General features: G+C 57.4%; 110 protein-coding genes, 4 tRNA genes and 2 pseudogenes (2 of these 116 only partly in view). 69 read left to right on the top strand and 47 right to left on the bottom strand.

Annotated elements, in window-relative coordinates; genetic code table 11:
* The 7 genes from CMN55_RS12850 to CMN55_RS12820 form a co-directional block, all read left to right on the top strand.
* Positions 1 to 144, top strand: partial view of a YceD family protein gene (locus tag CMN55_RS12850; RefSeq protein ID WP_293950209.1) — the 3' end only. Its footprint begins 348 nt before the window's first position; 144 of the gene's 492 nt are visible here — the last part of the coding sequence; its start codon lies off the left edge, out of view; its stop codon occupies positions 142 to 144.
* Between the two features lie 84 nt (positions 145 to 228).
* Positions 229 to 414 (top strand): 50S ribosomal protein L32, encoded by a 186-nt coding sequence (gene rpmF / locus CMN55_RS12845; protein WP_293950208.1) that lies wholly within the window; start codon positions 229 to 231, stop codon positions 412 to 414.
* 41 nt (positions 415 to 455) lie between these two features.
* Positions 456 to 1601: a phosphate acyltransferase PlsX gene (plsX, locus tag CMN55_RS12840; protein WP_293950207.1), complete on the top strand. Its 1146-nt coding sequence runs from the start codon at positions 456 to 458 to the stop codon at positions 1599 to 1601.
* 12 nt (positions 1602 to 1613) lie between these two features.
* Complete coding sequence (locus tag CMN55_RS12835; RefSeq protein WP_293950206.1) at positions 1614 to 2585, top strand: beta-ketoacyl-ACP synthase III; 972 nt, start codon at positions 1614 to 1616, stop codon at positions 2583 to 2585.
* A gap of 192 nt (positions 2586 to 2777) precedes the next feature.
* Positions 2778 to 3083, top strand: coding sequence for an integration host factor subunit alpha (locus tag CMN55_RS12830; RefSeq protein ID WP_293950205.1), 306 nt, complete (start codon positions 2778 to 2780; stop codon positions 3081 to 3083).
* Positions 3073 to 3525, top strand: coding sequence for a MerR family transcriptional regulator (locus CMN55_RS12825; RefSeq protein WP_293950204.1), 453 nt, complete (start codon positions 3073 to 3075; stop codon positions 3523 to 3525). The genes CMN55_RS12830 and CMN55_RS12825 overlap by 11 nt, the downstream gene beginning before the upstream one ends.
* Before the next feature lie 166 nt (positions 3526 to 3691).
* Positions 3692 to 3768: transfer RNA gene (locus CMN55_RS12820), tRNA-Pro, on the top strand.
* 39 nt (positions 3769 to 3807) lie between these two features.
* Here CMN55_RS12820 and CMN55_RS12815 read toward each other — a convergent pair.
* Entirely contained in the window at positions 3808 to 4578 is a 771-nt protein-coding gene (locus tag CMN55_RS12815) for a hypothetical protein (protein ID WP_293950203.1), read from the bottom strand.
* A 146-nt stretch (positions 4579 to 4724) separates the two neighbouring features.
* Here CMN55_RS12815 and CMN55_RS12810 point away from each other — a divergent pair, with 146 nt between their 5' ends.
* On the top strand, positions 4725 to 5837 hold the full coding sequence (locus tag CMN55_RS12810; RefSeq protein ID WP_293950202.1) for a COX15/CtaA family protein: 1113 nt from the start codon (positions 4725 to 4727) through the stop codon (positions 5835 to 5837).
* Between the two features lie 57 nt (positions 5838 to 5894).
* Here the strand turns inward: CMN55_RS12810 and CMN55_RS12805 are convergent, their stop codons facing one another.
* The 3 genes from CMN55_RS12805 to CMN55_RS12795 form a co-directional block, all read right to left on the bottom strand.
* Positions 5895 to 6320 (bottom strand): hypothetical protein, encoded by a 426-nt coding sequence (locus CMN55_RS12805; RefSeq protein ID WP_293950201.1) that lies wholly within the window; start codon positions 6318 to 6320, stop codon positions 5895 to 5897.
* A gap of 61 nt (positions 6321 to 6381) precedes the next feature.
* Positions 6382 to 7161: a CsgG/HfaB family protein gene (locus CMN55_RS12800; protein ID WP_293950200.1), complete on the bottom strand. Its 780-nt coding sequence runs from the start codon at positions 7159 to 7161 to the stop codon at positions 6382 to 6384.
* Entirely contained in the window at positions 7142 to 7573 is a 432-nt protein-coding gene (locus CMN55_RS12795) for a hypothetical protein (protein WP_293950199.1), read from the bottom strand. Before CMN55_RS12795 ends, CMN55_RS12800 begins: the two co-directional genes overlap by 20 nt.
* A gap of 87 nt (positions 7574 to 7660) precedes the next feature.
* Here CMN55_RS12795 and CMN55_RS12790 point away from each other — a divergent pair, with 87 nt between their 5' ends.
* A complete protein-coding gene (locus CMN55_RS12790) occupies positions 7661 to 8038 on the top strand; it encodes a VOC family protein (protein WP_293950198.1) in 378 nt (125 codons plus the stop codon).
* A 30-nt stretch (positions 8039 to 8068) separates the two neighbouring features.
* Here the strand turns inward: CMN55_RS12790 and CMN55_RS12785 are convergent, their stop codons facing one another.
* The 3 genes from CMN55_RS12785 to CMN55_RS12775 are packed head-to-tail and all read right to left on the bottom strand — an operon-like array spanning position 8069 to position 10647.
* Positions 8069 to 9346 (bottom strand): O-acetylhomoserine aminocarboxypropyltransferase, encoded by a 1278-nt coding sequence (locus tag CMN55_RS12785; protein WP_293950197.1) that lies wholly within the window; start codon positions 9344 to 9346, stop codon positions 8069 to 8071.
* 50 nt (positions 9347 to 9396) lie between these two features.
* Complete coding sequence (locus tag CMN55_RS12780; protein ID WP_293950196.1) at positions 9397 to 9837, bottom strand: CoA-binding protein; 441 nt, start codon at positions 9835 to 9837, stop codon at positions 9397 to 9399.
* A gap of 3 nt (positions 9838 to 9840) precedes the next feature.
* Entirely contained in the window at positions 9841 to 10647 is an 807-nt protein-coding gene (locus tag CMN55_RS12775) for an enoyl-CoA hydratase (protein WP_293950195.1), read from the bottom strand.
* A gap of 185 nt (positions 10648 to 10832) precedes the next feature.
* Here CMN55_RS12775 and CMN55_RS12770 point away from each other — a divergent pair, with 185 nt between their 5' ends.
* From CMN55_RS12770 to CMN55_RS12755, 4 genes are all read left to right on the top strand, one after another.
* Complete coding sequence (locus tag CMN55_RS12770; RefSeq protein ID WP_293950260.1) at positions 10833 to 11252, top strand: PaaI family thioesterase; 420 nt, start codon at positions 10833 to 10835, stop codon at positions 11250 to 11252.
* Positions 11253 to 11419: 167 nt separating this feature from the next.
* Positions 11420 to 11884 (top strand): 50S ribosomal protein L13, encoded by a 465-nt coding sequence (gene rplM / locus CMN55_RS12765; RefSeq protein WP_366932054.1) that lies wholly within the window; start codon positions 11420 to 11422, stop codon positions 11882 to 11884.
* Between the two features lie 2 nt (positions 11885 to 11886).
* Positions 11887 to 12417: a 30S ribosomal protein S9 gene (gene rpsI / locus CMN55_RS12760; RefSeq protein WP_366932053.1), complete on the top strand. Its 531-nt coding sequence runs from the start codon at positions 11887 to 11889 to the stop codon at positions 12415 to 12417.
* A 97-nt stretch (positions 12418 to 12514) separates the two neighbouring features.
* Positions 12515 to 12988, top strand: a complete 474-nt coding sequence (locus CMN55_RS12755) for a hypothetical protein (protein ID WP_293950194.1) — start codon at positions 12515 to 12517, stop codon at positions 12986 to 12988.
* On the opposite strand, the gene CMN55_RS12750 is transcribed toward CMN55_RS12755, so the two are convergent.
* Positions 12906 to 13865, bottom strand: coding sequence for an MBL fold metallo-hydrolase (locus CMN55_RS12750; RefSeq protein WP_459253666.1), 960 nt, complete (start codon positions 13863 to 13865; stop codon positions 12906 to 12908). The two genes, CMN55_RS12755 and CMN55_RS12750, sit on opposite strands and share 83 nt — an antisense overlap.
* 399 nt (positions 13866 to 14264) lie before the next feature.
* On the opposite strand from CMN55_RS12750, the gene CMN55_RS12745 reads away from it, so the two are divergent.
* Both CMN55_RS12745 and CMN55_RS17270 read left to right on the top strand, forming a co-directional pair.
* Positions 14265 to 15041 carry a DUF169 domain-containing protein gene (locus CMN55_RS12745; RefSeq protein ID WP_293950192.1) on the top strand — a complete coding sequence of 259 codons (777 nt, stop codon included), beginning with the start codon at positions 14265 to 14267 and terminating at the stop codon, positions 15039 to 15041.
* Positions 15042 to 15255: 214 nt separating this feature from the next.
* A pseudogene (locus CMN55_RS17270) lies at positions 15256 to 15888 on the top strand (PAS domain-containing protein).
* Here CMN55_RS17270 and CMN55_RS12740 read toward each other — a convergent pair.
* A complete protein-coding gene (locus CMN55_RS12740) occupies positions 15832 to 16368 on the bottom strand; it encodes a SixA phosphatase family protein (protein WP_293950191.1) in 537 nt (178 codons plus the stop codon). The pseudogene CMN55_RS17270 and the gene CMN55_RS12740 sit on opposite strands and share 57 nt — an antisense overlap.
* A gap of 157 nt (positions 16369 to 16525) precedes the next feature.
* Positions 16526 to 16945 (bottom strand): GFA family protein, encoded by a 420-nt coding sequence (locus tag CMN55_RS12735; protein ID WP_293950190.1) that lies wholly within the window; start codon positions 16943 to 16945, stop codon positions 16526 to 16528.
* A gap of 389 nt (positions 16946 to 17334) precedes the next feature.
* On the opposite strand from CMN55_RS12735, the gene CMN55_RS12730 reads away from it, so the two are divergent.
* The 4 genes from CMN55_RS12730 (at position 17335) to CMN55_RS12715 (ending at position 19705) form a co-directional block, all read left to right on the top strand.
* Positions 17335 to 17544, top strand: coding sequence for a cold-shock protein (locus tag CMN55_RS12730; RefSeq protein ID WP_293950189.1), 210 nt, complete (start codon positions 17335 to 17337; stop codon positions 17542 to 17544).
* Between the two features lie 154 nt (positions 17545 to 17698).
* Positions 17699 to 18031: a hypothetical protein gene (locus tag CMN55_RS12725; protein WP_293950188.1), complete on the top strand. Its 333-nt coding sequence runs from the start codon at positions 17699 to 17701 to the stop codon at positions 18029 to 18031.
* A gap of 41 nt (positions 18032 to 18072) precedes the next feature.
* Complete coding sequence (argC, locus tag CMN55_RS12720) at positions 18073 to 19134, top strand: N-acetyl-gamma-glutamyl-phosphate reductase (RefSeq protein ID WP_293950187.1); 1062 nt, start codon at positions 18073 to 18075, stop codon at positions 19132 to 19134.
* Between the two features lie 43 nt (positions 19135 to 19177).
* Positions 19178 to 19705 carry a gamma carbonic anhydrase family protein gene (locus CMN55_RS12715; protein ID WP_293950186.1) on the top strand — a complete coding sequence of 176 codons (528 nt, stop codon included), beginning with the start codon at positions 19178 to 19180 and terminating at the stop codon, positions 19703 to 19705.
* A gap of 95 nt (positions 19706 to 19800) precedes the next feature.
* Here the strand turns inward: CMN55_RS12715 and CMN55_RS12710 are convergent, their stop codons facing one another.
* A complete protein-coding gene (locus CMN55_RS12710) occupies positions 19801 to 21624 on the bottom strand; it encodes a PHA/PHB synthase family protein (RefSeq protein WP_293950185.1) in 1824 nt (607 codons plus the stop codon).
* A 218-nt stretch (positions 21625 to 21842) separates the two neighbouring features.
* Here CMN55_RS12710 and CMN55_RS12705 point away from each other — a divergent pair, with 218 nt between their 5' ends.
* The 8 genes from CMN55_RS12705 to CMN55_RS17265 all read left to right on the top strand — a co-directional run bounded on the left by CMN55_RS12705 (position 21843) and on the right by CMN55_RS17265 (position 30773).
* A complete protein-coding gene (locus CMN55_RS12705) occupies positions 21843 to 22970 on the top strand; it encodes an OmpA family protein (RefSeq protein WP_293950184.1) in 1128 nt (375 codons plus the stop codon).
* 99 nt (positions 22971 to 23069) lie between these two features.
* On the top strand, positions 23070 to 24278 hold the full coding sequence (locus tag CMN55_RS12700) for an LL-diaminopimelate aminotransferase (protein WP_293950183.1): 1209 nt from the start codon (positions 23070 to 23072) through the stop codon (positions 24276 to 24278).
* 2 nt (positions 24279 to 24280) lie between these two features.
* Complete coding sequence (locus CMN55_RS12695; RefSeq protein ID WP_293950182.1) at positions 24281 to 25573, top strand: homoserine dehydrogenase; 1293 nt, start codon at positions 24281 to 24283, stop codon at positions 25571 to 25573.
* Positions 25574 to 25612: 39 nt separating this feature from the next.
* The gene (gene glpX / locus CMN55_RS12690) at positions 25613 to 26572 is read left to right on the top strand and encodes a class II fructose-bisphosphatase (RefSeq protein ID WP_293950181.1); all 960 of its coding nucleotides are present in this window, start codon (positions 25613 to 25615) and stop codon (positions 26570 to 26572) included.
* A gap of 12 nt (positions 26573 to 26584) precedes the next feature.
* Positions 26585 to 28372 carry a single-stranded-DNA-specific exonuclease RecJ gene (gene recJ, locus CMN55_RS12685; RefSeq protein ID WP_293950180.1) on the top strand — a complete coding sequence of 596 codons (1788 nt, stop codon included), beginning with the start codon at positions 26585 to 26587 and terminating at the stop codon, positions 28370 to 28372.
* 144 nt (positions 28373 to 28516) lie between these two features.
* A tRNA-Glu gene (locus CMN55_RS12680) sits at positions 28517 to 28591 on the top strand.
* A 29-nt stretch (positions 28592 to 28620) separates the two neighbouring features.
* Positions 28621 to 28695 (top strand) — tRNA-Glu (locus CMN55_RS12675).
* 461 nt (positions 28696 to 29156) lie between these two features.
* On the top strand, positions 29157 to 30773 hold the full coding sequence (locus CMN55_RS17265) for a GMC family oxidoreductase (RefSeq protein ID WP_366932052.1): 1617 nt from the start codon (positions 29157 to 29159) through the stop codon (positions 30771 to 30773).
* 11 nt (positions 30774 to 30784) lie between these two features.
* Here the strand turns inward: CMN55_RS17265 and CMN55_RS17260 are convergent, their stop codons facing one another.
* On the bottom strand, positions 30785 to 32056 hold the full coding sequence (locus tag CMN55_RS17260) for a pentapeptide repeat-containing protein (RefSeq protein ID WP_366932062.1): 1272 nt from the start codon (positions 32054 to 32056) through the stop codon (positions 30785 to 30787).
* Positions 32057 to 32249: 193 nt separating this feature from the next.
* Between CMN55_RS17260 and CMN55_RS12670 the strand changes: the two genes are divergently transcribed.
* Positions 32250 to 32507, top strand: a complete 258-nt coding sequence (locus tag CMN55_RS12670) for a hypothetical protein (protein WP_293950179.1) — start codon at positions 32250 to 32252, stop codon at positions 32505 to 32507.
* Between the two features lie 32 nt (positions 32508 to 32539).
* Here CMN55_RS12670 and CMN55_RS12665 read toward each other — a convergent pair whose 3' ends face one another.
* Positions 32540 to 32902 carry a PilZ domain-containing protein gene (locus CMN55_RS12665; protein WP_293950178.1) on the bottom strand — a complete coding sequence of 121 codons (363 nt, stop codon included), beginning with the start codon at positions 32900 to 32902 and terminating at the stop codon, positions 32540 to 32542.
* 189 nt (positions 32903 to 33091) lie between these two features.
* Here CMN55_RS12665 and CMN55_RS12660 point away from each other — a divergent pair, with 189 nt between their 5' ends.
* Together CMN55_RS12660 and CMN55_RS12655 are read left to right on the top strand one after the other, a co-directional pair.
* Positions 33092 to 33343, top strand: a complete 252-nt coding sequence (locus tag CMN55_RS12660) for a hypothetical protein (RefSeq protein WP_293950177.1) — start codon at positions 33092 to 33094, stop codon at positions 33341 to 33343.
* A gap of 139 nt (positions 33344 to 33482) precedes the next feature.
* Positions 33483 to 34148 carry a hypothetical protein gene (locus tag CMN55_RS12655; RefSeq protein ID WP_293950176.1) on the top strand — a complete coding sequence of 222 codons (666 nt, stop codon included), beginning with the start codon at positions 33483 to 33485 and terminating at the stop codon, positions 34146 to 34148.
* Positions 34149 to 34171: 23 nt separating this feature from the next.
* Here the strand turns inward: CMN55_RS12655 and CMN55_RS12650 are convergent, their stop codons facing one another.
* On the bottom strand, positions 34172 to 34660 hold the full coding sequence (locus tag CMN55_RS12650) for an RrF2 family transcriptional regulator (RefSeq protein WP_293950175.1): 489 nt from the start codon (positions 34658 to 34660) through the stop codon (positions 34172 to 34174).
* A 139-nt stretch (positions 34661 to 34799) separates the two neighbouring features.
* Entirely contained in the window at positions 34800 to 35279 is a 480-nt protein-coding gene (locus CMN55_RS12645; protein WP_293950174.1) for a carboxymuconolactone decarboxylase family protein, read from the bottom strand.
* Between the two features lie 290 nt (positions 35280 to 35569).
* Here CMN55_RS12645 and CMN55_RS12640 point away from each other — a divergent pair, with 290 nt between their 5' ends.
* Positions 35570 to 36805, top strand: coding sequence for an acyl-CoA dehydrogenase family protein (locus CMN55_RS12640; RefSeq protein ID WP_293950173.1), 1236 nt, complete (start codon positions 35570 to 35572; stop codon positions 36803 to 36805).
* Positions 36806 to 36811: 6 nt separating this feature from the next.
* On the opposite strand, the gene CMN55_RS12635 is transcribed toward CMN55_RS12640, so the two are convergent.
* Both CMN55_RS12635 and CMN55_RS12630 read right to left on the bottom strand, forming a co-directional pair.
* Complete coding sequence (locus tag CMN55_RS12635) at positions 36812 to 37849, bottom strand: hypothetical protein (protein ID WP_293950172.1); 1038 nt, start codon at positions 37847 to 37849, stop codon at positions 36812 to 36814.
* 261 nt (positions 37850 to 38110) lie between these two features.
* Positions 38111 to 38184, bottom strand: a tRNA-Gln gene (locus tag CMN55_RS12630).
* Positions 38185 to 38472: 288 nt separating this feature from the next.
* Here CMN55_RS12630 and CMN55_RS12625 point away from each other — a divergent pair.
* Genes CMN55_RS12625 through CMN55_RS12615 form a run of 3 tightly spaced genes read left to right on the top strand, consistent with a single transcriptional unit; the run spans position 38473 to position 40935 of the window.
* Positions 38473 to 39522: a Ppx/GppA phosphatase family protein gene (locus tag CMN55_RS12625; protein WP_293950171.1), complete on the top strand. Its 1050-nt coding sequence runs from the start codon at positions 38473 to 38475 to the stop codon at positions 39520 to 39522.
* Entirely contained in the window at positions 39519 to 40247 is a 729-nt protein-coding gene (locus CMN55_RS12620) for an RlmE family RNA methyltransferase (protein WP_293950170.1), read from the top strand. The genes CMN55_RS12625 and CMN55_RS12620 overlap by 4 nt, the downstream gene beginning before the upstream one ends.
* A complete protein-coding gene (locus CMN55_RS12615; RefSeq protein ID WP_293950169.1) occupies positions 40159 to 40935 on the top strand; it encodes an AbiU2 domain-containing protein in 777 nt (258 codons plus the stop codon). Before CMN55_RS12620 ends, CMN55_RS12615 begins: the two co-directional genes overlap by 89 nt.
* Here the strand turns inward: CMN55_RS12615 and CMN55_RS12610 are convergent.
* Positions 40936 to 41264 (bottom strand): annotated as a pseudogene (locus CMN55_RS12610) (YnfA family protein).
* 282 nt (positions 41265 to 41546) lie between these two features.
* Here CMN55_RS12610 and guaB point away from each other — a divergent pair.
* The 5 genes from guaB (at position 41547) to CMN55_RS12585 (ending at position 47167) form a co-directional block, all read left to right on the top strand.
* Positions 41547 to 43010, top strand: a complete 1464-nt coding sequence (guaB, locus tag CMN55_RS12605; protein WP_293950167.1) for an IMP dehydrogenase — start codon at positions 41547 to 41549, stop codon at positions 43008 to 43010.
* Complete coding sequence (locus tag CMN55_RS12600; RefSeq protein ID WP_293950166.1) at positions 43007 to 44302, top strand: RsmB/NOP family class I SAM-dependent RNA methyltransferase; 1296 nt, start codon at positions 43007 to 43009, stop codon at positions 44300 to 44302. Before guaB ends, CMN55_RS12600 begins: the two co-directional genes overlap by 4 nt.
* A gap of 127 nt (positions 44303 to 44429) precedes the next feature.
* A complete protein-coding gene (locus tag CMN55_RS12595; protein ID WP_293950165.1) occupies positions 44430 to 44903 on the top strand; it encodes a tetratricopeptide repeat protein in 474 nt (157 codons plus the stop codon).
* Between the two features lie 83 nt (positions 44904 to 44986).
* Positions 44987 to 46534: a glutamine-hydrolyzing GMP synthase gene (gene guaA / locus CMN55_RS12590; RefSeq protein WP_293950164.1), complete on the top strand. Its 1548-nt coding sequence runs from the start codon at positions 44987 to 44989 to the stop codon at positions 46532 to 46534.
* A gap of 9 nt (positions 46535 to 46543) precedes the next feature.
* Positions 46544 to 47167 (top strand): DJ-1/PfpI family protein, encoded by a 624-nt coding sequence (locus CMN55_RS12585; RefSeq protein WP_293950163.1) that lies wholly within the window; start codon positions 46544 to 46546, stop codon positions 47165 to 47167.
* Between the two features lie 561 nt (positions 47168 to 47728).
* Here CMN55_RS12585 and CMN55_RS12580 read toward each other — a convergent pair.
* Positions 47729 to 48871, bottom strand: coding sequence for an acyl-CoA dehydrogenase family protein (locus tag CMN55_RS12580; protein WP_293950162.1), 1143 nt, complete (start codon positions 48869 to 48871; stop codon positions 47729 to 47731).
* Between the two features lie 120 nt (positions 48872 to 48991).
* On the opposite strand from CMN55_RS12580, the gene CMN55_RS12575 reads away from it, so the two are divergent.
* The 3 genes from CMN55_RS12575 to CMN55_RS12565 all read left to right on the top strand — a co-directional run bounded on the left by CMN55_RS12575 (position 48992) and on the right by CMN55_RS12565 (position 52484).
* Positions 48992 to 49792 carry an IclR family transcriptional regulator gene (locus tag CMN55_RS12575; RefSeq protein WP_293950161.1) on the top strand — a complete coding sequence of 267 codons (801 nt, stop codon included), beginning with the start codon at positions 48992 to 48994 and terminating at the stop codon, positions 49790 to 49792.
* Between the two features lie 145 nt (positions 49793 to 49937).
* Entirely contained in the window at positions 49938 to 51518 is a 1581-nt protein-coding gene (locus CMN55_RS12570; protein ID WP_293950160.1) for a long-chain-fatty-acid--CoA ligase, read from the top strand.
* A 60-nt stretch (positions 51519 to 51578) separates the two neighbouring features.
* Positions 51579 to 52484: an enoyl-CoA hydratase gene (locus tag CMN55_RS12565; RefSeq protein ID WP_293950159.1), complete on the top strand. Its 906-nt coding sequence runs from the start codon at positions 51579 to 51581 to the stop codon at positions 52482 to 52484.
* Between the two features lie 231 nt (positions 52485 to 52715).
* On the opposite strand, the gene CMN55_RS12560 is transcribed toward CMN55_RS12565, so the two are convergent.
* From CMN55_RS12560 to CMN55_RS12550, 3 genes are all read right to left on the bottom strand, one after another.
* Positions 52716 to 54287 carry an AMP-binding protein gene (locus tag CMN55_RS12560; protein ID WP_293950158.1) on the bottom strand — a complete coding sequence of 524 codons (1572 nt, stop codon included), beginning with the start codon at positions 54285 to 54287 and terminating at the stop codon, positions 52716 to 52718.
* A gap of 522 nt (positions 54288 to 54809) precedes the next feature.
* Positions 54810 to 55907: a CaiB/BaiF CoA transferase family protein gene (locus CMN55_RS12555; RefSeq protein WP_293950157.1), complete on the bottom strand. Its 1098-nt coding sequence runs from the start codon at positions 55905 to 55907 to the stop codon at positions 54810 to 54812.
* A 51-nt stretch (positions 55908 to 55958) separates the two neighbouring features.
* Entirely contained in the window at positions 55959 to 57542 is a 1584-nt protein-coding gene (locus CMN55_RS12550; protein ID WP_293950156.1) for an AMP-binding protein, read from the bottom strand.
* Between the two features lie 281 nt (positions 57543 to 57823).
* On the opposite strand from CMN55_RS12550, the gene CMN55_RS12545 reads away from it, so the two are divergent.
* From CMN55_RS12545 to CMN55_RS12515, 7 genes are all read left to right on the top strand, one after another.
* Positions 57824 to 61135: an acetyl-CoA carboxylase family protein gene (locus tag CMN55_RS12545; RefSeq protein WP_459253665.1), complete on the top strand. Its 3312-nt coding sequence runs from the start codon at positions 57824 to 57826 to the stop codon at positions 61133 to 61135.
* Positions 61136 to 61193: 58 nt separating this feature from the next.
* Positions 61194 to 64472: a carboxyl transferase domain-containing protein gene (locus tag CMN55_RS12540; RefSeq protein WP_293950154.1), complete on the top strand. Its 3279-nt coding sequence runs from the start codon at positions 61194 to 61196 to the stop codon at positions 64470 to 64472.
* 251 nt (positions 64473 to 64723) lie between these two features.
* Positions 64724 to 65842 (top strand): C4-dicarboxylate TRAP transporter substrate-binding protein, encoded by a 1119-nt coding sequence (locus tag CMN55_RS12535; RefSeq protein ID WP_293950153.1) that lies wholly within the window; start codon positions 64724 to 64726, stop codon positions 65840 to 65842.
* Between the two features lie 5 nt (positions 65843 to 65847).
* Positions 65848 to 66366 (top strand): TRAP transporter small permease, encoded by a 519-nt coding sequence (locus CMN55_RS12530; RefSeq protein WP_293950152.1) that lies wholly within the window; start codon positions 65848 to 65850, stop codon positions 66364 to 66366.
* Positions 66367 to 66398: 32 nt separating this feature from the next.
* Entirely contained in the window at positions 66399 to 67706 is a 1308-nt protein-coding gene (locus CMN55_RS12525) for a TRAP transporter large permease (protein ID WP_293950151.1), read from the top strand.
* 162 nt (positions 67707 to 67868) lie between these two features.
* On the top strand, positions 67869 to 68540 hold the full coding sequence (locus CMN55_RS12520; protein ID WP_293950150.1) for a TetR/AcrR family transcriptional regulator: 672 nt from the start codon (positions 67869 to 67871) through the stop codon (positions 68538 to 68540).
* Between the two features lie 380 nt (positions 68541 to 68920).
* Complete coding sequence (locus tag CMN55_RS12515) at positions 68921 to 69988, top strand: phosphotransferase family protein (protein ID WP_293950149.1); 1068 nt, start codon at positions 68921 to 68923, stop codon at positions 69986 to 69988.
* A 144-nt stretch (positions 69989 to 70132) separates the two neighbouring features.
* On the opposite strand, the gene CMN55_RS12510 is transcribed toward CMN55_RS12515, so the two are convergent.
* On the bottom strand, positions 70133 to 70960 hold the full coding sequence (locus tag CMN55_RS12510; RefSeq protein ID WP_293950148.1) for a hypothetical protein: 828 nt from the start codon (positions 70958 to 70960) through the stop codon (positions 70133 to 70135).
* Positions 70961 to 71174: 214 nt separating this feature from the next.
* On the opposite strand from CMN55_RS12510, the gene CMN55_RS12505 reads away from it, so the two are divergent.
* The 4 genes from CMN55_RS12505 (at position 71175) to CMN55_RS12490 (ending at position 73277) form a co-directional block, all read left to right on the top strand.
* The gene (locus tag CMN55_RS12505; protein WP_293950147.1) at positions 71175 to 71453 is read left to right on the top strand and encodes a TFIIB-type zinc ribbon-containing protein; all 279 of its coding nucleotides are present in this window, start codon (positions 71175 to 71177) and stop codon (positions 71451 to 71453) included.
* A gap of 190 nt (positions 71454 to 71643) precedes the next feature.
* On the top strand, positions 71644 to 72072 hold the full coding sequence (locus CMN55_RS12500) for a PaaI family thioesterase (RefSeq protein WP_293950146.1): 429 nt from the start codon (positions 71644 to 71646) through the stop codon (positions 72070 to 72072).
* 48 nt (positions 72073 to 72120) lie between these two features.
* Positions 72121 to 72765 (top strand): glutathione S-transferase family protein, encoded by a 645-nt coding sequence (locus CMN55_RS12495; protein WP_293950145.1) that lies wholly within the window; start codon positions 72121 to 72123, stop codon positions 72763 to 72765.
* 122 nt (positions 72766 to 72887) lie between these two features.
* A complete protein-coding gene (locus CMN55_RS12490; RefSeq protein WP_293950144.1) occupies positions 72888 to 73277 on the top strand; it encodes an MAPEG family protein in 390 nt (129 codons plus the stop codon).
* Positions 73278 to 73301: 24 nt separating this feature from the next.
* On the opposite strand, the gene CMN55_RS12485 is transcribed toward CMN55_RS12490, so the two are convergent.
* From CMN55_RS12485 to CMN55_RS12465, 5 genes are all read right to left on the bottom strand, one after another.
* Positions 73302 to 74006, bottom strand: a complete 705-nt coding sequence (locus CMN55_RS12485; protein ID WP_293950143.1) for a hypothetical protein — start codon at positions 74004 to 74006, stop codon at positions 73302 to 73304.
* A gap of 12 nt (positions 74007 to 74018) precedes the next feature.
* On the bottom strand, positions 74019 to 74522 hold the full coding sequence (locus CMN55_RS12480; protein ID WP_293950142.1) for a helix-turn-helix domain-containing protein: 504 nt from the start codon (positions 74520 to 74522) through the stop codon (positions 74019 to 74021).
* A 324-nt stretch (positions 74523 to 74846) separates the two neighbouring features.
* Positions 74847 to 75476 carry a glutathione S-transferase family protein gene (locus CMN55_RS12475; protein ID WP_293950141.1) on the bottom strand — a complete coding sequence of 210 codons (630 nt, stop codon included), beginning with the start codon at positions 75474 to 75476 and terminating at the stop codon, positions 74847 to 74849.
* Between the two features lie 73 nt (positions 75477 to 75549).
* The gene (locus CMN55_RS12470; protein WP_293950140.1) at positions 75550 to 77526 is read right to left on the bottom strand and encodes an acyltransferase family protein; all 1977 of its coding nucleotides are present in this window, start codon (positions 77524 to 77526) and stop codon (positions 75550 to 75552) included.
* A gap of 69 nt (positions 77527 to 77595) precedes the next feature.
* On the bottom strand, positions 77596 to 78192 hold the full coding sequence (locus tag CMN55_RS12465; RefSeq protein WP_293950139.1) for a TetR/AcrR family transcriptional regulator: 597 nt from the start codon (positions 78190 to 78192) through the stop codon (positions 77596 to 77598).
* A 65-nt stretch (positions 78193 to 78257) separates the two neighbouring features.
* Between CMN55_RS12465 and CMN55_RS12460 the strand changes: the two genes are divergently transcribed.
* Positions 78258 to 78671: a VOC family protein gene (locus CMN55_RS12460; protein WP_293950138.1), complete on the top strand. Its 414-nt coding sequence runs from the start codon at positions 78258 to 78260 to the stop codon at positions 78669 to 78671.
* 9 nt (positions 78672 to 78680) lie between these two features.
* Here the strand turns inward: CMN55_RS12460 and CMN55_RS12455 are convergent, their stop codons facing one another.
* The 4 genes from CMN55_RS12455 to CMN55_RS12440 form a co-directional block, all read right to left on the bottom strand.
* Entirely contained in the window at positions 78681 to 78872 is a 192-nt protein-coding gene (locus CMN55_RS12455; protein WP_293950137.1) for a hypothetical protein, read from the bottom strand.
* A gap of 120 nt (positions 78873 to 78992) precedes the next feature.
* Entirely contained in the window at positions 78993 to 79643 is a 651-nt protein-coding gene (locus tag CMN55_RS12450; protein ID WP_293950136.1) for a hypothetical protein, read from the bottom strand.
* A gap of 28 nt (positions 79644 to 79671) precedes the next feature.
* Positions 79672 to 81408 carry a peptidoglycan-binding domain-containing protein gene (locus CMN55_RS12445; RefSeq protein ID WP_293950135.1) on the bottom strand — a complete coding sequence of 579 codons (1737 nt, stop codon included), beginning with the start codon at positions 81406 to 81408 and terminating at the stop codon, positions 79672 to 79674.
* Positions 81409 to 82559: 1151 nt separating this feature from the next.
* Positions 82560 to 82739: a hypothetical protein gene (locus CMN55_RS12440; protein WP_293950134.1), complete on the bottom strand. Its 180-nt coding sequence runs from the start codon at positions 82737 to 82739 to the stop codon at positions 82560 to 82562.
* 167 nt (positions 82740 to 82906) lie between these two features.
* Here CMN55_RS12440 and CMN55_RS12435 point away from each other — a divergent pair, with 167 nt between their 5' ends.
* Genes CMN55_RS12435 through der form a run of 3 tightly spaced genes read left to right on the top strand, consistent with a single transcriptional unit; the run spans position 82907 to position 86304 of the window.
* Complete coding sequence (locus CMN55_RS12435) at positions 82907 to 83554, top strand: tetratricopeptide repeat protein (RefSeq protein WP_293950133.1); 648 nt, start codon at positions 82907 to 82909, stop codon at positions 83552 to 83554.
* Positions 83555 to 83558: 4 nt separating this feature from the next.
* Complete coding sequence (locus CMN55_RS12430; protein ID WP_293950257.1) at positions 83559 to 84926, top strand: outer membrane protein assembly factor BamB family protein; 1368 nt, start codon at positions 83559 to 83561, stop codon at positions 84924 to 84926.
* A 7-nt stretch (positions 84927 to 84933) separates the two neighbouring features.
* Positions 84934 to 86304 carry a ribosome biogenesis GTPase Der gene (gene der, locus CMN55_RS12425; RefSeq protein WP_293950132.1) on the top strand — a complete coding sequence of 457 codons (1371 nt, stop codon included), beginning with the start codon at positions 84934 to 84936 and terminating at the stop codon, positions 86302 to 86304.
* A 44-nt stretch (positions 86305 to 86348) separates the two neighbouring features.
* Here the strand turns inward: der and CMN55_RS12420 are convergent, their stop codons facing one another.
* Positions 86349 to 87047: a COG1361 family protein gene (locus CMN55_RS12420; RefSeq protein ID WP_293950131.1), complete on the bottom strand. Its 699-nt coding sequence runs from the start codon at positions 87045 to 87047 to the stop codon at positions 86349 to 86351.
* 312 nt (positions 87048 to 87359) lie between these two features.
* Here CMN55_RS12420 and CMN55_RS12415 point away from each other — a divergent pair, with 312 nt between their 5' ends.
* Positions 87360 to 87668 carry a hypothetical protein gene (locus CMN55_RS12415; RefSeq protein WP_293950130.1) on the top strand — a complete coding sequence of 103 codons (309 nt, stop codon included), beginning with the start codon at positions 87360 to 87362 and terminating at the stop codon, positions 87666 to 87668.
* A 78-nt stretch (positions 87669 to 87746) separates the two neighbouring features.
* On the opposite strand, the gene CMN55_RS12410 is transcribed toward CMN55_RS12415, so the two are convergent.
* Both CMN55_RS12410 and CMN55_RS12405 read right to left on the bottom strand, forming a co-directional pair.
* Positions 87747 to 89729: a hypothetical protein gene (locus tag CMN55_RS12410; protein ID WP_293950129.1), complete on the bottom strand. Its 1983-nt coding sequence runs from the start codon at positions 89727 to 89729 to the stop codon at positions 87747 to 87749.
* Between the two features lie 141 nt (positions 89730 to 89870).
* On the bottom strand, positions 89871 to 90809 hold the full coding sequence (locus tag CMN55_RS12405; protein WP_293950128.1) for a LysR substrate-binding domain-containing protein: 939 nt from the start codon (positions 90807 to 90809) through the stop codon (positions 89871 to 89873).
* 182 nt (positions 90810 to 90991) lie between these two features.
* Between CMN55_RS12405 and CMN55_RS12400 the strand changes: the two genes are divergently transcribed.
* From CMN55_RS12400 to CMN55_RS12375, 6 genes are all read left to right on the top strand, one after another.
* The gene (locus tag CMN55_RS12400) at positions 90992 to 92581 is read left to right on the top strand and encodes an ABC transporter substrate-binding protein (RefSeq protein WP_293950127.1); all 1590 of its coding nucleotides are present in this window, start codon (positions 90992 to 90994) and stop codon (positions 92579 to 92581) included.
* Between the two features lie 71 nt (positions 92582 to 92652).
* Positions 92653 to 93630 carry an ABC transporter permease gene (locus CMN55_RS12395; protein WP_293950126.1) on the top strand — a complete coding sequence of 326 codons (978 nt, stop codon included), beginning with the start codon at positions 92653 to 92655 and terminating at the stop codon, positions 93628 to 93630.
* Between the two features lie 14 nt (positions 93631 to 93644).
* Positions 93645 to 94577 (top strand): ABC transporter permease, encoded by a 933-nt coding sequence (locus CMN55_RS12390; RefSeq protein ID WP_293950125.1) that lies wholly within the window; start codon positions 93645 to 93647, stop codon positions 94575 to 94577.
* 15 nt (positions 94578 to 94592) lie between these two features.
* Positions 94593 to 95573, top strand: a complete 981-nt coding sequence (locus tag CMN55_RS12385; RefSeq protein WP_293950124.1) for an ABC transporter ATP-binding protein — start codon at positions 94593 to 94595, stop codon at positions 95571 to 95573.
* Entirely contained in the window at positions 95566 to 96561 is a 996-nt protein-coding gene (locus CMN55_RS12380; protein WP_293950123.1) for an ABC transporter ATP-binding protein, read from the top strand. The genes CMN55_RS12385 and CMN55_RS12380 overlap by 8 nt, the downstream gene beginning before the upstream one ends.
* A complete protein-coding gene (locus tag CMN55_RS12375) occupies positions 96558 to 98081 on the top strand; it encodes a M81 family metallopeptidase (RefSeq protein ID WP_293950122.1) in 1524 nt (507 codons plus the stop codon). Before CMN55_RS12380 ends, CMN55_RS12375 begins: the two co-directional genes overlap by 4 nt.
* 225 nt (positions 98082 to 98306) lie before the next feature.
* On the opposite strand, the gene CMN55_RS12370 is transcribed toward CMN55_RS12375, so the two are convergent.
* The 12 genes from CMN55_RS12370 to rpsF form a co-directional block, all read right to left on the bottom strand.
* On the bottom strand, positions 98307 to 99008 hold the full coding sequence (locus CMN55_RS12370; protein WP_293950121.1) for an SDR family NAD(P)-dependent oxidoreductase: 702 nt from the start codon (positions 99006 to 99008) through the stop codon (positions 98307 to 98309).
* 24 nt (positions 99009 to 99032) lie between these two features.
* A complete protein-coding gene (purF, locus tag CMN55_RS12365; protein ID WP_293950120.1) occupies positions 99033 to 100508 on the bottom strand; it encodes an amidophosphoribosyltransferase in 1476 nt (491 codons plus the stop codon).
* The gene (locus tag CMN55_RS12360) at positions 100505 to 101203 is read right to left on the bottom strand and encodes a CvpA family protein (protein ID WP_293950119.1); all 699 of its coding nucleotides are present in this window, start codon (positions 101201 to 101203) and stop codon (positions 100505 to 100507) included. The genes purF and CMN55_RS12360 overlap by 4 nt, the downstream gene beginning before the upstream one ends.
* Before the next feature lie 9 nt (positions 101204 to 101212).
* A complete protein-coding gene (radA, locus tag CMN55_RS12355) occupies positions 101213 to 102601 on the bottom strand; it encodes a DNA repair protein RadA (protein WP_366932058.1) in 1389 nt (462 codons plus the stop codon).
* 70 nt (positions 102602 to 102671) lie between these two features.
* A complete protein-coding gene (locus CMN55_RS12350; RefSeq protein WP_293950117.1) occupies positions 102672 to 103448 on the bottom strand; it encodes an ABC transporter ATP-binding protein in 777 nt (258 codons plus the stop codon).
* Between the two features lie 12 nt (positions 103449 to 103460).
* Positions 103461 to 104237, bottom strand: coding sequence for an MlaE family ABC transporter permease (locus CMN55_RS12345; protein WP_293950116.1), 777 nt, complete (start codon positions 104235 to 104237; stop codon positions 103461 to 103463).
* A gap of 3 nt (positions 104238 to 104240) precedes the next feature.
* On the bottom strand, positions 104241 to 105356 hold the full coding sequence (gene alr, locus CMN55_RS12340) for an alanine racemase (RefSeq protein ID WP_293950115.1): 1116 nt from the start codon (positions 105354 to 105356) through the stop codon (positions 104241 to 104243).
* Between the two features lie 11 nt (positions 105357 to 105367).
* Positions 105368 to 106849 (bottom strand): replicative DNA helicase, encoded by a 1482-nt coding sequence (locus CMN55_RS12335; RefSeq protein ID WP_293950114.1) that lies wholly within the window; start codon positions 106847 to 106849, stop codon positions 105368 to 105370.
* 185 nt (positions 106850 to 107034) lie between these two features.
* On the bottom strand, positions 107035 to 107616 hold the full coding sequence (rplI, locus tag CMN55_RS12330) for a 50S ribosomal protein L9 (protein WP_293950113.1): 582 nt from the start codon (positions 107614 to 107616) through the stop codon (positions 107035 to 107037).
* Positions 107616 to 108569: a DUF2232 domain-containing protein gene (locus CMN55_RS12325; protein ID WP_293950112.1), complete on the bottom strand. Its 954-nt coding sequence runs from the start codon at positions 108567 to 108569 to the stop codon at positions 107616 to 107618. Before CMN55_RS12325 ends, rplI begins: the two co-directional genes overlap by 1 nt.
* Positions 108570 to 108609: 40 nt before the next feature.
* Positions 108610 to 108846, bottom strand: coding sequence for a 30S ribosomal protein S18 (gene rpsR, locus CMN55_RS12320; RefSeq protein WP_293950111.1), 237 nt, complete (start codon positions 108844 to 108846; stop codon positions 108610 to 108612).
* The gene (rpsF, locus tag CMN55_RS12315; protein WP_293950110.1) at positions 108846 to 109268 is read right to left on the bottom strand and encodes a 30S ribosomal protein S6; all 423 of its coding nucleotides are present in this window, start codon (positions 109266 to 109268) and stop codon (positions 108846 to 108848) included. Before rpsF ends, rpsR begins: the two co-directional genes overlap by 1 nt.
* A gap of 196 nt (positions 109269 to 109464) precedes the next feature.
* On the opposite strand from rpsF, the gene fabD reads away from it, so the two are divergent.
* The 5 genes from fabD to mltG form a co-directional block, all read left to right on the top strand.
* The gene (fabD, locus tag CMN55_RS12310; RefSeq protein WP_293950109.1) at positions 109465 to 110418 is read left to right on the top strand and encodes an ACP S-malonyltransferase; all 954 of its coding nucleotides are present in this window, start codon (positions 109465 to 109467) and stop codon (positions 110416 to 110418) included.
* A 22-nt stretch (positions 110419 to 110440) separates the two neighbouring features.
* Positions 110441 to 111178 carry a 3-oxoacyl-[acyl-carrier-protein] reductase gene (gene fabG, locus CMN55_RS12305; RefSeq protein WP_293950108.1) on the top strand — a complete coding sequence of 246 codons (738 nt, stop codon included), beginning with the start codon at positions 110441 to 110443 and terminating at the stop codon, positions 111176 to 111178.
* Positions 111179 to 111359: 181 nt separating this feature from the next.
* Positions 111360 to 111590 carry an acyl carrier protein gene (locus CMN55_RS12300; RefSeq protein WP_293950107.1) on the top strand — a complete coding sequence of 77 codons (231 nt, stop codon included), beginning with the start codon at positions 111360 to 111362 and terminating at the stop codon, positions 111588 to 111590.
* A gap of 57 nt (positions 111591 to 111647) precedes the next feature.
* Complete coding sequence (fabF, locus tag CMN55_RS12295; protein ID WP_293950106.1) at positions 111648 to 112907, top strand: beta-ketoacyl-ACP synthase II; 1260 nt, start codon at positions 111648 to 111650, stop codon at positions 112905 to 112907.
* Positions 112908 to 112929: 22 nt separating this feature from the next.
* Positions 112930 to 113589, top strand: the 5' portion of a protein-coding gene (mltG, locus tag CMN55_RS12290) for an endolytic transglycosylase MltG (protein WP_293950105.1). The gene runs 318 nt beyond the window's last position; 660 of the gene's 978 nt are visible here — the first part of the coding sequence; the start codon lies at positions 112930 to 112932; the stop codon falls past the right edge of the window.

Genomic DNA, 113589 nt, shown 5'->3' with positions numbered 1-113589 from the left:
ATCGCGCTTGCGCTTGACCCCTATCCGCGTAGCGCGGACGCGCCAGAGCTGATGGATAACGAAGAAACCCTGGAGAGGGCCAAACAAGAGCAGGGGGTGCACAAACCCTTTGCAAATTTGAAGGACTTGATGAACAAGAAGTGATATGAAGAGTAGAGGCGTTTCATCTCACTGTGGATTTTGATACCGCCCCGCCGCGGCAGGGCACTGAAGTGAAAGACTAGGAAAATGGCAGTACCAAAAAGGAAAACCACCAAATCCAAGCGCAACATGCGCCGGGCTCATGATGCGCTGGTTGGCACGCAGGTTCAGGAATGCCCGAACTGCGGCGAAATGAAGCGTTCACACCATATCTGCTCCTCCTGCGGTCATTATGGTGACCGTGAGGTCCTGGAAACGAGCGAAATCCTCTGATCGGCGTCTGCTGACCAGGACAGCCGGACCCGGATATAAATATGCCCGATAATATTGTCATTGCCCTTGATGCGATGGGAGGAGATCACGCTCCTGACATCGTTATTAAGGGCATTGATATTGTGCGTGTGCAGTTTCCCAAGGCCCGGTATCTTTTGTTCGGCGATCAGGCGCGGCTGGAACCACTCCTGCGGGCGTATCCATCTGTTCGCGCGCTTTGTGAGCTTCGCCACACCGATGAGGCTGTCAAATCCGAGGACAAGCCCAGCCAGGCGCTTCGCAAGGGCCGCAAGAGCAGTATGCGCCTTGCCATTGACGCTGTGCGCAATGGAGAGGCGGGGGCCATTGTCTCGGCCGGGAATACCGGCGCGCTGATGGCAATGGCGAAGATTTCCCTGCGTATGATGGCGGGCATTGACCGCCCGGCCATTGCCTCCGTGCTGCCCTCGCCGCGCGGTGAGACGGTTATGCTCGATCTGGGCGCCAATGTGGAGTGCGATGCCGACAATCTTGTACAGTTCGCCTTCATGGGGGCCGATTTTGCCCGCGCCGTTCTGGGCCGTGTGCCGCCGCGGGTTGCGCTGCTCAATGTCGGGATCGAGGACCTGAAAGGCAACGATACCATCCGCGAGGCGGGGGAGCGGCTGAAGGCCATTGAAAACCCGCCCTTTGATTATCATGGCTTTGTCGAGGGGGACGATATCACCCGCGGCGTTGTCGATGTGATTGTGACGGACGGCTTTACCGGCAATGTCGCACTCAAGACTGCCGAAGGGGTGGTCCGGCTGTTCACTGATTTTCTACGGGCCGGTTTCCGCAGCTCCCTGATGTCAAAGATCGGCTATCTTTTTGCCCGCGGCGGTCTGAACATCCTGAAGGAAAGGCTGGACCCGCGCGCCTATAATGGCGGCGTATTGCTGGGTCTGAACGGCCTCTGCGTGAAAAGCCATGGCGGCACGGATGAAACCGGCTTCGCCAACGCCATCGGGGTTGCCATTGAAATGGTATCCGATGATATGATCGAGAAAATGCGCTCAAATTTCGAGACCTTTGATATGGCGGAGAAAATGAGCAATAATGCTTCCAGTTTTGATAGCGGGGAAAATCAGCGTGAGGGCGCTGTCCCGTCTTCGAAAAAGTTAGCCACGTCCGTTGAAGCCACAGACACCGTCAAGGATGCCGGTTAGAACAGGAAACCCATGCGTCGTTCAGTTATTACCGCCACCGGATCGTATCTCCCCAAACGCATCCTGACCAATGATGAGCTGGCCAAAATGGTCGATACATCCGATGAGTGGATCGTCGCCCGCTCCGGCATTCGCCAACGTCATATCGCGGCTGAGGGGGAGTTGACCTCCGATCTTGCGACCCATGCGGCGCGGGCGGCGCTGGAAATGGGCGGCCTCAAGGCCGATGACATCGACTTGATTGTGCTTGCCACTGCAACGCCGGATGAAACCTTCCCGGCCAGTGCGACGGTCGTGCAAAAGAACCTCGGCATGTCGCGCGGCTACGCCTTCGATGTGCAGGCAGTGTGTAGCGGCTTTCTGTTCGCGCTGGCGACGGCGGATAATTTCATCAAGGCCGGTCAGGCGAAACGCGCGCTCGTCATCGGGGCGGAAACCTTTTCGCGCATTCTCGACTGGGAGGATCGCACCACCTGCGTCCTCTTCGGCGATGGCGCGGGCGCCATTGTGTTGGAGGCGATGGACGGGGCTGGAACGTCCGATGATCGCGGCATCCTCACCACCCATCTGCATTCAGACGGGGAAAAGCATGACCTCCTTTATGTGGACGGTGGCCCGTCCTCGACGCGGACGACCGGTTATCTGCGGATGGAGGGGCGTGAAGTCTTCCGCCATGCCGTCACCAACCTCGCCAGCGTGGTCCATGAGGCGCTCGAGGCGACGGGGCTCGAAACCTCTGACATTGACTGGCTAATTCCCCATCAGGCCAATAAGCGGATCATCGATGGAACCGGTAAGAAACTTAAACTCGATCCTGAGAAAGTAGTTCTAACCGTTGAAAAACATGGCAATACTTCGGCTGCATCTGTGCCGCTCGCGCTGGATGAAGCCGTGCGCGACGGACGGATAAAGCGGGGGCAGCTTCTGTTGCTGGAGGCGATGGGCGGCGGATTTACCTGGGGCTCGGCGCTGGTTCGCTGGTAAGGGCGGGAGGAATCGCGAATCTCTCTGGCGCGAAGGCTTTTCCATTGCTAATTCCCTGATCAATTTCAATCGGTTATCGACCGTTTTTGCCAAAAAACCGGCTTTTCTTCAGCTTGCAGGCCCAAATCGCCGCTTTCTGATTGACGCGTCCCCTTGCTTTGATAATCCTGTAGAGACTAACGGGGTATCATCATGACGAAAAATACATTGACCAGAGCGAATTTGGCGGAGGCTGTTTATCAGGAAGTGGGGTTGTCACGCAACGAATCCGCTGAACATGTCGAAGCAGTCCTGTCCGAAATCGCAGACCGGCTGGTGGCCGGTGAAACAGTAAAGATTTCCTCCTTCGGGAGCCTTCAGGTCCGTCAGAAGACGGGCCGCGTGGGTCGTAATCCGAAGACCGGAGAAGAAGTGCCGATCAATCCGCGCCGGGTTCTTGTCTTCCGTGCCTCCCATGTCCTGAAGGACAAGATCAACAAGGGTAACGGTGGCGCATAAGGTGGCGAGAGAGGCGGAAAAACGGGAAAAGTCGGCAGAGGCGTTCCGCACCATCAGCGAGGTGTCGGAAGAGCTCGACGTGCCGCAGCATGTCCTGCGTTTCTGGGAGACGAAATTCAAGGTCGTCAAACCGCTCAAGCGCGGCGGCGGGCGGCGGTATTATCGTCCCTCCGATGTCGAGCTGATCCGCGGTATTCGCGACCTTCTCTACAAGCATGGCTTCACCATTCGCGGGGCGCAGAAACTGCTGAAAGAGCAGGGCGGGCGCATCGACAATGTGGACGCGCTCATTTCCGCCACCCGGTCGGAGGGGAATCCGGCGCTTGTCCGCGCAGCCAATGACCCGGCGGCAACGACCGAGGGGCCGCTTTCCGATGACGCGAAGGCCCAGCTCCGCGGCGTGCTCGCAGATCTCAAGGCGCTGAAGGAAATGCTGGCCTGACAGAGGAGGCGGGAGCACGATGCAGATGGCGGTTTCCGCCCGGATTTGCGTGTCTTTCATCTCCTTTAAAAAATAACGCCCGATCGGCATAACGGGCGTTGCCATTCCCTGCGGCGCTCAGTATAGTGCGCCAGCCTTGGGCCGGAATGGCCCCATCAGGACATGACGGGCAGTAGCGCAGCCTGGTAGCGCACTTCACTGGGGGTGAAGGGGTCGTCGGTTCAAATCCGGCCTGCCCGACCAATGTAAAAAGCCTCGAAACCATGCAGTTTCGGGGCTTTTTTAGTGGGTTGGAGGCGGCTGATATTTTTGCAACATAAGCTGTATAGTTCTTGCGGATTCTTCTATCTCATTTAGTGTGTCATTTAGGAATTCAGAGTCGTCCTGAACTCCCGCTATCTCTTTCAGTAATAGATAGAGTGACTGTACAGAAATTAGTGTATTTTCAAGGAAATTGCGAAATACGAGTCTGTCAAATTCAATATTTTCGCGATATTTGCTCATTGTTGTTTTTTGTTCAGAAAACACTAGAGCTGTGTGTAACGCTAACTGTATGATCTTACTATCAAGTCCGAATAACAATTTGTAGTCTGATAGATGTATATGACCAAAGTTTTCATTATCTAACGCATCTGCCAACAGACTTAATGGTAAAGCTTCTCCCTTGAGTATTAGGCCATACGCATGGGTGAGCCGGCCAATTAATATCTTCTCCTCGGCATATGTTATTTTAATTGCACCAATGACGTAGGCTAGCTGTTGTTCCTTTTTTTCTGCTTCAGCTACTTCTTTGTTTTTTCTGTCTATTTCCGCCTGCTCGACCAAAGCGTTACTATTTTGCCGTCCCGTAATGTGTGCAACATAAATAAGACCTGAAAAGCCAATTAATGCGCCAAGGAAAGCGCCTTTGCCTTCGTTGCCGTCTACTTCTGACCAAATCCATGGGACGAAAAAAGATAAAGCCAGCCCTCCGCCAACTATCAAGGCGAGCCAGCCAAATGCGGTGACGCCCTCGTCCAGCGGTCTTGCAAACCATTTTCTAAGATGATCCATGCCCTAAAATATCTGGCAATTATTCCCGCAATGCAAGTATCTACTGGTTTGGCAAGCTATCCACCGTCACCCCTGCGACGGAGTGCCGCATTTGGCCGTCGGATATTGCCATCGCGGGAAATTCGGCTATTTTGCGGGCCATGACAATGGATATGGAAAAGGGCGTCGTTCCGGGCGCGGCGCTGGATCAGGGCCGGAAAAGCCGTGACGGGCGCAAGCTGGTGATTGTCTGGCTGACGGTGGTGGCCGTGCTGGTCTTTGCCATGATCGTGCTCGGCGGCGTCACGCGGCTCACCAATTCCGGCCTCTCCATGACGGAATGGAAGCCGGTGACGGGCTGGCTGCCGCCCCTGACGCAGGAGGCCTGGACAGCGGAGTTCGAGCGCTACAAGAGCTTCCCCGAATATCAGAAGATCAACAAGGGCATGAGCCTCGATGATTTTAAGGGCATCTACGCCTTTGAATATGCGCATCGGGTGCTGGGGCGTGTGATCGGCCTGGCCTTCTTCGTGCCTTTTGTGCTGCTGCTGCTGTTTCGGAAAATCCCGCGCGGGCTCATCCCGCGGCTGGCGTTTCTTTTCCTGCTCGGCGCGGCGCAGGGTGGTATGGGCTGGTTCATGGTGATGAGCGGCCTTGTCGATCATCCCGATGTCAGCCATTATCGCCTGACGGCGCATCTGGGGCTGGCGAGCCTGATTTTCGCCGCGCTGCTCTGGACCATTTTCGATCTGTCGGATCGCACGCAAGCGCCTGCCATGGTGAGTGCGCGGGTGCGGCAGACAAGCTATTTTCTGATGGGCCTGATTATTCTGCAAATCCTTGTTGGCGGCTTTGTCGCGGGGCTGAATGCGGGCTTTATCTATACCGACTGGCCGATGATGGGCGGGCAGTTTTTCCCACCGGGCGGCATGGAGTTGCAGCCGTGGTTCCATAATTTCCTGGAAAATCCGGCAACGATCCAGTTCGTCCATCGTATGTTGGGCTATGCCATCCTGATCGCCGGTATCTGGCTGTATCTCATCAGCCGGGGCGAGGATACGGACGCGCCCCTTCGTCGGGGCGTCACGCTCCTGCTCGTGCTGATCCTGTTGCAGGTTGCTATCGGTATTCTGACACTGCTCTATGTTGTGCCGGTGCATCTGGGGGCGAAGCATCAGGCGGGGGGTATGCTGGTGCTGGCCGCCGCCGTCTATGTGTTGCATATGGTGCGGGCGAGGGGACGGCAGTCGGAATCCGCTGGCGGCGTGCTCGCCGGGTGAACGGTGCGCAGGTTGATCCGCCGCCCGCAGATATCGGACGGCGGAGGCACTTATGGATCAGAAGCTGACTTCTTCCTCAAGTAACGGTTCGACAATGCCATTACCGAGCGTGATCACCGGGCTGAAGCCGGATTCGTAATAGGTGGTCGCGCCAACGGCCGTGGTGCCTGTGGTGTACAGGCTGATTTCCGGCATCTCGAAGGCCTCACTCGCTGCCGGCAAGGTTAGCGACGGCGCGCCGATATCGGAGTTGGTATAGCTGGTGATGTTAACCACATGCCCGGCGTTGATCGATCCGAAATTGGCGGAATAGTTGCCATTTGTCGTGATGATATGATTGCCACCGGAGACGCTGACTTCCGAATAGTTAAAACCGACATGACCGTCACCGGAGGTAATGGAACCAGTGTCGATCGTGCTGTCGGCAAGAGCCGGAGCCGCCATCAGAGAAAGCGCGAATGCGCCGATAATCATCTTCTTCATTCAATATTCCTTCATGAAATGAGCTAACGTTATGACAGGCAACCTGTCCGGTTGCTTCTTGTTATGAATTATCTTCAACCCCCTCAATCGCCTCGACGATGGGCTGGCACTGAGGGCGCAGTCCGGGATTAAGCTGCGCCAGCATCTCATACAGACCGAATTGCAGCATGGCGCGAAGCGAGAGCTGGAGCGGTTCGCGGTTCTGACCCGATATGTCGAGATTGACTAGCGTATCGCCAAAGAAGCGGCCAATGCCGAAGCCTGCCTCATCGGCGTAGATCTGCTTCGAGATCTGCGTCGCCGCCAGCACGCGGGAGGTTCCCGCCTCGGTCAGATGCAGATCCAGCCCGACCACGGCGCGGTTCTGGCGATAGCGCGGGCCGATACCCGCAACCGTCACCTCCGCAGCGGCCCCGGGAATGAAATCGAGGGTATTGATGGAGCCGGTAATATAGTAATCCATCACCATCAAATTTTTCGGATTGCGAATGCCGAGGTTGATTTCCGCGAGAAGCGGGCGGGGATCACGGCGGTTGACGATGGTTTCCGCCTTTGCCTGCAACAAAGTCGTCTGCATCATGTCGCCTGCCCCTTGCGTGATATATTTTCCGGTCCCGGCATATTCGGCGCTGAATTTTCCGGTGGCATCGACGATATCGCCAACGGCCCAGACGCCCCGCATCGGATGAGCCGCCGCGATACAGCCAACCAGACGATCATAGGGCGTTTGCACGGTCTCCACCGGTGGTCCCTTGATCAATGTCACATTCTCACCGCTGGTCGCGATGCAACCGGAAATAAAAAGCGGTGCAAGGACGACCTTAATAAGGGTAGTATTCATTTGGATTGCTCATATTGTTGGTGGTGACGTTGCAGCCGCTGCCTGTGACGTTGATTTGATTGCTGTCAGCGGATTTGACAGAGGTGGCGCTAACTACCTCGCCGCAGTTGGTCGTGGTGACGATGACGTTGTCGAGGTTGCTGTCCTGAAAGATCGTCTGCGCGCCAATGGTGGTCACCTGTGCGCCGATATAGGTATTATAGTTGATCGGGCGTTTCCACTGGTCGTAATATCCATTCTCCTTCTTCTCGATAAGGTCGGCGATTGCCGCTTTGGAACTGATGTCATAGGAAGTCTGGAAACCGGCGCTGTTATTCCAGCCGACGGCGGCAGTCACGGTGCCATCCTTGGCCTGCGCCAGAAGCGGCAGGGCAAGGAAGATGGCGGCTGCTGCAAGAGTGATTTTATTCATATTCTGCTTCCCGGCTTAGTTAATGTCCCGTATAAGTAGTAATTAGAATAATATATTCAATTTAAATATTGAAGGGAGACAAGAAAAATGATTAAAAATCTCGATCATTTTGTTTTGACTGTTGTGGATATTGACAAAACGAAGCAGTTTTACTGTTCATTACTTGGGATGACGTATCAGGAGCCGGGAAAGGGACGGCGTGCGCTTCACTTCGGTGCGTCGAAGATCAATCTGCATCTGGCCGGGCATGAGTTTGAGCCGAAAGCGCATCTTGCCCGGCCAGGGACGGCGGATCTGTGCTTCATTATCGAGGGAGAGCTGGAGACGATGGCGGCCCGGCTTGAGGCTGCCGGGGTGTCTATCCTGATGGGCCCGGTTGTCCGCACGGGCGCGAGAGGGCCGATCACGTCAATCTATGTGCGTGATCCTGATCTCAATCTGATCGAACTGTCCGTCTACGAATAGACGGACAGTTTCATCGTATGGCAGGACTGGTCAGAGCTTGGCCAGGGCCTGATCTAGATCGGCGATAATATCGGCGACATTTTCGATCCCGACGGAGAGGCGCACCACATCGGGGCCGGCGCCGGCCGCTTTCTGCTGATCTTCGCTGAGCTGGCGGTGGGTGGTCGAGCTCGGATGGATGATTAGGCTGCGGGTGTCGCCGATATTGGCGAGGTGGGAGAACAGCTCGACGCTCTCCACAATCTTCTTGCCTGCTTCATAGCCGCCCTTGACACCGAAGGTCAGGACTGCCCCGGCCCCGCCGGAGAGGTATTTTTGGCCGAGCTTGTAATAGGCGTCACCCTCAAGCCCTGCATAGGACACCCAGGATACCTTGTCATGGCCCTTCAGATGTTTGGCGACGGCAAGGGTGTTGGCGCTGTGCCGCTCCATGCGCAGTGCCAGCGTCTCGATGCCGGTCAGGATCATGAAAGCATTGAAAGGGGAGAGGGCGGGCCCAAGGTCGCGCAGGCCCAGCGCCCGGCAAGCGATGCCGAAAGCGATATTGCCGAACGCCTCATGAAAAACCATGTCGTGATAGGACGGGTTCGGCTTGCTGAGCGTCGGGAATTTGTCAGAGGCGCTCCAGTCAAATTTGCCACCATCGACGATCAGTCCGCCGATGGAATTGCCATGCCCGCCGAGGAATTTTGTCGCTGAATGCACAACGATGTCGGCGCCGAACTCGATCGGACGGCAATGATATGGCGTCGCCAGCGTGTTATCGACGATAAGCGGAATGCCTGCCTCATGGGCAATTTTGGCGATTGCCTCAATATCCGTCACGATGCCGCCCGGATTGGCGAGGCTTTCGATAAAGATCGCCTTGCATTTCGGCGTTAGTGCCTTTTTGAAATCCTGCGGGTCTGTCGGATCGACAAAAATGGCATTCCAGCCGAACTTCTTGAAGGAATGGCTGAACTGGTTGATGGAGCCGCCATAGAGCTTGGTGGAGGCGAGAAATTCATCGCCATTGTCCATCAGCGTATGCAGCGCAATCATCTGCGCCGCATGGCCGGAGGCGACTGCGAGGCTGGTCGCGCCGCCTTCAAGGGCCGTGATCCGCTCTTCCAGGACGCCATTGGTCGGGTTGGTCAGGCGCGAATAGATATTGCCGAAGGCCTGAAGGTTAAATAGGGATGCGGCGTGATCCGCGTCATCAAACACGTAAGAGGCGGTTTGATAGATGGGGGTGACCCGCGCCTTGGTGGTCGGGTCCGGCACGGCGCCGGCATGGACGGCAAGCGTTTCGAATTTCTGGTTGCTCATGATTATTCCCTACTCTGGATGATAATGTTGGTTGTTATTGTTGCTGGCCGTCAGCTCCGGACGGTGATCCGGTGGCCAAGCCGGCCGATTTCTACCTTCGGACATCGGTTCATCACCACTTTCATCCCCGCCGCTTCCGCCGCGGCAGCCGCGGCATCGTTGCGAATGCCGATCTGCATCCAGACAACTTTGGCATTGATGGCAATGGCATCCTCGACGATGGGTGGGATGTCCTCCGACACCCGGAAACAATCCACCATATCGACAGGCTCCGGGATGTCCCGGAGAGAGGCGTAAACCGCCTCACCGATGAGTTTTTCCCCCGCAAGTCCCGGGTTGACCGGAATGATCCGATAGCCCTGAGATTTCAGAAACACCGCGACATAATGGCTGGCCCGTGTCGGGTCCGCACTCATGCCGACAACGGCAATGCTTTTGACGTCATTGAAAATGCCGACGATATAATCGTCGGTGTAGCTGTCATGGTTCATATATTATTCTCCCCGCCACTCTGGCGTGCGCTTTTCAAAAAACGCGGTCAGCCCTTCGGCGGCGTCATGGGTGCGCATATTCTCAACCATCACCCCGGAGGTAAGTGAATAGGCCTCATCGAGGGGGAGGGAAAGCTGTTGATAGAAGGCGGCTTTGCCCATTTTTACGACCACCGGCGATTTCGCGGCGATATTTTGCGCCATGGTATGGATATGCGCATCCAGCTTGTCGGCGGGCAGGGCGACGTTGATCAGTCCAATCTCCCTTGCGCGGTTGGCATTGATGAAGTCACCGGAGAGCAGCATTTCCATGGCATGCTTAGGGGAAACATTGCGGCCAAGCGCGACGCCGGGCGTTGAACAGAATAATCCGAAATTGATCCCTGATGTGGCGAATTTCGAATTTTCAGAAGCATAGGCCAGGTCGCAGGAGGCGACCAGCTGTGTGCCGGCCGCTGTCACCATGCCGTCTATGCGGGCAATCACCGGCTGCGGCAGATGAACAATCGCCTGCATCATCTTGCTGCACTGATCAAACAGTTCAGCGAGTGTTTCATCCCGCGCCATGCCCTGTACTTCACGGAGGTTATGCCCGGAGGAAAAGACCGGCCCTTCGGCGCGGAGGATTAACACATGGATATTTTTGTCCGCCGCGATGGCGTCGAGATTTTCCTGTAGCTGCGTCATCATTTCGCGGGAGAGAGAATTGCGGCTCGCCGGATCATTCAGCGTCAGGGTCGCGACATGATCTCTGACGGTCATATCGATGATCCTGTGATTGTTCCCCCGCGACGCTTCCTTCGCTGGCATGCCTGTTCCCTGCTGCTTGTTGATAATCTGTCAACAGCTTAATCCTTTCTCGGCCCGGATCAACGGGTATCTGTGATTTTCCAATGAAAAGGCATGTCGCCCGGGTGCTTTCTCTTGCCGGGTGAATTGGGGGTGGTTATCCTCTCTCAACGATATTAAAGAAGGAGAAACCACCCGTGCCCATCATGACCGCCGAGATGCTTGAGCAATTCAACCGGGATACTTTTCCGCAAATCGGCCATATGAATTTGAAAGTGGAGCATGTGGATGATGACAGCATCATCATCTCTATGCGGACGGCGGATCGACACCTGCGGCCGGGCGGTACCGTGTCGGGCCCGACGATGATGGAACTGGCCGATGCGGCCATGTATATGCTGTTGCTGGCGCAGATCGGGCCTGTGGCCCTAGCCGTCACCACCAGCCTCAATATCAATTTCCTGCGCAAGCCCGTGCCGGGCAAGATGACTGCAAAGGGGCGACTGCTGAAGCTCGGCAAGGCGCTGGCCGTCGGGGAATTCGGCCTCTTTTCAGAGGCTTCCGATGATCCGGTCGCTCATGTCACGGCAACCTATTCAATTCCGCCGAAACGGGATGGGGCGTGAGTTGTCAAAATATAAGGTATTATAACACCTCAATCCTAAAGAAGTGAAATAACAGCCTTATTTCGGTTGACGTCGCAACAAACTGCGTTTATACCCGCCCATCATATCGGGGAGCCTGTTGCTCCCTTTCTTTTGTTTTGGCACGCTTGATGCGAAGGCTGGAAATAATGAAAACCTATTCTGCGAAACCATCCGAGGTGGAGAAGAAGTGGCTGCTGATCGATGCGGAAGGCATCGTTCTCGGCCGTCTCGCCGCGATTGTTGCAAACCGCCTGCGCGGCAAGCACAAACCCATGTATACGCCGCATATCGACTGTGGCGATAATGTCATCATCATCAATGCGGAGAAAGTCGCTCTGACCGGCAAGAAGCTGTCGGACAAGCTGTTCTACTGGCATACCGGTTATCCGGGCGGCATCAAGAGCCGTACGGCAGGAAAAACGCTTGGCGGCGCGCATCCGGAACGGCTGATCGAAAAGGCGGTTGAACGGATGATTCCGCGCGGCCCGCTGGGACGCAAGCAGTTCAAGAACCTGCGCGTCTATGCCGGTTCCTCGCATCCGCATGAAGCCCAGAACCCGGAAGTGCTGGATGTCGCATCCATGAACACCAAGAATGTAAGGAGCGCCTGAGCATGGCTGATGAAGCAAACTCCCTTGAGGATTTGAAAGAGCTGACCGAAGGCGGCAAGGGCGCCGCGGGCGGTGAAGCGGGCGCGGAAGTCATTCACGCTGCCGAAGTCATTGAAACGGTCACCGCCGAGCCGGTGATCGACAGCCAGGGCCGTTCCTACGCCACAGGCAAGCGGAAAAACGCCATCGCCCGCGTCTGGATCAAGCCGGGCAGCGGCAAGGTTACCGTCAATGGCCGGGACCAGGAAATTTACTTCGCGCGTCCCGTGCTCCGCATGATCCTGTTGCAGCCGTTTGAAGTGACTGATCGCGTCGGTCAGTTCGACGTTGTCTGCACGGTGAAGGGCGGGGGTCTCTCCGGTCAGGCCGGGGCGGTTCGCCATGGTATTTCAAAAGCGCTGACCTACTATGAGCCGGCTCTGCGCTCGGCCCTCAAGGGCGAAGGCTTCCTCACCCGCGACAGCCGGGCCGTTGAACGTAAGAAATACGGCCGTGCGAAAGCCCGCCGCAGCTTCCAGTTCTCCAAGCGTTAATCACGCGGAAAACAGAAACAGAAAAAAGGTCGCCTTCGGGCGGCCTTTTTTTGTTGCTATGATATCCGCCAGTATCAGCAAGCAGAGGAGACAGCGGATGATCAGGAAGCTGTTGATAGTTGCCATACTGTTGGCCCTGTTGTTTGGGGCAAAAGGCCTATGGGATGCCTTGCAACAGGAGCCGTCGGCGAAGGATGACCTCAGTGGGGAGTGGATCCTCTCTGAAATGCGTGCGGCTGGTATCTATGGGGAATCGATCGAAACGGCGCAAGCACTCGTCGGGCGTGAGGTGATCATCCGGAACGGTGTCCTCTCCTCAGAGTTCGCTCCAGATTGCAACATACCCCCATTAAAACCCGTGATCCTTAAGGATGACATGGAGACTTTTGGCTCCTCCGGCGGGTCCTGGTCGGAACTCGGCTTGCAGCCAGGCAATGACCGGCGGGAGTATGCCGTCCTTATGACGGAACTGGACTGCGAGGCACCGTTTACGAAGGTGGTTGCCCAGCCGTTGAGCGGGATTTACCTGCTGGGCCACCACGAAATTTACCTGCTGCTGACGCGGCGTTGAGCGGCAGGGTCTCCCCGATCCGTAAAGTCAGGGCGTTCTCGGCGCCAAAGCCCTGCTTTTCCGCTGCCTGCCTGAACCGCTCCGGCGCTTCGAACGGATCTTCGGCGGTAAGCAGGATTGTCCCCCAATGCATACCGACAGCACGTTGGGCGCGGAGAGCGCGGACAATCTCCACCGCATCTTCCGGGCTGGCATGGACCATCTTCATGATCTCGCGCGGCTCATACGCGCCAATGCCGACAATGGCGAGATCGAACGGTCCCTCGCGTTGGCCGATTTCCTCGAAAATGCCGCCATTTGCGGTATCACCGGAGAACCAGATATTTTCTTCCGCGGTGCGAATCCCGAAACTGGCCCACAGGGTTTTCTTCTGATCATGGACACCCCGTCCGGAGGAATGCACAGCGGGGAGCGTGGTAATGGCGAGGCCGTCTTCGGTCCAGCTATCCCACCAGTCCATTTCAATGACCTTTTTAAAGCCGCGTCGTGTGAAAAATTTTTTCAGCCCGAGCGGAACAATAACCTGCGTACTGTCTTTATAGGGATAGGCGCGGATGACGCGGGCATCCAGATGATCGTAATGGTTATGGCTGACCAGCATCACATCGGCGCGCGGAAGTTCATGAACGCCAAGCGCTGCCGGGACATAGCGCTTTGGTCCGACGCGGCCGGGGCCAGCGACCTCGGTCAGGTAAGGGTCGGTCAGAATGACCTTGCCGCCGCTGCGGATGATAAAGGCCGCATGGCCGAGCCATGTNACACTCGGGTTGCCGCCCGCNAGAATGCCGTCATCCACCTCACGACGCGANAGCACATGNCCGTCCGGTACGNCNGGCGGCGATGATTTTTTCAGCAGCCGATAGGCAAGNCGGGTCATNCGCCGTTTGCGCAGCCGCATATTCGGNCTNCCCTCCGGGTTACGAAANCCGCCNTTCGGATCGTGGTGATAGGGAGTTTNTGTCATANCGCNAGATTGCTTTNNNAAACTCATATTNAATANATTAACCGGTTAAATNNAAAATCTNTNCANAGNCCTTTCTTATAACATTGCAANGGATATGAAATTTTCAACTGAAAAGGATGGTAGNCTGCGATGGAATNAGACATATCACGCATCCTTGATCAAAAACATTTCAATAACTGGTGGCATTACATATGATTGATTGTGGTGGAGCGGGATAGGTNNAGAGANTGGCTGNTGCGGNGCGTCGGGNTGGGTTANGGGACGTTCCGGCAGANATCAGCTTCGTCTTCCCGCGTAGCAAGGAGAATAATAATGACAAAACTTGANAATTTTTATGACTGGGATGCCNTTCTCGACGGGTTGACGAAATATCTTCGTATCCGGGCGACGCCGATAGGCATGAAGCTGTTCGAGACGGTNGAGGAAATGGAAGCGGTGGAAAAGATTCGCCGCCCGAAGGGNATTTTNACCGCCGATCAGATTGTCGGGCAGGCGTGCCGTCTCGGCTGGACGGTGGGGGCAACGGCNGATGATTTCGTGGGGTCCCAGTGCGGTGCNGTGATGGGNCTGCGGCCGCAGGATGCGGAATGGCGCGAAGGCGCGCGCTATGCNGGCGTCTGGTATGAAACGCCGGAAGATGCCCGCAACCATCAGGCGGCNATGACGGTCATGCCCGCCGGACAGTTTCGGGCGATGGCGGTTTCTCCGCTTGCGTCGAAACGNCTTAANCCGCCGGATATCTGTTTGATCTATGCCACNCCGGCGCANATGATCCTGTTTATTAACGGNNTGCANTGGGCNGGATACAAGAAGCTGGATTTCTCGGTGGTGGGCGAATCNTCCTGCGCCGACAGTTGGGGGCGGGCGTTATCCAAGGGGGAGCCGAGCCTGTCGCTGCCCTGCTTTGCCGAGCGCCGCTACGGCGGTGTGCAGGANGATGAGTTGTTGATGGCGATCCCGCCTGCTTANCTGCCAAAAGTNATTGANGGGCTGGCNGCGCTGGCGAAAAACGGTCTTCGTTATCCCATTCCGCCCTATGGCGTNCANAATGATGCGCGNGCCGGGCTGGCGGTAAGTTACAGTAAATAAAAGTAAAAAATACTCATCGGGGCGGCGGCGTGAATACTNTCTGCCGCCGCCTCTATATTGAGCACTCAAAAGATGTATTTTGNTGCTTGGCATGCAATGAATAAATGAGTATATTCCCGGCCGCTTATAAAAACGAAATTATATTACGTGGCGCCCCGNCNTGCGGGGGAACTTCAATCAAACGGATTGTTGGCCGGGAGGAGACGCAAGAGATATGCTCTGCGAGAAATTTGACAATATCAGGTGGGGATCACCNGAAGCGAAACAGTTTGCNGAATATTGGCGCAGCCTGGAGCCGGAGANTATGGTNCCAAAGCGCCGCAGNTTTGATCCGACTCGTATCGCTAATTTACTGCCTGCCGTTGCGATTTATGAAATTTTATCTNCCGATGAAATTATTTACAGNNTGGCCGGAACGGCCATTGTNGATCGCCTNGGNATNGAGGTNACGGGCAAGAATTTTCTTGATTTCTGGCCNGGGGANCNGNGGGCGATGGCGGCANCGGCNATGATGGAATGCGTGACACGTCCCTGNGGTATTCTNTCCAAAATCGTNGGNATTTCCGACAAGGGAATTATTGANAGGAATGTCTCCATCGGATTCCCGATGNGCGATGATAACGGGGANTGTCGACGNATGCTGTTTTTCACCTCCGACATGCAGGGGCANCNGACACGTATCCCGCGAGAGGATCAGATCCGNCGCTTCGAAGCCCCGAAGAATCTGTTTATTGACCTGACCCGTTNNNAAGCGNGNCGCNNCNGCGNNTCGNAANNCGAGAACNCCGTTCTAGCCGTCGTTCTCATTNTCTGTCCGGATNAGCATTTTCGGNGTGGTGTAATGTAAAATCCGCCCCTGCCCNTCCAATNTACGCCAGTCATCAATNTNAAAGGCNATATGGGTGAGGGCTGCCGTCGGATATTTACGCTCAATCTGCTTACGGACGCCGCTGGTTGCGGTGGTGAGGGACAGGGCAAGCTGCTGCATCGCCGGGTTATGGCCGATAATCATCACATGGGCTTCGTCAATGGCGGTGCCTTTCAGGCAGGCGATAAGCCCGTCGCCTGTGCCGGCAGAGTAGATGGCCGGATCGAAGCGCCGTTCAATCCCGTCAGGCAAGGCGGGTTCGATCTGCGCCAGCGTCTCGCGTGTTCGTCTGGCCGGCGAGCAGAGGATGATATCCGGGAATATCTTGTGGCGCGCCATATAGGTGCCGATGGCAAGCGCCGCCAGCCGCCCGCGCGAGGTGAGGGGCCGGTCAATATCCGCCTTCGTCCGATCCGACCAGCTTGATTTGGCGTGGCGCAGCAATGTCAGTTCCCGCATGATTTCCTTCTTCCTTCCCGTGGGTGGGAGCGAGGTAGCAAACCGGCATGGAGATTATATGACAGGATCATGGCGCTTTATGACAGACCGCGTTGGGAGGCGGCAGATATGCAAGAGGCTGCGGATAATAACCGCAAGATAAGAGCGGTGAGCCGGTTTACTTCTGTTCTGCCCTGTCCGGTAATCCGCCATACTGCGGCAGCCCGTCATCAAGGTGATAATAGCTTTTCTTGTCATCCACAAAGATGTGCATGCCGCCCTTGAGTGTCGGGTCTCCGTCCAGGCTGCCGACAAGAAAGCTATAGTCTTCCGTCCCCTGCAACTTCCAGAAAAGCGAACTGCCACAATCGCCACAAAAGCCTCGCTCCCCCCAATTGGAGGATTTATACCATTTAAGGCCATCACTGCGCGTCAGGCGAAAGCGTCCTGTCGTCGCCGCACTTGAGGCGTAATAGTGCCCTGTCGCTTTCTGGCACTGGCCGCAATGGCAATAGCAGATGTCCTGTAAAGGACCATCCACCTCATAACGAACGGCGCCGCAGAGGCACCCCCCTTGATTGATTTCTGTTTCGGTCATGGCTATCACTCCGGTGATTCAGTGTTACCTGTCCACAGCATACGCCGCTTTAGCGGCGACGTCAGCCGGGCAAAGGAAGCTGTTTTTCGATCTGCATACGGAATGGGCGGAAATCCGGCGATGAGAGCGGAAAGAATGAGGGTTGACTAAAAATTGGGCGGAGTAGATAGCATTTATGCAACGTTTCGCCAAACCTTTCACAAAATGTTGATATAGCTGAAATGTTTCTTGCAAAAATTGCGATTATAAACTACCGGAGTCGCAGGGAGCCTGTTTTTTATGGTCGGTGAAATGCCGACAGCGGAACTTCCGAGGATTTCAGGCGCTGCATTTGGGCACTTTAGGCGCGAGGTCCTGATATATCTATTGAGTGTCCAGGAGACTAAATAATGGCTACAGGTACAGTAAAGTGGTTTAACCCGACCAAAGGATACGGTTTCATCGCTCCAGATGGGGGCGGGTCAGACGCTTTCGTGCATATTTCGGCAGTTGAACGCGCCGGATTGACGACCCTTCAGGAAAACGCGAAGATTCAATTCGAACTCGTCGCGGGGCGCAACGGTAAAACTTCTGCGGAAAATCTCGTGCTTCTGGACTGAGATAAAGGTTCCGATACGAAAGAGAAAAGGCGGCGTTTGCCGCCTTTTTTTGTGTCTGAAGACGATGGTCCGGCTGCGGAAATCTTTGCCAAGGGACGCATTTTATGTCAGAAACGCCGCTCTACTCAACAGCCGGGAAAGGCGAGGATAGGCGATGACATTTCCGATCAAGGATGCGGATGCGGTTGACATTGAAACACTCGGTATTGCCCTCGATGACGAGGGGACATTTACGCTGACCATCAAAGGCTATTCCCATCGCCTGACGGGCGAGGAATTGCTAGAGGAAATGCGCGATCAGCTTGATGTTCGCAGTTCGGTACGCGGCGCGCTGCTGCGCAAGGCGGAGAAGGATATCCTCTTCGGACTTAAAAAGGGGCCGGAGCGGCTTGACGGGGAGGCGCGGGCGGCGTTTGATCTTAATGTGCTGATCTGGTTTGCGGACAAGGCCCTGAAGGGCGCGCATCAGGGATATCTGGCGAAGTAACGCTTTAAGGGGTCCGGCGCGGCAACGGCCGGAAGAAGGGTATGACAAATTCGGAAAAGAAGATAAAGGTCGGTATTCTTGGCGCGAGCGGCTATACGGGCGCAGAAGCGATGCGCCTCTTGTTGCGCCATCCGGATGTCGAAATCAGCTTGCTGACTGCTGACCGCAAGGCTGGCCAGCCGGTGGAGGAGGTATATCCTCATCTCGGTGGTTATGGCTTGCCGGATATGGTATCGGTGGAGGAGGCGGACTGGAGCGGCGTCGATGTCGTTTTCTGCGGCCTGCCTCATGGCACCACGCAGGAGATTATCGCAACGCTTCCCGATGCGGTGAAGGTCGTGGATATGTCCGCTGACTTCCGGCTCGATGATCCCGCCACCTATGCCGAATGGTATGGTCATGAGCACCGCGCCCTTGATCTTCAGCAACAGGCCGTTTATGGCCTGACGGAGCTCTATCGCGAGAAAATCAAATCCGCGCGGCTTGTGGCCTGTCCGGGCTGCTATCCGACGGCGACGCTGCTCGCGCTCGTACCGCTGGTGGCGGCAGGGCAGGTGGATGCCCGCGATCTCGTCATTGATGCGAAATCGGGCGTCACCGGTGCGGGGCGAGGGTTGAAGCAGAATACCCTGTTCAGCGAGGCGGGTGAGGGGCTGTCGCCCTATGGCATTGCATCCCATCGCCATGCGCCGGAGATTGAGCAGGAGGTGGCTAAGGCCGCCGGATGCCCGACCGCCGACATCCGGGTCAATTTCGTGCCGCATCTCATTCCCATGAGCCGGGGGGAGTTGATCACGTCTCATGTCCGGCTGACGGGCGGCGCGACGGCTGCGGATCTCAAAGAGACTCTCGCAAAAACTTACGCGGACGAGCCTTTTATCCGCATTCTAAAGGGGAAGGATATCCCGCAGACGCAGATGGTGCGCGGTTCCAACAACTGCGTCATCAATGTGTTTGAAGATCGTATTCCCGGCCGGGCCATCGTGATTGCAGTCATCGACAATCTTGTGAAGGGTTCCAGCGGGCAGGCGGTGCAGAATATGAACCTGATGTTCTCGCTGCGCGAAACCTGCGGGCTGGAACAGGTGGCGCTTTTCCCGTAAGCTGCCGGAAAAGAAACACAAGAAACGGAAAGCGGAAAGAAATATGACGAAAAACATCATTTCCATCAAAGGAAAGACTCCCGTCATCGCGATGGATGCCTTTATTGCGCCCTCGGCCGATGTGATCGGAGATGTGGTTATCGGCGAAAAGTCCAGTGTCTGGTTCAATTGTGTCGTGCGCGGCGACGTGTATTCCATCCGTATCGGCAAGCGCAGCAATATTCAGGATGGGACGATTATTCATGTCTCCGGCGGGACGCATCCGACGACTATCGGCGATGATGTTCTGGTCGGCCATAACTGCATTATACACGGCTGTACGTTGGAAGATGCCAGTTTCGTTGGTATGGGAACAACAATATTGGACGGGGTGGTCGTTGAAAGCGGCGGCATGGTGGCGGCCGGGGCGCTTGTCACACCGAACAAACGTATCCCGAGCGGAGAGCTATGGGGCGGATCGCCGGCGCGCTTCCTTCGCAAGCTGAGCGAGGAGGAGCGGGCGAACCTGACCTCGGGCGCCGATCATTATGCCGAGCTGTCGCAGGAATATCGCAAGGCGCTTGGCCTCTAACCGGCCGAGCTGATACACATCTGCGCCATGTCATGCAAAAGCCCGCCGTAAGAGGCGGGCTTTCTTTTGGTATTATAGGCGCAGGTATGCCTGCATTATTCCGTCATATCCGCATAGGGTTTCGCCTTCACCTTGACATAGCTGCCGGGCGCATCCTCGATCGGTTTTAGCTTGCCTTTCGCCGGATCGCGTGCGGGGACCTTCGGCCCCGACTTCTTGGACAGCCATTTATCCCAGTACGGCCACCAGCTGCCGGGATGCTGCGTTGCATCGGCAAACCAATCCTCCGCGCTTGCGTATTCCTTTTTCTTGGTATTGGTCCAATGCTGGTATTTCTTCGCATCTGGGTGGTTGATTACGCCCGCAATATGACCGGAGCCCGCCAGCATCAACTCGGCCGGCCCGCCGAACAGTTTGAGATTCTTGAAAACCGATTTGAAGGGGGCAATATGATCCTCCTTGCTGGCCTGGATGAAGACCGGCGTTGTCACTTTTGACAGGTCAATGGGTTGCCCGCCGAGCGTGAGCGACCCCGCCTGACGCAGCAGGTTCTTCTGATACATGTTGCGAAGATAAAAACTGTGCATCTTGTGCGGCATGTTGGTAGCGTCCGAATTCCAGTAGAGCAGATCGAACGGGAACGGCGTCTTGCCGAGCAGATAGTTATTCACCACAAACGACCAGATGAGATCATTGGATCGCAGGAGGTTGAAGGTATTGGCCATTTCCTTCCCCTCCAGATAGCCGCCTTTCATTTTGCTTTCGACAAGCTGGATGTGATCCTCGTCGGTGAAGACGAGCAGATCGCCCGCTTCCTCGAAATCGAGCTGAGCCGCAAAAAAGGTTACCGCCTTGATCCGGTCCTCCCCTATGGCTGCGAGATAGGCAAGCGTTGCCGCCATCAGGGTGCCGCCAATGCAATAGCCGATGGCCGTTACTTCGGTTTCGCCAATGGACTGCTCAATGGCGTCCAGCGCCGCGAGAATGCCTTCTGACATATAGCTTTCGAACGTCTTGTCCACATGTCGCTCGTCCGGGTTGACCCAGGAGATGATGAAGACCGTATAGCCCTGATCAACGCACCATTTGATGAAGGAATTTTCCGACTTCAGGTCGAGGATGTAGAATTTGTTGATCCAGGGCGGTGTGATGAGAAGCGGCCGCTTGTAAACCTCTTTTGTCGTCGGTTCATACTGGATAAGCTGCATCAGGTCGTTCTGGAAAATCACCTTGCCGGGCGTCACCGCGATATTGCGGCCGATCTCGAATGCGGCATCATCCGTCATCTTGGGGCTGATGGTGCCCTTGGTCCGCTTCATGTCATCGAGCATGTTTTCAAGGCCCTGGACCAGATTCTTGCCCTTGCTTTCCATGGTGGTTTTCAGGACATCCGGATTGGACCAGAAGAAATTGCTCGGTGACATGGCGTCGGTATAGAGCTTGGTATAGAAATCCGCTTTCTTGCGGGTCTGTTTGTCGAGCCCCTCCACCTCGGCAACGGTGTCCTGCAGCCAGTTTGCGGTCAGCAGGTAGGATTGTTTGATATAGTCGAAGATCTGGTTCTGGCTCCATTCCTCCGACTTGAAACGCTTGTCTGCGGCGTCCGGCACCACCATCGGGGCTATCTCCTCGCCGCCTGCCCGTCGCGCGGCATTCTGCCACAGATCCATGTAATTTTTCCACAGCGCCGCCTGCGCTTCGATAATGCGGGCCGGGTCGGCCATCATCTTGTTCATCAGCTCCATGAAGGTGCGGGCAACGGTCGCCGGGTCCGGATCGATATGGGTGGGTTGCTGGCTGGCGAGAAATTCCGTGACCAGCTCCTGACTGCGGGCGGCTATCTTGGCAAAATTCTCCGCAAACTCGCGGGAGGATTCCAGCGCTTCCTGGTTTGTTTGCAATGGTTCCCTGTTCGGCATGTCAGCTTCTTCTCCCTGTCTTGTGTTCGAGTGGCGACAACTTTGATTACCGGTCCTGCTTTTTTCGCAAGCCTGCCCTGAAATCGTCAGAAAACGTTGCGAAATTCTCCCCCATATGTTTTATGATAGCTGCGTTTTTTACCAGATTATATCAAAAACTTGCCGATCTCAATGGAGCCCGTCAGGGGCAGGCCGGGGAGGGCAGGACGGGTATTTTAATGATCAGGATTGCTTTCCTCACCAAGAACCGCCTTCAGGCTGCACCAAAGCTTCTGCTGGGGGCGATGCTTGCCGTCGCGTTGCTGGCAGGGGCGGGCTGCTCCACTGATAATACGGAAGAGCAGGAGGCGGCCGAATATCCAAATCTTAACACGGTACCGGAAAAGCCGGAAACCGTCGCCAGCCTTGCCGAAGCCGACAAGATTGGCGAGGGATTGCGGGCGGATCGCGACAAAGCCCGTTATACCGATGAAAATTTGCGCGCCGATACGTCTGTTCAGCCGCCGCTGGCTCCGCCGCCTGCGCCCGAACCGGCGGCGAGTGAAACGGAGACGGTTACCGAAACTGTGACGGAGACGGCAACGGAAGCCACTGAAACGATCCAGGAAACAGTTGAAGAGACGACCGAGCCCGTCGTTGCCGCCGTGCCGCAGGAACCGGTGCAGCAGGAAAATCTGACGCCCCCTGCTGAAGGGGCGGAACCGAAGGAACAGGCCCCTTCCGAGGCGGCGCCGGACAGGGAAAGCACGCAAGAAGAAACCACGACGGTTATCAGCAGCGAAGGTGTCCGCGAGACAACGGTTGCAGGCATTTATGAACAACAGCTCGCGGCTTCGGCCGCCTCGCGCCTGCCCGATGGTATGAGTGCGGAGGCATCGGCTGGCGGGAACTCGGGCAGTGACCCGGCCCCTTCTCGAGACGAGGCGCCGCGGCTATCCCCGCCCTCAGAGGATGGGGGCCGGGTGATCCCCAACTACGCGGCCGCCAGCGGGACGACACCGGTGGAAACGCTGTATTTTTCCCAAGGCTCCAGCCGACTGGGGGCGGCGGACCGGACAAAACTTGACCGGATAGCCCGCGCACAGAAAGCGGCTGACAGCACGATCCGCATTGTTGGGCATGCCTCCAGCCGGACCCGTGAAATGCCCGAAGAACGGCATATGATGGTAAATTTCGGCGTCTCGCAGGCGCGTGCGGCGGCGGTCGCGGAATATTTTCTGAACGCGGGCATCACAGCGGACAGCCTGATTGTTGAATCCGTCAGCGACAGCGAGCCGGTGGCGACCGAGCCGATGCCGAGCGCGGAGGCGAGAAACCGTCGCGTTGAAATCTTTATTCTAAATTAACGCAAATTCGTATAAACAGCCGTAACAGGAAAATTCGGGGCCCGTTGCGGCGGAATGTCCTAACCCTCCCCGATACCATTTTTAACAGGAACTTGATTGATGGATCCCGATTTCCACCGCATTAAACGTCTGCCTCCCTATGTCTTTGAAGAAGTCAACCGGATGAAGGCGGCGGCGCGAGCGGCGGGCGCGGATATCATTGATCTCGGTATGGGCAATCCCGACTGTCCGACGCCGCAGCATATTGTGGACAAGATGGTGGAGACGGTACGCGACGGGCGCACCCATCGCTATTCCACGAGCCGGGGCATTCCCGGTCTGCGCCGCGCCAATGCCGCCTATTACAAACGCCGTTTCGGCGTCGATATCGACCCGGAGACGGAAACCATCGCAACGCTCGGCTCGAAAGAGGGGCTTGCCAACCTCGCCATGGCAATCACCACGCCGGGCGATGTCATCCTGTCGCCGAACCCGAGCTATCCGATCCACCCCTATGGTTTTATCATTGCCGGGGCCGTTGTCCGGCATTTCGAGGTTGGTCCTGGCATTGATTTTTTCGCCGCGCTGGAGCGGGCGGTACGTCACTGCATACCCGCGCCGACCTGCCTGATCCTCAATTTCCCGTCGAACCCGACGGCAATGACAGTGGATCTTGATTTCTACAAGGAAGTCGTCCATTTCGCGAAAGAGCATAATATGTATATTCTTTCCGATCTTGCGTATGCGGAGATTTATTTCGGCGATGTGCCGCCGCCCTCCATCCTTCAGGTGGAAGGCGCGCGCGACATCGCGGTAGAGTTCACCTCGCTTTCCAAGACTTATTCCATGCCCGGCTGGCGTATCGGTTTCGCCACCGGTAACAAGCGTCTGGTCGGTGCACTGACGCGCATCAAATCCTATCTCGATTATGGCGCGTTTACGCCTATTCAGGTCGCGGCAACGGCGGCCCTTAATGGTCCGCAGGATTGTGTTGAGGAATTCCGCAAGCTTTACAAGCAGCGGCGCGATGTGATGATTTCCAGCTTCGCGGCGGCGGGTTGGCATATTCCGTCGCCCGAAGCGACCATGTTCGCCTGGGCACCGATCCCGGAACCCTTCCGTCATCTCGGCAGTCTGGAATTTTCCAAGCTGCTGCTGAGCGAAGCGAATGTCGCCGTTGCGCCGGGCCTTGGCTTCGGGGAACATGGCGATAGCTTCGTGCGCATTGCCATGGTGGAGAATGAACAGCGGATCCGTCAGGCGGCCCGCAATGTCAAAAAATTCATGTCCAATGCGTCCGCGCATCTGGCGAAAAGAGAGGCGTCCTGATCGTGGCTTCACATGTAAGAATTGGTATTGCCGGCCTCGGGACGGTCGGCGCAGGTGTTCTTAAGATTATCAAGGCCCATGGTGATCTGCTGGAGGCGCGCTCCGGCGCGCATCTGGTGGTGACGGCTGTTTCCGGGCGGGATAGGACGAAAGATCGCGGTGTCTCGCTGGACGGCGTTAAATGGTATGACGATGCCCGCGATCTCGCCGATGATCCGGACGTGGATATTGTGCTGGAACTGATTGGCGGCAGCAACGGCGTTGCGCGGGAGTTGTGCGAAAAATCTCTCGCTAAAGGCAAGCCGGTCGTCACCGCCAACAAGGCGCTGCTGGCCGAGCACGGCAATGCGCTGGCCCGCCTTGCGGAGGAAAACAACGCGCCGCTTGCCTATGAGGCGGCGGTCGCGGGCGGTATTCCCATCATCAAGGCGCTGCGGGAAGGGCTGGCCGGAAATGCCATCTCCCGCGTTTATGGCATCCTGAATGGAACCTGTAATTATATCCTGACAGAGATGGAGGAAACCGGTGGCGAATTTGCCGCCATTTTGAAAGACGCGCAGGATCTCGGCTATGCGGAAGCCGATCCGAGCTTCGACATTGATGGGGTGGATGCGGCGCATAAGCTGGCCATCCTGTCCAGCGTCGCCTACGGCACGCCGGTCGATTTCAGCAATATCTATATTGAAGGCATCCGGGAGGTCAGCGCTGCAGACATTGCCTCGGCGCGGGAGTTTGGCTATCGCATCCGCCTGCTGGGCGTTGCGCGTCGGACGGAGAAGGGGATCGAACAGCGTGTACATCCCTGCATGGTGCGGCGCGATACCACCATCGCCCATGTGAACGGTGTGTTCAACGCCGTGGTTGTCGATGGCGACTTTGTCAGCGAAACGAGCTATGTCGGGCGCGGCGCGGGCGAGGGGCCGACGGCCTCTGCTGTAGTCGCCGATATCATTGATATCGCACAGGGCCGCCATACGCCGACCTTTGGTATTCCGGTGGCCAGGATGACGCCGATCCCGACAGTGCCGATTGCTGAGCATATAGGCTGTTACTATGTCCGCCTGACTGTGCATGACAAACCGGGTGTGATTGCTGATGTTTCTGCGGTGTTCCGTGATGAGAATATCTCCATCGAAAGCCTGCTGCAGCGCGGCCGCGCCTCCGGTGAGGCGGTTTCCGTCATCCTCGTCACCCATGAGGCAAAGGAAGATGCGCTGGTCCGGGCGCTTGGAAAGATTGAAAATTTCACCCATAGTGTGGCAAAGCCGCGGATGATCCGCATTGCCTCGTTGTGAATGACTCGCATTCGTTATTAAGGTTTTGGAAGAGAGAAAATGAGCACATCCTCGAAACTAGATAGAAATCTGACGCTGGAAATTGTCCGTGTTACAGAGGCCGCCGCCCGTGCGGCCTGCAACCTTGTCGGACTTGGTGATGAAAAGGCTGCCGATCAGGCCGCCGTTGACGCCATGCGCACCGCGCTCAATCAGCTCAATATCGACGGCACTATCGTCATTGGCGAAGGGGAGCGGGATGAAGCGCCAATGCTTTACATTGGCGAGAAGGTTGGCACCGGCAAAGGGCCGGAGATCGACATTGCGCTGGATCCGCTGGAAGGCACGACGCTGACCGCAAAGGGTGGGCCGAATGCATTGGCCGTTATTGCCTTTGCGCAATCCGGCAACTTTCTGAATGCACCGGATACCTATATGGAAAAAATCGCCGTCGGCGGGGGATATCCCGAAGGCATTATCGACATCGATAAACCTGCCGGTGAAAACCTCCGTGCGATTGCCAAAGCCAAGGGCGTGCCGGTTAACCAGACCATGGCCTGTGTTCTCGACCGGCCACGTCATGCGGATATCATTGCCGATATCCGCAAGACCGGCGCCCGTATCCAGCTTATCTCTGATGGGGACGTCGCAGGCGTGATGGCGACGGCTGATTCCGAAACGGGTATAGACATGTATGTCGGCACCGGCGGTGCGCCGGAAGGTGTGCTGGCGGCGGCGGCGCTGCGCTGTATCGGCGGCCAGATGCAGGGCCGTCTCGTTTTTCGCAATGATGATGAAAAGGCGCGTGCCGCAAAATGGGGCATTACCGATCTGCATCGCGTCTACAAGCTGGAAGAGCTGGCGGCGGGTGAGGTGATCTTTGCCGCCACGGGCGTCACTAACGGCTCCATGCTGAAAGGCGTGCGTCAGATTGGCGACCGGATTTATACCGAAAGTATCGTCATGCGCTCGCATAGCGGCACAGTTCGTTATATCCGGGGCGTTCATAAGGTCAAATAAGCGGGGCCTGTTATGGATGCGCCTGTCGCGCCTCCCTTTCTGGATGTGGAATGTTCGCTCGGCGGCAAGCGCTGGCGTTTGCGCGCGGGCGATGAACGGCTGGGCCTCGCCATCTCCCAGCGGCTCGATGTGCCGGAAATTGTCGGCCGGGTTATGGCCGGGCGCGGTGTCACGCTGGAGCAGGCGGAGCAGTATCTGACACCGCAGCTTCGTCACCTGCTGCCTGACCCATCCAGTTTCAGGGATATGGACAGGGCGGTGGAACGGATCACGGCCGCTATCCGTAACGGTGAGAAGATTGCCATCTTCGGGGATTATGATGTGGATGGGGCCACCTCTTCCGGCCTGTTGAAACGATTCTTCAATGCAATCGGCGTTCCCAGTGAAATATATATTCCCGACCGCATGAAGGAAGGTTATGGCCCCAACGCGGAGGCGATGGAAATCCTCAAAAAACGCGGGGCCGATCTGGTTGTTACCGTTGATTGCGGGATTGTTTCCTTCGATGCGTTGGGCCATGCGAAAGACATCGGACTGGATGTCATCGTCATTGACCATCATCAGGCGGAAACGCGCCTTCCCGATGCGGTCGCAATTGTTAATCCGAAGCGCCATGATGAAAGCCAGAAATTTACATATCTTGCGGCTGTCGGGGTGGTGTTCCTGCTGGTTGTCGCGCTGAACCGCAGCTTGCGGCAGGCGGGATGGTACACTGATCAGCGGCGGGAGCCGGACCCCCGCCATTGGCTGGATCTGGTGGCGCTTGGCACCGTCTGTGATGTGGTGCCGCTTGTCGGGCTGAACCGGGCCTTCGTTGCGCAGGGCCTGAAAGTCATGGCACGGCGCGGCAATCCGGGGCTTGCGGCGCTCGCCGATGTTGCTGGGCTGGATGAGGCGCCCGGGACCTATCACACCGGCTTTCTGCTTGGCCCTCGGGTCAATGCGGGCGGACGCGTCGGACGTTCTGAATACGGGCCGGAACTGTTGTCCCTTGATAACCCTGATAAATGCCGGGAATTGGCCGCCCAGCTGGATCGCTATAATCAGGAGCGCAAGGAAATTGAAGCCGAGGTTCAACATGCAGCGATGGCCCGTGTCGAGGAAAGCAGCCTCAAGGATGACAAGGTAATCGTCGTTGCGGGCGAAGGATGGCATCCCGGCGTCATCGGCATTGTCGCCAGCCGCCTGAAAGATACCTACCAACGCCCTGCCGTTGTGATCGCGCTGGATGGTGATGTGGGCAAAGGCTCCGCCCGGTCCGTCCCGGGAGTGGATCTGGGGGCGGCCGTCGGCGCGGCGCGGCATAAGGAAATTATTGTCGCGGGCGGCGGCCATCTGATGGCGGCTGGGCTGACGGTTAATCGGCCGAAAATTGATGCCCTCCGCGCCTTTCTCAATGAACGGCTCGCAAAAGATGTGAGCGAGGCGTCGAAAACCGCCAGCCTCGGTCTCGATGGCGCCCTTGCTATCGACGGGGCGACGCCGGAGCTGATCGATCTGATGGATCAGGCCGGGCCTTTTGGGGCGGGCAACCCCGAACCGCGATTCGTTCTGCCCAATGTGCGTCTGGTGCAGGCCAGTATTGTCGGCGACAGCCATGTACGCGTTATTTTGACAGGCCCCGGCAACCGGGGGCGTCTGGCGGGGATCAGCTTCCGTTCCCTGGACACGCCGCTGGGGGATGCGCTGCTTGGTCATAACGGTGCGAGCTTTCATATTGCCGGCCATCTCAGAAAGAATAGCTGGCGCGGAAATGTCACCGCCCAACTGCTGATCGAGGATGCATATCGTCTCACCTGATCATTGTTTTTGAGTGTGATGCGCAGGAATGCGCCTTTTCATGCGGCTGTGTGAGAATTCCTTGATTCAAAATTGGAAAAATCCAATTTTTTGCTTGATATCCCTCTCCAGAATCGTTAAATCCTCCCTCGAGCAACGGGATATGTCCCCTTCGTCTATCGGTTAGGACGCCAGATTTTCATTCTGGAAAGAGGAGTTCGATTCTCCTAGGGGATACCATCCTGCTGCACGGTGAACCTTCTCGTTGCGTCCCCTTCGTCTATCGGTTAGGACGCCAGATTCTCATTCTGGAAAGAGGAGTTCGATTCTCCTAGGGGATGCCATCNCCTTATCGCCCGTGTCGGCGCATCTTTTCTTTCCNTGCCCNANCTCCTACATTAANAACANTACCATTGCCATNTGACAGGGGGAGNCTGATGAGATGAATTTGCGACTTTGTTTTGAAAGCAAGGCCGGAGTGAATATCGACGAAGCCGATGTTTTNCGCCANTATGCGGAGAATTANCTCGCNGGNTTCGAGATTGAGTGGGGTGGTTCGGTCAGTATGCCCCANCATGACAGCGTGACCCGCCCGATGGAGCCGCTGTGGCAGTATTTTATCCGTAATGCCAGCCGCGCNGCGNGGGATTATCTGATCGAATACATCACCCGCAACCCNATGGCCGGATATTATGTGCATGTCTATGAACAGGAGAGCGGAGCAGGGGANCGCAAGATCCATTAGACATTCCNNCGCCTGCGGCCGGATAATNACGNCAAAGGGGAGGGAACAGGGTGACGATCAGTGCATAAAAAACGNCAGAACCTNGGCAGATATGACTATATCATCGTCGGGGCGGGCAGTGCGGGCTGCGTTCTNGCCAACCGNTTGTCTGCCGATCCGAAATCCCGCGTCCTGCTGCTGGAGGCGGGCGGCTCGGATAATTACCACTGGGTGCATATCCCCATCGGCTATCTCTTTTGNATGGGCAATCCGCGNACTGACTGGATGATGTCGACGGAACCGGAAGCCGGGCTGAATGGCCGCAGCCTCAGCTACCCGCGNGGCAAGCTGCTGGGCGGCTGTTCCTCCATCAACGGGATGATCTATATGCGTGGGCAGGCGCGNGATTATGACCAATGGCGGCAGATGGGCAATAACGGCTGGGGCTGGTCNGATNTNCTGCCCTANTTCCTGAAATCAGAGGATTATCATGGCGGCGCTGACNAGATGCATGGCGCGGGCGGNGAATGGCGGGTGGAGAAACAGCGCCTGTCCTGGTCTATCCTGGATGCCTTCCGGGCNGCCGCNGCNGANATNGGCATCCCGCCCACNAANGATTTCAATCGNGGNANNAATGAAGGCGCCGGATATTTTGAGGTGAACCAGAAATCCGGCATCCGCTGGAATACCTCGAAAGCCTTTCTAAAACCNGTCATGCATCGCCAGAANCTCCGTNTNCTGACCGGTGCTGAGACGGANCGGCTGACGCTGGANGGGCGACAGGTGACGGGTGTTGATTTTACATATAAAGGGATGCCGAGTGTCGCCGATGCCGGNGAGGTTATCCTNGCCGCCGGGGCGGTAAACAGCCCGAAAATACTGGAACTCTCTGGCNTCGGTCGCGCAGATGTGCTTTCCGCCTTCGGAATTGACCTGTTTCATGAACTGAAGGGNGTNGGCGAAAANCTGCAGGANCATCTACAGATNCGGACTGTCTTTAAAGTAAAAAATGTAGAGACATTNAACCAGAAGGCCAACAGTCTGATGGGGAAGATCNGCATGGGGNTGGACTATCTGCTGTATCGCCGCGGNCCGCTGTCCATGGCGCCCAGCCAGCTTGGTATTTTCGCGAAAAGNGATTCCCGGTTGGAAACGCCGGATCTTGAATANCATGTGCAGCCGCTATCNACGGACAAGCTGGGGGANCCNNTGCATCCTTTNCCGGCGGTGACCGCTTCGGTCTGTAATCTGCGGCCCGAAAGNCGGGGCAGNATNCATATCGCCGATGCGAATATGAAAATCCCGCCCGCCATCCGGCCGANTTATCTTTCCNCGGAATTTGATCGNCGGATTGCCGCAACCTCCATCCGGCTGACGCGNCGGCTGATGGCNGCAAAAGCGGTGGCGCCGTTTGAGCCCGAAGAGATGCTGCCGGGGCCNCANCTGGAAACGGAAGAGGATCTCGTCCGNGCCGCCGGGGATATNGCAACGACGATTTTCCATCCCGTCGGCACCTGNAAAATGGGGAATGATGACATGGCTGTGGTCGATGACCGGCTCCGCGTGCGGGGCCTTAANGGGCTGCGTGTTGTCGATGCCTCGATCATGCCGACAATCACGTCCGGGAATACCAATTCCCCNGTNATNATGATTGCNGAAAANGCGTCCGATATGATTCTTGAAGATCGGCGCGNTTGAGNTTNTCCGGGTCAGGCGCTNGCTTTATGCNCGGAATCGAANTTGGCGTCTTCCAGNTCNGCGCCGTCGAAGATGGCNNCTTTCAGNCTTGCGCCGGTGAANTTNGCATCGATGAGATTGGCNTCGCTCATATTNGCACCNTCCAGNTTGGCGCCNGTGAAATTGGCGGCGGANAGATTGGCAGGCCANTGTTTNCCGAGCGNTTCNCCATTTGGCCCCTTAAGGTCGACGGCAGTGAGAATGGCACCTTTCAACTGCGCATTCCTGAGNTTGGAACGGGACAGGTTGACCCCNTCCATCATGGCNCCGGTGAGGTCCACATCTTCCATGATGCATTGCGACATGTCGCTCATCACGGTTTGACTGCCGCGCAGGTTTGTNCCNTTGAGATTTGCCCCNTTCATGGTNGCTCCGCTCATCGCGCAGCCAGATAAATCCATGTTTGAGAGATCCATNCCGGACAGATCGGCGCGTTCCCCTTTAAGGCCNTTGGTCTCCACCCACANGAAATGTTTCTTGAGCAGNGCCTGCAGNTTGGGCGGCAACGGCGTGCTTTCCTCCTGTTTCATNAGNTGNGGTGCNACNGNTTTTGATTTGGAAAAGTCGATATTATCNAGNTTGGCNCCATCAAGNCGGACATTTTCGAAATTGCAGCCTTCNACCTTNGCGCCTTCGAGATTGACATTGGAGAGATCGGCTCCTGCAAGATTGGCGCCGGAGAGNTCGCAGCCCGCCATGTCCGACCCCATGAAGCCNGCCCCGGCCAGNTCCGCATTNGAGAGGTTGGCGCCACGCAACTGGGAATAGGCGAAATTGGCATTNCCGAGGGNCGCNCCGGCAAGGTTGGCGCCGTTAAGGTTGGCTTTTTCGGCCACCACATCCTCCATCTCCGCCTCGCGGAGATCGCTGGCGGGGAAGGTCACGGTTTCGCCGCCGGAGAGAATCAGCGAGCCGCCGCGGAAATCCGCTTCCTGCAAATTGGCGCCGTTCAGTTTTGCGCCTTTCAGCTCCGCCCCGCGCAAATCGGCGCGGATTAACAGGCAGTCGCGTAAATCCGCGCGGGTCAGGTCAGCGGCATACAAATCCGCGGAGATCAAATTGGCGCCGCGAAAGATGCAGCGCGACAGTTTGCAGCCCGACAGCCGCGACTTTTGCAATTTGGCTCCCGCAAAATTGGCGCCAGTAAAATCCGCATGGCGGAAGTCGGCGCGGGCACCCTGTTTTGGATTGATCAGCCATTTGCGATGCTGCGCGAGAATATCCAGAATTTCCTGCGGCGTCATTGTTGTCATGAACGTCTCTTATCCATTTTCCTTTGTCTTCATGATGGTCGGCCTGACCTTCCGTAAGACTAGATTAACCTTTGCCCCGCATACTGCGCGCTGTATGACGGCAGGCTTTCCTTATAGGGGAACAAGGTTAAGAACTGGTTGCCGTCCGGCATCATTCTCAGGCCATATGGAGGGAATTCGGAAAATGTTTCGGGTGACACAGGAACAGGTGGATGCGCTGGAAATCTGGGTCCGGGATCGCCGCGAGGCCTATTTGCGGAAGGGGTTCCAGATGGCGGCTGTTGCCGGCGCCACGCCGCTTGCCGCCTATGCGGCCGATGGCGGACTCAAACCGGAGGATACGGCCAAATCGGTGATGGATCTTAAAAAGGAATATGATCTGGCAGAAATGTTTCATCGTGATGCCAAGCAGATTCTCCATGCCGGTCGGCAGGGCGGCTGACCTCACGTTTTGAATAGTTTATTCCGCTGACGTCAGGAGGCGGGAGAAGCGGGGGTATTGCCCACTATATGGAAAGCTTCGCGCCGTTTCCGGGCGACCAGATGGGCAATGCGCTGGATCAGTTCCTGTTCCTTTTCTACTGAAAATTCGAATTTAACGGCGACCCCTTGTTGCATCTGACGCACGATGCGCGCCGGAATCAGGCCAATATTATCAATTTCCAGCGTCATTTCCGTCCCGTCGGGCAGTCGCATCTCCATCTGAAGGCCCGCGCCGCCAACGGATATGTCGAGGATTCGCGCAGGCGCATCTCCTGCAAAATGATGGATGCGGCCCTCACGTGACATCGCAATGCGGCGATGGGCGCGACGGTTTTCTTTCTCACATTCTGACATTTTGCCTCCGAACGAGCGGGCATGATTGCATGGGCTGATGACAGGGGAGTGTCCTGTATATTGGTTAATATTCTGTTGCCGATGACGCCTTCAAATGGCCATAAACCGGCACTAGAGGAGTTTCCCGTTAAGATTTCCTTCATGCTTGCGCGTTAAGATGGCCTCCGGTTATCAGGAAAGGGTAAAGCCATGCGGCAACAGGATTTGACGGCCATCGTTGAGGGGCTGAAAGCGGAATTTTCCAATTCCCCGCGGCTTAATCGCAAATCTGTTGCGGACCGGGCGACGGCGGCCAATCTCGCGGCGCTGGACCTGATGCTTGAAAGCAGTGATGCGGATAAAGGCGGGCCTGCGCGAAGGGAGAATGCCAAAACCTTGAAGGTGCTGTCCCATGAATTTGTGGATGTATCAACGGCTATCCGTAGCCTGTCCGCCCGCTGAACAGCGGCATCAACTGATCCCGACGGGGCGGGGGCATGTGTGCCCGAAAAACCGCCTTGGCAATCCTGCCGATTATGGTAAATCTGTGCGTCAGCCATCCATCGGATGGCTGTGTCGCGTTTCCAGCTGATCGGGTACCATGCAGAATTCGCAGAAATCAGGGTTAAAAGCAAAGCTGCGGGTGTTTCTGGCAACGGCTCATGCCCGTCTTCGCGCCAGTAGCGTCAAAGAACGCCTAGTCACCGCCGCGCCGCTTATCGCCGCCCTTTTTATGGCCGGGGCTGTGGTATTGCTGGATATTTTCTATCGTGGCAGAGCTACGGATGGCTGGGGGCTTTCCCTGCTCGGTAACTGCGCGCTTCTCTTTTTCTTTTTTGCCCCCCTCACTTATGTCGGCGTCTGGCTGTATGGCTTGATCCGTCCCCGGCTGCGGGAGCGCCGGTTTATGGATGCGCTGCGACTTGGGCTTTATGTGCCGCATGCCTTCGCCATGCTGGTCATCCTGATCGCCCGGCTGGAAGGCTCGGAAACGATTGCCAGTTTCGGGTCGGCACTGATTACCTGGGCGATGCTCAGCCTGCTGCTCTCGCCTTTCACTGTGCTGCTCACCCTGCTGGCCTGGTCGTTCCTGCCGGAGGATGAAAAACTCGCCGAAATACGTGACCGCACGGTGCAGATTGGCGCACAGGCAAGGAATATGCTACCGGCGCCGGGGCGCTTCAATGCTCGTGGGCAAAAGCTTCTTGGTGCGCCGACGGTGCCTTCCACTGCCCCCGATGAGGATAAGGATGCGCTCAGAACATAATTCCGGCGTTGAGGGGCGAGACGTTACTTCAAACGCCTTTGCACCCAGTCGGCGCTGCTTCTGAATATGTCGGGCGGAATATCCTCGGCGAGTGTGGTCATGAGATCGGAAAGACGGACAGAGTGGAGAGAAGCGCGCCAGGCCTCGTCGGCCTGCCACATGACGCGGGCGATGGCGCAGGGCCTGTCGTCGCAATAGCCTTTGGGCAGGCAGGGATTGTTTTCGCGGATATTGGTACAGGTGAAGGTGCGGGCCTTACCCTCAACAGCCTCAACGATATCCAGAAAGGTGATGTCTGTCGTGGGTTTCGCAAGTCGGTAGCCGCCACTTGGCCCCAATGTCGTCTCAACCAGGCCAGCCTGAGAAACCGCTTGTAGCGCTTTTGACAGATACTCTTTGGGGATGCCGTGAAATTCGGCGAGCGCCTTGGTCGAAAGGTATCGGCCCTCTGGCAACCTGGCAAGGATTGCACAGCAATGCAGCGCCCATTCAACCTGACTTTTCAGTATCATCCTGATCCCCGCGGTATATGCCTGACACAGGCTCCTAATTAAGGCGCAAGGATATCCGCAAATGAATGTATCCGCAAATCATGCCATTTGATATCCCGCCGCAACCCTGTCTCTGTTCCGGCGGGATAGGTGCGTAACCTCAGTTCAGGCCCGCCTTGTTGAGGCCATTGGCCGTGTCCATGGATCCGGGGACACTCTTGAAGGCGATGCTGACGCGGTTCCAGCCATTGATGGCCATGATGCAGAAGGTGAGGTCGGAAATTTCCTGTTCTGAAAATTCCTTGCGCACCAGTTCATAGATTTCATCGGGCACGCCGCCTTCCGGGAGCCTGGTTAGAACTTCGGTCCATTCCAGGGCCGCCCGCTCGCGAGGGCTGAACAGGGGTGATTCCCGCCAGATCGGCACGTGATACAATCGTAACTCTCTCTCGCCGTGTATTTTGGCCTGTTTGGAATGTATATCCACGCAGAAGCCACATCCGTTGATCTGGGAGGCGCGCAATTCGATCAGGCTATGCAGGGTCTGGTCGATGGAGATGTCACGCAGGCTCATGGAGAAGTCCACATATTTTTTGAATTGCCGGGGGGATTGTTTCGCGTAGTCCAGTCGTTGGGTCATTGAAGGTTCCTTTATTTAAGGATAAAATATATCCATAAGGATATTAAATATCCTTAAATAAATTATCTGTAAAGCCCTTTATGCTCCCAATGGATGTTTTGGTCCGACGGGGTTCCGCGCCACGACTTCCCGCTTTACTTTAGAGGCGGACTTCGGCACAATTTTCGCCTCTGAGAAAACAAGCAAGAAAAATCAGATTTGCGCGAAAAAATTCAATAATAACAATAGGGTGCCCTGCGGTTTGTGCGCATGTTTCTCCGTACGGCATCAGATTTGGAAGGAACAGAAGAATGACCGCCATTGCCTTTGATCTACCGGAATCCATTGCCGAGGTACGGGACGGCATTCGCAATTTCGCCCTGCAGGAGGTCATCCCGCGGCATGAAAAGAATCGCGAGCTGCTGGAGAATCCGCGCCTCAAATATGAGGAGGATGGCCGACTTTCCGCGCCGGTGCGGGAGTTGATCAAGGAAATCCGCATGGCCTCCGCCCGGGCGGGCTATTACCAGATGTGCGTGCCGGAGGCGCTGGGCGGCAGCGGGCTTGGCATGCAGGCCTATTATGTCTGCTGGGAAGAGCTGTTCCATACTTGCGGACCACATAACTGGATGATGCTCTATGCGCTCTCGCACTGGGCCTTCGGGCCGAGCCGGCTGCTCGAAAAGGTGACGGACCGCGCGCGGGAGGAGATTCTGGAGCCCCTCATGAGCGGTGAGAAATCCATGTGCTTCGGCCTTTCCGAACCGGGGGCGGGATCGGACGCCAGCATGATCAAGACCCGCGCCCGCAAGGATGGCGACGGCTGGGTCATTGACGGGCGCAAGATCTGGACCTCCAACGCGCCGATTGCTGATTACTGCATCCTCTTCGCCGTGACGGACAGCGAGAAGGCAGCGGCGAAAAAGGGCGGCATCTCTGCCTTCCTCGTGCCGACGAATGCACCGGGCTTCACTGTGCAGCGCGTCGTCAAGCTGTTCGGCCATATCGGCGGGGACGAGGCGGAGCTGGTGTTCGAAGACCTCTGGGTCGAGCCCTGGCAACTTGTGGGGGAGCTGGATAACGGCTTCGGCGCGGCGCTTTACGGCGTGTCTCTCGGGCGTATTTACAACTCCGCCCGCGCCGTCGGCATCGGCCGCTGGTCGATTGAGCTGGCGCTTGAATATGCCAAGCAGCGCATTGCCTTCGGCAAGCCGATTGCGGAATATCAGGGGGTTTCCTTCCCGCTCGCCACCGCCGCGACGGAGCTGCATGCGGCGCATCTGATGGGGCTGAACTCAACCGGCCTGCTCGATAAGGGGGAGGCGGCGATCAAGGAGCTTTCCATGACCAAGGCCTATTCGGTGCAGGTCGGCCTCAAGGCGGTGGATCGCGCCATTCAGGCCCACGGCGCCATCGGCCTCACCAACGAAGTCGGCCTCGCCGAAGCCTGGCAGTATTTGCGCATCGTCAATATCGCCGACGGCTCCAACGAAATCCTCAACAAAACCATTGCGCAGCGGTTGTTGAAGGGGGATGTGGAGATATAGTTCGGGTTACCTAATCGGTGAAGAGGGAAGTGGTTTAAGAAGTTCTTGCACATCAATCCGATAGTGTTTTCGAGCGTTTGATGCCCATATCATTCTATGGTTTTGCTGTATTTCTATTTCAAAATCCTCTGGGCAATCTGGATGTTCAACCCAACCTTTAATCACGTTAAAATTTCGAACACTGAAAAAAATCTGAGCCGTCTCAAGTGTTTTGTAAGCTTCAGCAACTTTGGCATTTGCGCCTCGAATTTCTGATGCTAGCTCTGCGATCAAGTCTTTGTTTTTTGCCTCAGTGTCGGCTAAAAAAGTAAACGCCGTATTTTCATTGTGTCCAAATTTTTTAAAAATTTCGATTGCATCATATAATTGGCTTACGGGGCTATTTTTCCCAAAGGCATTTAACGAATTCCCTCCAGACAACTTCCCATATGTCTCTAAATATTCTTCCGGCACTGCATTCCCGTTCGCGGCAATCACCTGCCGACGTGCATAAACCAACATATTGCCGTCTTGCTTGTTAACTATTTTCCGAAATGTGTCTAAGACCGTACTAGATTTCTTTAATTTCGATAGTGCACTCTCAAAAGTTTCGGCAAAAGGTAATAATTGCCTGATATATTCAACCATATGGATGATATGTGTAATTTCATCCAACAAAAAATCGTAAGCACGATTGTAGGCTGTGTCCTTATCGAATTGGTGGTCAATAACAACAAAATCAGGAAAATGGCCGTTACCACAATCAGGGCCAATTAAGTAGAGATGACCAAGCTCGTCCAAAATCAAATATCCGCTACGGAGCCATTTGGCTTTGGTGTGACATAAGTTGCATGGGGCATAGTTGCCATCACGTTTTTTTAGGTCAACGTTGATATTTTTACGGATAATTTGGATTTCTCTATCTTTTGAAGGGACTATGCCATTCAGAATTCCGCGGAAGTCTTCTGGGAAATAGCTTGATTTTCGAAAATCATCAAATTCCCTCCCGATTTTCTCGGGATCCACATTATACCATATACCTGTTTCTGCGTTCTCTGTGTTCAATAAACCCCTCTCAGGCTAGGCAAGAACAAAGAGAGTACGTTGGCTGTTGTTGCTTGTCAAGAAAATAGTATTAGGGGCCAAAGCACTACACCATATATAGTATTTGTCTGGCCTTTTTTTATGAAAAACTACTTATTGGAGAAAAAGTGCAACAAAATCAACTGTGCATGAGGTTGTTTGAACTGACTAATAGAATTGCCGACTAGCGAAATTTTGGTATGACAACTGTAGAGATTGTTCGGTAAAATCAGCGAAGGCGGATGGCTGGGGAACCTGGACTCGAACCAGGATTGACGGAGTCAGAGTCCGCTGTCCTACCATTAGACGATTCCCCACCATTGAGGCGGCGCGCGCGACCGATATGGTGCGGCTGGCGGCTCTAGTAGCAATTCCGCAGCGGCCTGTCAACGTTCGATAAAAAACTGTTTGCGCAAATTATAAATGAACGTCGCACGGAAACCTGTTAGCATGGCGGGAACAGGCCGGGGCCATAAGCCCGTAGGCCGCAAATTTTTACCTGGAGGTAGTCCTGGGTGGCAACATCACAACCCCGGAGAACAGCAAAGGGTGAGCGCGGAAAACATCGACGCAGGTTTCAGAATGGCAGGGGCGACAAGCCGGAAGTGTTCGGCGCCCTGGATCTTGGTACGAACAACTGCAGGCTGCTGATCGCCCGGCAGCAGGGCAAGGGGTTCCGTGTCATTGACAGTTTTTCGCGGATCGTCCGTCTTGGAGAAGGCGTCAGCCTCAGCGGCCGCCTGTCCGACGATGCGATGCAGCGGACTGTCGATGCGCTGCGTATCTGCGCCGAGAAAATGCGCCGCGCGGGCGTCACCCATATGCGATGTGTGGCAACGGAAGTCTGCCGCAAGGCGAATAATAGCGACGATTTCCTCGGCCGCGTGCAGCAGCATTGCGGCATTGAACTGGATATCATCAGCACGGCGGAGGAGGCGACGCTCGCCGCCGAAGGTTGCGCGCCGCTCATCGACTATCGGCATCAGCATGCGCTCGTTTTCGATATCGGCGGCGGCAGTACGGAGCTGGTCTGGCTTGGCCTCAAGGGCCGCAAGCAGAGCGAGGTGCTGGGCTGGATGTCGATCCCCGTCGGTGTGGTCACCCTGACCGAGCGGCATGGTGGTATCCGTGTGACGGAGGACGCTTATCAGGGCATGATGACAGAGGTGTTGCGCCATGTGGATGCGTTTGAGGCCGAGCATAGCATCGCTGCGCGCATTCGGGAGGGGCGGGTGCAGATGCTCGGCACCTCCGGCACGGTCACGACGCTGGCCGGCGTGCATTTCGGGCTTGAGAAATATAACCGCAGCCGTATTGACGGGGCGTGGCTCAATGCGTCCGCCATGCTCGATATCTGTCACCGCCTTGCCCGCAGCGATTATGAGCAGCGGTTGCAAGAGCCCTGCATCGGACGGGAGCGGGCGGATCTTGTCGTTTCCGGCTGCGCGATTGTCGAGGCCATGCACAGCCGCTGGCCGGTCAAGAAACTGCGCGTGGCCGATCGGGGCCTGCGCGAGGGTATGTTGCTTGGCATGATGCGGCGCGCCGGACGGGAGCGGCAGGAGGCGGCGGAAGCCCGCCGTCAGGCGAAGCAGGAGAAACAGGCGGACAAGAGTACAGCCGTCATGACGGATGAACAGAAGGCAGCATCATGAGTGAGAGAGCAGGGCGGGGGAGCCGCCGGGGGGGCGGTAAATCCTCAGGTATGACCGGCCGTCTTCTTCATACCAAGGTGAAGACAGCGCGGGGGCGCAAAACCTCCTCCACCCATTGGTTGCAGCGACAGCTTAATGATCCCTATGTGGTGGAGGCGAAGACACGTGGCCTGCGTTCGCGCGCCGCGTTCAAGTTGATGCAGCTAGATGATCGCTATGGCTTGCTGAAACCCGGCTTTTCGGTGGTTGACCTTGGGGCTGCGCCAGGCGGCTGGACGCAGGTGGCCGTGGAACGTGTCGGCGCGGAGAAGGGCAAGGGCAAGGTCCTCGCCGTCGATATTCTGGAAATGGAGCCGGTTCCGGGTGCGACGGTGATGCAGCTCGATTTCACGGCGGAGGATGCGGATACCCGCGTCAAGGCGGCGCTTGGCGGTCCGGTCGATGCGGTTATCTCCGACATGGCGGCGCCGACAACCGGCCATCGGCAGACCGATCATCTGCGTATTGTCATGATGTGTGAACTGGCGCTTCACTTCGCCATTGATGTGTTGGCGCCGGGCGGAGTTTTTATTGCCAAGGTGCTGAAGGGCGGGACGGAGAATGACCTGCTGGAGTTGATGAAGCGGGATTTCGAAAATGTCCGCCACGCCAAGCCCGAAGCCAGCCGCGCCGATAGCCGTGAGGCCTATGTCATCGCCACCGGCTTTCGCGGGCGAAATGAATAACTGTCAAGAAATAGACGGTATTCGCGAATTTTTGAAAAAATTTCGGGAAGAGTGCATTGAACTGCGTATTACCTATCAGACCTTCCATATACTTTTCGAAAGGGATGACGGGACGGTTCAACTGCTTCATGAGGCAGCCGCCCAATTCTTTGACTTTATTGGAAGGGCCTTGCAAGAATATTATATACTGCAGGTTTGCCGACTGACAGATCCGGCGAGGCAAGGAGGTTTTACGAATTTTACTCACAAGAGATTAAATCAATTGCTATGTGAAAATAATCTCTTGACCAGTGAGATCAAAAATTTTTCAAAAGGATTGGATAGGTATCGAGAACTTGTTCTTCCTGCTCGAAACAAGCTGATTGGTCATCGGGATGAAAAAACTGTTCGTAATCTGATAAGCCTTGGTGCTCATGAACAAAAAGATATTGATGAATTATTTAAAAATCTTAATAAGTATTGTGATTCTGTCGCCGAATCTCTTCGTATATCCTATAAAAACCGTGGTGTTGAGGACGCGAAACTGCAAGACTTACAGCCCTTGGATATGAGTTGGATTCCGGGGCCGGGAGATGAGCAGGATTTAATAAAAAAGTTAGAAGAACATCGCGGTTGGACGCAACAATACAATGCGGGCGAGATTCCAAGTTATACGGGGCGTACGCAGAAGAAAAACACGGACGAATAATCAGCCTGCCGCTCTCGGACCCCAGAGGATAACCGCGGCGCCGATCAGGCAGATGATGCCGCCGATGATGTCCCAGCGGTCGGGGGAAGCCCTTCCACCGCCCAGAGCCAGGCGAGCGAGCTTACAATATAGATCCCGCCATAGGTGGCATAAGCGCGACCTGCTGCGGCGCTCTCCACCAGTGTGAGCAGCCAGGCGAACAGGACCAGCGAGATAACGCCGGGGATAAGCCACCAGATCGGCTTATCCATACGCAACCATGCCCAGAAGGCAAAGCATCCGGCAATTTCGGCAATAGCGGCACCGATATAGGCGGCAATAGTCGGCATGAACTTCTCCTTTTTCATCATTGAGACTGAAACCATTTGTCATTTCAAGAAAAAGCCATGCGAAGAGGAACAAAGGGACGGCGGGATGGAAAACATCCGGGCCATTGCTGCAATGCCAAAAAAAATGCGGATCAGGCAAATTTCCGGCTAGGAATTTTCAAATCTCGCTGTATGATTGCGCCGCAATTCCCAAGATCATTTCGCCCACGGGTTCGTATATCTGCGCTGGCAGGAATTGATCAACACCATATATAGTGAGCCAAGGGCTCATGGAGTTGCCCGATGAAAATCCGCGAAGCCTATACATTCGATGACGTGCTGCTGCAACCGGCGGCTTCTGAAATCCTCCCCTCCCATGTCAGTACCGCAACGCGGCTGACGCGGGACATTACGCTCGGCATTCCGCTGGTGTCCAGCGCCATGGACACGGTGACCGAAGCGACCATGGCCATCGCCATGGCGCAAGCCGGCGGTATCGGGGTCGTGCATAAGAATCTCGGGGTTGAGGAGCAGGCCAACGAGGTCCGCCGTGTCAAGAAGTTCGAGGCGGGCATGGTCGTCAACCCGCTGACCATTGCGCCGGATGCGCCGCTCTCTGATGCGCTCTTTCTGATGCAGTCGCACAAGATTTCCGGGATCCCGGTGACGGAGCGGGGCAGCGGCAAGCTGGTCGGCATCCTGACCCACCGCGATGTGCGTTTTGCCACCGACACCCGCCAGCCGGTCAGCGAGTTGATGACCCGCGAAAATCTTGTGACCGTGCGGGAAGTCGTGACGCAGGAGGAAGCGAAGAAGCTGCTGCATCGCCACCGCATTGAAAAGCTGCTGGTGGTGGATGAGAATTACCGCTGTACGGGGCTGATCACGGTGCGGGATATTGAACGCTCCACCCTGTTCCCTGATGCGAACAAGGATGATCAGGGCCGTTTGCGCGTTGCCGCGGCTGTCGGCATCGGCGATGACGGATTTGCGCGGGCCGAAGCCCTGATGGATGCCGAGGTGGACGTGCTGGTTGTCGATACGGCGCATGGCCATTCCAGCCGCGTGCTGGAGGCCGTGAGCCGCATCAAGAAACTCTCCAACTCGACGCAGGTGATTGGTGGTAATGTCTCCACCGCGGCGGGCACAAAGGCACTGATTGACGCCGGGGTGGATGCGGTGAAGGTTGGGATCGGCCCCGGTTCCATCTGCACAACGCGTATCGTTGCGGGCGTCGGTACGCCGCAGCTGACCGCCATCATGGATGCGGCGGAGGCCGCAGCGGCGAGCGGCGTGCCCATTATCGCCGATGGCGGTATCAAGACATCCGGCGATCTGGCAAAGGCGCTGGCAGGTGGCGCATCATCGGCCATGGTTGGCTCGCTGCTTGCTGGCACCGATGAAAGCCCGGGAGAGGTTTTCCTCTATCAGGGCCGGTCCTTCAAATCCTATCGCGGCATGGGCTCGCTCGGTGCCATGGCTCGCGGATCGGCCGACCGCTATTTCCAGCAGGAAGTTTCCGATAATCTGAAGCTGGTACCGGAGGGGATCGAAGGGCGGGTGCCCCATCGCGGTCCCGCCAATGCGGTTATTCATCAGCTTGTCGGCGGTCTTAAAGCGGCGATGGGCTATACGGGGTCGAAGGATATCACGGCGCTTCAGAAGAACGCGGAATTTGTCCGTATCACCAATGCGGGTCTGCGTGAAAGTCATGTGCATGATGTTTCCATCACCCGCGAAGCGCCCAACTACCGGCAGGACGGGTGACCCCGGCCGCACGGCTGGCGGCGCTTGCTGAGCTGCTGGAAGAGATTGCCGCCACTGACAGTCCTGCCGAAGGAATCGTTGCGGCCTATTTCCGGTCCCGCCGCTTTGCCGGATCGAAGGATCGCCGCTGGATAACGGAGCGGGTGTTCGAAGCCCTGCGGCGTCAGGGAGAGCTTGCCGGAGCGGCTGCGGCGGTTGGCCTGCCGACGATCGGGCGTGTTCTTGCGCTTCTTTATCTGCTGCGGATTGACAGGCTGGACATGGCGGATGTGACGGCGGGCTGGTTCGGCGGACCGCACGGCCTTTCCGTGCCGGACGACGATGAGGCATTGGCGCTCTCCCGCGCCGCCCGGCTCGATGACGAGGCGATGGGTGATGTTGCGCTCAGCAATTTCCCGGACTGGCTTTACCAGAAAATCACTGATCAGTATGGCGACGGAGCGGCGGCGGTCATGGCGGCCTATCATGAGGGCGCGCCGGTCACCTTTCGCGTCAACGCCCTGAAAGCGACACGCGATGATCTGCTGCATCTGCTGCGGGAGGAAGGGATCGACGCCCTGCCGACAGCCCTGTCGCCGGACGGGATCACGCTTGATGGCCGGATCAATCTTTCCCGGCATCCGTTTGTGGAAGGCGGGCTGATCGAGCCGCAGGATGAGGCGGCGCAGATTTCCGCCCGCCTCGCTGGAGCCGAAAGCGGTATGATGGTCATTGATTTTTGCGCCGGTGGCGGCGGCAAATCCCTCGCCATGGCGGCAATGATGGGGAATAGCGGAATGATTCACGCCTTTGATATCGAGGGGCGGCGCCTGCGCGATATCAGGGGGCGTGCCCGGCGGGCGGGCGTACGAATTATACACCCCCATGTGCTGCGCGATGATGCGGATGAGGTGCTGCTCCCTCTTGCAGGTGCGGCGAACCGGGTGTTTGTCGATGCGCCCTGCTCAGGGTCCGGCACCTGGCGGCGGCAACCGGACCAGAAGTGGAAATTCTCCGGCGAGCGGCTGGATATCTTGGTGAAAATACAGCAGGAAATTCTTGCGCGGGCCGCGCCGCTGGTGGCGCCGGGCGGGATATTGATTTACGCCACCTGTTCCATCCTGCGGGAGGAGAATGAAGAGCAGGTGGCGGCGTTTCTTGCCACCCATACGGAGTTTGATCTGTTGCCAGTATCGATGATCTGGACGGCTGCGGGGCTTGGCGGTCAATGGGATCAGGATTTCCTCAGCCTCACCCCGGCGGATTTTGGCAGCGACGGATTTTTTGTCGCCCTTCTACAAAAACGCGATTAAATCCTTATTTACACTCAAAGCCCGGCGCGTCACCATCTCGTGACATGGTGTTGCCACAAAATATGCCGTATAATGGCGCAGACGGGAAATTGGCGGACAGGATCCGCTTCAGGGAAAGGTTGGGACAATGACACTGAGAACATTTATCAAGGCCGCCCTTGGCCTGTTCGCCGCGCAGCTTCTCGCGGCGCAGATCGTGTTCGCCATGGGCAGCAGCTCATCATCGGAGACGGCGGAAAATCCTGATTTTGCGGCGGGCAAGACGGCCATTGATGCACAGGATTGGAATGCCGCCATCACTGCCTTTACCAAGGTCGCGGAAGCTGACCCGAAAAACGCCGATGCGCTGAATTATCTCGGTTTTGCCAACCGCAAGCTGAAGAATTACGACGCGGCCTTTGATTATTATAACAAGGCCCTCGCCATTGATCCGGAGCACAAGGGCGCCAATGAATATATCGGTGAAGCCTATCTGCAGACCGGGAATCTCGCCAAGGCGGAGGAACATCTGGTCAAGCTGGACGCCATCTGCTTTTTTGGATGTCCGGAATACACTATGTTGAAACGCGCGGTTGACGATTATAAAGCGAAGCAGAGCTGAGCTTTTCCCCTGATTTTGCGGAATTTTCCAGCCCGGTCACAAACGGGCTGGACAGTTCTTGTGAGTTTGTCTAAACCCCGTCTATGAAGAACAGTATTCTGATCATTGACTTTGGCAGTCAGGTCACCCAGCTGATCGCGCGACGCGTCCGGGAGGCCGGGGTTTACAGCGAAATCATTCCTTTCAACAATGCCGCCGGACGGCTCAAGGAGTTTGACCCGGCGGGCATCATCCTTTCCGGCGGTCCGGCCTCCGTCATCGGCGAAGCAACACCGCGCGCACCCGATGAGGTTTTCGAGATGGGTGTGCCTGTCCTTGGCATCTGTTATGGGCAGCAGACCATGGTCAATCAGCTTGGCGGCAAGGTGGAGGCGCCCGATCACCGTGAATTCGGCCGCGCCAATATTGACATTGTTGATCATTGCTCCCTGTTCGACGGAGTGTGGCAGACGGGGCGGCGCGATCAGGTCTGGATGAGCCATGGCGATCATGTGGTCGCCATTCCGGAGGGCTTCACGGTTGTCGCCACATCGAATGGGGCGCCCTTTGCCGCCATCGCCGATGAGGCGCGTAAGTTCTATGGTGTGCAGTTTCACCCGGAAGTGGTGCATACCCCGCGCGGCAGCGAATTACTTGCCAATTTCGTGCATAAAATCTGTGGCCTTAAGGGCGACTGGACCATGGCCGCCTTCAAGGATCAGGCAATAGACAGCATTCGCCGTCAGGTGGGCAGTGGCAAGGTCATTTGCGGGCTGTCGGGCGGTGTGGACAGCTCTGTCGTTGCCGTCCTCATTCATGAGGCGATTGGCGATCAGCTCACCTGCGTCTATGTGGATACCGGCCTGATGCGGGCCGGCGAATCGGAGCAGGTGGTCAGCCTGTTCCGCGATCATTACAATATTCCGCTGATCCACCGCGATGCCTCCGATCTGTTCCTCGGCGAGCTTGAGGGGGTCGATGATCCGGAAGTGAAGCGCAAGACCATCGGCCGGATCTTCATCGATGTCTTCGACGAGGAGGCCAGCAAGGTCGGCGGCGCGGAATTCCTGGCTCAGGGCACGCTGTACCCGGACGTGATCGAGAGCGTTTCTTTCTCTGGCGGACCCTCGGTCACCATCAAGTCGCACCATAATGTCGGCGGCCTGCCGGAGCGGATGAATATGAAACTGGTGGAGCCCTTGCGCGAGCTCTTCAAGGACGAGGTGCGCGATCTCGGCCGTGAGCTTGGCATGGCGGCGGAACTGGTGGACCGGCATCCCTTCCCGGGGCCGGGGCTCGCCATTCGCATTCCCGGCACGATCACCCGCGACCGTCTGGAAATTTTACGCAAGGCTGACACCATCTATCTCGATGAAATCAGGAAGGCCGGGCTTTATAACGAGATCTGGCAGGCCTTCGCGGTGCTGCTGCCCGTCAGGACCGTCGGTGTGATGGGCGATAACCGCACCTATGACTATGTCTGCGCGCTCCGCGCCGTGACTTCCACAGATGGGATGACGGCGGATTACTATCCCTTCACCCATGATTTCCTCGGCCGCGTCTCGACCCGTATCATCAATGAAGTCAAGGGCATCAACCGCGTTGTCTATGACACCACTTCCAAACCCCCTGGAACCATTGAGTGGGAGTAGGGGGCTGTCATGAAAATCGCGATCCTCACATTTCAAGGGTTTAACGAGATCGATTCCCTCGTGGCGTACCGGATGCTGCACTGGCTGCAAAAGCCGGACTGGGAGATTACCGTCTGCTGCCCGGAGGATGAAGTGACCTCCATGGGCGGGCTGACGATCCGTGCTCAATCCATGCTGGAGGAGGCGAGCGACGCCGATGCGGTGATGATCGGCAGCGGATCGATGACCCGCCAGATTGTCGAGGAGGCGGCGATCATGAAGCGGATAAGGCTTGATCCCGCGCGCCAGGTGATTGCCGCGCAATGCTCCGGCACACTGATGGCGGCAAAGCTCGGCCTGCTCGGCGGGGTGCCCGCCTGCACGGACAGCGCGACCAAGGAATGGGTGCAAGAGGCCGGGGTTGAGGTTCTGAACCAGCCCCTCGTCGCACATGGCAATGTGGCGACGGCCGGCGGCTGTCTCGGCTCGGCCTATCTGACCGGCTGGGTCATCGCCATGCTGGACGGGATGGAGACCGCATCAAGAGCGCTGCATTATTTCGCGCCGGTGGGGGAGAAAGACGGGTTTCTCGCGCGCGCCCGGCAGAATATTACGCCCTATCTGCCCGAAGGGGCCCGCGCGAAGGTCTCCTAATCCATCCGATAGGGCGGCGGAAAGCAGGACACGCGCAATAGCCCGCAATCATACCCGCCATCAACATGATCACAGGTAAACAGGCAAGAATTTGCTTCTTGATGTGCTGTTGCTTTCTTGATAGCGGGCTCAAGAATGGTTCGACCGACGCCAAGGCTGCATATCAAGAACAGAAGCTGATTTGGCCACAGTCAGGAAGCCTGTTATGAAGTGGATAATGCATGTAGTTGATGCAATGGCCCGCATAGGATACTGGGGGGGGGCGGCCTTCTCACCGCGGTCATGATGCTGTGTTTTGGCGGATGTGCTCAGCAAATACTTCCTGAATGCCCCATCGTGGCGACATTGGAAATGGTTTCCAATTATTAAATGGTGGCGATCATATTTCTTGCCATCGTTGATGATGCAATAGATCTGGGACAAGCCTTCCGGCGCTCTATACGGAAGGGGAGGCGGTTTGGTTTAGGGGCGCAGCAAGCTGCCATGCGGCATGGGAGCTTATCTGTGTTGCCGACAAACCGCCTATGGTTTTTACGCATCGTGTGGCCGCGCGGATCATACCTATGACAACATGCTGCGGGCGATGATTTGCTTCATGATCTCTATCGAACCGCCCGCGATACGGGACATGCGGGCATCGGCATAGGCTCTGGCAATCGGCACTTCCCACATGTAGCCCCACCCACCGAACAGCTGCAGGCACTGATCCATAACTTTGCCCTGCAACTCTGTTGATGTCATCTTGGCAACCGCCGCATCGACCGCATCCAGCTTTCGCTCCAGGTGGAGTTCAATGCAGCGGTCAACAAAAACGCGTTGCAGCATCAGCTCCGCCTTCATTTCCGCCAGCTTGAATTGCGTATTCTGAAAGTCCGCCAGCCGTTTGCCGAAGGCCTGCCGCTCGCTGGTATAGGCCACGGTCCATTCAAGGGCGGCTTCCGACGCGGCGGTGGATCGGATTGCCTGCAGCAGCCGTTCCTGCGCCAATTCTGTGACGAGCTGGAGAAAGCCGTTGCCCTCGACCCCCAGCAGATTGTCGACCGGGACACGGACATTGTCGAAGAACAGTTCAGACGTGTCCATCGCCTTGCTGCCAATTTTATGCAGCGGTCGGCCCAGTTTGAAGCCTGGCCGGTTGGTTTCAACGATAATAAGGCTGACGCCTTTGCCGCGTGCCGTCGGGTCAGTTTTGGCCGCCAGAATAATGAAATCGGCATTTTGCGCGTTGCTGATGAATGTTTTTTGCCCATTGATGACATAGTCATCGCCGTCCCGGATTGCGGTGGTTCGCATGGCCTGCAGGTCGCTGCCGCCGGAGGGTTCTGTCATGGCGATGGCGCCAATGATTTCACCGCTTGCCATGCCGGGAAGAAGCCGCTGTTTCTGGGCTTCCGTGCCATAGGTCAGGATATAGGGCGCGACAATATCAGAATGCAGGGAGAAGGATGGCCCGCTGGCTCCAGAGCGGCCCAGTTCCTCCATGACAATCGCACTATGCAGGAATGTGCCGCCGATGCCACCGTTTTGCTCAGGAATTGCACAGCATAATAGTCCCGCGCCACCTGCTTTCAACCACGCCTCGCGTGGAATTTTGCCCTGTTCCTCCCACTCCGAATGATAGGGTTGGATTTCCTGTGCGATAAATCGCTGGACGGTTTGCCTGAAAAGCTCGTGTTCATGCTTGAAAATTGTGCGGGTTATCATGGTGCTTCCATGTATTATTGTTGATATTCAGCCAAGTATATATATTTTCTTGGAAGATACAAATTCTATATAGCGAAAGACGGATGTCTCGCCGGTCACAGAAAACAATTGGAGGCGCGCGTGTCGCTCAAGGAAATCCGCACTGATAAGGCATCGAAAGACAAGACATCGTATAAGCCGGTGGGCGCGGTTATCAGCGGGCTCAGCATTCTTCGCTATTTGGGGAACAGGAATACACCTGTTGGCGTCTCCCAGATTGCGCGGGATGTCGGGATCAATGCGAGTACATGCTACAACATATTGAAGACATTTTTAGCGGAAGAGGTTGTCTCTTTTAATAGTGAGACCAAGCGCTATGCGTTGGGGCTGGGCCTTCTTGATCTTGCTCAGCCGATTATCTCGGCAAATAACGATTTGCAGCTGATCCAGCCCAGGATGAAGCAGGTCGCGACGGAATTCACCATTATGGTTTCCCTTTGGCGACGCACAGATAATGAGCAGATGTCATTATTGGCGAAAGCGGACAGCGATGCGGCCGTGCGTATTCATTTATCACCCGGCCAGCGGCTGTCGATGTGGCTAGGTGCCATGGGTCGCTGCATGCTCGCCTACAGTGACCTGACAGAGAGCGAGTTTCGCTCCCGTTTTGAAACGCTGCGCTGGGGCGAAGTTCCCAATTTTCGAAAGTTCATGCGCGAGGCGCGCGATGTCAGGACGCTGGGTTACGCGATGGATGAAAACAGCCAGGTGAAAGGGGTCACCACATTGGCGGTTCCGGTATTCCAGGAAGAGCAGGATCAGCCCCAGCTTTGTCTCGTCGCCACCATGTTTAGCGGGCAGCACACGGTCGATGAAATCGGCCGCCTTGTCACGGCCATGAAAGATGTCTCGGATGTCGCCTCACGCATGACGTTCAAATAGAGGTATTCTATATAGAAAATGAAATACGATATGGGAAAAATGTTGTTTACTTGAAGACGCTGCGATACCTTGTTTTAAAACACTGATTGACCGTGCGGTATGGGAGTGGGTCAATTATAAAAATAATAAGAACGGGTCAGGGAAAATGTCTGAAAACACTTACCGTATGCATTTAACGAATACGTTGCGCCGGGGGCGTCGGTTAAGGCGGAATGAAGCCGCCGTCGTTGACGGTGAACACCGGATAACATGGGATCAGTATGTTGACCGCGTCGCCAGGCAGGCGGGCGCGCTGCACTCACTGGGTTTTGAAAAGGGGGATCGGGTCGCCGTCCTCTCCAACAACAACTACCGTTATATCGAAATCTATTTTGGCTCTGTCTGGGCGGGTGGGTGCATCTGTCCGTTGAATACCCGGCATTCAGTCAAAGAGATTGTTGCCTGCCTTGATGACAGTGAATCCCGAATACTGATGGTTGATAGCAACCATCTGTCGATGCTGCCGGAGATCCGCCAGGAGGCGAAGGGGCTTTTGCATGTTGTGTATATCGATGACGGCCCTGCGCCTGACGGTGTTTTGTCGTATGATGAACTGTTGGCCAAGTCCAAGCCGGCGGAAGATGCCATGTGCGGGGGCGATGATGTGGCCTGTCTTTATTACACGGGCGGCACGACAGGCGCGCCCAAGGCGGTCATGCTAACCCATGATAATATATGGTGGAATCATGTCGGTTCCGCCAGTGAAATGAGGATGAACGTCGATTCGGTTGCGATGTTAAGCGGGCCGTTGTTCCATCTGGCTGGCGGCGGGCGCATTTACAGCGCCGCTATTGCGGCATCGACACTTGTTATTCTGCCGCAGTTTGCCTTGCCTGATGTTCTGGATGCAATCCAGCATGAACGAGTTACCCATGTGACGTTTGTGCCGACGATGCTGAACAGCATTATGAACTGGCCCGAATTGGCGAAGTACGATCTTAGCAGCATTCGTCTTTTGGTTTATGGCGCATCGCCCATGCCAGAGTCACTGCTTCTCAAATTGCCGGAGGTTTTTCCTGAGGCCCGAATGTTGCAGGCCTACGGGATGACGGAGCTGTCGCCGACTGTCTCGCAATTGCGGCATGAAGACCATATGCCGCCGGAGGGCAAGGAAAGCAGGCGCCGCTCTGCCGGGCAGCCGATTTCGACTGTAGAGATAAAGATCACGGATCCTGATGGTCGCGAAGTACCGGCGGGGACAGTCGGGGAGATTGTGGTGCGCGGGCCGACCGTGATGAAAGGTTATTGGAAACTGCCGGAACTGACGGCCGAAACACTGCGCGGCGGCTGGATGCATACCGGGGATGCGGGATATATGGATGAAGACGGCTATCTGTTCATTGCCGACCGTATCAAGGACATGATCATCAGTGGCGGTGAGAATATCTACAGCGCCGAGGTGGAAAATGCTCTTTACAAGCATCCGGATATTGCGGAATGCGCGGTTATCGGCATCCCTGACGAGAAATGGGGCGAGGCGGTCCGGGCGATCATCGTACTCAAGTCAGGCGCCACTCTGCAGGAAGCGGATGTCATTGCCCACTGCCGCACGCTGATTGCGGGATATAAATGCCCGAAATCGGTGGAATTCAGCGCCGACGCATTGCCGAAAAGCGGTCCCGGAAAAATTCTCAAAAACAAACTGCGGGAGCGCTTTTGGAGCGATCAGTCACGCCGGGTAAACTAGTCACCCGTCGGATTAATGCTTCCGGGCGAATGGGCAGGAAAACAACAAAGGAGGTGAGTTATGGAACAGACAACCGCAGGGAATGCAGAATTGCCGGTCTTTGAGCAGGTTCGCTATGATGAGCCGATACCGAATGTGGCGCGCGTGACGATGGCGCGGCCGGATGCCCGGAATGCACAAGGTTTGCAGATGACGTATGAATTGAATGCGGCATTTGATCATGCGGCGCAGGATGACAATATCAAGGTGATCATTCTTGCCGGTGACGGGCCGCATTTTTCCGCCGGGCATGATCTGGGTGGAGACCGGGGCAAGACCTGGCGCGATTTTCCCGTCATTGGAACATGGGGTGGGTTTGATCTGGGCGGCGCCGAAGGGCGTTATGCGCGTGAAAAGGAAATTTATCTGGAAATGACCGAGCGCTGGCGCAATCTTCCCAAGCCGATGATTGCGCAAGTGCAGGGAAAATGCATCGCCGGTGGTTTGATGCTGGCCTGGTGCTGCGATCTTATCGTGGCGGGGCGGGATGCCCAGTTCCGCGATCCCACGCTGGAAATGGGGGTCTGCGGCGCTGAATTCTTCATGCACCCTTGGGAAATTGGTGTCCGTCAGGCCAAAGAATGGCTGTTTACGTCTGACTGGCTGTCGGCCGACGATGCCAAGGCCCTCGGCATGGTCAATAGAGTCGTGCCGGAAGAGGAGCTGGAAGAATTCACGCTTAATCTGGCGGCGCAGATTGCCCGCAAGCCTGCCTTTGCGTTAAAGGCGACAAAGGAAGCCATCAATCACGTGCAGGATGTTCAGGGACGCCGCAACGCGATGATGCATGTCTTCAGCCTGCACCAGCTATGCCATGCCAACAATCAGATGCAATGGCAATTGCCCGTCCATCCAAACGGCGTTTCTCCGGCCTTTCGGGAGAGCCTGAAAAAACGCGATGAAGCGGCCAAAAAGCAAACCGGATAGGCATTCTTTCGAAAATCCGGAGTGTATCAGTTCTGGCCGCAGTAGTTGTTCTTCCGAAGGCCGGTATGAAAGTTGACCGCTATTTCGGGGTCGATGCTGGATTTCCGTGATCTGTATTTTCCGCATTGTCGCGAACCCCTCCCAGTTCGGGATAAAAGCGGAAAGGGCGGTCTCGGTTATCCAGTATCGGTTATCGGACCGCCCCGCAGGGAAAGCTATATCCGTTTGCCTTTACGTTGCGCTGACTATTTTATCGCGGGTGATCCGGATGCCCGCCTGTTCCCTGTCCCATGTATCGTCCGTTACGCCGTCCTGACGGAGCAGATGTTTCTGGACTTTTTCAGTGGGTGTTTTGGGCAGCGCCTCCATGATCCTGATGTAGCGGGGGATCATGAAATGCGCCATGCGGGGGCGCAAGAATTCAATCAGTTCTACCGGATCAATGACGCGCTCTGGTGTCGGTGATACGACAATCATGACTTCATCCTCGCCAAGCGGGCTGGGCACGCCGATGGCGGCGGCTTCGCGGATGTGCGGATGGGCGAGCACGTCATTTTCAACCTCGAACGAGGAGACATTCTCGCCGCGGCGGCGGATGGCGTCTTTTGCCCGGTCCATGAAGAAGTAATTGCCGTCTTCATCACGATAGAACAGATCACCCGTGTGAAACCAGCCGTTGCGCCAGGCAGCGGCGGTCGCTTCGGGGTTGTTGTTATATCCGTGGCTCAACCCCCAGGGCCTGTCATCGCGAATAACCATCTCGCCGATGGTGCCGACCGGGACTTCGCAATCATTCTTGTCGACCAGCCTGACCTGTGTGCCCGGGCGGGCCTTGCCGCAAGTTCCGGCTTTTGTCGGGTTTTTCTCCGACAGGATTTGCCCGCTGGTTTCCGACATGTTGAAGGCGGTATAAATATCGACACCGAAGCGTTCATGAAAGGCGCCGGCGTCTTCGGACAGGGGCACCATCATGGCCGACTTGAGGGGGTGATCGCGGTCATCCGGGCGTTCGGGGGCCTTGATGAGAAAGGGCGTCATCGCGCCCAGCAATGTACAGCTTGTTGCTTTCGCCTGCCGGACTGTATCCCAGAACCGATCTGTCTTGAAGGAATCCACGATGGCAATAGAGCCGCCTTTTACAAGCATGCCATATATGGCGTTTGTCGCGCTGGCGTGAAACATGGGCAGGCTGATTAAGCGTCTGTCTTCGGCCGTCAGCATCACCTGCAAACTGGTCGTCATGGTATAAAGATGCAGGTAGGACGATAAAACCCCCTTGGATGGCCCCGTCGTGCCGGAGGTATAGATGATGGATTGCAGATCCCACGGATCAACGGGCTGGTCCAGCGGTTCGGGCATATCCCCCATTGCGCCGAGACTGTCAGTGCCGCGGACCGTCAACCTGTCAAAATCGGTGGTTCCGTCAACTGAAATGATCATTTCAAGACCGGCGAGGTCGACGGCGTCAAGCCGTTCGATAAGCTGGGCATGGGCAATCAGCACTTTTGCGCCGGAATTGCGGATAACATGTTCAAGCAATGTCCCGCGATAGGCAATGTTGATGGGAACGAATACAGCGCCGATATAATTGATCCCGAACCAGCAGCGCAGAATCAGGGGACCGTTGGGCATCCAGACCAATACCCGGTCGCCCCGATTGACGCCGAGTTTTTGCAGGCCCGCCGCAGTTCTCTGCGTCTCTTCCTGCATCCGCCGGTAAGACCAGGGGTCGTCATTTTCGAACCAGGCGAATTCGCGTTCTGGGAACTCATCAGCGGAACGGTCGAGAATGTGCCGCAGCACACATTGATTCCGCGGGGGAATGCGCGGATCAGAAAAGGGCGCTGAGACTGACTCTGTTGGTTGCATGTTTTTCTCCTCGACGGATCCGTTTTTCGCCTGTTTTCTTCTTAAGAATATTATGTAAACGGCAGCGCGGTTATTTTCGTTTATATTGCGTGGTTTCCGATACTGCTGTTTTCTATCATTGTTGCCGAGGCCGAATGGCCATATTGCCTATGCCTCTTGCCACAGAAATCTTCCCCATTCCCAGCCTGTTTGCCCGATACGCCCGCATTTAGTTCTGAGTAAAACAGCTAGCCGTTTTTAGTTGTTTATTGGTACATCAATCAATATCAACAAACGGACGATCTAGCAAGTTTTCGGTGACGGTGTTCGGATGATGGTCTGGACCGGATTCCGTCCCGACTTTCTTCTGATGGATCAGTGAGCCGTTCTGTTTTACATATTTTTCAGCTTTCTGCGATTTTCTGAGAGAAATCGAGGACGTCGGGAAAATCATAAATATTCAATTTATGATTGTTATTATCCGACGGCTTCGCCTTCCAGTTCCTTGAGAATTTCTTCTGTGTGCATGCCGGTTTTTTCAGGTGGCCGACCAACTTTGGACGGTGTTCTGGAAAATCTGGGGGCGGCGTTGCTTTGCGGCGTATCATCCACCGATACGATAACCTCCCGCGCTTTCATATGCGGGTGGCTGGTGATTTCCGAGAAGGAAAGGACCGGGGCGAAACAAATATCCGTGCCTTCCATCAGATCACACCATTCACTGCGCGTGCGGCGGCGGAATACTTTGCGCAACTCATCGCTCATCAAAGGCCAGTTATCCTGGTTCATCTGCTGTTCCCAGAGTGGGCCATCAAGTTCCAACTTGTCTTTGAGCATCGCAAAAAACTGCGGTTCGATGCTGCCGATGGAGATATATTCGCCGTCGGCCGTTTCATAAACATTATAGTAGGGGGCGCCGCCGTCGATCTGGTTTGAGGCGCGTTCGCTATTCCATTTGCCTTCCAGCGCCCGCGCAAGGAAGCTCCCTGCAAGGGAGGTTGCGCCGTCAACCATGGCGGCGTCGATAACCTGCCCCTTGCCGGAACGGGAACGTTCAAACAGCGCCGCGCAGATGCCCATGGCGAGATAGAGCGCGCCGCCGCCAAAATCTCCGATCAGGTTGAGAGGGATGGACGGCGGACCGTCCTTCGGTCCGATGGCGGCGAGGGCGCCGGTCAGGGAGATATAGTTGATATCATGACCTGCGGCATGGGCGAGGGGGCCTTCCTGTCCCCAACCGGTCATCCGGCCATAAATCAGGGCGGGGTTGGTTTTAAGACAAGTATCCGGGCCAAGACCCAGCCGTTCCATGACGCCGGGGCGAAAGCCCTCCAGCAAAACATCGGAGCGTTTGACAAGCCGCAGGGCGGTTTTAACGTCCGCAGGATCCTTAAGATTCAGAGCGATGGAGCGTTTGCCCCGGGACAGTACCGAAATGGCCGAGCCATTTTCTGACGATTTCCGGTCAATACAGATGACATCCGCGCCCATATCGGCGAGAAGCATGCCGCAGAACGGCCCCGGTCCGATGCCGGAAAATTCAACCACTTTAAGACCTGTAAGAGGGCCACTCATATTATTACTCCTTGGATCAATATTTATTATGTGTCGCGGCGGCGGGCAATATCAGGCGGGGTCGTCCTGTGCCATGTACCGCCCGGATTCGCAGTCGTATGTCTGCCGGGTGAAAGGGGTTTTCCTGAGCTCGGCTTTCAGGATTTTTTCCGTCGGCGTCTTAGGCAGGGCGTCAAGGAACTCCACATATCGGGGCAGCATAAATCCCGGCAGGCGTGGCTTTAGAAACGTAATTATTTCTTCAGGAGAGACTGATTGCCCCGGCTTGAGCGCGATGCAGGCCTTGACGTCATCATCCGTGTGGTTGCTCGGCGCTTTGATGGCCGCCGATTCGATGACCGCAGGATGGGCATTGATCTCCCGTTCGATCTCGAAACTCGAAATATTTTCGCCCTTCCGGCGAAGGGCGTCATTGTTGCGATCGCAAAATATAAGCTGGCCGTTCGGGGAAACCCGCATCAGATCGCCGGTGTGAAACCATCCGTTTCGCATGACCTTGTTGGTCGCTTCGGGCATGTTCACATAGCCCTGCATGATCATCCATGGCTCATTGGAACGGACAACCATTTCCCCGACCTCGCCCGGCGGAACGTCCATATCATATTCGTCAACAATGCGGAATTCATAGTCGTCCCGGACGTAACCGGCATAGCCGCTCATCCCTTTTCCCATCGGCGCGGTGGCGATGACGGACGCCTCTGTCGAGCCGTAACCGGTGGCAACGCCGCTGATGCCAAACCGCTCCTTGAAGCGCTCCAGATCGGCGATGACGGGCGTGATGCCGACTTTCTTGATAGGTTGGTCCTTGTCATCGGGCCGCTCTGGCTGGTTCAGCAGAAACTGCGCAATGGTGCCCAGCATCCGGGCAGAGGTCGCCTTGTATTTACGGGCGCTATCGAAGAAGGTGGTGGCGGAAAATCCGGGCAAAATGACGGCGGAGGCCTGGTAGATAAAGGCGGCATAGATACCGGCCCATTTGGCGGTCACATGGAAAAGCGGCAGCACAACCATACTGACATCGGTAGAATCAAGGTTTTCCTGCTGCACGATGGAGGCGTAGCTGTAGGCTTGCGCATGGCTGATCAGCGCCCCTTTTGACGGGCCGGTCGTACCGGATGTATAGATAATGCAGATAATATCCCAGGGCTTGACATCATCCATGGGCTCCGGCCGACGTTCAAGCCTGTCAAAGTCGAGCACCTTGATATGGGGCGGCAGGTCGGGGGCCGTGTCGCCTGCGCCGCGAATGATCAGGGTGTCAATAGTTTCCAGATCGTTGCCGATTTCAATGAGACGTTCGAGATATTTCTCCTCGATAATCATGATTTTTGCGCCGGAAGTCCGGATCACATGTGCGAGCAGGGGCCCGCGATATGCCGTGTTGACGGGCGCCTCGATGCGGGCGGTCAGGGAAAGCCCGGTCGAAAGCAGGACAAAATCTGCCGAGTTATCCAGCATGGCTAGAACTGTCTGCTGCCGGTTCAACCCGAGATCAATGAGAGCTCCGGCCAGCTTCAGCCCTTCTTCGACCAGCCCACGGTAGCTGAACTCACGCGCCGGATCGCGAAGCGCGATTTTGTCGGGGATCCTTTCCAATGCCGATGTCATAACGGAACTGGCCGTCCGTTCCATCATAGGAGGTAATTTTACCTTTAATCGATGCTGCGGCTGAGAGCTCATGAATTTTCCCCTGTATCTGTGCCCGATATATCGGCATTCTCTTTAGTTCCCGAAAGGGCGGCCCGCCGCCGCCAGTTCCAGGCGGGTGCCGATTATCCCTTGCGGACATCAGTTAAAAATAAATTGGTAGACAAATCAATTTATTTTTTGATAATTGATGATGAAAATCGAGTGGAGAAGAACGGGAAAAACAAAACTGCTCGTCCAAAAAAATTTCTGAGACTGACCTGAACCGAATGGAGCCTGCCTTGTCACCTGGACCTGTACTGATTGCAAATCGCGGTGAGATATCGGTGCGTATTGCGCGCGCCCTTGCTGAGTTGGACATCGAAAGTGTTGCAATTCATGCCTCCGATGATGGCGGTTCCCTGCATGTCACGGCGGCGGATCGGTCTGTTGCGTTGCCAGGCAGGGGCGTGGCGGCGTATCTGGATATTGAAACGATTGTCGCCGCCGCGAAAGACGCGGGATGTAGGGCGGTGCATCCGGGTTATGGATTCCTGTCCGAAAGCGCGGAGTTTGCATCGGCCTGTGAGAAGGCAGGCCTTGTTTTTGTCGGTCCGACGCCCGAGATGCTACGGCAGCTTGGCGACAAGGCCGCGGCCCGGGCGCTGGCGATGAGGCTCGACGTTCCCCTGTTGCCGGGCACCAGCAAGCCCACAACCGCCGAAGAGGCGCGCGCCTTTTTTGAAAAGGCCGGCGGAAATGGCAGTATTATTCTCAAGGCCCTGCTGGGTGGCGGCGGTCGCGGTGCGCGGGTTGTCCATAAGGGGGAGGATCTGGAGGCTGCCTATGCCGCCTGTGCCTCGGAAGCCAGAAAGGCGTTTGGCAGCGCGGAGCTTTATATCGAGGAATATTTGCCCCGCGCCCGGCATATCGAAGTGCAGATCCTTGGCGATGGACAGGGGGGATTGATCCATCTCGGGGAGCGAGATTGCACCTTGCAGCGGCGGCATCAGAAGCTGGTCGAATTTGCCCCGGCTCCCGGCCTTGCCGCAGAAACCCGCGATGCGCTGTGCCGTGATGCGTTGAAAATGGCGGCGGATGTCGCATATCGCGGCGCGGCGACTTTTGAATTCCTGCTGGATGCGGACAAGGGCGACCGCTACTGGTTTATGGAGGTCAATCCGCGTATTCAGGTTGAACATACGGTGACCGAAGAAGTAACCGGCGTCGATCTGGTGCAGGCGCAGCTTCGCATCGCGGCGGGGGAGACCCTTGCCGACATCGGTCTGTCGCAGGATCAGTTCTCCAAAACGTCAAAATTTGCGGTGCAGCTCCGCGTGAATATGGAGAGGGTGGAAGCATCGGGAGAGATTCTCCCGGCCAGCGGCACCCTGTCCCGTTATGACATGCCCTCCGGACCGGGCGTCAGGATAGACGGCTTCGGCTACTCGGGGTATCGCGCGCTTCCGACGTATGACAGCCTGCTTGCCAAGGTGATCGTCTCGGTGAATGGATCCGGTGAGGCGGGCTATCGCCGTCTGCTCGTCAAGGCGCAGCGCGCCCTCAGGGAATGTGGCATTGGCGGCGTTGAGACAAATCTGTTTTTCCAGCGGGCTTTGCTGGCCCACCCGGCGCTGGCAGCCAATACAGTTTTTACCCGTTTCATTGAAGAGCATACGGGCGAGTTGGTGGCAAGCGCGCTTGATCTGCAAAATGCGGAACGGCCGCCGGAGGAGCAGAGCGAAAAGCCAGCTACGCACGCCATCGAGGTGCCGCCGGGCAACGTGGCCGTTTCCGCCCCGATGGTTGGCTACCTGGCGGAAGTCCTTGTGTCTGAAGGCGATGTCATTGGCAAGGATCAGCCGCTTGCCATCCTTGAAGCGATGAAGATGGAGCATCTGGTAACGGCGCCGGAAAGTGGGCTTGTGACGAAAGTCCTGCTGGAGGATGGCGTGCAGCTTGATCTTGGCTCGGCAATCCTTTTCATCGACCCTGAAGGGGGGACGGCGGCGGAAGCAGTTGATGCGGCTGAACAATCCATTGAGGCCATTCCGCCCTCGCTCGCGGAAGTGATCGAGCGCAAGAATATGTTGCAGGATGAATTCCGTCCGGATGCGGTTGCGCGGCGGCGGAAAACCGGGCAGCAGACGGCGCGTGAAAATGTTGCCGCCGTATGCGATTCTGACAGCTTTCGTGAATATGGCGCCCTGGTACTGGCGGAGCAGCGCACGCGGCGCAGCCTGGAGGAGCTGATCCGGATGAGCCCGGCCGACGGGCTGGTGGCCGGAACGGCACGCGTCAACTCCGATCTGTTTCCTGAAGGAAACAGCCACTGCGCCGTGATCGCCTATGACTATACCGTCTTTGCCGGAACGCAGGGGCGGGCAAATCACAAGAAAATGGATCGGGTCTTCAATATTGCCGCCCGCGATAACCTGCCGCTTATCCTGTTTGCGGAAGGCGGCGGCGGCCGTCCGGGCGATGTGGATAATATCCGGGTGGCGGGTCTGAATTTTTCGACCTTCACCATGATGGCCCGACGCAGCGGAAAGGCGCCGTCGGTGGGCATTGTCTCCGGCCGATGCTTCGCCGGGAATGCGGCGCTGCTCGGCTGTTGCGATGTCATCATTTCGACGCCTGACGCCAATATCGGCATGGGCGGGCCGGCGATGATTGAAGGCGGCGGACTGGGTGTTTTCAAGCCTGAGGACATCGGTCCGGTCGATGTGCAGACGGCCAATGGTGTCATTGACATTCTGGTCGAGGACGAAGCCGAGGCGGCCGTTGTCGCCCGCAAATATCTTTCCTATTTCCAGGGGCCGGTCGATCAGTGGGAGTGCGCGGATCAGCGGTTGCTGCGTCATCTGGTTCCTGAAAACCGCAAGCGCGCCTTCGATGTACGGCGGGTGATCGAGACGCTTTGCGATACGGGAACCGTCCTTGAAATCCGGCCGAGCTATGGCGCGGGCATCATTACGGCGCTGGCCCGCATTGAAGGGCGGCCCTTCGGCCTGATCGCCAATAACAGCCAGCATCTGTCCGGCGCAATTGATAGTGAAGGCGCCAGCAAGGCGTCCCGGTTCATTGAACTTTGCAATGCTTATGACCTGCCGGTTGTCTCGCTGTGCGATACGCCGGGCTTTATGGTTGGCCCCGACTCCGAGAAGGAGGCGGCGGTGCGTCAGTTCTCGCGCTTCTTTATCAAGGCGGCGGCGCTGGAATCCCCGCTGATGACGGTGGTGTTGCGGCGGGCCTATGGGCTCGGCGCCATGGCGATGGCGGGCGGTGACTTTTTTGTCCCGCAATATGCGGTCACATGGCCACTCGGTGAGTTCGGCGGCATGGGCCTTGAAGGCAGCGTCCGCCTCGGTTTCCGGCGCGAACTTGAGGCGATTGAAGATCCGGCCGAACGGGAAGCAAAATATCAGGAAATGGTCGCCGCCGCCTATGAAAAGGGGAAAGGGCTCAATGTCGCAAGCCATTTTGAAATAGACGACGTGATTGACCCGGAAGATACCCGCAGGCTGATCACGGTGATGCTGGCAGGTCATGTCGCGAAGCCGTGGGGGTCCGTCCCGCAGCGATATATTGATCCGTGGTAAGAGAACAATAACCAGTAAAGGGAGCACCGCACGGAAACAGTGCGTGGGCAGAGAACAGATGTTTGAAAAAATACTCATTGCAAACCGCGGAGAGGTTGCCATCCGTATTGCCCGCGCGGCGAACGAGATGGATATCGCGACGGTTGCGGTTTATGCGCCGGAAGATGCCACATCACTGCATGTCAGCCAGTCCGGGCAGTCACTCGCCCTGCCGGGGCGGGGGGCGGCGGCCTATCTCGACATCCCGGCGATAATCAGCGCGGCGGTGGAAAGCGGCTGTGATGCAATCCATCCGGGGTATGGCTTCCTGTCCGAAAGCGCGGAGTTTGCGAAAGCCTGTGCGGACGCAAAGCTGACGTTCATCGGTCCTGATCCGGCGGCTCTCGCATTGCTGGGGGATAAGGGACGGGCGCGGGAGTTGGCGAAAAAGATTGGTGTGCCACTCGCCGAGGGAAGTGTCGGTCCGACCAGCCTGGAAGACGCCCGGCGGATCATGGAAGGGTTTTCCGGAAGGCCCGCGATGATCAAGGCGTTGGCCGGCGGCGGCGGGCGCGGCATGCGGATTGTCGAGCAGGTTTCTGATCTGCAAGAGGCATTTGCGCGCGCCGGTTCTGAAGCGAAGGCTTCATTCGGTTCGGACGCGCTTTATATCGAGGAGCTGATCCGGCCTGCGCGACATGTGGAAATTCAGGTGCTCGGGGATAAAGAGGGCAATGTCATTCATCTGTTTGAGCGTGAATGCAGCCTTCAGCGTCGGCACCAGAAGCTGATCGAATTTGCGCCCGCTCCGGGGCTTGATCCGGCCCTGCGGGACCAGATCGCCGATGCCGCCGTCGCGCTTGCCCGCGCGGCAAAGATACATACGCTTTGCACAATGGAATTTCTGGTTGACCCCGATCCGGCGGCAGAGCGCTTTGTTTTCATGGAGGCCAACCCGCGCTTGCAGGTTGAGCACACCGTGACCGAGGAGGTGATGGGAATTGATCTTGTGCAAACCCAGGTCAGGCTTGCAGCAGGACAAAGCCTGCCCTCACTCGGGCTGACGCAGGTGGCGGTCGGCCGCCCGCGCGGTATGGCCGTGCAGCTTCGGGTGAACATGGAGCAGATCGCGGACGACGGTACGGCCGTGCCATCGGGGGGCACCTTGCGTGCCTTTTCTCCCCCCGGTGGCGCGGGCGTCCGTGTCGAGACGTTCGGTTATCCGGGCTACCGCACGACATCCGCTTTTGATTCACTGCTTGCCAAGGTGATTGCGTTTGCCCCGTCAGGTCAGCTTCGGGATGTTCTGACGCGCGGCTATCGCGCCCTGTCGGAATTTCACATTGACGGGCTGGATACGAATATCGGCTTTCTGCAAAGCCTGATGCAACTTGCCGACGTGCGCGACGGGCGGATGACGACCGGGCTGGTCGGGGAGCAGGCGCCGAAAATCGTCAAAGCAGGGGTGCAACATCCCCGGCTGTTCCGAGAAGATATCGTGGCGGCAGCAGAGGAGGGAGCGGCGACGCAGGCCGCCAGCGGCCCTTCCGGCACGCAGGCCGCGTCCGCGCCCATCGGCGGATTGCTGGTTGAAATACGAGCCGAGGAGGGGGCGCTGATTGCGGCAGGGACCAAGGTGGCGGTGATCGAGGCCATGAAAATGGAGCATGTCGTTACGGCGGAAACATCCGGCATTGTCCGTCTGGTGCCCGTCTCGCAGGGGGGGACAATTGAGCGCGGGGAGGCGCTGTATTTTTTCGAGCCTGCTGACGCCGGAGAGATGGAGCAGACGAGCCAGGAGGAAGAAGGGCCGGATGCGGAAACCGAAAAGGCCATCGACATTGCCCGCGCCGCAAGACAATCGGTTCTTGATGAGGCGCGCGCCGAGGTGGTTGAAGGCCAGCACAAGCGGGGCTCTCTCACGGCGCGCGAGCGGATTGCCTATATATGTGATGAGGGCAGCTTCAAGGAAATCGGCAGCCTGATCCGTAACCCGGCCCTGACGCGTGAAGCGCCGGCCGATGGCATCGTTGCCGGATCGGCGCGGATTGAGGGCCGCCCCGTGATGATCGTCTCGCAGGACTTTTCCGTGTACGGGGGAAGCTCGGGGCATCTTGGCAGTGAGAAATTTGTCCGTATCGCCAAACTTGCCGAACAGTATGGCTGCCCGTTGGTCATGCTGCTCGATGGCGGCGGCCACCGCATTCAGGACGGCCAGAATTCCCGTTCCTACGCGCGATCAAGGGATCTGTTTGCAACATTTTCCCGCATGACGGGATGGGTGCCAATGGTGTCCGCCGTGCTGGGGTTCGGCTTTGCGGCAAATACCAACTATAGCGGCATGGCCGATCTGGTGATGATGGTGAAAGGCAAATCCACCATGGGGCTGGCGGGTCCTGCGCTGGTGAAAGCGGGGACCGGCGAGGTGATCAGCGCCGACGATCTGGGCGGTACCGCGCGGCAGGTGGACCGGAATGGTCTCGCCGATGCGGCGGTGGAAAGCGAGGAAGAGGCGCTGGACGCCCTGAAGCGGTTTCTTTCCTATCTGCCGTCCAACGCGCAGGCACCGGCAAATATCGAAGCGACGCGGGACGCGGCAGAAGATCAGATACTCCTGGAAAGCATCGTGCCCGCCAATACCCGCAAATCATATGACATGCGGCGGGTGATCGAGGTCCTGTCCGATGCGGAGAGCGTGTTTGAAATCAAACCCGGTTTTGCAAAAAATATCATCACCTCGCTGGCCCGGATAGAGGGTCGGCCGGTGGGCATCATTGCCAATCAGCCCCTGCATCTGAGCGGGATGTTGAACGCGGATGCCTGCGAAAAGGCGGCGCATTTTATCGCCTTGTGCGATGCCTATAGTGTGCCGCTGATCTATCTGGTGGATATTCCGGGGATGTCCATCGGCAGCCCGGCGGAGGATTCTAATCTCGGGCGGCGCAGCGCCAAGATGCTGTTCGAGCTCGGACAGTCAACAGTGCCGCGCATCTCTATCGTTTTGCGCAAGGGCTATGGGCTCGGATATGTGGCGATGGCCGGTGGCCGCAGTTTTGACGCGGACGCCTGCCTTATCTGGCCAACCGCCGAAATCTGCGCAATGTCGGTGGAGGGGTCGATTGATGTGGCCTATTCCAAGCTCTATCAGAATGCGCCCGATCCGAAGGCGCGCCGACAGGAGCTGATTGATGAAATGCGCCGTGAAATCGACCCGCTGAAGGCGGTGGAGGGATTTGGCGCCGATGAGCTGATACTGCCGTCGGAAACCCGGTCCCGGATCGCGGATATTCTGGAGCGCGCGCCCGCCCGCCGCCCCTCCCGGATGCCGCCAAAATTCCGGTCCATTTCGCCAATTTAAAGAAAATGAAGACAGCGCAGAAAGTCATCCGGGTAATGGAGAAATGGCAAATTTCAGATTTGGTGTGTCACAGATAAATAAATTGTTAGATTGACCAATTAATATTGACACAGGAAAGGACCGATGGTTAATATGCGGTAAAAATAAATAAGAAGACTACGGTAAGCTAGCGGGCTGGCGCAGGCAAAAGCGCCGGATCCAGATAAATTAACAAACATTGCAGTCCTAAAGTTCAGGGAGGAATGAACATAATGAAAAAGTCAAAGTATATTTCCTTGGTTCTTGGCGTCGCCATGGTCGCCGGGATGAGCGCTTCGGTTCAAGCGAAGGAATTGAAATATGTTTTCGGTGGCAATGAATCGGGCTTGACCAGAGGCGGTGACAAGTTTGCGGAAGTCCTTGCCGAGGAAACGGACGGCCGTTATACGGCCAAGGTCTATATCGGGAATCTGTTCGGCTATAAAGAAACCAACGGCGCTCTCAGCCAGGGGCTGGGCGATGTCGGCTTCGTTATTGCACCCTATTTCCGTGCTGAATATCCGCAGACCAACCTGATCGCGGATCTGGCCACAGCCAGCGCCAACCCTTATGCCGCAACGGGCGCCCTGAACGAATATTACATGAGCTGCGAAGCCTGCATTGCGGAATTCAAGGCGCAGAATCAGCTGCTGACCGGCTCGATGGCAATCGGACCCTACTATATGTATTCCAAGCCGCGTATTGACTCGCTTGAAAGCATGAAAGGTCAGAAAATCCGCGGGTTTGGGACATTCGGCCGCTGGGTTACGGAAATGGGCGGTTCGGCTTCCAATATTTCGTCCAACGATGTCTATAGTGCGATGAGCCAGGGCGTTCTGAGCGGATCAACCCATACCGCCTATACAATCATCAACCTCTCCATGGGTGAAGTCACCGATTATCTGCTGGATGCGCCGATCGGCCTCGGGATGGGCAATTCCCTGTTCAGCACGAACCTTGATCTTTGGAATAGCTTTTCAGATGAAGACAAGCGCGCCTTTCTGAAGGCGGTGGCCTATGGCCATGCAACGGCGACCGTGGAATATCAGGCGGATAACCTGATTGTTCTTGAGAGCAAGCCGGGCGAATATGGCGTCGAGATCATCAAGCCGAAGGATGACTTGCTGGCCAAGCATGAAGAGTTTCGCAAGAAGGATATTGATCTGATCGTGAAAAATGCGGTTGAGCAATATGGCATTGCGGATGCCGAAGCACGCAAGGATCGCTTCCTGGAACTGCTGGCGAAATGGGAAAAGCTGGTCGAAACCATCGACTACAAGGATTCTGACGCTCTGGGGAAACTTTACAATGATGAAGTTTTCTCGAAAGTTGACATTTCCAAGTTAAACTAAACCCAATGATCGGTTTATTTGACAAAACGATCAGCAGGCTTGTTGCCGCCTCGACAGGTGTCGGGGCGGTAATCCTGATCCTGATGATGATACAGGTCGTGGCGGATGTGATCGCAAGTAATGTATTCCATAGCCCCATACCCGCAAATTCCGTTATCGTGACCAATTACTACATGGTTGCCGTCGTTTTCCTGCCCATTGCACTGGCAGAAATGCGGGACGATAACATCACCGTCGAGATCGCCTTTCAGATGATGTCACGGAAAGCCAAAAACTGGGCGATGTATTTCTCCTGGGCGCTCAGCCTGATCGTCTGTTTCGCCCTGATTGTCAGCCTGTGGGAATTGGCAATGAAGAAATATCATACTGGCGCTTTTGTGCTGGAACAGGAAATCAACATGATAACCTGGCCCACATACTTCATTCTACCGGTTAGTTTTGCCCTCATGGCCCTCGTAATCGTGCGGCATATAATGAAGGGCCCCGAAACCGTCGAGGCCGAAGCGTTAAGACGCGGCCTTTAACAATCAAAAAATACCAAGCGGGGAGGGAAACCTTGGAAAGTGAAATCATCGGACTGATCAGCCTGCTCACCGTGATGGGGCTGCTGCTGTTGCGTGTTCCGATTGCCGTTGCCCTGATATGCGTGTCATTCGTTGGTATCAGCCTGATCCTGGGCACGAAACAGGCGTGGGGAATGCTGTCGGTCATTCCATATGACTTTGCGGCAAAATGGACATTGTCTTCAATTCCCATGTTCCTGTTGATGGGATTCATGGCGCACCATGGCGGGTTGACCTCCGGATTGTTTGCGGCGGCGCGTCTGTGGTTATCGCGACTGCCGGGCGGGCTCGCCGTTGCGGCGGTGCTTGGCTGTTCGGGTTTCGCGGCGGTTTCCGGCTCCAGTGTGGCCTGCGCGGCGGCGATGGGCCGAATTTCGGTGCCGCAAATGCTGAAATATAACTATGCGCCGACGCTGGCCACCGGCTCGGTCGCGGCGGGTGGTACGCTCGGGGCCCTGATCCCGCCGAGTATTCTGTTGATCCTTTTTGGTATCTTCACAGAAACATCCATTAATATGCTGTTCGTCGCCTCGATTGGTGTCGGCCTCTTTTCCGCTTTCGCCTATGTCCTGATGATCGTGATCCGCGCCTGGCTTAACCCGGAACTGGCGCCGCCTGTGGATGACAATCCGACCTGGGGAGAGCGGATGTCCATTCTGACGGAAGTCTGGCCGGTCATCGTTCTCTTTGGCGTCGTGCTGGGCGGTATGTTCACCGGCCTGTTTACGGCAACGGAGGCAGGCGCGGTCGGCGCTCTCATGACAATCGTCATCAGCTTTGTCAAGAAAACGCTGACTTTCGAAGCCATCAAGGCAACTCTGGTTGAGACCTTGACCACCACGGCCAGCCTGTTCTTCATTGCCATCGCGGCGAGCTTTTTTATCCGTTTCCTGACGTTCGCGGGAACGGATGACCTGATTGCCGACATCATTCTGCAACTGGGGACAGACCGCCTGCTGCTTATTCTGGGCCTGATCGGTGTTTATCTCGTTATGGGGATGTTCATTGATCCGCTGGGGACAATGCTGCTGACCATTCCGCTTGTTATGCCGGTATTGGACAAGCTGGATATCCCGCTGTTGTGGTTTGGCGTGTTTCTTGTGAAAATGCTGGAAATTGGCATGATAACACCCCCCATAGGGCTCAACGTCTTTGTTTTGAAAACAGTGGTGCCGCGAGAAATAACCCTCGGGATTATTTTCAAGGGCGTTATGTGGTTTATCGCCGTTGACATTTTGGTTGTGCTTCTCATGATATTTTACCCCGAACTGGTGCTCTACTTGCCGAGCCTGTCTGGTTAGTACGGGCGGACAGAAGAGGGGCCGGATATTGTCTGGCGTTACGTGTGAGTTCAGAATTTTGTATTGAAGACAAGGTATGATATCGGGGGCTATCTCTGACTTATACCTTGTCCGGGGGCATGCATCTTGTATATTCGGGCTCAACATGAAAACTCGAGAGAAATGAAGCTGGTTAAAAGAAAGAAAAGCAAGGGGCCGGGTCGTCCCAATAAGGCGTTGGCTCAGGATCGGGATTCTCGAGAACAGTTGCTGGCTGTCGCGGCGAAACTTTTCGCCCGTTACGGCTATGACGGGGTAACCACGGTGGCCATTGCCAAGGCCGTTGGCGTGCGTCAGTCGATGATCCACTACCATTTCAAATCCAAGGCGCTGCTTTGGGAAGAAACCATTCATTACATCATGCGGCGGCGCAAGGCGGTGTTTCCGATCAATGACCCGGTGATTGCGACGCTGCCGCCGGTTGAGCGGGCAAAAACCCATATCCGGCTGCTGTTCGACGCCTCGATAAAGGAGCCGGAATATGGCCGGATTTTCCAGTATGAGGCAATCGTGCGGGGGGAGCGGTTCAAATGGCTGATGGATCAGTATGTTCGCCGTTCTGTTGCCATCATAGACAGAACCATTGCCGAGGCCGTCGAAAGCGGGGAGCTTCGCGATCTGCCGGTTGAGCATCTCACCGCCATTATCTCGGTTCCCCGTTATCTCAGCATTGTCTTTGAGGCGGTGGTCAGCGATATCCACAAGATCGACACGCCCGCCCATGAATATATGGCCGGACTGTGCGAAACCTATATTGATGTGCTGTTCAATGGCATGCTCAAACGGCCGGGCTGATCACTCTATTTGATCTGTGAGGCGGGCGAATTGATTTCCAGCAAGGATGCCATTGGCGGAATAAACGGACATCAGTTGCATAGAAAAACAGCTATCGGTATAAATAAATTGGTCAACCTATTTATTTATACCGATGTCAGGATGACGATGCGTGTGACGCGAAAAAGGCTGCTCAAAAGTTGAAAGAGGAGCGAGCGTGCCGATCACGACAGATACAAACGGGATTATGGAGAGACTTGGGCCGTGGTTCCGAAATGCTGGCGCAGACAAATAAGCTGATGTGGACGCCGTTTTCTCTACTGAAGGGGGAGGCGGCTCTCCGGATTACATGATAAATCATTCAAACCTTTTCGGGGTTAAAAGATAAGGGAGTAAAAAAAGTGAGCGGTAAAGACGATCAGAATACGGACAAGGCAGCCGCAAGCGGGCAGCCGGCGATAGATGTTGAGAAGCTGGATGGCTGGATGCGCGATCAGGTCGATGGCTATCGCGGTCCGCTGGAGGTGTCGAAATTCGCAGGCGGCCAGTCAAATCCGACATACCGGATCACGGCAGCCAGCGGATCCTACGTCTTGCGGCGCAAGCCGGTGGGCCAGCTGGTGGCCTCGGCCCATGCCGTGGATCGGGAATTTCGGGTGATATCAGCCCTGCATGCGCAGGATTTTCTGGTTCCGCGCGCCTATGCCCTGTGCATGGATGATGCTGTTCTGGGCTCGGCTTTCTACGTCATGTCCATGGTGGACGGGCGCATGTTTTCGGACCAGCTCCTGCCGGATGTGAGCCGGGAGGACAGGCGCGCCATTTTCACCTCGCAGGCGGAAACCCTTGCGAAGCTGCATAATTTCACACCGGCGGAAATCGGCCTGGGCGACTATGGCAAGCCGGGGAATTATTTTGAGCGTCAGCTCCGCCTCTGGGAGCGGCAGTATCGGGCGGCGCAGGATCGGGATATTCCGGATATGGAAAAACTGCTGGAATGGCTGCCGAGCACCGTGCCGCCGCAGCAGCGGCTTTCCATCGTGCATGGCGATTATAAACTGCATAATGTCATGTTCCATAAAACGGAGCCGAGGGTGGCCGCGGTCCTTGACTGGGAGCTCTCGACGCTCGGCGATCCGATGGCGGACCTCAGCTATATGCTGATGCAATGGATCCGCAATGATGACCTGTTTGGCGGACTTCATGGCGCGGATTTTGAAGGGCTCAACATCCCGACCGTTCAGGAGATGCTGGAGAGTTACTGCGCCACCGCGGGCTATGATGAGGTGCCCGATCTGGACTGGTATTTTGCCTTCAACATGTTCCGTCTGGCCGCCATTTCGCAGGGGATTGCGGCCCGCATCAAGGACGGAACCGCTGCCTCCGACAAGGCGCATGTCGCGGTGAAGCGCATTGTGCCGCTGGCGAAATCCGCCTGGGAATATGCGCAAAAGGCAGGCGCGAAATAAAAAAAACGCCCCCTTTCGGGGAAGTGCTGGCAGATAACCACCGCGGGTACATCTGTTTGCCCAATCCCGGTCATACCAGCGCGCGGCCTCTTTCAGATAGAGGCCGCCGTCACCGATACATTTGCGGTGGATAGTGCGGGATGATCAGAGGGCGGGTTTTTTACCGCCGCCCATACGCTTTTCAACGGCGGCCTTGCGCAGTTTTTCCACTTCCTCGCCCGCCGCCAGCTCGGCTTTGACCCAGGATTGCACGTCGATCATGGTGGCCTGAACGCGGGTTGCTGGCATGTCGCCTTGTGCGGCGATGGTATATTCCAGCATATTGGCGCATTGATCGAGACTTTTGACGCGGCCTATCCTGAATCGATCCAGCAGGTATCCGGTGCCGGAATTCGCATAGACCAGATCGAGGATGCTCTGGTTTCGCGATGTTGCGGGCAGAGAAATCCCCATTCCTTTGGTGTCGTTGGAGACGCAGTTCTGAGTGCCGCCGCCGAATTTCCAGTTGATGGCGGCGAAGTTCGTTCCCTGCGGTTCGCCATATTTGCCAATCACGGCGGCGCGAAACTCGTTGGCGGTTATCGGATCAATCTCATTGTTGAGCAGGCGCTGCAGCCCGACGAGGCGTCCGCCCTGTGGAGGCGGGGAGAAGTAAAGGATAATGCTATCTTCCTGCCGCTTGCCATCCTGGTTGAGGACTGGTTTGCCTGCCGAGATGCGATAGATGAAGTCTTCTGTCTTGTGATTGTGATTGACGCCATCGCTATAGGTGAACGCGACGCGTGAAATGCTGATCGAGGCTTCATCTGCGCCATAATCCCGAAGTGTCTGCTGGGCTTCGTCAGTCGTCATGCCAAGTTTAAAGCCAACAACATCAAACTTATCGTTATCTGCGGCCGGGGCGGCATGGGCCATCATGCCCGTGAACAGGATAACGGATATAGAAGAGGTAATTTTTCTCAGAAACGGCATCGTTCATGCTCCCGATCCGGCGATATGAGCAATTGATGCTAAGTATAAGGAGTTGTTTGTCAAGCAGATTGCTTCGCCTGCCATATTCCGGTTTCGGGTGATGCGAACAGCCGCAAAAGGGCCGATGCGCGCGCCCGCGTCCGGGAAAGGCGGGATTGAAATCGCCGGGTCATGTCCCTACATCCCGGTCATTAAAATGACAGGAGAGATATGTATGCAATGTCCCGTATGTGAAGATGTAAATATGACGATGGCGGACCGGCAGGGGGTGGAAATTGACTATTGTCCCAAATGCCGGGGTGTCTGGCTCGACCGGGGAGAGCTCGACAAGATTATCGACCGCACCAATGCCGCCGCGCCGGAGCCGGAGCGGGGGTATGACACGCGCCAGAGGGACAGCCAGCATCGTTCCCACGGCTCCCATGATGACCGGGGCTATGGTCACAAGCGCAAGAAGAAATCCAGCCTGCTGTCGGAACTGTTCGACTTTTAACGCGCCTCATGCGGTGATCCGGGTCAGCAGGGCCGGTTGGCTGATGAGGCCGCTGATCCGGCGGAGTTGCCAATCGGTGCCCTCCGCTGTTATTGTCCAGAGGGCGCGCCCTGCCTGTCAGGGCGGTCAAATTTGGGTGAACAGGGCGTGAATGACCCGGCATCACAGGCGGACATGGCGGAATAAAACAATGAACAAGATCCCCGATGGTTTTACGGCAAGTCACCGCAAAAGCCCGCTGACCGATCCGTGGGAGCCGATCTACGTCAAACCGGTGGTGGCGGGGATGATCCTTGGCATAGAGGTGCGGGAGGCCCATTGCAACGCCCGCGGCTTCGCCCATGGCGGACTGATCGCCGCCCTCAGTGACAAGGCTATGGGGATGTCCCTGCTTGCGCAGGCGCGGGCGATATTTGCCAATGACAAGATAGGCGCCGTCACCCTCAGCATGACCACCGATTTTACGGACAGCGCGCAAATTGGCGACTGGCTGGAATTCAGGGGGGCGGTGCTGAAAACCGGCCGCTCCATCGGCTTTACCGAAATGAAAGTGATTGTCATCCGGGACGGGGCGGAAAAGCTGATTGCGCGGGCCAATGCCTCATTCAAGCTTGTCTGACCCGATGCGCCTTGCCGGCAACGCAGCCACACAGAAAGGAATGTTCACATGTCCCCCGTCCTTTATCTGCATCCGTTTTCCTCCTATTGCCATAAAGCGAAGACCGCCTTTTATGAAAAGGGCATTGAGTTTGAGACCAGAATGCTCGACGGGAGTGAGCCGGTGGCGAGCGAGTTTGCGGAGCTGTGGCCGATCGGGAAATTTCCCGTTCTGGCGGATGATGAGCTGCTTGTATTCGAGGCAACAGGCATTATCGAATATCTTGAGGCGCGGTATCCGGACATTGCGCCGCTTGTCCCGAAAGAGCCTGTCGCGGCAGCGGAGGTGCGGATGTGGGACCGTTTCTTTGATAATTATGTCAGCACCCCCCAGCAGCAGTTGATCTACAAGGCGCTCGGCCGCGCAGCAGATGAGGCGGGGGCGAAAACACTGCTGGATACGGCCTATGCGGTGCTTGATGATCGTATGAAGGGGCGGATATGGGCGTCGGGGGAGGCGTTCAGCCTCGCCGATTGCGCGGCGGCGCCTGCGCTTCTCTATGCGGACTGGACCTACGCCATTCCGGAAAAATATACGCACCTCTGGGCCTATCGCGCCCGGTTGCTGGCCCGGCCGAGCTATGCACGGGCGCTGGACGAGGCCCGGCCATACCGGCACCTGTTTCCGCTGGGCGCGCCGGAGGGGCGCGACTGACGGAGCCTGTGTCATTTTCTCCGGCGCTGCGTGAAAGATACCGTTTTCCCCGCAAAATATGCTATTGAAGGAGGGGAATAGCGCCTGACCCGGGCGGCGCATGTCAGAGGGAGAAGTTTATCATGATTGTTTCGATCACCCCGTTCTTTGCGGCGCTGCTGGCGCTGGTCTATGTCCTCCTCAGCCTTCAGGTCAGTCGGCTGCGGCGCAAAGCGCAGGTCAGCATTGGCGATGGTGGCGATATCGCCCTGCAAAAGGCCATTCGCGCCCATGGCAATTTCATCGAATATGTGCCGATCACGCTGATTATCCTCATGTTTCTCGAAATGCGGACGGTCAGCGTTTATGTCATCGTCATTCTGTGCGCGCTTCTGCTCGTTGGCCGCATCCTGCATGCCATCGGCATCAGCGGCATGAAAGAAATCCTGATTTTCCGCATGATCGGCATGATCTGCACCTTTATTGCGCTCATCGTCGGCAGCCTCTGGCTGCTGCTCACCTATCTGTTGTAGGCGAGGCTCGTCTGCCATCTTTGATCATTCGGGCGGTGGGTCATTCTTGGTCATCTCCAGCCGGGCGTCGTTTTCTTCGATCCAGCCTTCCAGTTTCTCCATTAGGTCCGCCCAGACTTCGTTGTATTCATGATGAAAGGTCTTCATGCACAGGTCCATGGAACCGAGGTGTTTGTCACCGTATAACTCCATCCAGCGGTTCGAGAAGTGATTTTCGTATTCGTCGTGATCAACCTTCGAATAGCCCGTAATCATGCCTTCGTAGTTCGGATGGGCGCTTTCCGAGAGGATGGCGTAGAACTTCGCAAGGCCGGGATACCGTTTATCGCACTTCTCAAGAATCGTCATGATATTGAGTGATTGATGCATGGTCGATCCGTCCCGAGAACCGGCTAGCAGTTTGGTCGTCGTGTCGCTGAATAGGTGGAAGTTCAGTTTCCTGTCCAGGACCTGCTGCATCAGTTGGTTCAAATAGATTAACACCGCCAGCGTCTCGAAGCCGCTGCGAAGAAGGATACGGGCGCCTAAGCCGTGGCCTTGCTGATATAGCGCATAGGATTGCGTAAGCAGGTCATGCAGTCGCCAGAACACTGCTTCCCGAAGCATCCAGCTCCGAAATGGTGCCTTCCACTTATAGGCCACGGGGTTGCGCGACAGCAGGCCCGCGACAGGGATGCTGGCCATACGCGAGATATCCCAATTGGCGAGATTTTGCTGCACGGTGTCCATGCTCAACCCTCGTCAGTTTGATTGCAGCATGTCGTAGGTGATGACCAGCTTCCCGTCCTTGACGTTGGTCGGGGCAAAACGCTCGGCCGCGGTCAGGATCATGTGCAGGATGTCGCTGATCGCCTTCCCAAATTCTTCATCGGTAGCAAAATTCGCCCGGTGGTAATCGTCAACGGCGTCGAGATCGACAATGCACTGGAAATCTTCGCCAGCGTAACGCATCCGCATCGTCGCAGCGCGATTGAACCGGTCGATCCTCACGTTGCTGGTGTATTCAAGCTTTCGTTCGCGGAAACGGACACCGACACCCGAATTACCGTCCTCGGGGACAAACTCGATCCCGGCGGCGAACATGCAATCCGCGATGGAGCGCAAATTGTTCTTCATCGGCTGCCGTGTGTTGGATTCGAAATCGGCGACGGTTGCGCGGGAGACGCTGGCGTTCGTAGCAAGCTGGTTCTGAGTCCAGTTTAACAGGCTACGGGCAGCGCGGCATTGATCGGCGGTGATCTGCATCTAGTTATCCTTATTGCTTAATGTCAATCTTTATTGCATACATAAAGCATAATGTCAAACGTCATTCTTAATATAAGATAATGGTTGTGCCGTGTTTGTTAGTTGAAGGGTACCGAAGCCGAAGAACGGCATGAGCGGCTGACGTTGTGTGCGGCAGCCACTTGCGGTGGGCATAAGGGCACGGAGAGTAAGAGGAATTTGATTTTTCCGTGACCGGATTCAAAAGGGAAAGAAGGCTTTCCTCACCCGCTTCCCGGCAATCCGCGACTGGATCGACCGGGTCAAATCGCAACCGGGCTTTGTCCCCATGGGGTGAGGGGGCAGTTAGGCCGCTTCTACTTTCTCCGGCCAGGGGTTGGCCCAGGCGGGGGTTTTCATAAGATTGTCCAGCCAGCGGGGAATGTTGGGGAAGTTTTCCATGGGCATCTCCGCCTCCCGCCAGTAACGCGCCATGGAGCCGAGGGAAAAGTCGGCGATGGTCAGGCGGTTCGCGGCGGCGAAATCCCTGCCTTCCAGATGGGCATTCAGAACTTTCGCGAATTTCATGAAATTGCCGATATTGGCCTCCAGCGCCGCCGCGTCCGGCGGGCCCATGTTGAACTGTGGCTTGATGATATTCTCGACATAATGAACGCCGACGGCGCGCACCCAGTGCCCCTCGTTCCAGGTGAGCCAGCGCAGCACCTCCACCTGTTCCCGCGGATCTTTTGTCGGCCACATGTCCGATCCGGCCTTCATGCACAGATGCGCCATGATCGCCGCCGATTCCCACAGCACCAGATCGCCATCCACCAGCGTCGGCGCCTTCTTGTTGGGGTTGAGGGCGACATAATCCGCCTCGCGCAGCCCCCCGGCGGTGAGATTGATCTCGATCAGTTCCACCGTGATGCCGAGATGCTTGATCAGCGCCAGAACCCGCAGCGGCGCCTGCGCCTTGATCCAGTAAAGCTTCATCTTTTCCTCCCCATTGTTGACCGGTTCTCTGCCCGGATGATGCAATGGGCGGGTCCGTTCTGCAAGGCGCGAGTTATTTTTCATCCCGGATACGGGCGGGGAGGTTCATTTCCCGGCCGATGAGCGCTGCGCCTTCATGAGACAGGTGTCCCGCGTCGCGATAGAGGAAGACACCGTCTTTCATGGCGCGGCAGTTGCCCTCTGCGCAGATAAAATCCTCCAGCCGGATGACGGGATATTTGTCCGCAACCTGGTCGAGAAGGGTGGCCGCCATGCGCGATCTCTCCTCCACCTCCGTCATCGCGAAGTCGCATCCGGCCGGATCGAAGCCGAACATTTCTGCCCGCAGAAGGCACTGGCCGATGTTGCGCCCGCTCTGTGGTGGTGGGCCGATGACGACGGGACGGAGGCCTGCCGCCGTCAGCGATTCAAGCGCGGCCGTCAGATGAGCGGCGACAATCTCCATATTCTCCGCAGCATTGCCTGTTTGTATGCGGTTGCCCGTGTCGTCCAGAAAGACGGCGTCTTCGCCCAGATACTGGCTGAACGGACTGGAAAGAACGACATATTTAAGGCCGTTCTGCGCCCGCAGCCATGCCATTACTTGCTGGTTGAAGGTGAGGCACCCCTCCGCCCAACTCTCCATATAGAGCGGGGCGATCACGGGCGCGAGGCCGGGAAGGGGGCCGCAAACGCTTTTTGTCAGCTGGATCAGGGCGGGCGGGTTATCGCCTGCCGTCAGGGCATCGGCGAGATGCATGGCATAGGAATCCCCCCAGAGCACGATTTCGGGGGGCTGACCACTCATGCATTCCGGGCGGATGCGGAAAGAATGATCACAGAGGGAGCTGAGCCCGTTGTTGGGCCGGAGGCGTTCTTCGAGCGAGGCGAGAGTGCGCCCCTCCGCCCCCAGACGGTTCGGAAACCCCTTGCCGATGTCACCGGCGGCGCCAAGGCAGATGAGCAGCAATATACCGCCGCCGGAAAAGGTGAATATCTGTTTTCGGGTAAAGCGGTCGCGGCTTCTGAACGGCTTTTCGATGTATCGCCAGGAAAGGAAGGCCAGCGGGAAGGCGGCGGCAATCAGTAGGAGATAGAGCATTGGCCCGGGGTCTTCTTCGCTTCTCAGCCGGGCAAAGGCGAACAATGGCTGATGCCAAAGATAGAGGCTGTAGCTGATCAGCCCGACGGCAACGAGCGGACGCCGGGCCAAGAGGCGTCCGGCAATTGTATCTCCCCGGGCGAACAGGATGATCAACGCTGTGCCGAGCACGGGCAGGAGAGTATAGCGGGACGGGAAGGGCGTGGAATTGTCGATCAGGCCAAGTCCCGCAACGATGAGGGTAATCCCGACAAGAGCGAGAATATTCCGGACGCTGCACGGAATTGTTGCGCCGTTTTCCGGTGTCCGTTCCTCCCGCGCCAGATAAAGGGCGCAGAGAGCGCCGGTAAAAAGCTCCCACGCGCGGGAGGGCAGCAGATAGAAATTCGCCGATGCCGCATGGCCCGACATCCATTCGGCGAGAATGAAGCTGGCGATGCCGAGCAGGAAAAGCGCCGCGGCGACCCGTCCGCGCCCGAACCGCCACAGCAGCAGGATCAGCAGCGGAAAGAGAATATAAAACTGCTCCTCGACACCAAGGCTCCAGGTGTGGAGGAGGGGCTTCAATTCCGCCGTCAGCTGGAAATAGCCTTCCTCCTGCCAGAACAGGAAATTGGAGCCGAACAGCGCCACCGCCATCAGGCTCTCGCTGAAATCCTCAAGCTGGCGCGGCGTCATCCAGGCGAAGGCGAAGGGGAGGCAGCAAAGCGCGACGGTAAACAGCGCCGGCAGGATCCGGCGCGCGCGGCGTTCGTAAAATCCGGTAAGGGTGAAACGTCCGGCGGCCCGCTCCGCCAGAATGATCGAGGTGATCAGATAGCCGCTGATGACAAAGAAGATATCGACGCCGATAAAACCACCGGCAAGGGCCGGAAAGCCTGCATGAAAGAACAGTACCGGCAGCACCGCCACCGCCCTCAGCCCATCAATTTCCGGTCTGTACTGCATTTACTCACCCCGAACGCAACGCCCTATGTATCGGGGGACGGCGGGGCGATGTCAATATCGGGATGCGCTTTACGCTTTTGCTATCCCCGCGAGCAGCGCGTCGATGGCGGCGCGGTAGGGGGCCGGGGGCTCCCCTTCGGCGATGGCAAGCGCCGCCCGGTCAAAGGCGGCGGAGAGAAGATCGGCAAGGGGGCTCAGCGCAATATTCGTCCGGATCTGGCCCTGCCGCGCGGCTTCCTCCAGCCCCGCAAGCAGGCTTTCGCCGCCGGTCTGACGGTCGATCCGCTCGATCTCCAGCACGCCGAGGACGACCGGTCCCTCCAGCAGGACAAGCCGCGCCCGGCCGGGCGTCATCATCGCCTCGAAATAGGCATCGCTGCCGGTTTTAAGCGCCGCCATCGGGTCCGTCATGCCATCGGTGCGGTGGTTGATCGCCGCGGCAATCTCCGTCATTTCCGCCTCGATTACCGCGCGGAAGAGGGCGGCCTTGTCCGGGAAATGATGATAGAGCGCGCCGCGTGTGACCTCGGCACGGGCGACAATCTCCGGCGTGCCGGTCTCGGCATAGCCCTTTTCCACAAACAGCGCCCGGGCGGCGGCAATCAGCGCGGCGCGGGTCGCTTCGCTACGCGCTTTATTCGAGCGGACGGTTTTTTTCTGTTGCATACATGCAGCCTGTATGTAAAGTAAGCCTGACCGGACTATACCCCATCCAACGGAGGAAGCAAACAATGAAATGCACACAATTTTATCCCGTGATCATGACCGACAAGGTACAGGAAACGGCGGATTTCTACATCTCGCATTTCCGCTTCCGCCCGGCTTTTGCAAGCGACTGGTATATCCATCTTCAGTCAACGGAGGATGAAGCCGTCAATATCGCGGTGCTGGACGGCACGCATGAGACCATCCCCGAGGCGGGGCGGGGGCGCGTGGCGGGCGGCGTAATCCTCAATTTCGAGGTTGAGGATGTGGATGCGGAATATGCGCGGGCCACCAAAGCGGGCTTGCCGATCCTGCTGGCGCTCCGCGATGAGGCCTTCGGCCAGCGTCATTTTATCACGGCTGATCCGAATGGCGTCTTGATTGACCTGATCACGCCGATCCCGCCAAGCCCCGAATTCGCGGCGCAATATCTGGAGTGAGGGCGGGGTTCAGGGCTGCACGGGCGGATCGGTGCGGCGGCGGTTATGGCTGCTGCCGCGCATGATCTCGTCATTGATCTCCTCGGCGATATCGTTCCAGCCATATTGCCGCGCCGCGTGAAGGGCGCGCTGCAACCCGCAGGTATCAATGAGGTTCTGCGCAATTTGCTGCTTGCGTTTGTCGAGGGACTGACTGGCCATCTCTCTTACTCCGGTTCTTCATGCAAAAGCGCTGCATATCGGGGAAGATTAAGGCCAAATCGTGAAATTTGCGTAAAGAGGCGCGGGAGCGGTTTGCGGCCGCCCGGCAGCCGCGCAGCACTATTGATTGCAGCTCCTGTTGGCCTCGGAGAAGAGGTCCCGCTGTACTTTCGCGCTGGTCTGCCCGGTTGAGGCCTCCCATGTCTTTGCCATCGTCTCGCGGAGGCAGTCGCAATATTCCTCGACGGTCTTGTTTTTCAACTGCTTTTGGAGTTTTTCCCCCTTGAATTTGCAGATTTGGGTTGCCGGGTCCAGAAAGACCGCGCCGGTTTTGCAGGTGGGCGCGGTATAGACCTCGATCATGGCGGCGGAAGCGATGCTGTCCATCGTCTTCGTATCCCAGCTCGACCGGTTTTTCAGCTTGTCGATGGCCGCCTGCTCCTGATCAATTCTTTTCTGGTAACCGGCTTTGGCCTGCGCCTTCTGCTCGGCGGTCAGCCGGTCGTCGGACTGATGCTTCTTCATGACGGCCTCGAAATTGCCGATGGCCCGTTCCTTCATCGCGACCTGCTTGGCGACTTCCTTCTCCACATAGGCCGGGGCCTGATCGACGACGCATTGGCAGTCATAGAGGTTCTTCGCCGCCCTGTAGCCGTCGCAATAGGTCTGTGTCCATTGGCCGAGATCGGGCGCGCCGGATGCGGTCGCACTCCCGAGGGTGAGAAGGCTCAGGGTGACGAGGGTGAGGATCGAGAGGAGAGGTTTCAGCACGGCAGTCTTCTTCTTTTGTTGTTTTGGGCTAATTCCGGCATTGGGTACGGGCCTTCACGGGAATACCGACAGCGACCTTGGAGCTATAGGCCTCCGTGGACGCCAGCCAGAGCTCGGCGGCTGTCTTGGCCGAGCAGCTGCAAAATTCCTCCGGTGTTTTTCCCTTCAAAATATTGGGTGAGGCAGAGGCCAGGCAGGCTTTATACTCCTTCTCGCGCATGCCCTCGCCGACCTTGCAGGCGGGATCCTTATAAAGCTGCAACTGGGCGCCCTGCACCATGGATTTTTGTAGTGATTTGTCCCAGTTGGCCCGGTCTTCGATCTTTGCAAGCTCCCCTTTGGCCCGCTCGATCTGTTGCCGGATGCCTTTTTCCAGCTGCGCTTTCCTCTCCGCCGTCAGCTTGGTGCTGGCATTATTCGTCTCGATGGCACCCTCATAACCGGCGATGCGTTTCTTCCAGTAATCCGCGCTGCTATCAATCTGCGGGCCCATATATTTTTCCAAATTCTGGGCTATGCATTGGCAGTCATAGAAGTTTTCGGCCGCGTAGTTCTGATTGCACTGCTCATAGGCCATTTTGGCTTCCGGGGTGAGAGTGCCGGCATAGGCGGCCTTCTTCTCCTGCTCCGCTTTCTCCGCGGCCATGGCGGCGGCCTGCTTGTCTTTTTCAGCCTGCTTCGCGGCGGCGATGCTGGGCGGTGGCGCATGGAAAGTCGCCCACTCCTTCGGAGAAATGAAGGGGTCGAAATGCTCAATCCGATAGTCGAAATTATTGCCGTCCTGCAGATGATTCAGCAGTTTGGTGACTTCCGGCCCTTTTGCCTGAAAGGTCTGTTTGGCAGATCCGCCATTGGAGATATTCCGGGCCGTAATTTCCTCCCCGTCAAAGCGGAGAATAACAATGGACGGCGGCGTATAGCTGTCGGTTTTGCGGAACGGGCCCATAACCAGCTCCCGCAAGTCCGCGCTCGCACCGGGCGCGAGTGTCAGGCTGCGCAGATCCTGCTGCGTGATCAACTCGTCGCCGCGGATTTCCCCATAAAAGCGGATCGGTTCCGCCTTGTCGCGGATGATCAGCCAGGCGCCCTGCATCTGTTTGGAGCTGCCCTCATATTGATAAAATCTGTCATAATCCGCAGCTTTAGCCGGGGTCGCCGCCGGTTCGGCTTTCTGCTGGGGTGCCGGGGCAGCTGCGGCCTTTTTCTCGGGCGCGGCTGCAGGTTCCGCTTTCTTTTCCGCCGCCATTTCGTTCTTCTCTGAGGTGGCGGTCCCCATCGGCGTCGGCGCAGCCTTCAGGGCGCTGACAAGATCCGGCGAGACATTGCCGTCCGCCGTAAGGCTGTGTGATGCCTGGAAGGCAGTGATCGCCTTTTTTGTATTGGGGCCATAGGCGCCGTCCACCCCGACCTTGTAGCCGAGCCGTTGCAACTCCGCCTGCGCCGCCTTGACAAGCGTGGGATCGTTATTGCCATTGAGCGTCACCGCCGCCGGTTTGGCGGCCGTCGGCGCGGCGGGTGTCGCCACTGTGCCGCTGGTCGGAGCCTTGGGGGAGGCGGGCTTTGCCGTGCCCGAAGGATTGGCCCCCTGTTCCCCGGGGTCGCCGGTGGTTGTCGGGGCTTCGCCTTCGGCATCCTTGAGAGCCTCAACGGCGCTGTCGGTCACTTCCTTTGCGGCGTCTTTCAGCGTATCCAGCCAGTTCGCCTGGGCGGGGATGGCGGCGAGGGTGAGGAAGGCGGCCAGCAGGCAGGCGGTAAGGCGTGTCATGGTGTCCTTTCTATCTCGCGTCCGCCGCAAGCCGGATGCCTGATCCGGCAGGAAGCCGACATTTTACTCTTCGAGCGAGGGTTCCGGCGCGGGTCCCGCTGTGTAAAATTTTACGCAGTTTAGCGCACCCTGATGGCGTGTAAAGAATTAATCCCGCTCCCTTGCATCGGGCGGCTGCGTGACGGTCCGCGCGCCCTTTGCCGATAGATGCCGTCGGATGTATCTTTTTTTCATCAGATATATTGAATATACGGGCTGATGCTGCTATAATATAAGGTCTAGGGGAAGTGGATGTCATCCCCGGCGGTTCCCCCTCCCGGAGGGGAGGGATGCCAGGAAGGCGATAGGAAACGACCGGATGAATGGGATGGCGATATGCCCCGCTTCCTCCGTCATAGCGATGCTGTTGGCGCAATGTCGAAACCCCCGGTGGTCCAGCCATGAGACAAACGGAAACGGTTTTGAAAAGGCGCTGCCGGATGCACGGGACAAATTTTACAGGACGCTGCTGTGAATGGCGCCTTGCGGATAATCAGGATGTCCCGGAGCCGAGAAAAAAGCGGTATCGCAATCGCCGTAAATCCAATGCCGCTCTGGCGGGAGCATAGGGCCGGATTTTCGAGTGATAACCGGACGCCCAGGTGAAACCCCTCGGACGAAATTTGACGCGACCTGTTGATGGCGGATGCCACAGCGGCGGAGGGGAGCAGGATCCCTTCTTCCGTGAGATGGCTGTTTCCGCGAGATGGCTGTTTTTGTGAGGCAGCTGTTTTTGTGAGAAGGCTGTTTTTCCATCAGCGGGGTCCTGTCGTTCGCCGGAATGTTGGTGCGGCGGCGTTTGCCGATGCATGCCTGGACGTGCGGTCTGTTGTTTTTGATCGTGATCCGCCCTGTTTTTGAAGAACCCGCGCGCGTCAGCCGATGCGTCGGGGGAAATGGAATTTCTGGCCAGGGCGCGGGCTGCGTCCGGGAGCGTGGGCGGCTGCACCCAAATTATCGGCCATGATCGCTCCTGCCGAGCCCATGGCTGCCGATGCCGGGCCCACGGGTCCCTTGCGATTGTCAGCCGTGCCTTCGCAAGGCTCCGCCGCCGTTGATAGGGGGCGCGTCTTTGGCAAACGCCGCGACTGCGATCGGCCGTCCGCTGGGGCTCAGCCGCCGCCGAACGTCCGGTAGAGTATCGCAATGACCAGCGCCGCGGCCAGCCACAGGGCGATGTTGCGCAGCAGGGCCGCCTTGCCGGCGCGCCGGGTGTAGTAGAGGAAGCCCGGCAACACCAGCCCGAGCACCATCAAAAGGGCGACAAGTTGTAAAATCTGTCCTTCGGCCATAAAATTGCCTGCCTTTGCTTGCAGCGTCCGAAATTCGCGGCGGCGGTTTTTTTCCGCGCCTTCCGCAAAATATCAAATTTTCGCCAAAGGGCGAGACAACATTTGCCTAATTCGGTCCGGGGGGTTATTTTGCAGCGGATTTTGAATGCCGGAACGGGAGTTTTTTTGTGGCCGATATCTTTAACGAAGTGGATGAAGACGTCCGCAAGGATAAATCGCTGGCGCTGTGGAAAGCCTATGGCAAATATGTCATCGCGCTGGTCATCCTGATCGTTGCCGGAACGGCCGCCTATGTCGGCTGGCAGAATTACCAGCTATCCCGCGCCCAGGCCGAAGGCGCCGCGTTCGAGGCCGCATCGACCCTCGCCGCGGAGGGCAGCAACGCCGACGCCGCAGCCGCCTTCGCCGATCTCGCCGAAGAGGGCAGCAAAGGATATAGCGCCCTGGCATCCTTACGCGAAGCCGCCGCCCTGATCGACGCGGGAGAGGGAGCCAAGGCTCTCGCCGTTTATGACCGCCTCGCCGCCGACAGCTCCGTTGAACCGGCCTTTGCCGCCCTCGCCGATCTGATGGCGGGTTATTACCTGCTCGATAACGGCACCACGGATCAGGTGCGCAGCCGCATTGCCGGGCTGATCGAACCCGGCGCGCTGTGGAACGCCTCGGCCAATGAACTGCTGGCGCTCAGCCATATCAAGGATGACGATGCGGCCAAAGCGCGCGAGGTGCTGAGCCTCATCCAGAATGACGCCGAGGCGCCGGATATGATCAAGGGGCGCGCCAGCCAGCTTCTCGATGCGCTGGAAGGCAAGTAGAGTGATGCTAAAACGTGGCGCGACATGTCAGAACACCGCCGTCCTGCTGCGGCCGCTTTTCGCGGGCGCGCTGGTGCTCGGCCTTTCCGCCTGTAGCTGGTTCGGCAATGACGAACCGCCGCCGCTGCCGGGGGACCGTATTTCCATCCTGTCGCTGGAACGCAATCTGGAAGCCGATGCGGGCCTTGCCGATCTGGAGGTCCGCCTGCCCGCCCCTTATGAGAATGCCAATTGGCCGCAGCCCGGCGGCGTTCCCGCCCATGCCATGTATCATCTGTCCCTTGGGGATGAGCTGACGGAAGCCTGGCGGGTGTCCATCGGGGAGGAATCCGACGATGAGAACCGCATGTTCTCCTCCCCCGTGGTTGCGGAGGGGCGCGTCTACGCCATGGATTCGGCCGCGCAGGTCACCGCCTATTCCACGGAGACGGGCGAGGAGCTGTGGTCGCGCAACCTGACGCCCGAGGATGAGGATGAAGGCAATATCGGCGGCGGGCTCGCCTTTGAATATGGCCGCATCTACGCCACCACCTCCTTCGGCGATGTGGTTTCCATGGATGGGGAGAGCGGCGAGATTTTCTGGAGCCGCAATCTCGGCGTGCCGCTGCGCGCGGCGCCGACGGTGGCCGACGGGCAGGTGCTCGCCCTCACATTCGACAGCCGGATTTTCGCCCTGGATGCGGCAAGCGGCGAAATCCGCTGGAATTTCGAAGGCGGCGTGGAAACCACCGGCCTGCTTGGCGCGGCCAGCCCCGCCTATGACAGCGGCACGGTGGTGGTGCCTTTCGCCAATGGCGAGGTTTATGCGCTCCGCGCCGATAACGGTCAGCAGGCCTGGAGCGATCAGCTCGCCCGCCGCCGCGTCTACAGCGCCCTCACGTCGCTTTCGGATATCAACGCCTTTCCGGTGATCGACCGCGGCGTCGTCTATGCCGCCAGCTATTCGGGGCGCATGATCGCCATTGACCTGCGGTCGGGCAACCGGCTGTGGGATCAGGAAATCTCAACCTTGCAGACCCCCTGGATCGCCGGGGATTTCATGTTTGTCGTGACGACGGACGGGGATCTTCTGTGCCTGTCGCGGCGCAACGGTCTGATCCGCTGGGTTCGCCCGCTCGGTAAATATGAGGATCCGGAGAACCGCCGTGATCTGATTGTCTGGACCGGCCCGATCCTCGCCAGCGACCGGCTGATCCTGGTTTCCAACTATGGCGTCGCCATTTCGGTTTCGCCCTATGATGGCAGCATTCTGGGACAGATGGAACTGTCCGACAAGGCCTCCATCCCGCCGGTGGTGGCGGGCAACACCCTTTACATCCTGACGGATGACGCGGAACTGGTGGCGCTCCGGGCCGCGCCCGCGGACGATTGATAACGAAATGACCTTTACCGTCGCCATTCTCGGCCGTCCCAATGTCGGCAAATCGACCCTGTTCAACCGGCTGGTGGGGAAAAAGCTGGCGCTGGTCGATGATACGCCGGGCGTCACCCGTGACCGCCGCGAGGGGGAGGGGCGCATCGGCACCCTCAAATTCCGCATTATTGATACGGCGGGTCTTGAAGAGAAATTCGATGACAGCCTGGAAGGGCGGATGCGCCGCCAGACGGAATTGGCGCTGGCCGAGGCGGATGTCGTCCTGATGCTGATTGACGCGAAGGCGGGCGTGACGCCGCTTGATGAGCATTTCGCCGGGTGGCTCCGGCGCAGCGAGACCCCCGTTATCCTTGTCGCCAATAAATGCGAGGGCAAGGCAGGGACGCCGGGGTTGATGGAGAGTTTCAGCCTTGGTCTCGGCGAGCCGGTGCCGCTGTCCGCGGAGCATGGCGAGGGGATGGCGGACCTGTTCGAGGCGCTGCTGCCCTTTGAGGCCGCGGCGGAGGCGGCGCAAGAGGAGACGGCAGACGCGGCGGCGGAGGACGCAGAGGATGCGGCCGAAAAGCCGTTGCAGCTTGCCATTGTCGGCCGCCCCAATGCGGGGAAGTCCACCCTCGTCAATACGCTGGTGGGGGAGGACCGGATGCTGACCGGGCCGGAAGCCGGGGTGACCCGCGATTCCATTGCCGTTGAATGGGAATTCGAAGGGCGGGCGGTCAGGCTGGTCGATACGGCCGGGCTTCGCAAAAAGGCGCGGGTGCAGCAGAAGCTCGAAAAACTCTCGGTCGCCGACAGCCTGCGCGTCATCCGCATGGCCGAGGTCGTGGTGCTGCTGATCGACGGGGTGGAGACGTTTGAAAAGCAGGATCTCAACATCGCCGCCCATGTGATCGAGGAGGGCCGCGCCCTCGTCATCGCGGTCAATAAATGGGATGCGGTGGCGGATCGGCAGGCGACGCTGAAACTCATCCGCGACCGGCTGGCGATTTCGCTGCCACAGGTGCGCGGCGTGCCGGTGGTGACGCTCTCGGCGCTGTCCGGGCGCGGGGTTGAAAAACTGCTGCCGAAGGTGATGGAAGTCTATGATCTGTGGAACAGCCGCATTCCGACATCCCGGCTCAACCGCTGGCTGGAAGTGATGCTGGAGCAGCATCCGCCGCCCATGGTCAAGGGACGCCGCCTCAAAATCCGCTATATGACGCAGGTGAAGGCGCGCCCGCCGACCTTCAGCCTGTTCATGTCCTCGCGCGGGGAGCTGCCGGAAAGCTATATCCGCTATCTCATCAACGGCCTGCGCACCGACTTCAACCTCCCCGCCGTGCCGATCCGCATCATGACCCGCACGGGCAAAAACCCCTATGCGGAGAAGGGGTGAAGGTTGTGTCCCCGATGAATTTTAAAAATTGAATTTTCAAACAATTAGTTACAGGTGTTTTTCTCATCATTTGTTTGAATGCTGCTTCCTGATATTTTCTGTTTAAGCGCATCGGCAGGAGTGCTGGCATCTACTGAATTTAAAATTGGCCCAACTTGCCGTGAAATCTTGGATAGGTGCTGTTCGATCTTTTTCAAGTTGTCTGCTATTTCGCGACTGGCAGGCTTTGATAAGAGTCCTCGCAAGCCGGAATATTGTGAAATATCAATTTCATGAACAGACTTACGCCGTTTGCCTCTTAGATCTTTATAAGTAATAATCACTTTGAAAGGCTTAAGAATTTGATCGTTTTTGGGATTTTCTGTGCCGAATAGCACATACGAAATTCCGAATAATACGGAAACTTTTTCTCCTTGAGGAATGACCGTCATTGCGGAACGGTCACGTGAGTTTTGAACTAGTACATTGTGATTGCTAAAATCATTTTCATCATATTCTAGTGAGAATTTTACTTTTAAAGCGGGCCCTTGGCCTATATTTGCTAAAATAAAATTGACGGCTCCATTCCCATCGGGACCGGGAATTAAAGAGGCAATAACTTCCGGTTCAGTGCCTGCCTTTCGCAGTCTTTTGTTTTCTTTTGCAAGCGTAAACGTCAGCCAAGCAATTGCGACGGTCGCTACTGCAGTCAAGGCTGCTGCATTCTCATTCAATAAGTTTAGAAACTTAGCAATTAATTCCATCTACATAGACCTAATATAGCTTCCAATTGAATATCCTACGACGAGTCTACTATTTGGCATTTCTAATGGTCCAGAACAAATAAATCGATCAAAATCTGTCCCGTAATCACCACACCACTCTCATCACTCAAGTCCGCGCCCAAGAACATCTGCGCTTTTGTATCCGATTACAGGGCACATCTGGTATAATGATGCTGCATCATCGCAACAGGATTGACGCAATCCCGGTGAGGCCGTAATAATGCCTTATCCGACATATTAGAGCATGTTAATATGAAGGATGGGCGAAATGGGACTGGCAACAGGGGGGGTATGACGATGGAAGCACTCATTGCGCAGCTGGTTGGCGGCCTTGTCGGCGGCGGCGTCAGCGGTAAGGCGGTGAAAGCCGCGGATCTTGGCAATATTGGCAATCTGATTGCGGGCGCGGTTGGCGGCGTCGGGGGCGGTGCGCTGCTCGGCCCCATTCTGGGCGCGGGCGGCATGGCCGCAGATGGCATGGCCGCAGGCGGCATTGACATAGCCGCCCTCGCCGGTCAGTTCGTCGGCGGCGGTGTGGCGGGCGCCGTTGTCCAGATCGTCGCCGGCCTGATCATCAACAAATTCATCAAGAAGCAGTAAACACGCGAGAGGCTGAAAAGAGGTGAACGGGGCAGGGCGAGACAGCGGATGCGCCGCCCTGCCTTTATCTGTGGATGATCAGTCCTTTATGCCCAGTTCGGATTTGATCCCGGCGATGTATTTGAGCGATTTTTCCGCGAGATCGAGGGAGTTTTCGCGCACCTTCCGGCTTTTCTCGCTTTCCCCGTCCGGCGCGGTTTTCAGGGCATCGCGCTTCTCGGTGACGAATTTGACCATGAAAAGAAGCGTGCCGCTGCTCGGGGCCTTTTCCTTTAGGGCGTCGGCGATGGAGACCTCCTTCGGCGGCGTATCGAGGAACAGGGCCGCGCCGTAGTTTTTATGCAGGTTGATGGTCAGCGCGGCGCCGATCGCCCACATATGCGCATAACGGCGCATGAAGTTCTTGGTCTGGGAGAGCACGAGATCGCGCACGCTTTCCGCCTCCACATCCGTCTTGCCGAGCAGCTTCGCCGCCTTGATCGCGCTTTCGGCCGTTTGCAGCAGATCCTTGTAAAGCTGCATGGTGACAAAGGCGTTGGCCGACAGGGTCAGATAGTCCTTCGCGGCCTTTTCGCTGAAAATGCTGGAGGACACATCGCTTTTGGACGGATCGGCCAGTTCGGCGAAGAGAATATTCTCATACACCGATTCGCGCATTTCCTGGGACAGGTCATACTGATCCAGACCGGCGAGCACCGGCAGCAGCTCCTGCGGCTTGATCCCGGCAATATCACTGCCGAAAACAACAAGGGCCTCGCAGGCGCGGCTCTGTCCGGTCAGGGCGTCATGGGCGAAATAGCCGCCGAAACGCAGCGCCTCCCACGGATACTGGCCGGTGAGGAAGTAGAGAACCTTGGCGAGGCGGCCCGCATAGGGCACCTTATGGATCACCGAAGCGGCGGGCACGCCATCGCTCAGATAAACGGCCTGGCCTTTGCCGGTTTCATGATCCACCAGGCTGACCGTCTTGACGAGTGGCTGGTTTTCAGCGCTGAGCTGGTCATATTTGACGGAGGCATCCTGCAAAAAGAAATTTTCAAGGGTGACGCCGGTCTCGCGTTTCCTGTAATCCTCGATGGTCAGCGGCAGGTCTTTCGGGGCGAGCCGCTGGCGGTTCATGGACTGGAACACCGCCGGATCGACGACCTGCTCATGGGCATTCATCACCAGCTTGCCATTGACATAGGTAAAGCTCGGGCGCCCGACTTCCGCGCCCATATAGCCGCTCTTGCCGTTCTTGAGACGGTATTTGACAACGGCGGAGGAATGCGGCGACTGGATATGCACGGCAGAGATGCCCTGCTTCTTCATGTCGATTTTGAAACTGGCGGCAGCGCCGGGCAGAATGCCGTTCAGATAGGCATTGATCATTTTTGTGACGGCCCCCTCCTCCTGCAGCTCCTCTTCGGACAGGGCCTTGCCGCTCTTTTGCTTCAGCAGGAAGTTGAGCGCGCTGAACGGCACATTGGGCCCGCGTCCGACATAATACTGCACAACGGAGCCCATCTGCCCTTCGCCCTCGTCAATCTGGCCGGCCAGAGACTCGACGAATTTGAGATTACGCTCCACCTCGCTCTGCAGGGAGGCATAGAGGACATTGCGGATCATGCCGCCGACGGAGGCCACCGGATCGGAATATTGCGCGGGCCAGGTGATTTCCTTCGGCGCATCCTCTTCCTGCCCGCCGATATTCTGGATGGGCGCGCGAACATTCTCTTTCGGGGAGGATATCTGGCCGTGGATATCGACGATATCGTCATATTTGGACAGGGTCAGCATGTTGATCAGGTCGCTGGTGGCGCTGTCGAGCTCCACCGGCACGTCGAGCCGCTTGCAGACATCCTTGTAATATTTTTCAAAGGCGGCTTCTTCCATATAACAGCCGAACATATCGCCGCCTTTGGTGCGGTATTTTGCCTTGGTCATGTCATAGTCGGGCAGGCTGGTGAAGCGGTATCCCCGGCTCTGCATGAAAAACAGCCGGTTCATGCCGCGCGTCAAGACAAGCGCCCGCTGAAGGCTTGAGACAACGGGGAATTTAGATTTAAAGGCTCCTGACATAATATTTCCTATCTTTAGAAAAAACAAATTTCTGGAAATAAACGTCAGAGACAAGTAAATGTGATTTTATATTTCAGTAATTAATTGATTTTTACTTTTGTATTATTGTCTGTACTGTGAAATTTATCCTTCTTTCCGGTATTACGCCAGTTTCCGTGACACGATCAGACGGCGGCTCGCTTCCGTTGTGAAATAGGCTTCGCACTGCTGCACAAAGGCTTTCACGGAGTTGCGCTTGATGGCCTGCTGCGTATAGGCGACGACCAGCCGGGATTTACGGAGATTTTCCCGGATCGGCTTGCAGACAACCTTTGTCCCGGATTGCGTATAGTCGATGGGCGGGCAGGTTTGCAGGATGGCAATGCCGATCCCGGCCCCCACCATGCTGCGGATCATTTCGTAATTACCGGATTTATAGGCGAATTTCGGCTGGAAACCGGCGGTTTCAAAGAGCGAGGTGTAATATTGCCGCGAGCTTGGCAGGTCGAGCAGGATCAGGTTCTGATTGATCAGCGCCGAGATGGGGATTGTCGGCATTTCCGCCAGCGGATGATCATAGGGCACGACCACATGCGGCGGCACCACCGCCAGCGTCTGGGTTTTGAGCCCCGCGCTGATATCCGCCTCATCATAGGAAATGCCGACATCCACCTCGCCGCGGTGGATGCAGTCAAAAATATGCCGCACATTGCCTTCGATAATATTGGCGCGGATGGCCTGATGCGCCGTGATCATCCGTTTCAGAACCGGCACCAGAACGATGGGCGCCAGCGGCGTGAAACAGCCGATATGCAGATCGCCGGAGATATCCTCCTGCAGGCCGAGCATGTCGCGCTCGAAATTATCCACCTGGTCAAGAATGCTCTGGATACGGGTCAGCACCTCCTGCCCCTTGACGGTCAGGGAAATCCCTTTTGAGCGTTGACGATTGAGCAGGGACAGCCCCAGCTCCCGCTCCAGGCTGTCCACGGCGAGGCTGATGGCCGACTGGGAAATATTCATCTCCGCCGCCGCTTTGGAGAGGCTTTTGTGATGCGCCGCCGCGGCGAAATACTTCATGACCTTGTAGGAAACATTCATCTGAAAAACTCATGAATTAATTTATGAAACCGTATTTTACTTATGAAGTGAATATTAGCAAAATAATTTTGCAGGCGAATTTCGTTACCTTTGATTGAACCGGGACGGGATACGCAAAATGGGGGCGAGGGAGGTCCTGATGCCAGGGCTGCCTCCGACAGATGTGAAAACAAGGAGGTATTATGCTAAAATTGACAAGGAAACTTGCCGTGGCGGGTTTCGTTCTGGGGGCTGCCGCAGCCCCCTTCGCGGCGCCCGTTCAGGCGGAAAATGTCCTGCGGTATACCAGTGTCAGCGATGCGTCGACGCTTGATCCGCATGCGCTGAATGCCCTGGTGACCCTGATGATTGATATCCAGATGTATGATGCGCTGGTGATGCGCGACCCCGGCATGGTCAAAATTCCCGGGCTCGCGGTTAGCTGGGAAAATCTTGATCCGAACACCTGGGAATTCAAGCTGCGCGAAGGGGTGACGTTCCATAACGGCAATCCCTTCAATGCCGACGATGTTATCTTTTCGATCAAGCGGGCGCAGGCCGATACAAGCCAGATGCAGGGCTATGTGAACACGATCACGGAAATCCGCAAGATAGATGATTACACCGTTCAATTCGTCACGGACAAGCCGAACCCCATTCTGCTCGACCAGCTTGTCAACATCTTCATGATGGATGCGGAATGGGCCAAGGAGCATGGCGTGGAAGCGCCACAGAATTTCAAGGATAGCCAGGAAACCTATGCGGTCCGCCATACCAATGGCACCGGCGCGTTCAAGCTGGAAAGCCGGGAGCCGGACGTCAAGACAGTGCTGGTCCGCAATGAAAACTGGTGGGGCAACGAGGAGTACAAGCATAATATTGACAAGGTCGTCTGGACGCCCATCACCAATGACGCGACCCGCGTCGCGGCGCTGCTGTCCGGGGAGGTAGATCTGGTGACCGATCCGCCCATTCAGGATCTGAACCGGATCCTCGGCAGCAGTAATCTCAAGGTGGAGCAGACCGCGCAGATGCGGACGATCTTCTTCGGTTTCGATGTCAAGGCCGACGAGTTGCGGCATTCCAGCGTCAAGGGCAAGAACCCCTTCAAGGATGTGAAGGTGCGCCAGGCCTTCTATCACGCCATCGATGTGGAGGCGATCAAGCGGGCGATCATGCGCGGCATGTCGGTCCCGGCGGGAATGATTATCGAACCGCCGATCAATGGCTACAAGGCGGAATGGGATGAAAACCGCCTGCCGTTTGATCCGGAAAAGGCCAAGGCGCTGCTGGCCGAGGCTGGTTATCCGGAGGGATTTTCGGTGCAGCTCGACTGTCCCAACAACCGCTACCAGAATGACGAGGCCATCTGTCAGGCCGCGGTCAGCATGCTGGCAAAAATCGGGGTTGAGGTACGCCTGAATGCGCAGCCCAAGACACAGTTCTTCCCGCTGATTACCGGCAAGACGACGGATTTCTTCCTGCTTGGCTGGGGCGTCCCGACGATGGATTCGGGTTTTGCGTTTGATTATCTGGTGCATTCGGAAGCCTCCTGGAATGCGGCCCACTATGGCACGCCCGAACTGGACGCGAAGATCGAGGCTATTCGCGGCATCGTGGATGTGGAGGAGCGGAACAGGATCATCGAGGAGATCTGGACCCAGGTTCAGGCGGATATCCCGTATCTGCCGCTGCATCACCAGATGATTTTCTGGGCCATGTCGAAAAACCTGAATATCCCGATCGAGCCGAACGATATGCCCCGCTTCTACTGGGCGAGTTTCAGCAACTAGCGACTGTGACGGGCAGGCGGGCCGTATGAGGGCGCCGCCTGTCCGTTCCCTTTCATAACAGGAGCAAAATCATGCTGAATTTTATTCTGAAACGACTGGTCCAGTCGGCGATTGTCATGCTGGTTGTCGCGCTGCTCAGTTTCTTCCTGTTCAATTTTGTCGGCGATCCCATCAGCAACATGGTGGGGCAGGAATCGACGACCAAGGACATGGAAGAGTTGCGCGACCAGCTTGGCCTCAACGATCCCTTCATTGTGCAGTTCGGCCGCTTCGTTGTGAATGCCGTGCAGGGCGATTTCGGGATTTCCTACCGTCTGCAACGGCCGGTCGAGGATGTCGTCGCCGAACGGATGCCCGCAACGCTGGAGCTGGTCTTTGTCTCGGCGATCATCGCCATTCTGCTCGGCGTGGCCGGGGGGCTGTTTACGGGGCTCAAGAAAAAACACTGGTTCAGCAAGGTGATCCTGACCGGCTCGCTGGTCGGGGTGTCGCTGCCGACCTTCGTGATCGGCATCCTGCTGATTTATGTGTTTGCCGTGAAATTCCAGATACTGCCGTCCTTTGGCCGCGGTGAGGTGGTGACGCTGGACAGTGGCTGGACAACCGGCCTCTTAACGCTGAGCGGCTGGAAGGCCATCATTCTGCCGTCCATCACGCTGGCGCTGTATCAGACGACGCTGATCCTGCGCATCATCCGCTCCGAGATGCTGGAGGTGATGCGGGCGGATTTCATCAAATTTGCCCGGGCGCGGGGTCTGCGGCAGCGCGACATCAACTTCGGCCATGCCCTCAAGAACACCCTGATCCCCGTGATCACGGTGGCGGGCCTGCAAATCGGTTCGCTGATCGCCTTCTCGATCATTACGGAAACGGTTTTTCAATGGCCGGGGATGGGCAGCCTGTTCATCCAGGCGGTGCAATTCGCCGATGTGCCGGTCATGTCGGCTTATCTGGTGATGGTCGCCTTCTTCTTCGTGATGATCAATCTGATTGTTGACCTGCTGTATTTTGTGGTGGACCCGCGGCTTCGCGTCGAGGTCAGGGGATAAGGGGAGATATCAACATGCAAACGGCAAAATTATCGAAATGGTGGGCGGGTTTTTACGACCACGATGTGACCTGGAGCTTTCTTCACTCGCCCCTCACCATGCTGGCGAGTCTGGTCACGCTGCTGCTGGTCGGCGCGGCCTTCGGGGCGCCGTATCTGACGAGCTACACACCGTTTGAGCCCGGCAGCCTCAGCCTGATGGATGCGTTCCTGCCGCCGGCCTGGGAGGCGGGCGGATCGGCGGCTCATTTCCTTGGGACGGACGGGCAGGGGCGCGATGTTCTCGCCGCCATCATGTATGGCACGCAGATTTCGCTGATCGTCGGGCTGTTCAGCGTGCTGCTGTCGGTGGCGATCGGCATTCCGCTCGGCATTATTGCGGGCTACGCCACGGGAAGCTGGATCGACACCCTGATCATGCGTGTCGCCGATATCCAGCTCACCATCCCGCCGATCCTGATCGCACTGATGATTGACGGGGTTGTCCGCACGTCCATGAGCAATGAATTGCATGAGGAAATGGCGATCCCGGTGCTGATCTTCTCCATCGGCATTGCGAGCTGGCCACAATATGCGCGCATCACCCGCAGCGGCGCGATGGTGGAGCGGCGCAAGGATTATATCGCGGCGGCGAAGCTGATCCAGACGCCGGCATGGCTGATCCTGCTGCGGCATATTTTCCCGAATGTGGTCGGCCCGACGCTGATTGTCGCGACCATCGGGGTGGCCGTCGCCATCATCATCGAGGCAACGCTGTCCTTCCTGGGCGTGGGCGTGCCGCCGACCAATCCGTCGCTCGGCACCCTGATCCGCATCGGTAATAATTTCCTGTTTTCGGGCGAATGGTGGATCACCTTCTTCCCGGCGTTCACCCTCGTCATCCTGGTTCTGTCGGTCAATCTGATCGGCGACTGGCTGCGCGATACATTTAACCCGAAACTGCGCTAACGGAGAGGGGGCGTTATGTCTGTTGTCGATATTGAAAATCTGAGCATTGAATTCCCGACGCGGCGGGGAATTCTGAAAGCCATCGAAGGTTTGTCCTTCTCGATTGAGGCGGGGGAAATTCTCGGCGTCGTCGGCGAATCCGGGGCGGGAAAATCCCTGACCGGGAACGCCATTGTCGGCCTGCTGGAGCCGCCGGGGCGGGTTTCCGGCGGCAAGATCACCCTGAAAGGGCGGGACATCACCCATCTGTCCGAAAACGAGATGCGGCGTGTCAGAGGGGCGGAAATCGGGGTGATTTTCCAGGACCCCCTGACCAGCCTCAATCCGCTTTACACCGTCGGAAAGCAGCTCACCCAGACCATTCTGACGCACCGGAATATTTCCTATTCCAAAGCAAAGGATCGCGCTATCGAGCTGCTGACGGAAGTGGGGATTCCGGCGCCGGAGCTGCGTTTTGACGCCTTCCCCCATGAGTTTTCAGGCGGCATGCGGCAGCGGGTCGTCATTGCGCTGGCGCTGTGCTGTGATCCCAGCCTGATCATCGCCGATGAACCGACGACGGCGCTCGATGTGTCGGTGCAGGCGCAGATTATCGCGCTTTTGAAAGACCTGTCCCGCGACAAGGGCGTGGCGACCATGCTGGTGACCCACGATATGGGGGTGATCGCCGAGGCGGCGGATCGGGTCGCGGTGATCTATTCGGGGCGTCTCGTGGAAATCGGCGATGTCAGAAGCGTGATTGACGCGCCGAAGCATCCCTATACCCGGGGGTTGATGGATTCGATCCCGCAAATCGGCCAGAATCTGAAATATCTGCCCAATATCGAAGGGGCCATGCCGCGGCTGGATGGTCGGCCGGATGGCTGCGCCTTCAATCCCCGTTGCAAAATGGTCAAGCCGGTGTGCCGGGAAGAGATTGCGGCATTGAGGGCGACGGAAAATGCCGGGCAGATGGCGGCATGCTGGATTTATGACGGAGGGCACAAATATGTCTGAACAGGCGATTTTGGAAGTTCGCGACCTGAAAATGTATTTCGATGTGTCGAAGCCGCTGGTCACCCGCCTGATGAACAGGCTGCCCAAGCATGTGCTGAAGGCGGTGGACGGGTTGACCTTTTCGATCAAGCGGGGGGAGACCTTTTCGCTGGTTGGCGAATCCGGTTGCGGCAAATCGACCGTGGCGCGGACCATCGCGGGCCTCAATGCCGCGACCTCCGGTGAAATCCTCATTGATGGAAAAAATCTGACCGGGCAGAAGGAAAAATCCAGCCTGTCCGATATCGCGCGGCGGATGCAGATGGTGTTTCAGTCGCCCTACGCCAGCCTTGATCCGCGCTGGCGGGTGCGGGATATCATCGCCGAACCGATCCGCGCCTATGGCCTCGCCGACAACAAGGAGGATGAGCGCGAACAGGTGGCGCAGCTCCTGCTGCAGGTCGGGTTATCGCCGCGGGACGGGGAGAAATATCCGCATGAATTTTCAGGCGGCCAGCGGCAACGCATCTCCATTGCGCGCGCCCTTTCCAGCAAGCCGGAGTTTCTCATCTGTGACGAGCCGACATCGGCGCTGGATGTGTCGGTGCAGGCGCAGATCCTCAATCTGATGACCCGGCTGCAGGACGATCTGGGCCTCACCTATCTGTTCATCAGCCATGACCTGGCGGTGATTGACCATGTGTCGGACTGGATCGGCGTCATGTATCTCGGCCGTATTTGCGAAATTACGCCGAAATCCGAATTGTTCCGCAGGCCGCGGCACCCCTATACGCGGATGCTGCTGGAAACCATCCCGGATTTGAAAGGCGGGACGGAACGCAAGCCGATGGAGGGGGAAGTCCCCAATCCGATCAACCCGCCGTCCGGATGCGCCTTTCATCCGCGTTGCGCTTTTGCGACCGAAAAATGCACGCGTGAGCGGCCCGTGCTCAAAGGCTATGACATGGCGAAGGTCGCCTGCCATGCCGTCGAGGATATGCGTATATGAAAAAGATTGCCGTCGCGGGTTTTCAGCATGAAACAAACACCTTCGCGAGCCGGAAAGCCGATTTTCTGGCGTTCGAAATCGCCAAGGATTGGCCCGGCCTCTGTGTCGGGGATGAAGTGTTCGAAAAAACCCGCGGCTTTAACCTGCCGATTACCGGCGCCATTGACAGCCTGACGGCGCAGCAGTTCCAGATTGTGCCGCTGTGCTGGGCCTTTGCCGTGCCCTGCGGCGTGGTGACGCGGGAAGCCTATGAGCGGATTGCGACAATGATGCTCGATGCGCTGGGGGAGGCGGACGGGATTGCGGGTGTCTACCTTGATCTGCATGGCGCGATGGTGACGGAACATTTTGACGATGCGGAAGGGGAGCTGTTGCGCCGGGTCAGGATGCGGGTCGGATCGGAAGTGCCGGTTGTGGCCAGCCTGGATTATCACGCCAATATCACCGAGCAGATGGTGGAATATGCCGACTATCTGGATGTGTACCGGCAGTATCCGCATACGGATATGACGGAAACGGGCAGGCGGGCGGCGGATGTCCTCGGGCATCTGATCCGCGAGGAAAACCGCTTTCTGAAACTGCTTGTGAAATCGGATTATCTCATTCCCCTGTCGCTCGGCTGCACGACGCAGGAGCCGTGCCTGAGTTTGCTGTTCCGCGATCTGGCCACCATCCGCGCCGCCCTGCCAAGGGGATGCCATATCTCTTTCGCCGCCGGTTTCGCCCTTTCCGATATAGAGGAGGCGGGCCCGGCCATCGTTGCATACGGCCTTAAAATTGAGGCGATCCAGCAGGCTGTGGATGATTTCAAGCAGTGTCTGGATCTGGCGGAGGCGGGTTTCAGCGAGCCGGGCCTGCCTGCCCGCCGCGCCGTTGAACAGGCCATCGAGATCAGCCGCACGGCTTTAAGGCCGGTGGTTCTAGCGGATGCCCAGGATAATCCGGGCGCGGGCGGCACCGGGGATACGACCGGATTGCTCCGGCATCTGGTGGAATGCGGGGCGGAAAATGCGGTTATCGGCTTTATCGCCGATGCGCAGGCGGCAAATATGGCGGTTCAGGAGGGGGTGGGGGCGACCATTGAAATTGGTATCGGAGGCAAGGAATTCGCCGGGGATACGCCTTTTTACGGAACATTTCGCGTGCTCGCGCTCGGCAATGGTCAGGTGGTCGGCACGGGGCCGATGTGGAGGGGCGCGCGGATGCAGCTTGGCCCTTGTGCCCTGCTGGAACAGGGCGGCGTCAAAATCGCCATCTCCAGCAGGACGGTGCAGACGGGGGATACCGCCTTGTTCCGCCATCTCGGGGTGGAGCTGGAAAGGATGTCGATTATTGCGGTGAAGAGTTCGGTGCATTTCCGGGCGGATTTCGAGCCGCTGGCGGAGCGGGTGATCCTGGCGCTGTCGCCGGGACCGGTGATTGCCGATCCGCGCGAACTGCCCTATCGCAAATTACGGAAACATGTGCGGATTGGTCCCAATATGGCCCTGCGCGATGCGGTGCGCGACACCGTGACCTAGAATGCCCGGCAAGACGGAGGCGCCGCTGGGGCATCGCTACCCGTTTTACGCCGGTATTCGGTTTTAGAGGCGAGACTGTACCTTTCTGGTTGAGCCTCCCTGGGAGCCGCCTGAAATCCTCGGCCGCTCCCGTTCCTGGCCAATGCCACCCGTCGTTCGCGGCGGGGGCATTGGCTTTTTTTATGCGGGGAGGGGCGGGCTGCTGGTGGCGCGGTCTTTGCCGTTTCAGGCGGTGAAGAGGGTGCCATTCGCGTCACTGAGGACGGCATCGAGGAAAAGCTGGGTTTTGCTCTCGGGCGACGGCAGCAGGGCGGCATCCTCCGCCGGATAGGCGACGGCGCGCAGGCGGGTGCGTGTGGGGCCGGGGTCAATCAGGTTGACGCGCAGGCGACTGGTTTTCTGCACCTCTGCCGCATAGGTATTGGCGATTGTCTCCAGCGCGGCCTTGCTGGCGGCATAGCCGCTCCAGAACTGTTTGGTCTCCCGCGCGACCGAGGCGGTGACAAACAGGGCGCGGCCCGCCTCGCTCGCCCGGAGCAGGGGATCGAGCGCGCGGATCAGCCGCCAGTTGGCATGCACATTCAGCTTGAACACGCTGTCCCACAACTCCGGTACATATTGCTGGATCGGCATCAGCTTGCCGACCATGCCCGCATTACCGACCAGAATATCAAGCTTTTTCCAGCGTTCGAACAGCGGGGCGGCGAGGCCATCGATGGCCGCCGTGTCGGTGAGATCCAGCGGGACAAGCGTCGCGCTGCCGCCCGCTTCCTGAATTTCATCATCGACTTCTTCGAGCCCGCCGACGGAGCGGGCCACGAGGATGACATGCGCGCCCTCCGCCGCGAATTTTTTGGCGACGGCGGCGCCAATGCCGCTGGAGGCGCCCGTGATCAGCGCAACTTTATCTTTTAACTTCTGGGACATAGGAAATATATTTCTTCTGAATTCTTAAAAACGCTCGGCGAGCAGGGTCAGCTCCCGCTCGGCCCCGGTTTCATGGTCTGTCAATTCGATCGGGTAATCGCCGGTGAAGCAGGCATCGCAATATTGCGGTTGTTTTGCGTTGCGGCCATTTTCGCCCATGGCCCGGTACAACCCGTCAAGGGAGATGAAGGACAGGCTGTCCGCGCCGATGAAGGCGCACATTTCGGCGAGATCATATTGCGCGGCCAGCAGCTTGTTGCGGCTCGGCGTATCGACGCCATAGAAGCAGCTATGGGTCGTCGGCGGGCTGGCAATGCGCATATGCACCTCACGCGCGCCGGCCTCGCGCACCATCTGCACGATTTTAGTCGAGGTGGTGCCGCGCACGATGGAATCATCGACCAGCACAACACGTTTGCCGTCGATGATGTTGCGGTTGGCGTTATGCTTGAGCTTGACGCCGAGATGGCGGATCTGGTCCGTCGGCTCAATAAAGGTGCGGCCGACATAATGGTTGCGGATGATGCCGAGATCGAAGGGGATGCCGCTTTCCTGGGCATAGCCGATGGCGGCGGGGGTGCCGCTGTCGGGCACGGGGATGACGAGATCGGCGTCGACGGGATTTTCACGCGCAAGCTCGCTGCCGATTGATTTTCGCACCTCATAGACGGAGCGACCCTCCACCACGCTGTCCGGCCGGGCGAAATAGATATGCTCGAAAATACAGAAGCGCTTGGGCGGTGTGGAAAAGGGAAAATGCGAGCTGATCCCGCCCTCATCGATCACCACGACCTCACCCGGAGAGACGTCGCGGATAAATTCGGCGCCGATGATATCGAGCGCGCAACTTTCAGAGGAGAGAATATAGGCATTGTCGAGCTTGCCGAGCACCAATGGCCGCACACCGTAAGGATCGCGCATACCGATCAGTTTCTTGCTGGTCAGCGCGACGAGAGAATAGGCGCCGGAGATTTTCGACATGGCATCGACCAGGCAATCGACGATACGGGTCTTTTTGCTGTTGGCGATGAGATGGATAATGACTTCGGTGTCCATGGTGGACTGGAAGATGCTGCCCTCCAGCACAAGGCGGCGGCGCAGGGTGGAGGCATTGGTCAGGTTGCCGTTATGGGCGACGGCGAGGCCGCCATTTGCCAGATCGGCGAAGATGGGCTGCACATTGCGGAGCACGGTGCCGCCAGTGGTGGCGTAGCGGTTATGGCCGACGGCGGCGTTGCCCTGCAGGCTTTTGATGACTTCTTCGGTCGAAAAATTATCGCCAACCTTGCCCATGCCCTTGTGGCTGTGGAAGTGGCGGCCGTCATGGCTGACGATCCCGGCGGCTTCCTGCCCGCGATGTTGCAGGGCATGGAGGCCAAGGGCGACGAGGGCGGCCGCTTCCGGATGGCCATAGATGCCGAAAACGCCGCATTCCTCATGCAGCTTGTCGTCATCAAAGGGGGTACTGCGCAGCTCCTGGGGGGCGGAACGGTCTGTCATTTGGGTTTGTCCTGTGTGGTGCTTTTGGTCAGGTTTTCCATCTGCTGGCGGGCCTGATCGTCATAGCCCTTGTCGAGGATTTTCACCGCATCCTCCATCGTGTTTTTCAGCCCGTCCTTCACATTGTCCGGCAGGCCGTCATACTTCTCTTTCAAGCGGTCCATAGTGGCCTTGTCGCTTTCCTTCGAGATATTCAGATTCTCCTGCATGTCGGGCGGTAGCAGCCGGGCAACGAATTCACCGCTCGCCTCGATCACCGGCAGCATCTTCGCCTGCAAAATCCATTGCGGCCGGTCCTCTTCGGGAATGAACTGGACAAAAATCAGCCAGCCGATGCCGAGCAGGACAAGCCCGCGCGCAATGCCGAAAAAGATACCGAGCGACCGATCCAGTGCGCCGAGGCTCGACGCCCTGACCTTTTCCGAGATCGCATGGCTGATATAGGACAAAATGACGAGAGAGAGAATAAAAATCACCGCCCCGGTCAAAATATCTGCAATCAGCATGTTGAGAATGAACTGTCGCGCCAGCGGCTGGGCGATGGGAAACAGATATAGCCCGAGGAAAATCGCGCCGACCCAGCCCGCCACCGACAGCACTTCCTTCACGAAACCGCGCAGGAAACCGAACAGGGCGGAGATCAGCAGGATCACCAGAAAAACGATATCGGCGCCCTGAATGGGAAGGTTTTCCATACGCTACTCCTATACGCTGGCGGCGCGGGAGGGGGCTGCCGTGCCGGTAAACAGGCTGACAATCTCCCGCAGGTGCCCAACTTCAATAATCTTCATCTTCGCCCCCTTCACCTTGCTGCCCGCCGGGATGACGGCTGTGGTGAAGCCGAGCTTTGCCGCTTCTTTCAGGCGGGCGTCGGCCTGCCCGACGGGGCGGATTTCCCCCGAAAGCCCGATTTCGCCGAAAAACAGGCTGCCGGGCGGCACCGGAATGTCAGAGGCCGAGGAGACGAGCGCAGCCGCAACGGCCAGATCGGCCGCCGGTTCCTGCACGCGCAGTCCTCCCGCCACGTTGAGATACACTTCGCTGCCTGAAAAGGAAAGGCCGCAGCGCGTGTCCAGCACCGCCAGCAGCATGGCGAGCCGTCCGCTGTCCCAGCCGACCACGGCGCGGCGCGGCGTCGCCTGTGGGGTCGGCGCGACAAGGCCCTGAATTTCAACGAGCAGCGGGCGGCTTCCTTCCATCCCGGCGAAAACGGAGGCGCCGCTGATGGTCCGGTCCGGACTTGAGATGAAAAGAGAGGAGGGGTTAGAGACCTCACGCAGGCCCGCATCCGACATTTCAAACACGCCGATCTCGTCCGTTGCGCCGAAGCGGTTCTTGACCGCGCGCAGGATGCGGAACTGATGGCCGCGGTCGCCTTCGAAATAGAGCACGGTATCGACCATATGCTCCAGCACCCGGGGACCGGCGATCTGTCCGTCCTTCGTGACGTGACCCACAAGGATGACGCTGGTGCCGGTCTTGCGGGCGAGGCGGATGAGTTCCTGCGCGCTGGCCCTGACCTGCGCAACGGTTCCGGGCGCACTCGGCAGATTGTCGGCAAAGACGGTCTGGATCGAATCGATGACCAGCAGGCTCGGCATCGGAGTTGCTTTTTCAACGCTGGCGATGATATCGCGGATGGAGTTGGCGGAGGCAAGGCGAACCGGCGCGGAGGCAAGGCCAAGACGGGCGGCGCGCATGGAGATTTGCTGCGTCGCCTCCTCGCCGGAGATGTAGATGCAGGGCGCGCCCTTCATCGCCATCTGCGCCACGGCCTGCAACAGCAGGGTGGATTTGCCAATGCCGGGATCGCCGCCGATGAGGATCGAGGAGCCGGGCACGAAGCCCCCGCCCAGAACACGGTCAAACTCGCCGATATGGCTCAGGTTGCGCTTGTAATCGGAGATATCGGCATCGAGCGCGGTGAAGGTGAGCGTGCGGCCCTTGCCCTCGCTCAGTCCCTTCGGGATGACAGCCTCGGGCGTGGAGGCCTGAAGCGTGTTCCACTCCCCGCACGCGTCGCAGCGACCTTGCCATTTATGGTAAGTCTCGCCGCAGTTCTGGCAGGTGAATTGTTCGCGTTCTCGCGCCATAGAGGCTTCCGTCTCTCCATTGCCGGCCGGAGCCGTTACATCATCAATGAGGGCACGCGTGCCCATGAAATCAGGGTTTCAGAATATCCAGCTTGATCGGTCCGTCCACATCGCCATGCACGAACTGCTCCACATACGGATTGCCGCATGTATTTATCTCTGCGGCGGGGCCGGACCAGACCACATTCCCCTTATAGAGGAGGGCGATGCGGTCTGCAATTTTTTGCGCGCCCTCCATGTCATGGGAAATGGTCAGCGTGGTTGCGCCCAGCGCCTTGGTGCAGTCGCGGATCAGCGTGTCGATGACATCGCCCATGATCGGGTCGAGGCCGGTTGTCGGCTCGTCAAAGAAAATGATCTCCGGGTCCGCCGCAATGGCGCGGGCAAGGCCGACGCGCTTCTGCATGCCCATGGAGAGTTCCGCCGGTTTCCTGTTCGCGACATCGGCGGCAAGACCGACGAGGGCGAGTTTTTCAATGGCGATCTCCTTCGCCGGGCCGCGCTTCATGCCATGCGCCTGAATAAGCCCGAAGGCGACATTCTCCCAAACCGTCAGGCTGTCAAACAAAGCCGCATATTGAAACAGCATTCCGGTTTTCAGTAGCAGTTTTTCACGCACATGGGCGGGCTGATTGGTGATTTCCTCGCCGTCGATATAAATCTCCCCGCTTTCCGGCGTCAGCAGGCCAAGGATGCATTTCAGCATCACCGACTTCCCGGTCCCGGACCCGCCAATGACGACCAGCGATTCCCCCGGCGCGATGGAAATATTCAGATTGTCGAGAATGACTTTCCTGCCGAAAGACTTGCAGACGTTGCGAAGTTCGATTTTCGGGGTTTCGCTCATGGCCCGTGCCTCCTAGTCGATCAGCAGGACGGTGAGGAAATAGTCGCTGATCAGGATAAGCACGAATGAGGACACGACGGCGTTGGTTGTTGCCTTGCCCACGCCCTGCGCCCCGCCGGTTGAGTTGAAACCGTGATAGCAGCCCATCAGCGTGACAATGAAGCCGAACACGCCGGCCTTGATAAGGCCGGAGACAACATCGTTGGTTTCCAGAAAATCAAAGGTGTTCTGCAAATAGGTTCCGGCGTTGAAGCCGAGCTTTTCCGTCGCCACCAGATAGCCGCCGGAAACACCGATGATATCGGCGATCAGCACCAGAATGGGCAGAGTGATGACCCCGGCAATCAGCCGCGGCGCGACCAGATATTTGAAGGGGTTGGTGGACAGCGTGACAAGAGCGTCGATCTGCTCCGTCACCCGCATGGTGCCGATTTCGGCGGCAATGGCGGCCCCGACGCGCCCGGCGATCATCAGGCCGGAGAGCACCGGCGCGAGTTCCCGGGTGAGGCCGATGACGACGATGGTGGCCACCGCACTTTCCGCATTGAAGCGGGATGAGCCGACATAGATCTGCAACGCCAGCACCATGCCGGTGAACAGCGCCGTCATGCCGACGACCGGCAGGGAATAATAGCCGATATCCATCATCTGCTTGCCGATCAGGCGCAGATAGAAGGGCGGCGCGAAGCAATGGCGCAGTGCCTGCGCGGTGAAAATGGCGATGCGGCCGACCGCCGCCATGAAGGCGATGAAGACCCGTCCGATGGTGGCGAGGAAGTTCCGCTCCATGCCTCAGCCCGCCGCCGTCACATAGTCGCGGTGGAAGCGGCGACCGAGAGAGGTGAGGATTTCATAGGATATGGTGCCTGCATGTGACGCCACCTCGTCCAGAGGGATGGCGCCGCCGATGAGATCGACGAAATCGCCGGGCTTGCAGGCATCAGCCGGGGCCTTGCTGACATCAACGGTGATCATATCCATGGAAACGCGCCCTATTACCGGTACCCTGACACTGCCCGCCGCACATTCCGCCCGGTTGCCGAGCGCCCGGAGATAACCATCTGCATAACCGACTGAAACGGTAGCAATCCGGGCCGGTTTGCCGGTGCGGTAGGTGGCACCATAGCCAACGGGAATTTCGCTGTCAACGTCCGCCACCTGCAGGATCCGCCCCTTAAGCCGCACGACCTCGCGCATCGGGTTGGGATGGCCCGGTTGCGGGTTGCCGCCATAGAGCGCAATGCCGGGCCGCACCATGTCGAAATGGTAATCCGGGCCGAGGAACACCCCGGCGGAATTGGCGAGGGACAGTGGCGCGCTATCGAGCGGCGGCGGCAGCAGGCGGCGCAGCGCCAGCAGCCGGTTGCGCTGCTCCGCACTCATCGGATGCTCCGGCTGATCGGCCGCGGCAAGATGGCTCATGACAAAATGAATGCGCAGATGTTTTAGCGGCGCCGGATCGGCGGCGAGCGCCTGAATCTCCGCTTCCGGCAGGCCGAGACGCGTCATGCCGGTATCAATATGCAAAAGCGCGGCAAGCGTCTTCCCCTTTGCGGCGGCGAAGCCAGCCCAGCGATTTATATCTGCGAGCGAGTTGAGAACCGGCACCAGCCGGTGTTCCAGATAAATTTCCTCCGCCTCCGGCAGCGGCCCCGCGAGGATATGGATAATCACGTCCGGCAGCAGGCGGCGCAGCGTGATTCCCTCATCGGGCAGAGCGACGAAAAAGCGGCGGCACCCGGCCGCGTACAGAGCAGGACCCACGGCCTCAATCCCGAGGCCATAAGCATCCGCCTTGACGGAGGCGGCGCATTCAGCAGGGGCGGCTTTGTCCGCTAGCAGTCGGTAATTTGCCTGTAATGCCCCAAGGTCGATGGTGAGATGCGCCCCGGCCAGCCGTTTGTTCATATCCGCATCGCTCAGTGATGTTCGGGCAGGTAATCGTCCGACACATAATTGCCGAAGCGGGTGAATTCGGGCTTGAAGTGCAGCTTCACAATGCCGATGGGGCCGTGCCGCTGTTTGCCGATGATAACTTCGGCGAGGTTATGCAGGCGCGACATGCGCTCCTGCCAGTCGGCATGTTCGGGCGTGCCTTCGGCGGGCTCCTTGCGCTCTTCGTAATAGCCTTCGCGATAGACGAACATAACCACGTCGGCGTCCTGCTCGATGGAGCCGGATTCGCGCAAATCGGAAAGCTGCGGGCGCTTGTCGTCGCGGTTTTCGACCTGACGGCTGAGCTGCGAAAGGGCGATGACGGGAATATCCAGTTCTTTGGCGATGGCCTTAAGGCCCTGCGTCACTTCCGAGATTTCCTGCACCCGGTTGTCCTGCTTGCGCCCCGAGCCGCGCATAAGCTGGAGATAGTCGACGATGATGAGGCCGAGGCCATGGCTGCGCTTGAGACGTCTTGCCCGGGTCCGCATGGCGGCAATGGAGAGGGCAGGGGTGTCATCAATGAAGAGCGGCAGTTCGGAGAGCAGCGCGCTCTGCGGCACCAGCCGGGTTGCAAATTCATCATCGGAAAGATCGCCGCGGCGCAGCTTTTCAGAGCTGATCTCGGTGGCTTCGGCAAGGATACGCCCGACAAGCTGCTCCGCCGACATTTCGAGGGAGAAGAAGCCGACGACCGCGCCCTCCTTGCCTTGACTGGCGTGATAGGCCTTGGCGGCGTTATAGGCGATATTGGTGGCAAGAGACGTTTTCCCCATGGAAGGGCGTCCGGCGAGGATGAGAAGATCCGACTTGTGCAGCCCGCCGAGCTTGCCATCCATATCCTTGAGGCCCGTTGTCACGCCAACGATGTTGCCATCGCGCTGGAATGCCTCCTCAATGGATTTGAGAGCCTCGTCCACTGCCAGGCGGACCGGCATCAGCGCCCCTTCATGAGACCCATTCTCGGCGAGGGAGAACAGCTTCTGCTCCGCATTTTCAATCTGCTTTTGCGAGGTTTCGTCCAGCTCCGCCTCATAGGCGGTGTTGACAATTTCCTCGCCAAGCTGGATCAGTTCGCGCCGCATGGCGAGATCATAGACAAGGCGGCCGTAATTCTCCGCGTTGATGATGGTGGTGGCGGCGGCGGCGAGGCGGGCGAGATATTGCGCGCCGCCGATGTCAGCAAGCGCCGCATCGCGTTCGAAATAGGACTTCAGCGTCACCGGGTCGGCAATCTCGCCGCGCTCTATCAGCAGCATGGCGGCGCCGTAGATGCGCTGATGCACAGGTTCGTAAAAATCCTCCGGCGCGAGGAAACCCGACACCTTTGCTCCGGCGTCATTATTGACGAGGATCGCGCCGATCAGATCCTGCTCCGCCTCGATATTATGGGGGGCGCTGCGATAGCGGGGACTATCCTGATCGGCGTCGGAAAGGGAACTGTTGCTGAGCGATAGGGTTTCCATGTGCGGATGTTAGCATAGGCGAATTTTGATAGCCAATCGCATTGTCGGGAAGGGCTGCGGATATCTGTGGACAGATTCTATCCACAGGCTGTTAAGTGCGGGGATAAAAAACGGCGCATCCGCGGATGCGCCGTTTTTTGCATGTCCTGCGACCCGTTTGCGCCCTTGTCCGGGCGTGCGGCGGATTATGACTGTGCGTTGTCTTCGTCTTCCGTTTCGGCGGTCGATTCGAACACATCGGCCACGGCTTCGTCACGGGCATCAAGTTTGGCTTCGGCGACTTCCTCGACAGATTCGCCGCGCGCCTGAATTTCCGCTTCCTCGTTGGAGCGGGCGATATTCACCGTGACATTGACCGTCACTTCCGGATGCAACCGCACCTTGATGTCATGCAGGCCGAGAGTTTTGAGAACCTTGTCCAGAACCACCTGCTTTCGGCTGATGGTGTAACCGGCCTCGGACACGGCACGGGCGATATCCTGCGTGCTGACGGAGCCGTAAAGCTGCTGGGAATCGGAGGCAGCGCGGATCAGCACGACGGCTTCGCCATCGAGCTTTTCGCCGACTTTTGCAGCCTCGTCCCGACGGCTGAGGTTATCGGCCTCAAGCTGGGCGCGCTGGGATTCGAAAACCGCCAAATTTTCCTTGCTGGCGCGGAGCGCCTTCTTCTGCGGCAACAGGTAATTGCGGGCATAGCCGTTCTTGACCTTTACGACGTCGCCCATCTGACCGAGTTTTTCAACCCGTTCCAACAATACTACTTCCATCAGTCTTCCTCCTGGCGGGGGGGTGGGGCGAAGCGGCGCCTGAACCCGACCCAAGTTTCCATCAGTCCCAAAATCGCGATGAGCAGGACCATCCATAACATCATAATCGTCACCACATAAATGACGCCCAGGATAGCTGCCCGGGCATTCCATCTATGCGACACCACATGGATGACAGCCATTCCCTGCAGGAAAAACAGCGTCACCAGCGTGATTTCAACCGCCCCCAGCAGGGGGAAAGTGCCGTCAAGCAGAACGCTCAAAACCGTCGCGCCGATAAAGGCAATGGCCAGCCACTGAGGCAGCACCATTTTCGACAGCTCCGGCGTCGGGCGGATATTCTTTTTGAAGCGGACCAGCACCCCTTGCGCCAGGCACCCGCTCAACAGAATAAACAGCCCCCACATCGGGCCCATATATTGCGGTATCAGAGCCACGAACGCTTCGCCCGTCATGCGCGGCGCGGCGTCCTGCATCTCTGCCACCTGCGCCATCATCTGATCGAACCCGTCGATCAGCCCCTGACGCATTGCATCATCCCAACCGAGCAGCGCCATCGCCAGCCCGGTGAGAATGATGCAGATTCCGGCCCACCACAGCAGCAGCCGGTCGGCCGGGTACCAGTATGTCACGCCATTCCCCTGCCGCCATAGCAGCGCCTGCCTCACCAGCAGGATAACCGGAAGACCGGCCACCCCGAGATAGGTCAGGGCAAAGGGAACGCCAATCGCCAGTGCCGCGATCACCGCCGATGTCCCCACCGAGATAGCGGCGCTTTTGACGCCATATCCGAGACCGGAAACAAACAGCGGAACCAGTGACAAAATCCAGAAGACCAGGGTCGCCAGCGCCGTCCCGAAATTTGTCCCGCCCGTATTGCCGAGAATGGACAACGAGACAAAGGCGGTATTCAGGATACCAAGGGCGACGGCAATGATAATTTCCCTGACCATCGGACATTCCAAAGCCGGTCAGGACCGGCTCCGGACTTTCTTATTTTACCAGAAACGGCAGCAGGGCCAGATGGCGCGCCCGCTTGATGGCGGTCGCCAGCTCACGCTGCTTCTTGGCGGAAACCGCCGTAATCCGGCTTGGCATGATTTTCCCGCGCTCGGACACATAGCGCTGCAGCAGCTTGACGTCTTTATAGTCAATCTTCGGTGCGCCTTCGCCCGTGAACGGGCAGGTCTTGCGACGGCGGAAAAACGGGCGGCGTTGTGCGTCAGCCATTATGCATCCCCTTCACTGTCATCGGCGGAATCATCATCGGACTTATCCGCGCTGTTATTGTCGTCATCATCGTAATCGCGACGGCGTTCAGGGCGGCCGCTGCGGCTCTGCAGCATGACGCTGTCGCCTTCTTCCAGCTCTTCCACCTTGATGGTCATGTGGCGCAGCACGTCTTCATTGAGACGCAGGTTGCGTTCCATTTCCTTGACCGCATCCGCGGGCGCGTCGATGTTGAGAAGGACGTAGTGACCTTTGCGGTTTTTCTTGATCTTGTAGGCAAGATTGCGCAGGCCCCAGTTTTCAACCTTGGCAATTGTGCCGCCGCCATTGGTGACAAAGGCGGACATGTTTTCGGTCAGTGTTTCCACCTGCTGGGTGGAGATGTCCTGACGCGCAATAATAACTGTCTCATACAGAGGCATCTTTAAAAGCTCCTTATGGCTCTTGAATGTCCGGAGTTACCAAGGTAACCGCCCGGACTTAGCCGACCTCCGTCGGCAAGGAGTTATCGAGGCGGCGGACTATACAGATTTTACCAAAGGATGCAAGTCTGCTTGACAGGAAATTTTGCTGCAATATGACTGTGACAGTAGTTTGATCAGATACGGACCCGAAAACATGACACGTGCATTTATCTTTCCCGGCCAGGGCAGCCAGGCTGTCGGTATGGGGCAGGAGCTGGCGCAATCCCACGCCGTCGCCCGCGAAGTCTTCCAGGAGGTGGATGAGGCGCTTTCGCAGAACCTCACGAAATTGATGTTTGAAGGCCCGATCGAGGAGCTGACACTCACCGAAAATGCGCAGCCCGCCCTGATGGCGGTCAGCATGGCGGTGGTTCGCGTTCTGGAAAAGGACGGCAATATGGATTTTGCGAAAACCGCCCGGTATGTGGCGGGACATTCGCTCGGGGAATATTCTGCGCTGACTGCCGCCGGGGCGCTGGAGCTGGCGGATGCGGCGCGGCTTTTAAAGGCGCGCGGGCAGGCAATGCAGCAGGCGGTGCCGGTCGGCGTCGGCGCCATGGCGGCGCTGCTCGGCCTCGATATCGGCCCGGTCGAGGAAGTTGTCGCCGAAGCGATGGCGAAGGCCCCGAACGGTGAGATTGTCGCTGCCGCCAATGACAATGCGGATGGGCAGGTCGTTCTCTCCGGTCACAAGGGCGCGGTCGAGGTGGCCATTGAGGTGGCGAAAGAAAAGGGCGCGAAGAAAGCCATGCTGCTCCCCGTCAGTGCGCCGTTCCACTGCGCCCTGATGCAGCCCGCCGCCGATGTCATGGCGGAGCGGCTGAAGGACGTGATGATCGCGCCGCCGAAAGTGCCGCTGATCGCCAATGTCACGGCGGAGGAGGTCCGTGATCCCGACAGCATCCGCCGTCTGCTGGTGGAACAGGTGACGGGCCGGGTCCGCTGGCGTGAATGTGTGCTTTATATGGGCAGACAAGGGGTCAGCGAGCTGGTGGAGCTGGGCGCAGGCAAAATCCTGACCGGCATGGTCCGCCGCATCAACCGCGACATGACCGGCTCGGCCATTGGCGCGCCCGCCGATATCGACGTCTTTCTGGCGAAACTCTGACAGGATCCGGGAGAGATAACAGATGTTTGAACTGACAGGAAAATGCGCGCTGGTCACCGGCGCATCGGGCGGCATCGGCGCTGCCATCGCCCGCGATCTGCATAAGGCAGGCGCCACCGTCGGCCTCTCCGGCACGCGGGAGGAAGCGTTGCAAAAGGTCGCCGATGAGCTGAAAGACCGGGTGCATGTATTGCCCTGCAACCTTGCCGACGATGCGGCAGTGGATGGCCTCATTGCAGCGGCGGAGAGCGCCATGGGTCAGCTCGATATCCTTGTCAACAACGCTGGTCTGACCCGCGATGGCCTTGCCATGCGCATGAAGGATGACGACTGGGACGTTGTGATGAATGTCAATCTGAAAGCGGCTTTCAAGTTATCCAGAAATGCGCTGCGCGGGATGATGAAGCGCCGTTTCGGCCGCATCATTGGCATTACCTCCATCGTCGGGGTAACCGGCAATCCCGGCCAGATGAACTATGCCGCCTCGAAAGCGGGGATGATCGGCATGTCAAAATCGCTGGCTCAGGAGGTGGCGAGTCGCGGCATCACAGTGAATTGTATCGCGCCTGGCTTTATCGAAACGGCGATGACCGACGCCCTGACGGATGCGCAAAAGGAGGCGATGCTGAAAGGCGTCCCGACGGGTACCCTAGGTCGGCCGGAGGATATCTCCGCCGCTGTCGTCTATCTGGCTTCGAACGAGGCAGGCTATATCACGGGCCAGACGCTGCATGTCAATGGCGGTATGGTGATGATCTGAGTGCAAGTTTCCGCCCATGATCAAAAAATGCCGGGCGGGGCGAGGTTTCCTTTGCAAGCGGAACAAAGTGTGTTAGGAAACCGCACCTGAACGCCCTCCGATGGTGCTTGAATTTTTGGCACCTTGAGGGTAAGGAAGAGCAATTGACTTTTGGACTGTCGGATTTTCTAAGGATACAGCTATGAGTGATATCGCAGCGCGCGTAAAAAAAATCGTCGTAGAGCATCTCGGTGTTGATGAAAGCAAGGTAACGGACGAAGCGAGCTTTATTGACGATCTGGGAGCGGACAGCCTGGACACGGTTGAGCTTGTCATGGCCTTTGAAGAAGAGTTCGGCATCGAAATCCCGGATGATGCGGCCGAAAAGATTCTGACAGTTAAAGACGCGATCACGCATATCGAAGCGGCCTGATCCATCGGGACCATTGGTTCCGGTTTTCTTTATACTGCAACAACCATTGGGTGACTCATGCGACGAGTGGTGGTAACCGGGCTGGGGCTTGTGACCCCGCTGGCAAATGGTGTGGAAGCGACCTGGAAACGTCTGATCAATGGCGAATCCGGGGCGGGGATGCTCACCAAGATCGATACGACCGATCTGCCGGTCCGTTATGGCTGTGAAGTGCCGGTTGATCCGGCCATTTCAGATGCGTTCATTGCCGACGCCATTCTCGAGCCCAAGGAACAACGCAAAGTCGACAGCTTCATCCTGTTTGGCATTGCCGCCGCGGAAGAGGCGATCAAGGATAGCGGCTGGGTGCCGACAACCGAGGAAGAGAAATGCCGCACCGGTATTTCCATCGGCTCCGGCATCGGCGGTCTGCCGTCAATCGAAGAAAATGCCATAACCCTGCATGAACGCGGCCCCCGTCGCATTGGTCCGTTCTTTATTCCCGGCGCACTGATCAATCTCGTCTCCGGGCAGGTTTCCATTCGCCATGGCTATAAGGGGCCGAACCACGCGGTTGTTACCGCCTGTTCCACCGGCGCCCATTCCATTGGTGATGCGGCGCGCATGATCACCTGCGATGACGCCGATGTGATGATTGCGGGCGGGGCGGAAGGGGCGATCTGCCGCCTCGGTATTGCCGGCTTTGCGTCTGCCAAGGCGCTCTCCAAGGGCTATCACGATGCGCCGGAGACGGCCTCGCGCCCCTATGACAAGGGCCGTGACGGCTTCGTCATGGGCGAAGGGGCGGGCGTTGTCGTGCTCGAAGAATATGAGCATGCGAAGAAGCGCGGCGCAAAAATCTATGCGGAAGTGGTCGGTTATGGCCTGTCCGGCGATGCCCATCACATCACTGCGCCTGCCAGCGATGGCGACGGTGGCTATCGCTCCATGCAGATGGCGCTCCGGAAATCCGGCCTCCGTCCGGAAGATATTGGCTATGTGAACGCCCATGGCACTTCCACTCCGCTTGGCGATGAAATCGAGGTGAATGCCGTGAAGCGGCTGTTCGGCGCCAATGCGAAGAATCTCGCCATGTCTTCCACCAAGTCAGCCATCGGGCATCTGCTCGGCGCCGCAGGCGGGGTTGAGGCGATCTTTTCCATCCTCGCCATGCGCGATGGGATCATGCCGCCGACAATCAATCTTCATGATCCGTCCGACGGACTTGAAATCAATCTTGTGCCCAATAAGGCGCAGGAAAAGAAGCTGGATGCGGTTCTTTCCAACTCCTTCGGTTTCGGCGGCACCAACGCCAGCCTCGTCATGAAACGCGTCTGACCTTCGGGCCGGGGGCGGGGCCATGCGGAAATTTCTTTATGGCCTGATTGCTCTCGCTTTCCTCTGTCTGATTGCTGCGGGCGGGCTCGCCGCCTACGGCTGGCATCAGTTCACCACGCCCGGACCCAATCCGCAAGAGACGATCTATGTCCTCAAAAAAGGGACTGGGCTTCGCGCGCTGTCGATCGAACTTCACGAAAAATCTATTATAAACAATAACTACGCGTTTCTTCTTGGTGTAAGACTGGAAGGAAAGGCGGGCCGCTTGCAGGCCGGAGAATATCGTATTCCTGCGGCCATTTCGGGGCAGGAGTTGATGGATCTCTTTGCCTCCGGCAAGGTGATCGAGCGGCTGATCACCATCCCCGAGGGACTGCAAAGCCGGGAGATCCGCGCCCTTGTCGACGCGGCGGAGGGGCTGGAGGGAGAAATTACCCGCGCCACGCCGGAAGGGTCGCTGCTGCCGGAAAGTTACCAGTATCGCCTTGGGGACAGCCGTGATGCGCTGATCGGCCGGATGCAGGCCGCCATGCAGCGCGCTGTCGAGATGGTGCTGGCCGAAGCGCCTCTGCCGCCGGAGCTGAAATCGCCGGAGGAGCTGATCACCCTTGCCTCCATTGTTGAAAAGGAAACCGCCGTTGCGGCGGAGCGGCCGCTGGTGGCCGGGGTCTTTCTCAATCGC

The sequence above is a fragment of the Sneathiella sp. genome, assembly GCF_002694385.1.
Taxonomy (GTDB): Bacteria; Pseudomonadota; Alphaproteobacteria; order Sneathiellales; family Sneathiellaceae; genus Sneathiella.
The sequence above is the reverse complement of the archived record's forward strand: the minus strand, read 5'-3'. Positions and strand labels throughout refer to the sequence as shown.

Excerpts from the sequence above, each read along its gene's own strand:
- CMN55_RS12815 (WP_293950203.1), bottom strand. The coding sequence starts at position 4,578 with ATGGATCATCTTAGAAAATGGTTTGCAAGACCGCTGGACGAGGGCGTC.
- CMN55_RS12410 (WP_293950129.1), bottom strand. The coding sequence starts at position 89,729 with ATGTCAGGAGCCTTTAAATCTAAATTCCCCGTTGTCTCAAGCCTTCAG.
- guaB (WP_293950167.1), top strand. The coding sequence starts at position 41,547 with ATGAAAATCCGCGAAGCCTATACATTCGATGACGTGCTGCTGCAACCG.
- CMN55_RS12360 (WP_293950119.1), bottom strand. The coding sequence starts at position 101,203 with ATGGAAAACCTTCCCATTCAGGGCGCCGATATCGTTTTTCTGGTGATC.
- CMN55_RS12730 (WP_293950189.1), top strand. The coding sequence starts at position 17,335 with ATGGCTACAGGTACAGTAAAGTGGTTTAACCCGACCAAAGGATACGGT.
- rpsF (WP_293950110.1), bottom strand. The coding sequence starts at position 109,268 with ATGCCTCTGTATGAGACAGTTATTATTGCGCGTCAGGACATCTCCACC.
- CMN55_RS12300 (WP_293950107.1), top strand. The coding sequence starts at position 111,360 with ATGAGTGATATCGCAGCGCGCGTAAAAAAAATCGTCGTAGAGCATCTC.
- CMN55_RS12485 (WP_293950143.1), bottom strand. The coding sequence starts at position 74,006 with ATGGACACCGTGCAGCAAAATCTCGCCAATTGGGATATCTCGCGTATG.
- CMN55_RS12835 (WP_293950206.1), top strand. The coding sequence starts at position 1,614 with ATGCGTCGTTCAGTTATTACCGCCACCGGATCGTATCTCCCCAAACGC.
- rpsR (WP_293950111.1), bottom strand. The coding sequence starts at position 108,846 with ATGGCTGACGCACAACGCCGCCCGTTTTTCCGCCGTCGCAAGACCTGC.
- CMN55_RS12385 (WP_293950124.1), top strand. The coding sequence starts at position 94,593 with ATGTCTGTTGTCGATATTGAAAATCTGAGCATTGAATTCCCGACGCGG.
- CMN55_RS12670 (WP_293950179.1), top strand. The coding sequence starts at position 32,250 with ATGTTTCGGGTGACACAGGAACAGGTGGATGCGCTGGAAATCTGGGTC.
- CMN55_RS12540 (WP_293950154.1), top strand. The coding sequence starts at position 61,194 with ATGTTTGAAAAAATACTCATTGCAAACCGCGGAGAGGTTGCCATCCGT.
- der (WP_293950132.1), top strand. The coding sequence starts at position 84,934 with ATGACCTTTACCGTCGCCATTCTCGGCCGTCCCAATGTCGGCAAATCG.
- CMN55_RS12510 (WP_293950148.1), bottom strand. The coding sequence starts at position 70,960 with ATGCCGTTTCTGAGAAAAATTACCTCTTCTATATCCGTTATCCTGTTC.
- CMN55_RS12810 (WP_293950202.1), top strand. The coding sequence starts at position 4,725 with ATGGATATGGAAAAGGGCGTCGTTCCGGGCGCGGCGCTGGATCAGGGC.
- CMN55_RS12640 (WP_293950173.1), top strand. The coding sequence starts at position 35,570 with ATGACCGCCATTGCCTTTGATCTACCGGAATCCATTGCCGAGGTACGG.
- CMN55_RS12735 (WP_293950190.1), bottom strand. The coding sequence starts at position 16,945 with ATGACCGAAACAGAAATCAATCAAGGGGGGTGCCTCTGCGGCGCCGTT.
- CMN55_RS12345 (WP_293950116.1), bottom strand. The coding sequence starts at position 104,237 with ATGGAGCGGAACTTCCTCGCCACCATCGGACGGGTCTTCATCGCCTTC.
- CMN55_RS12395 (WP_293950126.1), top strand. The coding sequence starts at position 92,653 with ATGCTGAATTTTATTCTGAAACGACTGGTCCAGTCGGCGATTGTCATG.
- CMN55_RS12645 (WP_293950174.1), bottom strand. The coding sequence starts at position 35,279 with ATGACCCAACGACTGGACTACGCGAAACAATCCCCCCGGCAATTCAAA.
- CMN55_RS12555 (WP_293950157.1), bottom strand. The coding sequence starts at position 55,907 with ATGAGTGGCCCTCTTACAGGTCTTAAAGTGGTTGAATTTTCCGGCATC.
- CMN55_RS12455 (WP_293950137.1), bottom strand. The coding sequence starts at position 78,872 with ATGGCCAGTCAGTCCCTCGACAAACGCAAGCAGCAAATTGCGCAGAAC.
- fabD (WP_293950109.1), top strand. The coding sequence starts at position 109,465 with ATGACACGTGCATTTATCTTTCCCGGCCAGGGCAGCCAGGCTGTCGGT.
- CMN55_RS12800 (WP_293950200.1), bottom strand. The coding sequence starts at position 7,161 with ATGAATACTACCCTTATTAAGGTCGTCCTTGCACCGCTTTTTATTTCC.
- CMN55_RS12620 (WP_293950170.1), top strand. The coding sequence starts at position 39,519 with ATGAGTGAGAGAGCAGGGCGGGGGAGCCGCCGGGGGGGCGGTAAATCC.
- CMN55_RS12530 (WP_293950152.1), top strand. The coding sequence starts at position 65,848 with ATGATCGGTTTATTTGACAAAACGATCAGCAGGCTTGTTGCCGCCTCG.
- CMN55_RS12470 (WP_293950140.1), bottom strand. The coding sequence starts at position 77,526 with ATGCAGTACAGACCGGAAATTGATGGGCTGAGGGCGGTGGCGGTGCTG.
- CMN55_RS12465 (WP_293950139.1), bottom strand. The coding sequence starts at position 78,192 with ATGCAACAGAAAAAAACCGTCCGCTCGAATAAAGCGCGTAGCGAAGCG.
- CMN55_RS12495 (WP_293950145.1), top strand. The coding sequence starts at position 72,121 with ATGTCCCCCGTCCTTTATCTGCATCCGTTTTCCTCCTATTGCCATAAA.
- CMN55_RS12445 (WP_293950135.1), bottom strand. The coding sequence starts at position 81,408 with ATGACACGCCTTACCGCCTGCCTGCTGGCCGCCTTCCTCACCCTCGCC.
- guaA (WP_293950164.1), top strand. The coding sequence starts at position 44,987 with ATGAAGAACAGTATTCTGATCATTGACTTTGGCAGTCAGGTCACCCAG.
- radA (WP_366932058.1), bottom strand. The coding sequence starts at position 102,601 with ATGGCGCGAGAACGCGAACAATTCACCTGCCAGAACTGCGGCGAGACT.
- CMN55_RS12595 (WP_293950165.1), top strand. The coding sequence starts at position 44,430 with ATGACACTGAGAACATTTATCAAGGCCGCCCTTGGCCTGTTCGCCGCG.
- CMN55_RS12725 (WP_293950188.1), top strand. The coding sequence starts at position 17,699 with ATGACATTTCCGATCAAGGATGCGGATGCGGTTGACATTGAAACACTC.
- CMN55_RS12795 (WP_293950199.1), bottom strand. The coding sequence starts at position 7,573 with ATGAATAAAATCACTCTTGCAGCAGCCGCCATCTTCCTTGCCCTGCCG.
- CMN55_RS12755 (WP_293950194.1), top strand. The coding sequence starts at position 12,515 with ATGATCAGGAAGCTGTTGATAGTTGCCATACTGTTGGCCCTGTTGTTT.
- rplM (WP_366932054.1), top strand. The coding sequence starts at position 11,420 with ATGAAAACCTATTCTGCGAAACCATCCGAGGTGGAGAAGAAGTGGCTG.
- CMN55_RS12830 (WP_293950205.1), top strand. The coding sequence starts at position 2,778 with ATGACGAAAAATACATTGACCAGAGCGAATTTGGCGGAGGCTGTTTAT.
- CMN55_RS12370 (WP_293950121.1), bottom strand. The coding sequence starts at position 99,008 with ATGTCCCAGAAGTTAAAAGATAAAGTTGCGCTGATCACGGGCGCCTCC.
- CMN55_RS12565 (WP_293950159.1), top strand. The coding sequence starts at position 51,579 with ATGGAACAGACAACCGCAGGGAATGCAGAATTGCCGGTCTTTGAGCAG.
- CMN55_RS12350 (WP_293950117.1), bottom strand. The coding sequence starts at position 103,448 with ATGAGCGAAACCCCGAAAATCGAACTTCGCAACGTCTGCAAGTCTTTC.
- CMN55_RS12715 (WP_293950186.1), top strand. The coding sequence starts at position 19,178 with ATGACGAAAAACATCATTTCCATCAAAGGAAAGACTCCCGTCATCGCG.
- CMN55_RS12325 (WP_293950112.1), bottom strand. The coding sequence starts at position 108,569 with ATGGTCAGGGAAATTATCATTGCCGTCGCCCTTGGTATCCTGAATACC.
- CMN55_RS12580 (WP_293950162.1), bottom strand. The coding sequence starts at position 48,871 with ATGATAACCCGCACAATTTTCAAGCATGAACACGAGCTTTTCAGGCAA.
- CMN55_RS12790 (WP_293950198.1), top strand. The coding sequence starts at position 7,661 with ATGATTAAAAATCTCGATCATTTTGTTTTGACTGTTGTGGATATTGAC.
- CMN55_RS12785 (WP_293950197.1), bottom strand. The coding sequence starts at position 9,346 with ATGAGCAACCAGAAATTCGAAACGCTTGCCGTCCATGCCGGCGCCGTG.
- CMN55_RS12805 (WP_293950201.1), bottom strand. The coding sequence starts at position 6,320 with ATGAAGAAGATGATTATCGGCGCATTCGCGCTTTCTCTGATGGCGGCT.
- fabF (WP_293950106.1), top strand. The coding sequence starts at position 111,648 with ATGCGACGAGTGGTGGTAACCGGGCTGGGGCTTGTGACCCCGCTGGCA.
- CMN55_RS12770 (WP_293950260.1), top strand. The coding sequence starts at position 10,833 with ATGACCGCCGAGATGCTTGAGCAATTCAACCGGGATACTTTTCCGCAA.
- CMN55_RS12545 (WP_459253665.1), top strand. The coding sequence starts at position 57,824 with ATGGAGCCTGCCTTGTCACCTGGACCTGTACTGATTGCAAATCGCGGT.
- CMN55_RS12490 (WP_293950144.1), top strand. The coding sequence starts at position 72,888 with ATGATTGTTTCGATCACCCCGTTCTTTGCGGCGCTGCTGGCGCTGGTC.
- CMN55_RS12500 (WP_293950146.1), top strand. The coding sequence starts at position 71,644 with ATGAACAAGATCCCCGATGGTTTTACGGCAAGTCACCGCAAAAGCCCG.
- CMN55_RS12475 (WP_293950141.1), bottom strand. The coding sequence starts at position 75,476 with ATGAAGCTTTACTGGATCAAGGCGCAGGCGCCGCTGCGGGTTCTGGCG.
- CMN55_RS12400 (WP_293950127.1), top strand. The coding sequence starts at position 90,992 with ATGCTAAAATTGACAAGGAAACTTGCCGTGGCGGGTTTCGTTCTGGGG.
- rpmF (WP_293950208.1), top strand. The coding sequence starts at position 229 with ATGGCAGTACCAAAAAGGAAAACCACCAAATCCAAGCGCAACATGCGC.
- CMN55_RS12405 (WP_293950128.1), bottom strand. The coding sequence starts at position 90,809 with ATGAATGTTTCCTACAAGGTCATGAAGTATTTCGCCGCGGCGGCGCAT.
- fabG (WP_293950108.1), top strand. The coding sequence starts at position 110,441 with ATGTTTGAACTGACAGGAAAATGCGCGCTGGTCACCGGCGCATCGGGC.
- glpX (WP_293950181.1), top strand. The coding sequence starts at position 25,613 with ATGAGCACATCCTCGAAACTAGATAGAAATCTGACGCTGGAAATTGTC.
- CMN55_RS12700 (WP_293950183.1), top strand. The coding sequence starts at position 23,070 with ATGGATCCCGATTTCCACCGCATTAAACGTCTGCCTCCCTATGTCTTT.
- rplI (WP_293950113.1), bottom strand. The coding sequence starts at position 107,616 with ATGGAAGTAGTATTGTTGGAACGGGTTGAAAAACTCGGTCAGATGGGC.
- CMN55_RS12585 (WP_293950163.1), top strand. The coding sequence starts at position 46,544 with ATGAAAATCGCGATCCTCACATTTCAAGGGTTTAACGAGATCGATTCC.
- CMN55_RS12660 (WP_293950177.1), top strand. The coding sequence starts at position 33,092 with ATGCGGCAACAGGATTTGACGGCCATCGTTGAGGGGCTGAAAGCGGAA.
- CMN55_RS12480 (WP_293950142.1), bottom strand. The coding sequence starts at position 74,522 with ATGCAGATCACCGCCGATCAATGCCGCGCTGCCCGTAGCCTGTTAAAC.
- CMN55_RS12430 (WP_293950257.1), top strand. The coding sequence starts at position 83,559 with ATGCTAAAACGTGGCGCGACATGTCAGAACACCGCCGTCCTGCTGCGG.
- CMN55_RS12710 (WP_293950185.1), bottom strand. The coding sequence starts at position 21,624 with ATGCCGAACAGGGAACCATTGCAAACAAACCAGGAAGCGCTGGAATCC.
- CMN55_RS12390 (WP_293950125.1), top strand. The coding sequence starts at position 93,645 with ATGCAAACGGCAAAATTATCGAAATGGTGGGCGGGTTTTTACGACCAC.
- CMN55_RS12335 (WP_293950114.1), bottom strand. The coding sequence starts at position 106,849 with ATGGAAACCCTATCGCTCAGCAACAGTTCCCTTTCCGACGCCGATCAG.
- CMN55_RS12420 (WP_293950131.1), bottom strand. The coding sequence starts at position 87,047 with ATGGAATTAATTGCTAAGTTTCTAAACTTATTGAATGAGAATGCAGCA.
- CMN55_RS12550 (WP_293950156.1), bottom strand. The coding sequence starts at position 57,542 with ATGATGGAACGGACGGCCAGTTCCGTTATGACATCGGCATTGGAAAGG.
- CMN55_RS12665 (WP_293950178.1), bottom strand. The coding sequence starts at position 32,902 with ATGTCAGAATGTGAGAAAGAAAACCGTCGCGCCCATCGCCGCATTGCG.
- recJ (WP_293950180.1), top strand. The coding sequence starts at position 26,585 with ATGGATGCGCCTGTCGCGCCTCCCTTTCTGGATGTGGAATGTTCGCTC.
- CMN55_RS12655 (WP_293950176.1), top strand. The coding sequence starts at position 33,483 with ATGCAGAATTCGCAGAAATCAGGGTTAAAAGCAAAGCTGCGGGTGTTT.
- plsX (WP_293950207.1), top strand. The coding sequence starts at position 456 with ATGCCCGATAATATTGTCATTGCCCTTGATGCGATGGGAGGAGATCAC.
- CMN55_RS12520 (WP_293950150.1), top strand. The coding sequence starts at position 67,869 with ATGAAGCTGGTTAAAAGAAAGAAAAGCAAGGGGCCGGGTCGTCCCAAT.
- CMN55_RS12535 (WP_293950153.1), top strand. The coding sequence starts at position 64,724 with ATGAAAAAGTCAAAGTATATTTCCTTGGTTCTTGGCGTCGCCATGGTC.
- purF (WP_293950120.1), bottom strand. The coding sequence starts at position 100,508 with ATGACAGACCGTTCCGCCCCCCAGGAGCTGCGCAGTACCCCCTTTGAT.
- CMN55_RS12570 (WP_293950160.1), top strand. The coding sequence starts at position 49,938 with ATGTCTGAAAACACTTACCGTATGCATTTAACGAATACGTTGCGCCGG.
- CMN55_RS12380 (WP_293950123.1), top strand. The coding sequence starts at position 95,566 with ATGTCTGAACAGGCGATTTTGGAAGTTCGCGACCTGAAAATGTATTTC.
- CMN55_RS12780 (WP_293950196.1), bottom strand. The coding sequence starts at position 9,837 with ATGAACCATGACAGCTACACCGACGATTATATCGTCGGCATTTTCAAT.
- rpsI (WP_366932053.1), top strand. The coding sequence starts at position 11,887 with ATGGCTGATGAAGCAAACTCCCTTGAGGATTTGAAAGAGCTGACCGAA.
- alr (WP_293950115.1), bottom strand. The coding sequence starts at position 105,356 with ATGAACAAACGGCTGGCCGGGGCGCATCTCACCATCGACCTTGGGGCA.
- CMN55_RS12505 (WP_293950147.1), top strand. The coding sequence starts at position 71,175 with ATGCAATGTCCCGTATGTGAAGATGTAAATATGACGATGGCGGACCGG.
- CMN55_RS12415 (WP_293950130.1), top strand. The coding sequence starts at position 87,360 with ATGACGATGGAAGCACTCATTGCGCAGCTGGTTGGCGGCCTTGTCGGC.
- CMN55_RS12460 (WP_293950138.1), top strand. The coding sequence starts at position 78,258 with ATGAAATGCACACAATTTTATCCCGTGATCATGACCGACAAGGTACAG.
- argC (WP_293950187.1), top strand. The coding sequence starts at position 18,073 with ATGACAAATTCGGAAAAGAAGATAAAGGTCGGTATTCTTGGCGCGAGC.
- CMN55_RS12775 (WP_293950195.1), bottom strand. The coding sequence starts at position 10,647 with ATGCCAGCGAAGGAAGCGTCGCGGGGGAACAATCACAGGATCATCGAT.
- CMN55_RS12375 (WP_293950122.1), top strand. The coding sequence starts at position 96,558 with ATGAAAAAGATTGCCGTCGCGGGTTTTCAGCATGAAACAAACACCTTC.
- CMN55_RS12440 (WP_293950134.1), bottom strand. The coding sequence starts at position 82,739 with ATGGCCGAAGGACAGATTTTACAACTTGTCGCCCTTTTGATGGTGCTC.
- CMN55_RS12650 (WP_293950175.1), bottom strand. The coding sequence starts at position 34,660 with ATGATACTGAAAAGTCAGGTTGAATGGGCGCTGCATTGCTGTGCAATC.
- CMN55_RS12705 (WP_293950184.1), top strand. The coding sequence starts at position 21,843 with ATGATCAGGATTGCTTTCCTCACCAAGAACCGCCTTCAGGCTGCACCA.
- CMN55_RS12615 (WP_293950169.1), top strand. The coding sequence starts at position 40,159 with ATGTCCGCCACGCCAAGCCCGAAGCCAGCCGCGCCGATAGCCGTGAGG.